Source organism: Curtobacterium sp. MCLR17_055 (assembly GCF_003234305.1).
Classification (GTDB): Bacteria; Actinomycetota; Actinomycetes; order Actinomycetales; family Microbacteriaceae; genus Curtobacterium; species Curtobacterium flaccumfaciens.
This window is the reverse complement of record NZ_QKSX01000005.1, coordinates 57518-169319: the sequence shown is the minus strand read 5'-3', so window position 1 is coordinate 169319 and position 111802 is coordinate 57518. Positions and strand designations below refer to the sequence as shown.

The following is a 111802-nucleotide window of genomic DNA, read 5'->3' as shown; positions in this document are numbered from 1 at the left end:
GCTCGCTGATCCGCGGCGTGGTGGTGGGCGGCAACACGAACTTCGGCGAGGCGTACGGCCTCGCAGGGGACGTCATCGCGCAGAAGTGCAACGTCCCCCTTTTGTACAGATTCGAACTCTTCGGGACCCCTGACGACGTGTCGGCGGTCAACTCAGGATTGGATGCATTTTGGACGCAGCAGTTGCAGACGTCGATCTGACGTCGCCGCAGACGGGGATGGACTACCACTCCCTCAACGCGATGCTCAACCTCTACGACGCGGACGGGAACATCCAGTTCGACAAGGATCGTGAGGCCGCCAAGCAGTTCTTCCTGCAGCACGTCAACCAGAACACCGTCTTCTTCCACAACCTGAAGGAGCGGCTCGACTACCTGGTCGAGAACGAGTACTACGAAAAAGCCACGATCGACATGTACTCGCTGGACTTCATCCAGCGACTCAACGACCTGGCGTACTCGAAGAAGTTCCGGTTCCAGACGTTCCTCGGCGCGTTCAAGTACTACACGAGCTACACGCTCAAGACGTTCGACGGCAAGCGGTACCTGGAGCGCTTCGAGGACCGCGTCGTCATGACCGCCCTCGGCCTTGCTCAGGGCAACGAGCAGCTCGCCATCGACCTGGTCGAAGAGATCGTCGCCGGCCGCTTCCAGCCCGCGACCCCCACGTTCCTCAACACGGCGAAGGCACAGCGCGGCGAGCTCGTCTCCTGCTTCCTGCTCCGCATCGAGGACAACATGGAGTCAATCTCGCGCGGCATCAACTCCTCGCTGCAGCTCTCGAAGCGCGGCGGCGGCGTGGCCCTGCTCCTCTCCAACATCCGCGAGGCCGGCGCCCCGATCAAGCAGATCGAGAACCAGTCCTCGGGCATCATCCCCGTGATGAAGCTGCTGGAAGACTCCTTCTCCTACGCGAACCAGCTCGGTGCGCGTCAGGGTGCCGGCGCGGTCTACCTCAGCGCCCACCACCCGGACATCATGAAGTTCCTCGACACCAAGCGCGAGAACGCCGACGAGAAGATCCGCATCAAGACGCTGTCGCTCGGCGTCGTCGTGCCGGACATCACGTTCGAGCTCGCGAAGAACAACGAGGACATGTACCTGTTCTCGCCGTACGACGTCGAGAAGGTCTACGGCGTCCCCTTCGGCGACGTCCCGATCTCCGAGAACTACCGCGCGATGGTCGACGACTCGCGCATCAAGAAGACGAAGATCAAGGCGCGTGACTTCTTCACGACCATCGCCGAGATCCAGTTCGAGTCGGGCTACCCGTACATCGTGTTCGAGGACACGGTGAACAAGGCCAACCCGATCAAGGGTCGGATCAACATGTCCAACCTGTGCTCGGAGATCCTGCAGGTCAACACCCCGACGACCTTCAACGAGGACCTGTCCTACAAGGAGATCGGCAAGGACATCTCCTGCAACCTCGGCTCGCTGAACATCGCGCTGACGATGGACTCGCCCGACTTCGGCAAGACCATCGAGACCGCCATCCGCGGCCTGACCTCGGTCTCGCAGATGTCGCACATCACCTCGGTGCGTTCCGTCGAGGACGGCAACGACAAGTCGCACGCCATCGGCCTCGGCCAGATGAACCTGCACGGTTACCTCGCTCGTGAGCGCGTCTACTACGGCTCCGAAGAGGGCATCGACTTCACGAACATCTACTTCTACACGGTGCTGTTCCACGCCCTGCGTGCGTCGAACAAGATCGCGATCGAGACCGGCGAGACCTTCGACGGCTTCCGCGACTCGAAGTACGCGTCGGGTGAGTTCTTCGACAAGTACACCGACCAGACGTGGACCCCCGCGACCGCTCGTGTTGCCTCGCTGTTCGACAACGCGAACATCACGATCCCGACGCAGGACGACTGGAGGGCGCTGAAGGCGTCCGTCCAGGAGCACGGCATCTACAACCAGAACCTGCAGGCCGTCCCGCCGACCGGTTCGATCTCGTACATCAACCACTCGACGTCGTCGATCCACCCGATCGCGTCGAAGATCGAGATCCGCAAGGAAGGCAAGCTCGGCCGCGTCTACTACCCGGCGCCGTTCATGACGAACGACAACCTGGACTACTACCAGGACGCGTACGAGATCGGTGCCGAGAAGATCATCGACACGTACGCCGCGGCGACGCAGCACGTGGACCAGGGCCTGTCCCTGACGCTGTTCTTCAAGGACACCGCCACCACGCGTGACATCAACAAGGCGCAGATCTACGCATGGCGCAAGGGCATCAAGACGATCTACTACATCCGTCTCCGCCAGCTCGCGCTGGAGGGCACGGAGGTCGAGGGCTGCGTCAGCTGCATGCTGTAGAGCTGCCGCTCTGCTCCCTGGAGGCGCGGTGCCAACCCGCACCGCGCCTCCAGTCCGTCACTTAGTCACCATCTCTGTAAGGAACACACGTTGGTCGAGAAGCTGAAGCTCATTGATCGGGTCCAGGCCATCAACTGGAACCGCATCCAGGACGACAAGGACGTCGAGGTCTGGAACCGTCTCGTCAACAACTTCTGGCTGCCCGAGAAGGTGCCGCTGTCGAACGACGTGCAGTCGTGGAACACGCTGACGCCGGCCGAGCAGACCCTGACCATGCGTGTGTTCACCGGTCTGACCCTGCTCGACACCATCCAGGGCACCGTCGGCGCCGTGTCGCTCATCCCCGACGCAATCACCCCGCACGAGGAAGCCGTCTACACGAACATCGCGTTCATGGAGTCGGTGCACGCCAAGTCCTACTCGTCGATCTTCTCGACCCTCGCGTCGACGCGTGAGATCGACGAGGCCTTCCGCTGGTCCGAGGAGAACCCGAACCTGCAGAAGAAGGCGTCCATCGTGATGGACTACTACCAGGGCGACAACCCGCTGAAGCGCAAGGTCGCCTCAACGCTGCTCGAGTCGTTCCTGTTCTACTCGGGCTTCTACCTGCCGATGCACTGGTCGTCGCGTGCCAAGCTCACGAACACCGCCGACCTCATCCGCCTGATCATCCGTGACGAAGCCGTCCACGGGTACTACATCGGGTACAAGTACCAGAAGGGCCTCGAGACCCTCACGCAGGCCGAGCGCGACGAGCTCAAGGACTACACGTTCTCGCTGCTGTTCGAGATGTACGAGAACGAGGTGCAGTACACGCAGGACCTCTACGACGAGGTCGGTCTGACCGAGGACGTCAAGAAGTTCCTGCACTACAACGCCAACAAGGCGCTGATGAACCTGGGCTACGAGCCGATGTTCCCGAAGAACATCACCGACGTGAACCCGGCCATCCTCTCCGCCCTGTCGCCGAACGCGGACGAGAACCACGACTTCTTCTCGGGCTCCGGCTCGTCGTACGTCATCGGCAAGGCCGTGAACACTGAGGACGAGGACTGGGACTTCTGATCCTGGTCTGACTCGTGGGGACGCCCCGCTGGCTTCGGCCGGCGGGGCGTTCTCAGTTGACGGACACCGTCGCCGGTGCGGCCGGATAGCGGTCGCTCATCGAGATTCGTTTCGGACGGGCTATGTGAGACGCGAACGCCGTCATGTGCGTGCCGCGGGAGGCCGTCTCCGCTGAGGGACCCTCAGCTGACCCTCAAGGAACGTGCACGGTCACGCACAGAGTAGTGACGTGTCGGGCGTCATGTCTCGGTACAGACGCCGATGGCCGGCCACCTGCTGTTGCAGGGTGGCCGGCCATCGGGCCGTACATGGCCAGGGGGTCAGCGCTGTCTTGTGCTGAGCCGTCCGAGTACGTATCGAGTGACGGCGCCTACGACAAGAGCGGCGCCGACAAGCAGTACGTACTGCAGCCAGATCGGATCGATCGCGGGCCGGCCGGCCAGTTGCAGCGAGCACACCACGACAACGATCCCGCAGGTGAGCAGGGTTTTGCCGTCAATGCCTGTGCTCTCCTCGGTTCCGCGTTCGTCGAGTCCGTGGACGATCAAGAAGCCAATCATCGCGGAGGCTACGGGCAATGCGCCGATGGATAGCCAGTGGAGAAATTCCGACACGTCAGTACTTCGCCGTCGCGAGTGACCAGCAAGATCCGAGGCCGATGATATTCAAGAGTGTTTTCCCACCTTCATGGAAGAGGCCTGATACAGCCTCGACCTGCTCTTCCGAGAGGCTGTGTCGGTTTTGGACGTACTTCTTGAGCAGGCCGACCACCTTCTTCATCGAGCCTCCCAACTTGTTGTACCAGTAGATGGCTTTCCTGATCCCCCTGAGGATCTTTTCGGCCTTCACGAAGGTCTCGAGCACCTTGGCGCCGGCGAAAGCGAGGCTTGAGATTTCCGCAGCACAGCCGACGGCGCTACCGATGACCGACCAGAGGCTCGGGTCCGCGACGACCGGGAACTGCACGCCGGGCGCGCTGGTGTCGATCTGTTGCGTGACGACATTACCGGAGACTACGAACTTGGTTGGCACGTCGGCGCCGTTCGCGTCCACGGCCCAGGGCGCATCGACGAAGCCGACCGGCATGCCGCTCGCATCCTCGATCTGCACTGCACCGTTGTCTTCTACGCTCACGGAGCCACCCTTGGGGAGTTCCAGCGGGTAGGCGAACGACGTCGGCGATGACGGCCCGGTCAGGACCGTGTTGATCGCGAGGCTGCCATCGGCGTGTGAGACCGGCACGGTGTAGGAGCCGTTTCCGTTGTCGAAGCTGACGATGCCGTTCGCTTCGGACCGTGCTGTGCTCGCCGTCGCGGCGAACGGCAATCCGGCAGACAGGTTGGACGTCGCACCAGTCTCAGTGTCCGTCGAGGTCACGGTCACGTCGTCGTCGGCGTTGCTCGGAACACTCGACGTCTGTTCACCGCTGGTCTGCAGCGCGTATCGGGCTGTGACGTCGGGCGCCGTTGGCGAGAGGCCGAGGAAGACCTCCGGGTTGGCGGCCTCGATTGCGCGGACCGTCGCGCTCGGGGCGCCATCGTTCAGTCCGAACGCGATGCTCTCTGTGAAGCTGCTTCCGTCGGACTGCATGACAATCGCGTCCACAGTGTGCCAGCCGGCAGCGGCGGTAACCGGCGTCGCGACGGTGGTCTTGCCCGAGGGGCTCAGCGGGTACTCCTGGCTGCTGTCGCCATCGACGAGAGTGAACAAAGTTGCGTCCGAGGACAGCGCCGCGGGTGCGGACACGGTGCAGCTCACCGGGGATGCCGGGAGGGAGTCGACCCAGGAGCCGTTGGCGTACTGAGCGGGGCAGGAGATCGTCGGCGCCTGCGGGTTCGCGTACCACCCTTGGACATCGACAACGTAGTCAGTCGCCTTCGCCGAGTTATGGAGCGAGATCTTCCCGTTCGCGCCCAGCGGGACGGTGATGGTGTTGGTCTCGATGTCGTTGGTTTGGAAGTTGATCGCAGTGGTGTTTGGCTTGGTGGTGCCGTCTGCCCAGACGTCAGCGTTGCCGTTGCTGCCACCGTGCACGGCGATCAGCGTGAGCACGACCGCCGTGATTCCGGAGCCCATAACGGGAACGCCTGCGGTGCCAGCGATCTGGATCGATCGAGTCTCGTTCTCCGCCAGCGCCGTGTTACCCGTGGCACGCGAGTCATACGCTCGCCCGTAGGACGGTGTGAATACCGCACCACCCTTCCCGGCGGCGGTGAAGTAGCCCTGCAAGTCGACGATGAGGTTGGTCGTCGTCGTGGAGTTCGCGATTGTGATCTTGCCGTCCGCGGACAAGGGAATCTGAGCTTGGATCGAGGTTGTCGCCGACGGTGCGTAGTGCAGCGAGTTCACCGGCTTGGTCCCACCGGTCGCGTACGGAGTAAGGTACCCATCCGCGTCAGTCGCGTTGACTGCGACCACGTTCACCACCGCACCGGATGCTCCCGCGGGGATCCCATTGGCGCCGGTGATCTGCACGTCGATGCTCTTGCCCGGCGCGATTGCGACTTTGGCTGCACCCATGCCGGAACGGGTATCGACGATGCGCTTAGCGACCGGAACGAACCCGCCAGCAGCGGTCCCGTCCGTGTTCGCCGTGTAGTAGCCCTGCACGTCCAGGATCAGCCGTGCTGAGCTCTCCGTCATGACCTGGATCGTGCCGTCAGCACCGACCGCAACAGTGGCCGTATTCGAGGTGTACTCCCCCGAAACGCCGTTGTAGATCAGCATCGTAGTGCGACCAGAGTCCGCGTCCGGGCGGCCGAAGAGGGTGCCATTCCCAGCCGACGCGCCAACCGTTGCGTTCAGCGAGACCGCGCCGACAGAGCCATCATCCGGCAGACCAGCGAGACCAGCGACCTTGATAGTGCGGTACTTACCCGCCTCCATCGGCGTGCTGAAACCTCCAGTGCCCTTCGCCGTGTCGAGGACACGGCCACTTGTCGGCATGAACACCCCACCAGTGCCGGTGTCATTCAACGCGTTAGCCGGTGTCGCCACCAGCAGAGAACCAAACAACGCCAGCGCACCGAGCATCGCAGCAGCCAGGCTGCGCTTCCTCGTTCGCGGATCGTGCAGCATCGAGCGCACGGAACCCCCTCAGTCATGCAGACAGCACGAGCTGCCGTCAGCCTGCGCAGCATAAGAGGAAGCTGAAAGTCGCTGCTTGGCACCCATCTGGGGGTGGAAGACAAAAGACCTGATGAGAACCGATCGTACCGGACCGGGCTTAATGGTTCCTCATGCAACTTGGGCAGCGACCGTTCGAAGTTCGTCCCCTCATGACTCTGAATCAGGGACGCGCTCCCCGGAGCCCAAGGGCTACTCAAGGACACCGGGCGCGACATCGACTGCTCGCGATCGTCAAGTACATCGACTGCGCAATCGATCAGCTGCCGAACGGTCGTCCGGTGCGGGATCCGCCTGCGTTCGGTTCGAACGGGACGCCGTCGTTGTGCTCGTCGGCGATTCGATCGACTTCTCGCTCGCGCGCCTCCTCAGCCACGAGCACCGCCCGTTGAAGGATCGGTTAGCGGTCACTTCCGCCGAGATATCGAGGGCTGGCGCCCTCTCTAGGCGGATAGCCTTCGAGACATGCCGCCCGAACAGCGTCCGTCGAAACACGTAGTTATCCCCGCGACAGCGCACGCTTTGTTCGCCGGTGCCCCTAGCTTCGTTGACCCGGCAGCTGTACGGCGACAACCCTGCGTCGTCCCGTCGGAGAGTATCGTGCCGCCTCTGGGAGACGGGGAGCGCGACGTCTGGCTCATCGAGTGGCAGGTCGCGGAGGACGCTTTCAACGTCGCCGTCGGCGAGCAAGTTAGGTGGGACGTCGTCGACGCGGACCCGATTCGTCTCGGCCACTTCGGAGGCCGACGCACGGTGACCGAGGAACGCAACACCTATGCGAAGCAGCTTGGTGCCGGGCCAGAGCGCCCAATCGACGGCATTGTCACTCGGATCGACCAGGTGTCGGTACGGTACGGGTCGTCCGCGAACGGCTCGGGGCAGGAACCGATCCCAGGCTCTGAGATGAAGCACGCGGCGCGAACCTTAGCCCCGCGAATCCCGCACGAGGGGACGATCGTCGGCTGGGTCGTCCGCATCCGGCTCGACTGAAGTCGACTGGGGTCGCGCCCGGTAGGGCCCGAGTCAGCCGCCTCGAGTTCTCGTGGTCTGAGGACTCTGGACCTTTCCGTCGCAGGTGCTTCGTGACCACTGAGCCATCGGCCAACGGGCGCTCAGGTCCGAACGCGTCTCCCTTGTGGGTCCCAGAATTCGCGAGCGATCGGGAGCGGCCGTGAATCGGGCCAGCACCATCGGCTCATTGTGCCCTCATGGGTCCGGCCTCGGTCATCGACGATGCTGGTGACGACGGTGAACCACCAGGTGGGGCGGTCGAGGGCGCTTCGTGGTTGCAGCCATACCTCTCGCGTCCAACTCGGTTCGCGGGGCAAGTAGTGCAGCGTGAGCGTCCCACCGCTGGTCCAGTGCTGTGGCAGGTGTAGCCGGTTTGTGATGCGGATGCGCGCCTCCGCGGCGTAGGCGCCGGCTGCGCTGAGGACTCCGAGGCCGCCGGCAGTCTGCACGAGCGAGAAAGAAAGCTTGCGGTAGGGCCCCTGTTCGTGGAGCAGCACACCAGGCAGCCAGGCGCCCCTGTATCGGTTGTTGCCGCTGCAGAACGAACTCGCGACACCTCGTGCGACATCACGGAGCTGCCGATGGGTGCTCATTCTCGCTCCGTTCCGATTGAGGGTTTCGGTCCCCACCATGGTCCCGCCCCGCTCGTGTTCCTCGCGTACCCCGTCCGGAGCGAGCCAAGCGCCCGGTCGAGCATCGGCCAATGAGACGTTAGCCGGCCACCCGATGCACGCCGCCGGCAGCCTGACCGGACAGCTCAATTCGGCTGTGCTGCAAAATGGACGACGGTCGCAGCGAGGGCAAAGAGGGCGACGATGGTGAGGATCGCCCCTGCTCCAGACATCCACGCACGACGACGGGCACGCCGACGGCGTTCAGCAACCGACACCCAAACCACTGTGCTGACGACGGCCGCGATCGGGAAGCCAATGTAGGCGACCGATCCGGCGGCGTAGTTGCACCCCCCAGCGCTGCACGCGTCGAAGGCGAACATCGAGAGCACGACGCCGAACCAACCGACAACGAGCATCGGCAGGCACAGACCGAACAACGTCAGCGTGACTGCTAGATCCTGCCAGCCTGCTGGAGCCTGGATCGAGTGCCTGCGGCGGTCAGAAGCCCCGAGCGGGAAGAGCTCCTCATCGATGTCGTCCTGCCTCATGGCCTCAAGTGTGCCGTGGAGCACCGCTACGCTGCCTGCCACTTTCGATCAAAGGGCCAGGCAGTCCCGAGTTGGTCGAGCTGACGCGGGCGTTGTGTGTCGAGTACCCCAGTGTCTCGCTGGATATCTTGCAGACCTACAGACGCCAACCCACTGGCCCGTCTTCGCCGGCGCTCGCATCAAGGCGTCTCGAAAGTCAATCGTCGTGCGAGACAATGTGTCCGCCGTTACGTTGAGCTGGTGAAGCCGCCGAAGTATCCGCGCCCCGTTTGCGTGGTTCATGGTGATCGCAGCCAGTCTTCTGCTCGCGCTCGGACTGCTGAACCTCATCATCAACACCACCCGCCCCGGGTCGTGGCTTCTGGTGATCGTGCTCATGCCGTGGCCGCTGTACGCGGGCTTGAAAAGCTTGCGTCTGTCGCCTACGAGCACGTGGAGTAGCCCGCTTTGATCATCATGAAGTCCAACGGGTCAGTCAGCAGTGTGCTGAACGACACGTTCCGCCCGCTCCCGGACCAGGTGCGACGCAGCCTCGGCCTCCTCGACAACGACGACCACTTCGCGTGGCTCGTCTTCTCCGCGCCGATCGACGACCAGACCTGGCGCGCCGGCCCGCAGTCGGTCACCGACGAGTACGGAAACTCCTACCTGCAGGCCGGTGGTACCGCGGAGAAGATGAGCGTGGAGCTGCGCCGCCGCGAGGACGACGGTGAGTACCGCTTCTACATCGTCGGCCGTGACCACGACCTCACCGAACCGCTCACGGAGACCATCGACGTTCAGGCTGCGCACGAGCCCCGGCATCCTGCCGAGCTGTTCACGGCCGACCAGGCCGCGCCGGTGTTCATGCACTACGTCGAACACCAGACGGTCCCCGACGGCTACACGCTCCGTCTCATCGCCGACATGTAGAAGGTGCCGACGCCACCGTCGCGTGTCCGCGACCGTCTGCCGGACAGGAGGCGCGGTGCCAGCTGGCACCGCGCCTCCTGTCCGTTGCTGCTCACGCGACCGCGCGCAGTCACGCAGCCAACCGCGTCCGGCCAGCCCTGTGCTGGGGATGGTGCTGGGTCCGGATCATCCGAGGGCGCCGCCCCAGAAGTCGTGACCGCCGAACACGACCTTCACCGGGACGGCCTGCGCTCGGTCGGCCACGTACCGGTACGTGCCGCCCGGACGTCCGAGCCACAGCACCTGCGCGGTCGTTGTGGTCGTCGCGACGGTCCGGAGCTCCACCACGTACTGACCGGAGGGGATCTGGAACTGCGCCGTCTGCTCGCTGTCGAGCAGCGTCGAGAACCGGGTCGAGAACGACGCTCCGGTCGTCGCGTTCGTCACCGTGACGGTCGCACCGCTCAGCTGCGCCGACGGGCTGCGGGACGCCGAGGCCGCGTAGACGACCAGGTCGTAGTCGCTGTGTGCGTAGTGCCGTGACAAGGTGACTCGGGAAGCCGGGAGCGTTCCTCGCTGCTGGTACACCCGGGTCTTCCAGACGGCGGGCGACGCCGTTCCGCTGGCGTAGGCCTCGATGCGGTACTTCCCGGTGCTCAACCCGACGAACCGGTACTGGCCCGCGCTGTCCGAGGTCGTCCGGAACACCTGCGAGGTGTCCTCGTTCCAGGCGTACATCAGGCGACCGGCGGCGGGTCCAGTGGGGCCGACCACACCGCCCTGCGCGGTGGCGCCGATCACGAGCGGCACGGTGACCGCGACTGTGGAACCGCCACGGACGGCGATGCCCGAGCGGAGTCCCGGGGCGTAGGTCTCCGTTCCGTGCGGCGGGAGCTGCCGCGTCGTCACCGTGACGGTGTCCGGTGCCGGGATGCCGGTGAACGTCGCGGTGCCGTCATCGACGGTGGTGGCGTTCCCGACGACGACGTCGGTGCCGATCGCTGCGAGTTCGACGTCCGCCAGCCGGATCGCGGTGCCGTCCGGCGTTGCGAGCTGCACGGTGATCGTTCCGGATCCGGCCGCAGTCGCTGGTGGCGCGAGGCCGATCAGCGCACCTGCTGCCAGCGCAACGGCCAGCGTCGTCCCCGTGATCAGTCGCATCGCGTTCCCCGATGGTTGGCCAGCAGTGCGTTGCCAGGGACTGTACGCGGGCGGGCGGGCGGTGGGGCAGGCACATCGCAGCAGCGGTCACGCGGAAGCCGTCCGGCTTCGACAGGCGTCACGAGGTGCGGCTCGCACCGATCGCCCAGACGCGGGGCGGTTCGGCACCGTTCACCGCGTGGTCACCGATGATCCGTGCCTTGAACACCCACGGGTTGTGGCTGCCCGCGGTGCGAGCGTTCCGCCAGTGCCGGTCGAGGTTCTTCGTCGTGCTCACCCCGGACGCCGCGAGCGCGTCGAACAGGTGCGAGGTCGCCGTCGTCGCCAGGGTGGTCAGCGCCACCTGCGCCTGCGCGGTCACGAGTTCGGCGCGGTCGTTGCGGCGCTCGTCCTCGGCTGTGTCGAGCCCGGCTCCCTCGTGCGCACCCTGCAGGGCGGCGGCGGCCCGGTCGACGATGGCGGTGGCGGCGAACCCGGCCGCCGATACCTCGCCGACGACCTGCAGGATCTGCGGGTCTGCCGCGAACGTGTCGGCGTTGCCGTGTGAGAAGACGCGGGTGCGGTTGCGGACCTCGCGCGCGATCTCCCGTTCGGCTGCGAGGACGGACCCGGCGAGGACGCTCAACAGCACGCCCTGGTAGAACGCCGTCTGGTACTTGAACCGCTCGTCGAAGGGGATCACCGCGTCGGCCTGCACGACGGCGTCGTCGAAGGTGCTGGTGCCGGAGCCGGTGGTGCGCTGCCCGAACCCGTCCCAGTCATCGGTGTGGGTGACCCCGGGCTGGTGCGCGTCGACGATCGCGATGACCCGCTCGCCGGTGTCCGTGCGCTCGGCGTAGGTGTCGATCCAGTCGGCGAAGATGCTGCCGGTCGAGTAGTACTTCTGCCCGGTGATCCGGAACGTCCCGTCCGGCTGCGGGGTCACCTTCGTGATCACGTCGCCGACCTGCACTGACCCGACCTCGGTCCACGAGTTGCCGGCGATCTCACCGCGGCCGAAGCGGTCCAGCCACCCTTCACGTTCCCCGGACCGGGCGACCAGCCGGTCCTCCACCAGTGCGAAGTGGCCGCGGAGCGCCTGGGGGATGTTGCTGTCAGCGGCGGCGAGTTCGGTCAGCAGGCGGAACAGCTGGGGCAGGGTCGCCCCGGCTCCGCCGTGGGCGACGGGGACGCGGACGGCGCCGAATCCTGCGGCGGCGAGTTCGCGGATCTCCTCGAACGGGAGGCGGTGGTCGCGTTCGCGCTCAGAGGCGCCGGCAGCGATGCGGTCGAAGATCGGACGGAAACGGGCGAGGAGTTCGTCGTCGGCGCCCTTGTCGATCGTGCTGTCGGCGGTCTGGTTGCTGATGGTCACGAGGACTCCTTCGTGGTCTGGACTGCTACCTGTCGCGTGGTGTGGCGCCGGGTGGTGTCGATTCGTCCGGTGTGGGCGGACAGCCGGACCAGATGTGCGCCATGGCGAGACTGTGGCATCGCCGAACGCCCGCGAGAAGGGTTGTGTCGATGTGTGTCGGAGGGTGACTTCCCATGACACGTGACCACGCTGCGACGCCGTGAGCGTTCGCAGCAGCGCCTTCGCGGTGCTGCGCGTGTGCGACGGCCGCGGAGCCCGTCGGACGAAAACGGCACGCTCCTCCGAGAAACCCGCGTCGGCCACGCTCAGAGGAGCGCGCATCATCGAGGGAACACGCGCTCGCCAGAGGACCGGCCGCTGCCTTGCTTGGTGTGGGCGATAGCCGTGGTCTCGGCGCCGTTCACCCCAGTGCGTTCAGGCCGGCGGTGTCGTCCCTGCGCCCTCGGTGTCGTCGGCACCCGCAAGACCTGTCCCGGCCTGGTCGAGGTTCTCGTGGGGGTCGCCCATGTCTCCGGTCGCAGCGCCGGTGCGGGACAGCCCGAAGTGTCCGCGGACGGCGTTCGCCTCGGCGGGGGACAGGGTACGTCCGGCTCCGAGGGACGGCGCGTCCTTGATCGCGTCCTTCGTGTACCCGACGTGCACGTCCGTGCCGTCGAACGTGGCGTCGTCGGCGGGGACGAGCGCCTGGTGTCGCCCGAGCAGGCCGGTTGCGACACAGACGTAGGCCGCACTGCCGTCCTCGTCGGAGGGGAACACCTGCACGACCTTGCCGACTGAGACGCCGTTGCGATCCCGGACAGTCGCACTCTCGACCTGGTGGATGACGCCCTTGGTGATCATGACCGTAGTCAACGCCCTCGAGTCTGACGCTTCGCAGACGCCGTCGTTCGACGCCGACGGAGCGCCGGGTCTCAACCCCGTACGCGACCATGGAGTCCATACCTGGTAGGGCGGCGGTTACCTCGACGAGGACACGCAGTCGCTCCAGAACGTGGGCTCTGCCACGACCGGCCAGCCCGAACGGCTCACGAGATGATTGTGCGAACGTCGCAGACACAGCGCGATCTGAGTGGAGTTCCCAGATGAAAGTACCTCGACGGAAAGCCGTCATCGTCCTCCCGTCTGTAGGAGCGGCACTGCTCGCGGTCGCCGTCCTCGCCGGCTGCAGCTCCGGGCTCGGGAAGACCCCGGAGCGGGCGAAGCAGTCGATCGTCACGTTCGTCGAGGGTTCGACCGACGTGGTCGGTGACGGCTGGGAAGTCAGCGACGGTCCGGGGCTCGGGAAGTGCGGCCGGGGACTGGGGCAAGGGGGCGTCCAGTACGTCTACGCCATGGTCCGCTCCGCGAGCGCTGACCCGAAGGCCGACGTCAAGGCGGTGGAACAGCACTGGAAGAAGCTCGGCGTCACGACCGAGCGGTACCAGACCGGCGGCGAGGACCCGATCCTCGGCGTCCGGGGCAGGGGCGGTCCGGTGAGCTCCTCCGACTTCCGCGCGGATCCCCGCGGGTACACGATCGACGGCAGCTCGCAGTGCGTTGCGGGGGACTTCGAGAAGATGAGCCTCGACAGTCAGGAGTGACGACCGCGGGCTGACCACCCGAACCGAGCCGCGCCTCCAGTCCGGCCCGGGACCCGGGCGCCTGCCGGACGCGACACGAAGGACGGCCCGCTCCGTTGTCGAGGCGAGCCGTCCTGTGCAGGGCCGGCCATCTGGATGATGTCGATGCCGGCGGTCCTCATCCGCTTCGGGAATAGCGGCCGAACGAGCCCGCGATGTCATCACATCTGCGAGGTAGACCGGTCGGTTCGAAACTGGTACACAGGTACTCCACACAACAGATTGGAGTTCGAAGATGAAGCTCAATACGAAGCTCGCCGGTTCGGCCGCAGCGATTGTGATCGGCAGCACGTTCCTGCTGGCGGCGCCAGCGCAGGCTGCGCAGACGTCCTACGAGCAGTCCAGCGCGATGGCAGAGGTCGTGGCGAACCAGGGTGCGCAGTCGATGGACTCTCAGCCAGAGCAGCGCGGAGTGGTGGGCGTGGCGAAGGCTCTGGCAGCCGGGTTCAAGGCGGCCACTGCGCCGCAGGCGGCGGGGAACGTCGCTCGTCTCGCGAGCATCCTCGGTTTCGCCGCGGAGGCGCCGCAGCCTTCGGCGCAGCTCGAATCCGCCTACTTCGATCGTTGACGAGTACGAGGGGGCTCGTCCCTGCGGCGGGCCCCTTCCCTCCGGGGGAACAATGCAAAAGACCTTGATTGCAGCTGCTGGAGTGGCAGTCGCCGGAATCTTCGGCGCGTGCGCGCTCGTGCTGGCTGGTCCGGTCACGCCGGTGAAGTTCGACGTTGGTCCGGTAGCTTCCCTGCTGAATCCGCACCTCTCCCAGAACTGGCAGCTCTTCGCGCCAGATCCGATCAGCGACGAACGCGGCGTGGTTGCTCGCATCCGCTGCCAAGGCACGACGACAAGATGGACCGACATCTCTTCGTCCGCCGTCGCGCGGGCCCAGTCGTCGAGGTTCTTCCCGGATCGCGAGAGCCGGATCGTCAGCAACGCACTCGTCGAGCGCTTTGCGCAGGATGACATCAGCAAGCGGCTTGAGGCGAGAGACAAGGAAGACCTCGTGCCTCCCGACGTCAGCGCACAGCGACGTGCCGAGCGGGTGCTGGCTCGCTACGCGGCGCAACGGGTCCCATGCCCGTCTGCGCGTGATCTTGATGAAGAACCGTCCGCCGTGCAGCTTCGATACGTCGTCCAACCGCTGACGCCGTGGTCGAAGCGCGGCGACAGGTCAGCTCGTGCAGAGCCCCGCATCACGGACTCCGAATGGATCCCGTTGTGATTCGGACGCTCCGTTCCCGAGTCGGCGTCATTGTCGACTGGATGGTTGACGCGCCTCGTGCAACGACTGCACTGAGCCTGCTCAGGGCAGTCGTCGGAGTGGTGTCGACGGCGTTCTACATCAGGCAGTACGCGGGGCGATCAACGTTCTTCGGCCCGGACGGTGTCTACGGGCTCGAGGGCATCCGCGACTACACGGCAGGTATCGGGACCTGGAGCCTCTACGCCGCGACGGATTCGGCGGTGTACTTCGAGGTCGTCTTCCACATAGGCCTGGTGGTCGCGGTGCTTGTCACGCTCGGTGTGGGTGGCCGTCTGGTCCTCGCTGCCCACTACGTGCTCCTCTGGTCGCTCTACATGGCGAACCCGGCGTTCATGGACGGTGGTGATGCCTTGGCCGCGACAGCAGTGCTCTTCCTCCTGCTGACCAGGTGCTACTCGGCGTTCACCATCGTCAAAGGACGTCGAAAGCGCGAGGCGGGCCCGGGCGCGTCGGTCCTGAACAACACGGGGCTCCTGCTCCTGGTGACTCAGGTGACTGTCGTCTACCTCATGGCCGGGTTGTACAAGGTGCAGGGTGAGCTCTGGCAAGACGGCACAGCGCTGTACTACATCCTCAACGTCCCAGAGTTCTTCCTCCCGGGGATCACCCCGTTGCTCGTGCAGTCCGATTGGCTGATGGTGATCGGTGCCTACGCCACTGTCCTGACATCGGTGTTCTTCCCCATACTCGTCTTTTTCCGCGCGGGGAGGCCTGTGGCTGTCACGGCGATGCTCACATTCCACCTGGCGATTGCCTTGCTCATGGGTCTGACGTCGTTCGCCCTCGTGATGGCCGCGTACGACCTCCTCTTCGTGGATGCCCACGTCGTGAGTCTCCACCGCCGAGCTCGGTCGTTGTGGGAAGGCGCAGTGGCCCGCCTTTCGGCCCGTTCTCAAGGAGGGACACGTGGCGCGGAATCCGCTTGAGAACTCCGGACACTGGCGCGCGAGTCTTCGCAGGGCCGGCGGCTGGCGAACCGTCCGCGAGCCCCGTGGGCCGTACGCCGCCGCTTCGATGCTCGAGTGGGGGAGCATCACGAAGGGGCTCGTGGGCACGACGGCTTGGCTCACGCTCGAGGTTGAGCGACCGGTCGTGCACTACCTCCCCGGTGTTCCCGACGCCGAGATGACCGTTGCTGACCTCGTCCACCACACCTCGGGTCTTCCACGGCTTCCTGCCGCGATGCGCGACCGCCTGTTCGGCGACCCGTACCGAGAGGCCGTCGGGGTTCCGCTGGAACCAGTAGTCGCAGTGCCGGTCGCACCCCGAGGGCAGTTCGAGTACTCGAACCTGGGGTACGCCCTCCTCGGCGCGGTACTCGACGAGGTGCACGGCGACTGGTTCGCCGCCGTGCGCCAGCACGTCCTCGACCCGGCGGGGATCAGCTCTGCGGCGCTCGTGCCAGCTCCAGCAGACCGGGTGGTGCCGAAGCTCTTCGGTCGTGCCATCAAGCCGTGGGCGCTCGGGGAGTCGTCGTTCGCGGCGGCGGGGGGCGTCTGGTCCACGTTCGACGATCTCTGTCGCTACGCCGACTGGGCGCTCGAACCCGGGGCTGGGCAGTCCCGCACCGTGAGCTGGCAGCGGGAAGGGGCATCGACCTGGATCAACGGAGAGGTGCGAGCAGCAGGAGCGGTCATCGCCAACGCGGCAGGGCTCACCGCGGTGGTGCACACGCTCGCGAAGGCTCCACGCGCGGCCGACGCGATCGCCACGGCGCTCATCGAGCGGGAAGTGCGGGAGACATGCAACCGCTGATGAACGCACTGATGTCCAGCGCCCGTGGCAGACGCAAGCGAGAGGGGGTCTTCGCTGCCACCGCTGCTTCCTTCCCCATCGTCATCGTGGTCGCGCTCACCAGCGTCTGGTGGGATCGGTTGCCCGACCGGATCGCGACGACGTTCGGCCCGGATGGCAGCCCGAGCGGGTACGGAACTCCGTTGGGAACCGCGATCCTGCTCGCGGCGGTACAGGCGCTGTTCCTCGTGGGGGCGGTCGGCTCCGCTTTTGCTCAAGACCGGTGCAGAGGTCGCATCTCGTGTGCGGTCACCGCAGGGTTCGTTGCGGCGCTCGCGATGAGTTGGTTGATCATCGTGGGATTGGCGTCGTCGACGTTGAGTCCGACGGCTTGGTGGCTTCTCGCTTCGGCGCCCGTGTGGGCGTTTGTCCCGTACTGGTTGCTTTCCCCCGCGAGGGGCGGTGGAAGGTGACGCCACTGCCGGCGTGACCTGCCAGCCGGAGCGCAGCCGCGCCTCCAGGCCGGGGTGAGAGCCGCCACGCGGCGGACGCAACACGAACGGCGGCTCTCCTCCTTCCGGAAGAGAGCCGCCGTGGTGTTTCGCGGCGATCAGCGGGCCGACGGGGCCGCCGTGCCGACGAGCTCAGCACGCACGATGTCCGCACCAGCCGACAGCGCGCCGAGCTTGTCCAGCGCCGCACCCCGCGCCAGGGGCGCCATCCCGCAGTTGGAACTCGGGATGAGCTTGTCCGCATCGACGAACTCGAGCGCCCGACGCAGCACCTCCGCGACCTCCTCCGGGGTCTCCACGGTCTCGGTCGCGACGTCGATCGCCCCGAGCATGACCTTCTTGCCGCGGATGAGCTCGACGAGCTCGAGGGGAACGTGGGAGTGGATGCACTCGAGCGAGACGATGTCGATCGACGACTGCTGCAGCAGCGGGAAGGACTGCTCGTACTGCCGCCACTCCGCGCCGAGCGTCTCCTTCCACTTGTTGTTCGCTTCGATGCCGTAGCCGTAACAGATGTGCACGGCGGTCTCGGCGCGCAGGCCCTCGGCTGCACGCTCGAGCGCGGCCACGCCCCAGTCCTGCACCTCGTCGTGGAAGACGGTGAAGGCGGGCTCGTCGAACTGGATGATGTCGACGCCGGCGTCCTGCAGTTCGCGTGCCTCTTGGTTGAGGATCGTGGCGAACTCCCACGCCAGCTTCTCGCGGCTCTTGTAGTGCTGGTCGGAGAGGGTGTCGATCATCGTCATCGGGCCGGGGAGCGCCCACTTGATGGGGCGATCGGTCTGAGCGCGCAGGAACGCAGCGTCCTCGACGAAGACGGGCGCCCGACGGCTGACGGCACCGACGACGGTCGGGACGGCCGCGTCGTACCGGTCGCGGATGCGGACGGTCTCCTTGCGCTCCAGGTCGACGCCGTCCAGGTGCTCGATGAACGTCGTGACGAAGTGCTGGCGGGTCTGCTCGCCGTCGCTGACGATGTCGATGCCGCGGCGCTCCTGCTCGTGCACGGCGGAGCGCAGGGCGTCCTGCTTGCCCTCGGTCAGTGCTGCTCCTTGCAGCTCCCAGGGGGACCAGAGCCGCTCGGGCTCGGCGAGCCAGGACGGCTTCGGCAGGCTGCCGACGATCGAGGTGGGGAGGAGAGAACGCATGGGTGTGACGGTCCAGTCAGTCGAAGGGCAGAGGAAGTCAGCGCGCGAGGGCGGGATCAGCCAACCGGGCGAGGAGTGCGTGGTGCGGCCGCACCAGGTGCTCCTCGGTCCACCGGCCCTGCGTGATCCCGAGGCGGCTGCGCTCCTCACGGTCGTACGTCACCGGGGTGGGCGTGAAGTCGGTGTGGTCGAGGGTGGGGCGGTAGGTGCTGCCGGCCGGGGTGTTCGCGGCGTAGACCTCCGGGCGGTAGATCTTCTGGAAGGTCTCCATGGTGGCGATCGTGCCGATGAGCTGGAGGTCCCTGTAGTCGCCCGTCAGGTCGCCGCGCGTGTAGAACGCGAGCGGGGCAGCCGCTCCGGCGGGCTGGAAGTACCGGACCCGCATGCCCATCCGGCCGAAGTAGTCGTCGGTGAGCGAGGAGTGCTCGTGCTCGTACTCGGCGCCGAGCACCGGGTGGACGTACCCGTTCCGGCGGTAGGTCTGGCTCGTCGAGACGCTGATGCAGACGACGGGCTCGGTACCGAACTGCGATCCGAACACGTCTGACTCCAGGAAACGCTGGAAGAGCGCCCCGTGCAGCTGGCCGAAGGCGGACGGGATGCCGGACGACGCTGAGGGCAGCAGGACGGAGAAGTCGTAGTCGCGCAGGTACGACGAGAAGTTGTTGCCGAGGATCCCCTGGTGGCGCTCGCCGGTGTGCTGGTCGACGATCGTGACGTCGAGCATCTCGAGCAGCGGGAACTCCGCGTCGGAACCACCGTCGGAGAACTCCAGCGCCACCGAGACGATGTCGAGCTGCAGACGGTAGCGGTCGTGTGCCGCGGCCAGCTCGTTCGCTCGCCCGTCGATCATCGCCAGCGCAGCGCGGAGGTTCTGCTGACGGTGCTCGCCGCGCGCCAGGTTGGCGAAGTTCGTGGTCAGCCGGGAGCTGTCCGCGGGGGAGTAGTCCTCGTCGAACCGGGTCCGGGTGATAATGAAGGTGAGGTCGTTCGCCATGGTCGGCAATCTGTTCGTCGAGCGCCCGCGGGCGCTGGGGAAGGGGTGCCTCGATCATGGCGGGATTACCGAGCCATCAGGTAATACCGAGACGCTATGCACCGGTATAGCCTCGGCCTATGGCCCGGGTCTCGAACGACATCACCCTTCAGCAGCTCCGGTACTTCATCGAGGTCGCGACAGAGGGCTCGATCAGCGCAGCGGCCGACCTGCTCTACGTGTCGCAGCCGACGATGTCCGCAGCGATGAAGGACCTCGAGACTCGGATCGGGCGCCCGCTCTTCACCCGATCGGCCAGGGGCGTCGTCCTCACCGTGGACGGCGTCGAGTTCCTCGGGTACGCCCGGCAGGTCGTCGAGCAGGTCTCCCTGCTCGAGCAGCGCTACGTCGGCGGCCAGCGGTCGCGTCGGTTGCTCGGGGTGTCCGCCCAGCACTACTCGTTCGCGGTGGAGGCCTTCGTCCGCATGGTCGAAGCAGCGGCTGCGGACGAGTACGAGTTCTCGCTGCGCGAGACGCGCACCTGGGACATCATCGAAGACGTCCGCACGCTGCGCAGCGAGGTGGGCATCCTCTACCGCAACGACTTCAACAAGCAGGTGCTCGGCAAGCTGCTGCGGGACGCCGGGGTCGTGTTCACACCGCTGTTCGTCGCGCAGCCGCACATCTTCGTGGCCAAGCGGAACCCGCTCGCGTCGCGGGAGCGTGCGACCCTCGAGGACCTCGCCGACCTGCCTCGGCTCACGTTCGACCAGGGTGCGAACAACTCCTTCTACCTGGCCGAGGAGATCCTGTCGACGATGTCGAGCAAGCGGGAGATCCGGGTGTCGGACCGGGCGACGATCTTCAACCTCATGATCGGTCTGGGCGGGTACACGATCTCGACCGGGCTGATCAGCGACGACCTCGACCCCGAGATCGTCGCCATCCCACTCGACGTCGACGAGCGCATCGAGATCGGCTGGATCGCGCACGCCTCGGTTCCCCTCACCGTGCAGGCGCAGGCGTACCTGGACGAGTTGCGTGCGGTGGTCACCAGCTACGGCGTCGAGCCGCTCGGGTAGGCAGGCGGCGGGTCCGGCGGTTCCAGCGATCGGCCTGGAGGCCCGACATGCGTCCGTCAGGAGGCTGCGGTCTCGATCATCGCCGTCACGTGCGGCGCGCTCCACCGCAGGAGCGCGTCAGATGGCGGGTCCTCGAGGTCCTCACCCCAGATCGCGACGGCGGCACCCGACATCGGAGCCGCGAGCACCGAACCGGAGTCGCCGTCCCACGCCCGGAGCGACCAGTTCTCGCGGAGGTCGGCGACCGTGTACTCGCTGTCGGCCGGGTCGAGGTCGGTCGGCACCTCGTAGAGGTAGTACGAGTTGTAGTTGAGCAGGTCGATCCCGGCCTGCTGCAGGTCGACCGCACTCGCCCGTCGTGCTCGCCGTTCGCGCCGCTCGGCTGCGTCCTCGGTGTCGCCGTCGAAGCTCCAGTACGTGACGTGGATGCGCGGATCGAGTCGCCCGACCGCGACCCGATCGATCCCGTCGTTCCACGCCCAGACCTCGCGGTCGCCGACCGTCGCCGCCATCGCGTTCATCCAGGCGACGCGTTGGGCGGCAGAGACGTCGTCGCCCCATTCGTCCCCGCCGATGTGCACGGTTCGGCTGGTGGGGAAGGTCCGCTGCACCTCTGCGTACAGCTTCTTCGCCAGCGCGAGACTCGCGGGCGCCGAAGGGTCGAGCTCGTTCTCGCCCGAACGGACGCGGTCGACCCACTTCGTCCCGTGCTGTGCCTCGAGCAGGGCGAAGGCGGCGGCCATGTGTCCGGGAGTGTCGATCTCCGGCACGATCGCGACGCCTCGCTTCGCCCCGTAGGCGGCGATCGAGCGTGCCTGCACGGCGCTCAGGAACGGGCGATGGGTCACGCGGCTCGTGTACACGCCGTCGTCGAGATCAGCGTTGGCGAGGGTCTGGCCGAGGACCGTGCTCTCGATCCCGACGTTCTGGTCATCGGTGAGGTGCAGGTGCAGGAAGCGGCTGCCGTCGTCGGCGAGCAGGTCGATGTACCGCTTGATCAGCGCCACGGGGTAGTAGGCGCGAGCGACGTCGAGCATCACGCCCGTCTCCGGGCGCGCGCGCTTCGTGGGCGTGCTGGTGACGGTCACAGCCGACGTGCGGCACTGCTTCGCGGAGTACGCGCCCACGCAGGCGAGGACCGAGTACTTGCGGGCCGTGGCACGGGAGGGCGTCCCGCGGACCGCGGTGACGGAGGTGCTCGAACCAGCGGCGAGTGCCTTCACCGCGACCCGGCCGAGTGTGTACTTCTTCGTGCCGGCGGACAGGTACAGCCAAGCGGAGGAAGCCGGCTTCCGCACGGCGGCAGTGTTCTTGACCTTGAGGGTGGTGCGCACGGCACTGCCGGTCGAGGTGACGGTGGTGGTCGCGGTGACCTTCGTGACCGTCACCGCCGAGGCTGCGGTGTCCGCTGATCCTGCCGTTGCACGGATGCCGACCAGAGCTGCTGCCGACACGGCGATTGCCAGACCGACCGCAATGGTCCGTCTGACACGGTGCGGGGCAGGCGCTGTGAACGATCGGGACGAGGTCCTGTTCTGACGTACCACGACGCTCTCCCTCGGCAATGCGCGTCGTTCACCTGCGCGACGGCGTCACCTTTCTACCGCAGGTGGATCACGTGGCTCGGGTTCGTGTCCGAACCCCGACAAAGGTGCACCGTGGCACACCGGCCTCGCGTCAGCGGTTCGCGGACAGCAGTTCGAGGCAGTGCGCCATGACGGCTTGCTGAACCGGCAGCAGGGCCGCCTTGAAGGCGTGGCCGACGAAGGCAGGGTGTTCGAGCGCGTCGGCGCTGACCTCCCGGCCGCGCAGGAAGGGCGGGCAGGGATCGAGCACCATCCCTTTCGGTGCGAGGTCGAGGAGGGCCGCGGTGATCTGGAACGGTTCGAGCGCCCGGGCGTGCTGGCCGGGGCCGTCGGTGAGGACTACGTCCGCTGACCGGACGGCGGTCTCCAGGTCGTCCGTCCACACCACACCCGGGGAAGCGAGATCGGCGGGGCAGCACTGGACCAGATCGAGCTGCAGGACCCGAGCCGCTTCCTGCCACGCTCGGGCGATGTTCCCGTCTGCGCCCACGAACACGTAGCGGAAAGACGAGATGTTGCCTCGTTGCCGCAGGGCGTACAGGTCCGAGAGCACCTCGCAGGGGTGGTTCTCGTCGGTCATCGCGTTCACCACGGGCAGTGCCGCTGCTGCGGCCAGGCCCTCGACGACCGCGAGGTCGTGATGGCGCACGACGAGGATGTCCGCCCACGCCGCCAGGTACTGCGCGACGTCCGTCAACGCTTCCGGCTTGTCGAGCGTGGTGTCCGGGAACACGATCGGCTGCAGGCCCATCAGGGACGCGCCCCGTTCGAACGTGACCCGGGTCCGCAGGCTCGTCGACGGGAAGAACATCGCCGCGGAGCCCGCGGTCGCGGGTCCTCGGCCGTCGCGGTAGTCGTCGGCCAGGCTGAAGACGGCCTCGACGTCGGACCTGCTCCAGTCATCGAGCTTGGTGAGCGATCGCATCCCACCACCCTAGGGACGGGTCGCGTGCGCCCTCGACGTGACCGGAAGACGGCCTGGAGGCGCGTGGCGGCGCCGCCACGCGCCTCCAGGCCGCCGTGTGGTGTCGACGGAAACCGGCCCGGTCGCAGGATCGGCCTGCGCCCTTGGCGGGAAGCGCTTCCGCTGTTGCGGTGCTTACTCAGCGCGTGCGCGCAGCGAGATCGCTGTAGGCCGCCGCGTACCAGCCGACGGTGCCGTCTCCGGCGGTCGGGCCGATCGTGATCGCCGCGCTCGACGTGACCACGTACAGGTCCTCGTCGTGTCCGCAGTGGACGGAGCGTGACGTGAGCCGTTTGCCCGTCTCCGACCCGTTCGCACCGATGCGTCCGGCCCACACGGCCATCTGCACGGTTTCGTCACCCTGGCAGGTGATCGAGACGCGGATCCGCGCACGGTCCCCGGCTCCGTCGGTGCCGAGGGAGAGTCGGCTGGATGAATCGTTGGTGCCGGCACCGCTGCCGAGTCCGCCAGGTTGTCCGGCCCATCGGTCCTGCACGCGCTGCATCCAGCCGGAGTGGGCCTTGTCGTTCTCCTCCGGCGTCGGGTGATCAGAACAGGCCGTGAATGACACGAGGGCCACGACGGCGACGCCGATGACCAGTGTGCTGCGTCGAAGGCCGCGGCGGGCGTGGGGGGACCGAGTGCGCATGTCGTGGCAAGTGTTCCCTACGGCGGCGGCCTGCTGCATCCTCCCGTTCGTGGGCCGCCGGCGAACCGGAATCGCTGCCCTGGCGGGCCTCCCGCTCAGCTCGGCGAGTCGGGCGACGTCACCGTCGCAGACCCCTGAGTTGTCAGCCCGTGCTCCGTCTTCTCCCAGTAGTGCGGCCGGGTCAGGAGCTGCCAGAGCGCCTTGTAGGCGGCGATGGAGTGCAGCGTCCAGTACACGGGGTTCAGGAGCGACCAGAGGATCAGGTGGAAGGTCCCGCGCTTGAACGGGCCCATCATCGACAGGTAGATCATGATCGCGTTGCCGACCAGGAAGTTGAACAGGCACAGCCACAGCACCCACACCGGGAACAGTGCGTCGACGGTCTCCCGTGGCAGGAAGAACGTGACGGCGGTGAGCGCGTAGAACGGCAACACGCAGAGGAACGTCGCCGGGGTGCCCGCGATGAGCAGGACGAACGCCGCGAACCGGACGAGTCCGATCTCACGGACGAGTGCGAGCGGCCGACGGGCGTGGACCAAGCTGGTCTGCATGTAGCCCTTGATCCAGCGGGACCGCTGCCGGATGAAGTTCGGCACCGAGGTGTTGGCCTCCTCCATGGTGGTGGAGTTGATGACGCCCACGCGGTACCCGACGGCGCTCGCCCGGATGCCGAGGTCGGCGTCCTCGGTCACGTTGTAGGGGTCCCAACCGCCGAGCTCGATGAGCGATGCCGTGCGGAAGTGGTTCGACGTGCCGCCCAGGGGGATCGGCAGGGACGCGTGGTCCAGACCGGCCAGCATGTAGTCGAACCAGTAGGAGTACTCCAGCGTGAACATGCGGGTGAGGACGTTCTCGCGGGCGTTGAAGTAGTTCAGTGCCGCCTGCACGCACACCGTGGCCTCGCCGCCGCGCTCGAACGCGATCAGTGCCTTCTTCAGCTGGTCGGGGTCTGGTGTGTCCTCGGCGTCGTAGATCACGAGGTACTCGCCGGTCGCGACGTAGAGTCCGACGTTGCACGCACGTGGCTTTGTCTGCGGGTGCCCCTTCGGCACGGTGATGACGCGGAAGTGCGGTGGCGGGTTCGCCGCGGCGATCGCGTCCCGTGTCTCCTGGTCCTCTTCCTCGGTCAGGATGATGACCTCGAGCTTGTGCACGGGGTAGTCCAGGCCGCCGAGGTTGTCGATCAGCTGGGCGACGATGTTCGCTTCGCGGAACACGGGCACGAGGACGGTGTAGCCGGGGAGGTCGGCGTCGTCCAGGGCAGAGACCTCGGTGTCGGTGATCCGTTCGACGACGTCGTAGCGGGCTCCCTGCGTGGCGACGACGAACTTGAAGCCCGTCCCGGCGAGGAACACCAGGCTGGCTGCGATCAGCGCTGCGATCGCGGTCTGGACCGGCCAGATGATCCCGCACGCCACGGCGATCACGGCGAGGACGATGCCCGAGGCCTTCTGTGACCGCGAGAAGACGACGCGGGCGGAGAGCGTCGGGTTCCGGTCATGGAGTTCGTTCGCAGCGGCATCGGCCACGGCCCCGTGGAACTGGCTCAGCACGGCACGGCGGAGGGTCCAGCTGTCGACGGAGACGAACGTGACCGGAGCCCCGAGTTCCTCGGACAACGCATCCCCGAGTGCGGCGTCGTCGGCCCGGCCGGAGGTGAGGACGAGGATGCTGCCGTCCTGCAGCACGCGGACCGGCATCCAGTCCTCGGCGAGGTACCGCTGCCCGGATCCGGGGCGCTGCAACGCCGGGTCGATCCCGGAGGCCTCGAGCTCGGTGAGTTCATCGGGTCGGGACGTGGCTGTGTGCCGGCCGAGCCCGGAGAGGTGTGGGGTCGTCACTCGTCACCACCACCCGAGGGAGTCACCGATGGCGGCCATCCACTCCAGCGTGATCGGCCGGTTGAACGCAGCCGCCCACGCGATCACGATCTGCGCCGCGCCCACGGCGGCGATCAGGCCGCTCGCCCGGGTGGTCCGGGCGGCGGGGACCACGGCGATGCCCATCATCGTCATGATGAGGAACACGTTGCCCGCGGAGTTCACCGGGATGAGACCACCCACGTAGCCGATGATCAGCGCCCCGAAGACGAACACCGAGATCAGGACCGAACCGGGCCGACGACTCAGCAATGCCAGGGCGCAACCGCTCGCGACCGGGGCGAGGATGAGCAGCCCGTTGAGCGTCGTGACGAGCTCCGGGACCAGCCCCCAGAGCGCAGGGTCGTAGTGGACGGCGTTCTGGAACACCAGCAACGGGTTCCGTCCGAACAGTGCCTCGAGGAACATCACCGCGCCGAAGACCGCGATGGTCGGGAACAGCACGATGAGCACGTTCGACCATCTCGCGCCCGACTCGCTCCGCCGGGCGACGGAGAGCAGCGGGGCCGTGATGGCCGCCGCGACCACGAGGACGAGCCCCGAAGCGTCCGCCAAGGACGCGAGCATGAAGAGGATCCCCGACTCGAAGCCGGCCTTGGTGTTCCGGCTGGAGACGAAGCGGACCATGTTGATCGCGCCGATCCCGAACAGCGCGATGCCGAGGAGCGCCTCGAAGTTGCCCGTGGCGGTGTACGCGAAGAGCGGGTTCGCGCCGATCGCGATGAGGAAGACCGTGCTCTTCCACCATGGGAAGCGCCGTTGGACCATGGCCTCGAGCAGCTGCTGCAGCAGGATCCCGGCGACCAGTGCCCCGGCGACCGCGAGTCCGGCGGCGCCGCCGGGGATGAGCCGCACGAGGATCGTGCCCAGCGGTGGGTACAGCTCGCTGAGCCACGAGACGTCTGCGCGGTCCCAGCTCAGTGTCGCGACGTGGTCCACGACAGAGCGGTTGACGGTGACGTCGGCCACGGTGGGGTCGGCGCTGACGGCTGCGAGCACCAGGAACGGGACGGCGAACGCGAGCCGGAGCAGCCATCGTGCGCCCGCGCGGCTCGGGAACGGTTCCAGCCGTGTGCGCGTGTGGCCGTCCGCGCGCGCGGCTTCCAGCTCGCGACGCAGGGCGCCTGCACGTTCTGCTTCCAACAAGACCACGGGGGCCACCTCACAGCAAGGCCGACTCGGTCTTGGTTGACATCGATTCCGGCCCGACACTGATGCCGTGCTCCCCGCAGCAGTGCGGATGCGAACGCATCCTCTCACCCCCGGCCGTCTTCCGGGTGACGGCGACGATCCCCGCTGCTATGTTTGCGCGCACAACAAATCCCGGACGACGACGTCGGAGGACGCGCGATGACGCACGCAACAGAGCACCGCTTCGGTGAGACGACCCTGACGGTCGTCGACGCCACCGCCAACCCGATCCCCGATGTCGACCTCACCGTCGAACAGACCCGTCACGCCTTCGCCTTCGGCAACATCGGCTTCGACTTCATCGGACTCGCCAACGGCGAAGCGACCGGCGAGGCGACCGGCGAAGCGACCGGCGAAGCCAACGCCGAAGCGCAGGACGAAGCAGGCACCGAGCACCTCGCCGACCTCTACACCGACGTCTTCAACACCGCGACGCTCCCGTTCTACTGGGGCCGCTTCGAGCCCGAGCGCGGAGCCCCGGACACCGCCAGACTCCTGACGACGGCGCAGTGGTTCCGCGACCGCGGCATCGCCCTCAAGGGTCACCCGCTCGTCTGGCACACCGTGCAGCCCGACTGGCTGCTGGGGCTCCCGCTGGACGAGGTCGACCAGCTGCAGCGGGAGCGCATCCGCCGCGAGGTCTCCGCCTTCGCCGGCACGATCGACACCTGGGACGCCATCAACGAGGTCGTCATCATGCCGGTGTTCGACAACGGCGACAACGCGATCACCCCGCTCGCCCGGGCCAAGGGCCGCATCCCGATGATCCGGATGGCCTTCGAGGAGGCCCGCGCCGCCAATCCACACGCCACCCTGCTGCTCAACGACTTCGACCTGTCGAGTGCGTACGAGTGCCTGATCGAGGGCGTGCTCGAGGCTGGCGGGCAGATCGACGCCATCGGACTGCAGACCCACATGCACCAGGGCTACTGGGGCGAGGACACGATGCTCGCGATGGTCGACCGGTTCGCTCGCTACGGCCTGCCGCTGCACCTGACCGAGACCTCGCTCGTCTCCGGTGACCTCATGCCCGCGCACATCGTCGACCTCAACGACCACCAGGTCGCTTCGTGGCCGTCGACGCCCGAGGGCGAGGCGCGCCAGGCCGACGACATCGAACGGCACTACCGGAGCCTGGTGGGGCACCCTTCCGTCGAGGCGATCACCTACTGGGGCATCACCGACGCCGGCGCCTGGCTCGGCGCCCCGATCGGACTCGTCCGCGCCGACGGCACCCCGAAGCCGTCCTACGACGCGCTCCGCCGCCTGGTCAAGGAGGAGTGGTGGCTCGGCCCGACGGTGCTGCGCACCGACGACCGCGGTCGGGTGCAGGTCCGCGGCTTCCGTGGCGACTACCGCGTCGACGTGCGTGGCACGTCCACCGCGTTCGCCGTCACCGACGTGCCCACGCAGGTGCAGATCGTCGCGTGACCACCTGACGGACTGGAGGCCCGGTGCGGCCCCGCCCCGCGCCTCCAGTCCGTCAGTGGCGGACCTGGCTGTGGGGGTGCTCATGGCTCTGATCGGGGTGGTGCGCTTTGCTGGGCGAGACCAGCGGATCGTCCGCGGCACCGTGAGGGGTGGACTTGATGCGCTTGAGCAGACCGCACGGACGGCTCCTGCTCGTGCAGCGCTCGCTCCTCGCGACCGCCGTGCTGGCGTCGGGGCTCGCACTGGTGACCGGGTGCAGTTCGCCCCGCCTGCCGCCGTCGTCCGCAACCTCTGTCGAGGTGGCGAAGGTGTACCTGGCTGCGGCGAAGGCGCAGCGGTGTGACGTGACGAAGGCGTTGACGCTCGACAGCACGTGGGCGTGGTGCCGGAACCCGACGCTGCGGAAGTACACCGTCGCGGACAAGGCGGAATCGGTGCCGTTCAACCCTGGCCACAAGACGGAGTCCTGCGTGGACACGACGGTGACGAGTCGAGCGTCGGAGGAATCGGAGCCGATGAACGGGACCCGCACGTGGAGCTTCTGCTTCACGAAGACGGCGTCCGGATGGCGCCTCACGGACCAGGGACAGGGCTAGGGCGGCGCGCGCCCCTCCTGAGGCGGCCGGAAGGGCCAGGCGTCCGCGCTGAACCACACCCGTGCCCCCGCGTTCGCCGTCACCGACGTGCCCACGCAGGTGCAGATCGTCGCGTGACCAGCTGACGGACTGGAGGCCCGGTGCGGCCCCGCCCCGCGCCTCCAGTCCGTCACCTGGTCGCGCGTCCTGCGGCCACCACACCCCAGAAGGCTCCGCCGACGAGGATCGCGGCGCACGCGACGAACGCGGGGATGTCGTCGGCGCGTCCGAGTGCGATGTAGACCAGGCTCACTGCCACGGTCGCGCCGCCGGCGATGCTCGTCGGGACGATCGCTGCTCGGTGGCCGATGATCCAGCTCTCGTCGCTGCGCATGGTCGCCCGGGTACGGATGCCGACGAGCCCGTTCCTGCCGATGGTGCCCCGCGCCGGCAGGACGACGAAGACGATGGTCAGGACGGCGGCTGCCATCTCGATCGCGATCACGTGATCTCCTTCTGGGTCGGTCATCACGCTCGCGTGTGGCTGAGATCGGAGCGCGTCAGACCAAACCTGCCGGTATCCGGTGAAATACGCAAGGGCAGCAGGGCCCGTCACCGCCGCACGTACCGGTGCTCCGGCCGCCCCGCAGCCCCGTACCGCAACTGCATCGCCACGGTCCCGTCCGCCGTCAGCTGCGCCAGGTACCGCTGCGCCGTCGCCCGCGAGACCCCGATCGCCGCAGCCACCTCGGCGGCAGATCGTTCCTCACCGGCGACGAGCTGCTCGAGCACCAGGGCCGCGGTGGCCGCCCGGGACGGTGACGCCCCACCGCTGTCGCCGGCGTGCAGGATCCGGAACGCCCGCTCGACGGCCTCTTGATCGAGGGTCGACCGCTCGTCGAGCACGTTCCGCGACCGCGCGTACGCCTGCAGCCGTTCGGCCAGCACCCCGGCTGCGAAGGGCTTGATCAGGTAGGCGAGTGCCCCGCTCCGCATCGCCCGCCGCACGGTGCCCGAGTCCGAAGCAGCGCTCAGCACGAAGGCATCGGTGTCGATCGACCGCAGCAGCTCGAGCCCGCTGCCGTCGGGAAGGTACACGTCGACGAGCACCAGGTCCACGGTCCCGCTCGACAGCGCGGAGCGCGCGGCCGCGAGGGTCCCGACGGGTTCGAGCGCCCGGAACCCCGGCACGTCGTCGACCTGCCGCCGGTGCAGGTCGGCGACGTGGAAGTCGTCGTCGACCACCAGCACGGTGAAGACGGAACTCACGACACCACTCCTTCCAGTCGGGCGCAGAAGACCGCGCCGTGGTCGTCACCGCCGGGGGAGGCGAGCCACACGTCGCCACCGTGCCGCCGGGCGATCTCCCGCGACAACGGCAGCCCGATCCCGAGCCCGTGCACCTGCGAGACGTCCTCCGACGCAGGAGCAGCCGCCGGACCGCGCACGAACAGCGAGTCCGCGGCATCGTCCGGCACCCCCGGCCCGGAGTCCATCACCGACAGGTGCAGGGTCGCGCCGTCGTCGAGCACCTCGACCTCGACCCACGGGGATCCGCCGTCCCTCGACTGCTCGTCCCCGATGAGGGCCGCCGAGACCGCGTTGTCGACCAGGTTGCCGAGCACGGTCGTCACGTCGCCCGGGTCGGTGATCGTCCCCTGCACGAGCGTCTCCGCCCCGACCCGCAGGAGCACCCCACGCTCGGAGGCCTCGACGCCCTTCGCCCCGAGGAACGCCTGCAGGTACGGCTCGGTCAACCGGTCGGCGTGCTGCACCGGGTAGCGCAGCGGCCCCCGCTCCTGCACGTCCGCCAGGTACGCGCGCGCCCGGGTGGTCTCGCCGATGTCGAGCAGCCCCGAGATCGCGTGCAGCCGGTTCGCGAACTCGTGGCGCTGCGCGCGGAGCGCCGTGCTCATCGCCCCGACGGCATCGAGTCGCCGGGTCAGGGCCTCGACGTCGGTGCGGTCGCGCAGGACGGCGACCCGGCCCAGGTCGCGTCCGTCGCGGAACACCGTGCGGACGTCGACGAGCAGCACCCGGTGCCCGGCGACGATCGTGGCGCTCGCCGGAGCCGCGGTGGTCACGTCCAGCATCGACCCGAGCGGCGCGGGCAGGTCGAGGGAGGACACCGGACGGCCGACCGGATCGGCCATCCCGAGCAGTCGGACGGCTTCGGGGTTGCAGACGGTGACGACCCCCGACGGGCCGATCGCGATGACGCCCTCACCGACGCCGCCGAGCACGGCCTGCTGGTTCTGCACGAGCGTCACGAGCTCCTCCGGCTGCAGCCCGAGCGTCAGCCGCACCAGCCTGCGTCGGATCAGCACCGAAGCGATCACCGCGAGCAGGACCGCCGCCAGCCCGGCACCGATCACCGGCATGCTGTCCTCGACCAGGGTGTCGTAGACGCGTGCCCGGTTGAACCCGACGCTCACCTCGCCGACGACGACGGACTGCCGGGAGGCGCGGCTCGTCTCCGCCCCGCCGGCTGCGGGCGCGGAGACGGGCACCTTCGCCCGCGCCGACTCACCGAGCGTGCCGCGTGCCCAGGACACGGTCTCCCGGCCGGCGAGTGCGGCGTCGGGGGAGGTGCTCACCATCTCGCCGATCCGGTCGGTGTCGGGGTGGGCCAGCCGGATGCCCCGGTCGTCGGTGACCACGACGAAGAGCGCCCCGGTGCGACGCTGGGCCGCGAGTGCCGCACGCTGCACGGGCCCGTCGGCCAGGGCCGCGGGGTCGAGGTCGGTGCCGTCGACGCTGAGCCGGGCGACCGCGGCCCGGACGTCGGACTGCGCGGCGACGCTCTGTGCGATCGCGAGTGCGGTCCCCTCGGCAGCGCGCTCGAGCCGGGTGACCTCGATCCGGACGAACACGGCACTGGTCAGGGCGACGACGGCGACCACCACGGCGAGCTGCAGCACGAGCACCTCGGTGGCGAAGCGGAGCCTGGGGCGCCGTGAACGGTCGTCGGTCACGACCCCAGCGTACGGAGGGCGAGTCGACCTGCCTGCGCACAATGCGCAGAAAGCGGTCAACGCGCGATGGTGCGCCAATGTGCAGAAGCGCGCCGCGCCTCCAGGTCGGGTCGTAGCGTGCCCGGACTGCCAGACACGGACGAAGGAGTCCTGATGCTCGTCATCCTCGGGTACGCGATGGTCCTGACCTTCATGGTCCTGATCATGACCAAGCGCATGTCGCCCATGCTCGCGCTGATCATCGTGCCGACCGTGTTCGGACTGTTCGCGGGGGCGGGTCTGGGACTCGGCGACATGGTGACCGAGGCGATCGGCACGCTGGCACCGACGGCCGCGCTCCTGATGTTCGCGATCATGTACTTCGGGCTGATGATCGACGTCGGCCTGTTCGACCCGCTCGTCCGGTTCATCCTGCGGGTGACCGGCAACGACCCGGCGAAGATCGTGCTCGGCACGGCTCTGCTGGCCGGTGCGGTGTCGCTCGACGGGGACGGCTCGACGACGTTCATCGTGGTCACGGCGGCGATGCTGCCGATCTACCTGAAGCTCGGCATGAGCCCGGTCGTGATGACGTGCGTGGCGGGTCTGACGAACGGGACGCTCAACATCGTGCCGTGGGGCGGTCCCACCGCCCGAGCCGCCGCCGCGCTGAAGATCGACCCGACGGACATCTTCGTGCCCCTCGTGCCGTCGCTCGTGGTCGGGCTGCTGCTGTGCTTCACGTTCGCGTGGACGATGGGCCTGCGGGAGCGGAAGCGCCTCGGGCTGATCGAGTTCACCGAGGCTTCGCGGGGTGCGCGTGTGCCCGAACGGGCGAACGCTCGGGCCGGTTCACGGGTGCTCGCGGCGGTGGGCGGGACCGGCGGCGGGATGTTCACGAGCCCCACGGTCGCGCTCGGACTGCGCGGCGGGAAGGCCGACGGTCGTCGTGCGGACGGCGATGGCGTGGACGGCGCGGGTTCGGGGGACGAGGGCGGCACGGGGACCGGCACCATGGCCGAGACGATGCTCGACCCGAACCGCCCGACCCTGCGGCCGAAGCGGATCTGGTTCAACCTGGCGCTGACCGTCGCGGTGATGGTGGCGCTCGTGCTGGGCCTGCTGCCGCTGCACTTCGTGTTCATGATCGGCACGGCGATCGCCCTGCTCGTGAACTTCCCGCAGCTCAAGCAGCAGACCGCGCAGATCGTGGCGCACGCCCCGAGCATCGTCGGTGTCGTGTCGATGGTGTTCGCCGCCGGGGTGCTGATCGGGGTGCTCGACGGTACGGGGATGGTCGCGGCGATGGCCGACTGGCTCGTCGCGGTGATCCCGGACTCGATGGGCCCGTACCTGGCGGGCATCACCGGTGTGCTGAGCATGCCGCTGACGTTCTTCATGAGCAACGACGCGTTCTACTTCGGGATCCTGCCGGTGCTGTCCGAGAGCGCTTCGGCGTACGGGATCACACCGGCCGAGATGGCGCGGGCCTCGGTCGTCGGGCAGCCGGTGCACATGCAGAGCCCGCTGGTCCCCGCGATCCTGCTGCTGGTGTCGCTGGCCAACGTGAACCTCGGTGACCACCACCGGAAGGTGCTGTGGCGGGCCGCCGTGGTCGCGATGGCGATGCTCGTGGTGGCGATCGTGGTGCGGGTCATCCCGTTCGGATGAACCGACCGCCGGTGCCGACTCGGCGCGCGCCCGACCGGTGCGCGCCGGACCGGACGGTGCCGGCTCAGGCGGCGTCGAGCTCCCGCGTCAGGGCCGCGACGAAGTCGTCGATGTCCTGCTCCGAGGTGTCGTACGCGCACATCCACCGCACCTCGTTGCGGCTGGCGTCCCAGTCGTAGAACCGGAAGTGCTTCCGCAGTCGGTCGGCGACCCCGGCGGGCAGGGTCGCGAAGACGCCGTTCGCCTGGGTCTGCTGGCTGAAGCCGACGCCCCGGATGCTGCCGTCGGCGATACCGGCCTCCAGTGCACCGCGCAGTCGGGCGGCCATGGCGTTGGCGTGCCCGGCGGAGCGCAGGTACAGGTCGTCGCTGAGCAGGGCGATGAGCTGCGCGGAGACGAACCGCATCTTCGACGAGAGCTGCATGTTCATCTTGCGCAGGTAGTGCAGCCCCTCGGACGCCGAGGGGTTCAGCACGACGATCGCCTCGCCGTAGAGCATGCCGTTCTTCGTCCCGCCGAAGCTCAGCGCGTCGACACCGGCGTCGGTGGTGAAGTCGCGCAGGGGCACCCCGAGGGACGCCGCGGCGTTGGAGATGCGGGCGCCGTCCATGTGCAGCTTCATGCCGAGGGAGTGGACGTGGTCGGCGATCGTCCTGACCTCGTCCACCGTGTACGCGGTGCCGAGCTCGGTGGTCTGCGTGATCGACACGACGAGCGGCTGTGCGCGGTGCTCGTCGCCCCAGCCCCAGGCCTCGCGGTCGATGAGCTCGGGCGTCAGCTTGCCGTCGGGTGCCTCGACCGGCAGGAGCTTGATGCCGGCGACGCGCTCGGGCGCACCGGCTTCGTCGGTGTGGATGTGCGCGGTCGCGGTGCACACGACCGCTCCCCACCGCGGCAGCATCGACTGCAGCCCGACGACGTTCGCGCCGGTGCCGTTGAACACCGGGAACGCCTCGGCCTGCGACCCGAAGTGCTCGCGGATCACCTCGTTGAGACGTGCGGTGTAGACGTCCTCGCCGTAGGCGATCTGGTGGCCGTCGTTGGCCGCTGCGATGGCGGCGAGGATCTCGGGGTGGACGCCGGCGTAGTTGTCCGAGGCGAAGCCCCGCAGGTCCAGGTCGTGCAGTCGGAGGGTCACGCGTTCATCCTAGGTTCGAGGGATCAGCCGCCGTGAGCGGGATGCGGGCACCGTTGACCTCGGCCGGTGCGGTGTCCCAGAGCCGGACGACCTCGGCGCCGAGCCGCTCCTCGAGGCCGGACAGTGCACCGACGACGAACACGGCGGCCGCGGCGGTCTCGGGTGCCTCCTTCCGGAACCCCTGCGCGACGGCCCGGACCCACGCGTCGGACGCGGCCTTCGCCGCCGCGTAGTTCGCGGCGCCGGCGGTGGGGGAGTCGACCGCGGTGGACGACACGAACGCGAGCCGTCCGGCAGGGGACGCCACCAGGTCGTCGTGGAAGACCCGGGTCGTGTTCCGCAGGGTCCGGAAGGCGCGGTCGAAGAAGTCCCAGTCCGCGTCGGACTGGCCGACGATGCTGCCACCGCCGCGCCATCCGCCGACCAGGTGGACCAGTCCGTCGACGCGGCCGGCGTCCGCGTGGACGTCGTCGGCCAACGCGGTGACCGCACCGAGGTCCGACAGGTCGCACGTCCGCGTCGTGACGCCCGGGACGGACGCGCGCAGGGCCTCCAGGGCGTCGGGTCTGGTGCCGACCGCGACGACGGCCGCACCGGCGGCGGTGAGCGCTCGCGCGACGGCTGCGCCGCTGGCACTGGTCGCACCGGCGATCAGCACCAGGCGCCCGGCCACCGAGCCGTCGGTCACGCGGCGGCCTCGCTGACGAGCTCGGCGTCCGTGGTGCCGGTGATGCCGGCCGTGGACGCGATGACGGTCGCCATCTTCTTGTCGAGGGCCTCGTAGAACATCGACAGCGGGAACTCGTCGTCGAGCACCGCGTCGGTGTAGCCGCGCGGCGGTCCGGCGAGCGTCTCGTCGGGCAGGCCACGCGCCCACTTCGACGCCGGGTGCGGCGTGAGCGTGCGGGTCAGCATCTCGTACGCGGCGAGCCAGTGCGCCGACTTCGGCCGGTCGATCGAGCGCCGGTAGAGCTCGTTGATCTCGTCGCTCAGGGCGATGATCACGTCCGGCACCTCGGGCCAGTCGATCGTCAGCTGCGTGTCCGTCCAGTGCAGGACGCCGTGCTGGTGCATCCAGGCGAACAGCAGCTGGCCGCCCAGTCCGTCGTAGTTGCGGATGCGGCTGCCGGTGATCGCGAAGCGGAAGATGCGATCGAAGACGACCGCGTACTGCACCAGGCGCGCGTGGTCACGGATGGCGCGCTGCGCGTCCTGGAGGCCCGTGTCGGGTCCGGCGGACAGCTCGCGTTCCAGACGCACGGATTCGCGGAACGCGGTCAGGTCGCAGCGGAGCTCCTCGAGCGAGTAGAGGAAGAACGGCATCCGCTGCTTGATCATGAACGGGTCGAAGGGCAGGTCCCCGCGCATGTGCGAGCGGTCGTGGATGATGTCCCACATCACGAAGACCCGCTCGGTCAGCTGCTGGTCGTCGAGCATCGCAGCGGCCTCGGCCGGCAGCTCGAGCTTGGTGACGTCGGCGGCGGCACGGACGACCCGGCGGTAGCGGGCGGCCTCGCGGTCCTGGAAGATCGCGCCCCACGTGAAGGCGGGGATCGAGCGCATCGCGACGGTCTCGGGGAACAGCACCGCCGAGTTCGTGTCGTAGCCCGGGGTGAAGTCGACGAACCGCAGTGCGACGAACAACGCGTTGCCGTGGTCGCCGGCCTCGAGCTCGGCGATGAACTCCGGCCAGATGACCTCGACCAGGACCGCCTCGACGAAGCGCGAGGTGCTGCCGTTCTGGGTGACCATCGGGAACACGACCAGGTGGCCGAGCCCGTCGACGCGGTGCTGCTGCGGCTGGAACGCGGTGAGGGAGTCGAGGAAGTCGGGGACCCCGAAGCCCTGCTCCTGCCAGCGTGCGAAGTCGAGCTGCAGCACCTGCAGGAACGCGGCGTCGTGCGGGAAGTGCGGTGCCAGCTCGGCGACGGCCGGCACGATCACCGCGACGTGACCGGCGGCAGCGGCGTGGTCGGACGGTTCGGGGACGGAGCCGTCCCGCGTCTGCAGGGCCTGCAGGGCGACGACTGCACGCTTGAGCCGGAGCCAGGCGGGGTGGGCGGCGATCTCGCGCACGGACAGGTGGTCCTCGACGACCTCGGGCTCTCCGACGATGGCGTCCTGCGAGATCTTCTGGGCGAACTGGGACATGTCGAACCTCCCGTCATCGGGGTCGGCCGCGGATCTGCGGACGAGTGGTGCGCGTTACCGGATCGTCTCGAGCCTAGGGAAGTTCGGGGGACGCAAAGTTGCCCATCTGCGGTGGAATCGTGCGTCGTCACGATGCTCGCGCGGGCATCCACGCGAGCCGCGCACGGAACCGTCGCTCCGCGTGGCTGGGATCTCCGGAAGGGACCGGGAAGTGCCGTCGACTGGCCTCGGGGCAGGGCTGCTGCGCGCGCTGGTCCGCATCGATGGCTCTGCGGGCCACGTGATCGGTACGGTGGTCGCCATGGCCCGATTCACGCCCCCCGCCGCTGACGCGATGCGCGCCCGGCTCCTGCTCGCCGCGCGGGACGAGTTCGCCGCGGTCGGACTGGCCGCCGGCAGGGTCGAACGGATCGGTGCCGCAGCGTCGAGCAACAAGGCGCAGGTCTTCCACTACTTCGGCAGCAAGGAGGGGCTGTTCGACGCCCTCGTCGCGGACACCGTGACCGAGACGTTCGCCGAGGCTCCACTCGACACCGCCGACCTCGCCGCCTGGGCCGGCCGGGTGCACGACTCGTACGTCCGTCGCCCCTGGGCCCAGCGGCTCGCGACCTGGCACCGGCTGGAGCGTGCCGACGTCCCGCTCGAGTCCGTCGCGACGAGCTACGCCGACGCGGTGGCCGAGGTCGAGCACGCGCAGCGCGCCGGGGTCCTGCCGCGGGCGTTCCGTCCGGCGGTGCTCCTCGGGCTCGTCCTGCACACCGCTGCGTTCTGGAGCGCGACCGCTCCGGAGTACGAGCCGCTGGTGCAGGCCGTGACGCCGCCGCGGCGTCGCCAGGTCGTGGTCGACGCGGTCACGGCCCTGGTCGGCGGGAAGTCCTGACCGAGCGATCCGCGGGCGCCAGCGTGAGCGCGCTCGGACTGCGCGTGCGGGGCGGAGCCGCACCGGGCCTCCTGGCCGTCCCTCAGTCGGCTGCGCCGGCGGCGACCCGCAGCGTCCGCTCCGCGTCGTCGAGGTAGTCGGCGAGCAGCGCCGAGGCGGCGTCCTGGTCGCCACCGCGCAACGCGGACACGATCGCGTCGTTGCGTTCGACGAAGTCGGCGTGGAACGAGGCCGGGTCCGCGGTGGTCAGGAAGGCGAGCCGCATCTCGGCGAGCAGGCCGTCCATCAGGGCGTGGATCCGCTCGCTCGGCACCGCGCGCACGAGCTCGGCGTGGAAGCGGATGTCGGCCGTGCCGACCGCGCCCCAGTCGCCCGCGGACGCGGCTGCCCGGGCGTCGCTGACCGCTGCGGCGGCCTCGGCGAGTGCCGGTGCGTCGGGGGTGCAGGCACGGACGGCTGCCTCTTCGAGCACCCGCCGAGCCGCGTAGAGATCGGTGACGTCGGCGGCGGAGAGGCGTCGGACGAACACCCCGCGGTTGAACACGTGCTCGACCAGACGGTCGCGGGCGAGCAGCCGGAAGGCCTCGCGCAGGGTGTTCCGCGAGACCCCGAGCTGGTCGCTCAACCGCTCCTCGGACAGCTGCGCCCCGGGGGAGAACCCACCCGACGCGATCATGGTGCGCAACCGCGTGGCCGTGGAGTCAGCGCCGCCGACGGTTCGGGTCATGGCACCGATCCTGGCACGGGTGGCGTTTGTGAAGGGCGTGTTACAGAGCAGAACCGGCTCTTGCGATTGTTGAACAATGCGGTCCAGACTGTCCCGCATGTTCGTCCTCATCGGCGTCGCCGTCGTCATCGTCGGCTTCGCGTTGCGCATCAACGCGCTCCTCGTCGTCACGGTCGCGGGCATCGTGACCGCGGCCATCGGCGGGATCGGTCCCGTCGGCATCCTCGACGCGTTCGGCAACGGGTTCGCCTCGAGCCGGTCCGTCACGACCTTCGCGCTCGTCCTGCCCGTCATCGGTCTGATCGAGCGCTACGGCCTGCAGGACCAGGCGAAGCGCCTGATCGCGAAGCTCGACAAGCTCACGACCGGTCGTCTGCTCGCCGGATACCTGGTGATCCGGCAGGTCACCGCGGCGGTCGGCCTGACCAGCATCGGTGGGCCGGCGCAGACGGTGCGCCCGCTGGTCTACCCGATGGCCGAGGGCGCGGCGATCAAGAAGTACGGGCGGATCGACGACCGCATGCGCGAGAAGATCAAGGGCTACTCGGCGTCGTCCGACACCGTCGGTGTGTTCTTCGGCGAGGACGTCTTCGTCGCGGTCGGCTCGATCCTGCTCATCACGACGTTCGTCGACTCGACCTACGGGCTGTCGCTCGAACCGATCGACCTGGCCCTGTGGGCGATCCCGACGGGCATCGCGGCGCTCATCGTGCACGGCGGACGCCTGCTGCTGTTCGACCGCCGACTCGACAAGATGGCGGCGGACGCCCGTGCCGACGCCCCGACCCTGGGGGCAGCAGCGTGATCACCAGCGAATGGCTCTACTGGCTCATCGGCGCGTTCTTCATCGCCGTCGCCGTCCTGATCGTCACCGACACCGCGCACGCGAAGCGCCTGGGCAACGCGGCCTTCTGGGGCATCCTCGGGCTGTCGTTCTTCTACGGCACCTTCGTCGCCGCCGGCACGGTGCCGGCCTGGACACTCGGGATCGCCGTCCTCGTGATGGTCGCGCTCGCCGGGCTCGGCTTCACCGGCACGACGAGCCGTACCCGGGTCGCGAGCATCCCCGGCGCCGGCACGGGTGCCGAGACCGGCCCCGCCGAACCCACCGGCGTGACGCAGAAGATCACGGACGCCGGCAGCGGCAGCACGAGTGTGCTCGCCACCACCAGCCCGGACGAGCGCGCCGCCTTCGCGACGAAGTACGGCAACCGGCTCTTCATCCCGGCCCTCGTGGTGCCGGTGGTCGCCGTGCTGGTCGCGACACTCGGCCCGCTCGTCTCGTTCGGCGGCGAACCGCTCCTCGCCGAGGGCAGTGCGACCCTGACCGGTCTGGGCATCGGTTCGGTGCTCGCCGTCGTCGTGGCCGTGTTCGTCCTGCGCCCGCCGAAGATCGCCACCCCGATCCGCGAGGGCGGTCGCCTGCTGCAGGCGATCGGCTGGGCGGCGCTGCTGCCGCAGATGCTCTCGACGCTCGGCATCGTCTTCACCCAGGCGGGCGTCGGTGACGCCGTCGGCACCATCATCAAGTCGGTCCTGCCCGACGGCTCGCTGCTCGCCGCCGTGGTCATCTACTGCCTCGGCATGGCCCTGTTCACGATCATCATGGGCAACGCGTTCGCCGCGTTCCCGATCATGACGGCCGCGATCGGCTGGCCCGTCCTGGTGCAGGGCTTCGACGGCAACCCCGCCGCGATCTTCGCGATCGGCATGCTCGCCGGCTTCTGCGGCACGCTCGTCACCCCGATGGCCGCGAACTTCAACCTGGTGCCGGCTGCCCTGCTCGAGATGCGGGACAAGTACGGCCCGATCAAGGCGCAGATCCCCACCGCCGCCATCCTGCTCGTCGTCAACATGGGAGTCATGTACCTTGTCGCATTCTGATGCCGCCCCGACCGACCTGACCCGGGCCGCCTGGGCCGACCGCTTCGCGGCCGTCGCCGCGGACAACACGACCCGCGAGTACCCGTACGCCGCGCACCACGCGACGTCCGGACCGGACGACCGGGCCCTGCCCGTCGAGCTCCACCCCGCCTTCGCCACGTCGTACGACTGGCACTCGTCGGTGCACATGCACTGGCTCGCGGCGCGCCTGGTCGCGCACGGCCTGCCCACCGACCTGGAGGCCCGGCTCACCTCGATCCTGCAGGCGCACCTCACGACGGATCACCTCGCGACCGAGGCGGCCTACCTGCGCGAGACGCCGCACTACGAGCGCCCCTACGGCTGGGCTTGGCTCGCCCGGCTCGCCGCCGAGGTGTCGGCATCCGAGGCGCCCGCTGTCCGGGCACTGGCACCGGGGTTCGCACCCGTCGTCGACGTCCTCGAAGACCTGGTCGTCCGGTGGATCGACGGCGCCGCGCACCCCGTCCGGCACGGCGTGCACTCGAACTCGGCGTTCGGGCTGCTGCTCGTGCTCGAGGCCGCCCGGTCGCTCGACCGTCCGGCCCTGGCGGCAGCGGTCGAGGGGGCTGCGAAGGACTGGTTCGGCGCGGACGCCGGGTGGCCGTTCGCCTGGGAGCGGAGCGGGCACGACTTCCTGTCCGCGGGCCTCGCCGAAGCCGACCTGATGCGGGCGGTGCTGCCCGCCGCTGAGTTCGCCACGTGGGCCCGCGGCTTCTTCGCCGCGGTGCAGCCGGGCGACGCGATCCTGCGGTCGACGGTGGTCCGTGACGAGAACGACCCGCAGCAGGTGCACCTGTTCGGGCTCGACCTGTCGCGGGCGGGATCGGCCCGGCGCATCGCAGACGCACTCCGCGCCGGCGGTCCGGACGACTCCGGCACCGGCATCGCCGACCTGCTCGACGATGCGGCCGACCGGCTGCTGGCCTCGGGTCTCGCCGCGAGCGTGGGCGAGGAGTACTACTCCACCCACTGGCTGGCGAGCTTCGCCTGGGACGCCATGGAGGCCCGGGAGCACGCCGCTCGCTGACCGTCTTCGGGAGCGCTGATCGTCTGCGGACACGTCGAGGATCCGGAGGTAGCTTCGGGGCCATGAGCGATCCGAAGGACGACGAGACCCTCGACGACTTCCGCGAGGCGCAGGAGACCGACTACGAGCCGGAGCCGACCGTGCTCGACCCCGACGACCTGCCGGTGGTCGACGACGCGGACGACGAACTGCTCCCCGACGACGACCGACCGGTGCCGCTCGACACCGACGACGAATCGATCTGAGCGATCGCGCCGTCGTCGTGCCGCGGCACCGGCGCTGACGCCGGCGTCAGCTTCGGCGTCGGCGTGCGCTCAGTCGAGGGGGAGAGTCCGCGCGAAGGTGCGGGTGACCGGAGTCGCGGCGAGGAACGGCGCCATCGCCGGAGCACCCTCCGGCGTCGCACGCCAGGCCACGTAGGTGTCGTGGTCCTCGGCGGTCGTCCACGACTCGACGACGACCATGCGCGCCGGGTCCTCGTCGTCGACCAGGACCTCGAGCGACTCCAGGCCGTGGAACGACGCAGTCTGTTCGAGCGTCTCGCGGATCGCACCCTGGAGTGCGTCTTCGGGGGCGTCGCTCTGGAACTGGACCTCGAGCAGGACGGTCATCGACATGGGGAACCTTTCGTCAGCGGTGTCCAAGCCAACCCCTGACCCCCTGCGCTTGTTCCGGGTCGGTCAGTCGACGATGCGGAACCGGAGCGGATCGCCCGGACGGAGCTGCGCAGCGAGGTCGATCGACGACGGTGTCAGGACCGCGACGACCGGGTAACCGCCGGTCACCGGGTGGTCGGCGAGGAACAGCACGGGGAAGCCCTCGGGTGGTACCTGCAGTGACCCGGTCTCGACACCCTCGCTCGGCAGTTCGCGTGCCACGGAGCGGGCGAGCGGCGTCTCGGCCGTGGTGCGGACCCCCACGCGGTCGCTGTCCGCACTGACGGAGAAGTCCTGGCCGGTCAGGGTCGACCGCCACTCCGGGGTGAACCAGTCGTCGCGCGGTCCGGGCACCACGTCGAGCACGACCGGCTCGTCCGGCCACCGCGGCTCGGGCTGCGGCACCGCGTCGACGATCGGCCACGACACCCGGGCGTCACCGACGGGCAGGACGTCACCGGTGGACAGCGGCGGCGGACCGAGGCGTGCGAGGGAGTCCCACGAGCGGCTGCCGAGCACCGGGTCGACCGCGAAGCCCCCGAGGACCGCGACGTAGGTGCGGAGGCCCACGGTCGCGGTGCCGATCCGGAGCGTGTCGCCCGGGGCCAGCAGCAGCACCTCGTGCGAGGCGGCACCGCGGACCGATCCGTCCGCCCGCTCGACCTCGACGGGGCAGGCCGCGCCGGTGGTGGCCGCGACCACGTACGCGTCGGCGCGGAGCGTGACGGCGCCGAGCAGGGCCTCCAGGACGGCCGCGTCGGGACGGTTGCCGACCAGCCGGTTGGCGAGTGCCGCGGAGCCACGGTCGGCGGCTCCGGCCGCGCCGAGGCCCATGTCGCTGAAGCCCGGGCGCCCGAGGTCCTGCGTGGTCGCGCCGTAGCCGACCTGCACGACGGTCAGCGCGGTCATGCCGCACCCGCCACGACGAAGCGGACGAGCGTGCCGGCGGGCGCGAGCGCCGGGGGCGTGCGCTCGAGGGACCACATCGGCACCTCGGTGCGGCCGATGAGCTGCCAGCCGCCGGGCGATGTTCGCGGGTAGACGGCGCTGAACTCGCCGGCCAACGCCACGGCCCCGCTCGGGACGGACGTCCGGGCGGTGCTGCGCCGGGGCAGGTCGAGCGGGCGATCGCTGCCGGTGAGGTAGCTGAAGCCGGGGGCGAAGCCGCAGAACGCGCTCGTCCAGAGCTGCCCGGTGTGCCACGCCACGAGCTCGTCGCGCCGCATGCCGGTCAGTTCGGTGACGGTGTCCAGGTCCTCGCCGTCGTAGGTGACGGGGATGACGAGTGGCTCGGTGTCGTGCGCTTCGAGCGCAGCACTGACCGGGACGACCTGCGTGAGTTCCGTGCGGAGCCGCCCGGCGTCCGTCGCGGTCGGGTCGAACCGGAGCAGCAGTGTCCGGGCGCCGGAGACGACCTCGGTCAGCCCCGGCAGGGTGGCCTGTGCGAGTCCGGCGCGGAAGGCGACGACGTCGGCGAGGGACCCGAACGTGGCGAGGAGTGCGGTGCCGCCCGCGGAGCGGACCTCCGGACCAGTCACGGTGCGAAGGGCGCGATCGTCACGCCGTGCTCGGTCAGCAGCGCTCGGATGGCGCGGGCCATCGCGACCGCGTCGGGGGAGTCGCCGTGCACGCAGACCGATTCGGCACGCACGGCGATCTCGGACCCGTCGACGGCGGTCGCGACGCCGTCGGTGACCATGTGGAGCACCCGGGCTGCGACCTCGTCCGGGTCGTGCAGCACCGACCCCGGCTGCTTCCGTGACACCAGTGAGCCGTCGCGTTCGTAGGCGCGGTCGGCGAAGGACTCGCTCACCGCGCGGAGCCCGTGCCGCTCGGCCGCCAGCAGCAGCTCCGACCCGGGCAGCGCGAGCACGGCGAGCGACGGGTCGACGTCGGCCACGGCACGGACGACGGCCTCGGCCTGCACCGGGTCGGCGCAGGCCGTGTTGTACAGGGCGCCGTGCGGCTTGACGTAGGTCACGGCCGTGCCGGCGACGTGCGCGGTGGCGGCCATCGCGCCGAGCTGGTGCACGACGTCGGCGTACAGCTCGTCGGGCGTGACGTGCACGGGTCGGCGGCCGAAGCCGATCAGGTCGCGGTAGGCCACGTGTGCGCCGATCGCCACACCACGCTCGGCGGCGGCGCGGGCGGTGGCGAGCATGATCGTCGGGTCGCCGGCGTGGAACCCGCAGGCGACGTTCGCGCTCGAGACGACGTCGAGCATCGCGGCGTCGTCGCCCATGGCCCAGGCGCCGAAGCCCTCGCCCAGGTCGCTGTTCAGGTCGATCGTCGTCACGGTTGCTCCCTGTCGTCGCGGGTTGTTGAACAATCTACCGATCACCCCGGTCCCTGTCATCCGCTTCCCCCGGTCGGACGGCGGTTTCCGAGGTGCGCCACGTACTGTCCGAGTCCTCAGTACCACCGGCGGCAGTGCTGCCGGATCGATCTCTGCACTGGAGCAGCTCATGACCGACAGTGACAACACGCACGACGCCCCGAAGAACGACTCCGAGGGCACCGAGAAGCCGGGCGGCCTCGGCGACGACAACACCATCCCGAACAACCCCGACGGCCTGGCCGCGGGCCACACGGGTGACGACTCGCACTTCAACCCGGAAGAGGACGGCGAGCACTAGCGGCTCCTTTCCGGCCTGCGGGTCGATGCAGAACGACACCGTCGTTGTCCTCCGACAACGGCGGTGTCGTTCTGCGTCGGCAACGCACTCGTCCGCACGCATCCGCACGCACTCGTCCGCCCCGCCGAAACAAACAGCGCAAAACCTTCCGGCACGAGGTTTCCGGTGCTACAGTCCCGATCACCTAGCAGCACTAGGGATTCAGCGGGCACCGAAGCCCCCTGTGACTCAAGGAGGAGTCATGTCGACACCGACGTCGAAGGAAGAACCCACGCGGGGCATCGCCGGGACCGCGTCCCCAGCGGTCACCGCAGCCGCCGGCGCCACCGCCACGGACGCTGCGGCGTCCCGAGCGTTCTCGGTCGAGGGCATCACGCAGTCCGTCAGCACCGTCCGGGTGGGTCGGGGGTACCTCTGGGGCCTCAGCTTCGCCCAGTTCGGCCTGTTCGTCGCCCTGCTCACCCCGGTCTTCGTGAGCATGTCGATCAAGGCGACGGAGCTGAACCCGACGAGCCCCGAGACCGTCGTCGGCTCGGTCCTGCCGTTCGGAGCGCTCGGCGCCCTGTTCGCCAACCCCCTGTTCGGCGCGCTCTCCGACCGCACCCGCACGCGGTGGGGCCGTCGCCGCCCCTGGATGGTCGGCGGTGTCGTCGTCTTCGTCGGTTCCCTCGCCTGGCTCGCGTTCTCGCCCGACGTGCTGCAGCTCACCCTGGCCTGGGTGCTGGCGCAGGTCTCCGCCAACGCCGTCCTGTCCACGCTCACGGCGAGCTTCGCCGACAACGTGCCGGAGTTCCAGCGCGGCAAGGCCTCGAGCGTCATCGCCCTGGCACAGAACATCGCGATCCTGGCCGGGCTCTACCTGGCCGTGTACCTGGTCGGCAACCTGCCGGTCCTGTTCATCGCACCGGGCGTCCTGGCGATCGTCGCGGTCCTCGTGTACTCGTTCGTCGCCCGCGACGACCTGCCGACGACGCCCGTCAAGCCCTTCAGCTGGATCAACCTGATCAGCTCGTTCTGGACGAACCCGATCAAGCACCGCGACTTCGGGCTCGCCTGGTGGGGCCGCTTCCTCATCACCTTCGGCACGTTCATGTTCACGACGTACCGACTCCTCTACATGCAGGACCGCATCGGGCTCCCGCAGGGCGAAGCGGTCGGGGTCGTCGCGTTCGGCGTCCTGCTGTACACGATCGCCCTGCTCGTCAGTGCGGCCGTCTCCGGCTGGGTGTCCGACCGGATCCAGCGTCGCAAGGTCTTCGTCTGGGGTTCGACGGCCATGACCGCCGTCGGCCTGGTGATCCTGGCCCACGTCGACAGCGTCGGCGGGTTCTACTTCGCCGAGATCGTGCTCGGTTTCGCCTTCGGCATCTACGCCGCCATCGACACCGCCCTGGTCGTCGACGTGCTGCCCGACCCGGAGCGCCCCGGCAAGGACCTCGGCGTCATCAACATCGCGAACGCCCTGCCGCAGTCACTCGCCCCCGCCGTCGGTCTGTTCCTGCTCGGCATCGGTGGCGGCCAGAACTACACGCTCATGCTCTGGGGTGCCGGCGTCGCCGTCATCCTCGGCGCCCTGGTGATCCTGCCCATCAAGTCGGTCCGCTGACCGACGCGACCGCCTGGAGGCGCGACCCGCGTCCGCGACGCACGCCGCGCCTCCAGGCGGTCGCCTGCACCGCACGTGGCCGCTTCAGCGGGCGCCGTGCTGACGCAGTGCGACGACGACCTCGTCGAGGAAGTCGTCGACCTGCCCCTGGTCGTACCCCTCGCGGAACTTCGTCGGCTGGAACCGGACCGCTGCGACCTGCTCCGGTGTGAGCGGGTCGACCGAGCGTCGCTGCTCGTACCCGGTCAGGGTGGTCTGGATCCGGTCGAGGAACGCGTCGACCTCGCTCTGGTCGTACCCCTCGCGGAACTTCGTCGGCCGGAACCGCTTGTCCGTCACCTCTCGTGCGAGCATGTCCTCCCCCTTCTGCTGGCGCCTCTCGTGGCCCTGCCATGGTGTCACGGGCGGGTTGCCGCGGGTCAGAGCTGCGGTGAGCGCCTGCCGAACAGCGCGTCGAGGAGCCGCGAGAACCGCGACTCCGGCTCGTGGGGCGTCTCGACCGAACGGGTCGGTGAGCGGAAGGCCAGGTCGTGCAGCATGTTCCGCTTCGACCCGTCCCAGTTGGCGAACAGGTAGGTCCCGCCGATGAAGGACATGCTCCGGACCGGGGTGCGCTTCCACGAGTCGGCAGCCACGTAGTAGCCCGCGTGGCCGGCGCGGATGTGCTGGATCACGGTGTCCACGTCGATGACACCGGTCGGTGTCACGACGGCGGTGATGCCCGTGCGGTCGCGGGCGACGTACTCGATGAGGTGTTCGGTCACGATGGAACTCTTCGTCACGGTGGTGAGACGCCACGGCAGGGAGCGTGGCGAAGGGGATTCGGAACCGCCGTTGCTTCCGTTTCCAGAGTACGTCCGCCGCGGGCGTGCCGTCCCCGGATGTCCGCCGTTCGCAGATGGATGAGCGTTCAGCGGATGGGGGTCCGGTCGGCCCAGTCCATGATGCGTTCGATCGTGTCGTCGAAGTCCCGCGTGCCGGGGCGGTTGAGGAACGCGTGACGGCTGTCCGGCAGGACGTGCCGTTCGACCTCGGTGCCCGCGGCCTCGAGCTCGTCCGCGAAGCGCTCGCCCGAGGCGCGCATCACGTCCCGCTCGGCGTCGATCAGCAGGGTGCGGGGGAACCCGCCGAGGTCGTCGGACTCCGGGTAGACCGCAGTGGGGCGGCCGCCCGCGTAGGCCCGGTTGCTCAGGTCGAGCAGCAGCGGCGCGTGCGTGAGCAGCCGGTGCCCTCGGACGAGTCGCTGCAGTGCCCGGTCACGGGGGAGCCGGGCGTGGAAGAACCCGTAGGTCAGCACGAGGCCGGCCAGTGGCGGGGCGGTCGCGACCGCGGATGCCGCCAGGCACGCACCGGCGCTCGCCCCACCGAGCAGCAGGCCGGACGGTGCCTCGTGGTGCAGATTGCGGAGCACGGCGACGATCTCGTCCCGCGCGTGGGGTGCCCGTCGTCGCCCACGTGGTCCACCCCGGCCGAGCCACGGCAGCCCGGGCAGCGGTCCGAGGCGGTAGTCGACGGTCACGACCGGCAGCCCGCGCTCGGCGAGTGCGCGTGCGACGGCGTCGGACTCCGGCAGGCCGAGGTCGCCCCGGAAGAACCCGCCGCCGTGCACCCAGACCAGGGTCGGGGATCCCGTGGCGGCGCTCCGGTCCAGCGGTCGGTACCGCCGGACGGGGACCGGTCCGTGCGGTCCGTCGATCCGGTCGTCCGCGACCTCGATCGTGTCCTGGTGCATCCCCCGCATGGGAGCAGTGTCGCAGGACGCGGGCGGGAGTCAGGCTCGCGGCGCTTGAACAGGCGTACTTTCGGAGCGCCGGGGAGGGACACGGCCCGGTAACGATGCGGGCGGCCGCTCGGCGGGACAGGCAACGTGGAGGCATGCGCCTGACGAGAGCCGCCCTGCTCCTGACCACTGCGACCCTGGCCGCGCTGCTGACGGGGTGTTCCGGCGCGGACGGAGCGGACGGCGGTGCGGCGACCCCGACCGTGACCGAGACCGTCACCGCCCCGCCCTCCGACGCCGCGAGCACGCCGACCCCGACGCCGACGCCCACCCCCACCCCGACCTGCGGGCCGTCGAGCGGTGCCGCGGCTGCGGCCGATGGCATCGCGGCCCTGCCGCTGCCCGCCGGCCTCGAGGATGCGAAGTGGGACGCCGCGAACGCCGACCACTCCGGCTACGACGCCTGCGCGCCACTGTCCTGGTCCGTGGTCGCACCCGAGTTCGGCACAGCAGGATCCCCGTACGCGATCCTGCTGTTCCACGAAGGCCGGTACCTCGGCACGGCCACTGCCCAGCAGTACGCCTTCGAGCCGACCGTCGAACGACAGAGCGACTCGGCCGTCACGGTGACCTACCGGTTCGCCAAGGCCGGCGAGCCGAACGCAGCGCCCTCCGGCCGCACCACGGCCACCTTCACCTGGAACGACGAGACCGGCCGCGTCGTGATGACGGGGGACACCCCGCCCGCTCAGTGACGGTCGGCTGACGCCGAGGCCACGCCGAGCTCCCGCTGCAGGGTGCGGAGGACCCGCACGAGGGTGTCGAGCTTGTCCGGTCCGGCCTCGAACCCACGTCCGAGGGCAGACCGGGGCTGCACGACCACGTCGTCACCGTCGGTCGTGGTGATCCAGACGCCGAAGTCGGCACGCTGGCCGCGGGACTCCCTCGTCGCGACGGAGAACCGCCGGATGCGCGCCCACGGCAGGTCGAACACCGGCGCGTCCCGTGACGGTGCCCACGCGTGCAGGCCGAACTCGTCGACGGTCCAGACCTCGGGGCGGGGCTTCGGGAAGTCGTCGGAGGTGCGCAGGCCGGACGTCAGCACGGGCAGGTGGAACCGGGGTGCCCGCCCCGCTCCGATGCGCGCGAGCGTCCGGCGGTCGCCTCGCCCGGCGGACAGCGTCGACACGGCCAGCAGCACCCCGAACCCCGCGACCACGATCGGCCACAGCACGAACGACCCCTGCGTCCGGGCACTGTCGATGCCCCGCAGGAAGTCCGGGAACGCGAACTCGGCGACGAGCGCGGCGACCCCCACTGCCGTGGTGACGACCGCCGCGAGCAGCACCGGCCCCCGCTTCGGCATCTCCCCGTCGCGCAGCCGCTGCACCCACGGCTCGTCCGCCGGGGTCATCGCTCGGTCCGTGTCCGACCAGGACGCCCGGCGTCCGGCTGGGACCCGAGTTCCCGGCGCAGCGACCGGAGCACCTGCATCACGATGTGGATCTTCGTCGCGCTGGCACCGAAGGGCCGTCCGATCGCTGGCCGCGGCTGCACTGTGAAGCGCCCGACGTCCTCGGTGATGATCCAGATGCCGGTGTCCACCCGCTGCCCGCGGACCTCTGCCGAGGCGAGTTCGAGCGAGTGGACTGCACTCCACGCCAGGTCGAACACCGGAGTCTCCCGCTCCGGCGACCACGCGTGCAGCCCAGCGGCGTCGACCGTCCACATCTCGGGTCTCGGCTCGGGGAAGTCGTCGAGGGTGTACTCGCCCCTCCGCACGACCGGCAGGTGGAAGCGCGGCGTCGTACCGTGCCGACGGATGCTCGCGAGGATCCGTCGGTCACTCCGGCCGCGCATCCGCGAGAGGACGGCTGCGACGGGGCCGAGCACGAGCAGGATCACGGAGAACAGCGGCACGGCGAACGGACGGCGTGCCTCCGAGTGCAGGAGGGCGTCGAGGTGCGTGATCGAGAACACGACCCCGGTGCCACCGGCCACGGTCACGATCGCCAAGCCGAGCAAGAACGGCCCCCGCTTCGGCACCTCCCCGTCGCGCAGCCGTTGCACCCACCGTTCCCCCGAGTACTCCACCGTGCCATCCTGCCCGTCACGGCCACGGATCGTCCGCGAGCGCGACATGCTGTTCCCATGCAGTCCGTCCGTGCCGCCGCACCCGGTGTCGCCCTCGCCGTGGCGATCGGCATCGTCGCCACCCTCGTCGGCCGAGTCGTCCCGGTGGTCGGCGGTCCCGTCCCCGCCGTCCTGATCGGTGCCGTCGTGGGGTGGCTGGTCCGGCGTCGCACCGGTGGCACACTCGCCGCGCTGGCTCCCGGCGTGAAGTTCTCGTCCAGCCGGGTCCTGCAGTTCGCCGTGGTCCTGCTCGGCGCGCAGCTGTCCATCGGCGAGGTCCTGCGCATCGGCGGTGAGACCCTGCCGGTGATGCTCGCGACGCTCGTCGTCTGCCTGGTGGCCGCGTGGGGGATCGGCCGACTGCTCCGGGTCTCGGGCGCACTCCGCACCCTGATCGGCGTCGGGACCGGCATCTGCGGTGCGTCCGCGATCGCGGCCGTCACGCCCGTCATCGGTGCGGTCAGTGCGGACGTCGCCTACGCGATGTCGACGATCTTCCTCTGCAACATCGCGGCCGTCTTCGCCTTCCCGCTGCTCGGGCACGCCCTGGGCCTCAGCCAGCACGCCTTCGGCGTCTTCGCGGGCACCGCCGTGAACGACACGTCGTCCGTCGTCGCCACGGCGACCGTCTACGGCCGCCAGGCGACCGACACCGCGGTCGTCGTGAAGCTGGTGCGCACCCTGATGATCATCCCGATCGTCATCGGGCTGGCCGGACTGGAGGCCCGCCGCGCCTCCCGCGAACAGCTCACCCCCGCCTCGGGGCCGGGTCGCGGGTTCCGTGTGTTCCGGTTGGTGCCGTGGTTCCTGATCGGGTTCCTCGTGGTGGTGCTGCTCCGGACGGTCGGGGTCCTGCCCGCGTCCGTGGCGCCGGGGTTCGCGACGGTTGCCTCGTTCCTCATCACGGTGGCGCTCGCCGCGATCGGCTGCTCGACGGACTTCGCCGCGCTCCGCCGTGCCGGGTTCCGGCCGATGCTGCTCGGCATCGCGCTCTGGGTCCTGGTGGCGGGGACGAGCCTGGGCATGCAGGCGGCCTTCGGGCTCCTGTAGGGGTTGCCGGCACCGGACCTATCGTTTATCGTTACATCGAAATTCGATGGTATCGATGATCGACAGGGGAAGCAGCCATGACCACGCCCGTCTACGAACCGCCCCGCGGGCGGAACTCCTACCTGGCCTACGTCGTCTCGTGTGCGATCGGCATCGCGATCGTGGTGTGGCGGTACGTCGACCTGCTCGTCCACTCGATCGCCTCGGGCACCGTGGCCGTGCCGATCCGGATCCGCGAGACCAGTGCCGTCCCGCAGCCTCCGGGTGGTGCGACGGTGACGTCCGAACAGCTCGTGCTCCGGGCACCGATCGCCGACGTGCCGGGTGGTGCGATCGGGTACATCCGCGTCGGCGACGCGCTGGAGGTCCTGCTCGTCAGCGCCCTCATCGCCCTGGTGGCGGCGGTGGCCTGGAAGATCTCACGCGGCGGGCTCTTCGACCGCTCGACCACCCGGATCCTCGACTGGCTCGGCGGCGCGGTGCTGGCCGCCGGGTTCCTGCCGTCGTTCGTCCGCCGGATGGGGTGGAACTGGGTCGTGTCCGGGCTCGGATGGGACGGGTACCTGCCCACGCCGGTGGTCGACCACCAGTTCCTGCCCGTGTACCTCGGCCTGCTCGTCGTCGTCTGCTTCCGGTTCGCGCTCACCGCCTCGCAGCGGATGGTGCGGGACCAGGCCGGGCTGGTCTGATGCCCCCGGAACAGGAGGACGGCCACGCGGTCGTCTGTCACCTCGACGACCTGCTGGCCGAGCGGGGGATGACCCTGACCGAGCTCGCCGACCGCGTCGGCGTGACCGTCGTCAACCTCTCGGTGCTCAAGAACAACCGGGCCCGCGCGATCCGGTTCTCCACCCTCACCCGACTGTGCGAGGTGCTCGGCTGCCAACCGGGCGACGTCTTCTCGGTGCGCACGGACTGACGATCACCGCTCGTGCCTCACGTGATCCGGGAGTCGATCACCGCCCGGTCGCCGCGGTACCGCGAGAACCCGTACTCGACGGGTGTCCCGTCGGCCAGACACATCAGCCGTTCGATGTGGAAGATCGCCTGGCCGGGATCGATGTCGAGCAGGTCGGCCGTCCACTGGTCGGCGTTCACGGTGCTCAGGAGCAACCGTCGTGCCTCCGGCCGCGCACCGGCCTTCCTGACGAGCACGTCGGGCACGTACTCGGTCAGCGGTTCGGCGACCAGGTCGGGGAAGCGCTCGTGCGGGACCCAGCTCGTCCGGACCCGGCTCGGTTCGCCGTCGAACGAGATGAGGCTCTCGACGAAGAAGGCGCTGCTGCCGGTCATCTGCAGGTTGCGCCGGACCGTCTCCGGCGCGGTCACCTGCTGCACGCACAGGTGCACGATGCTGAGCCGGGGCGACTCGAACACGCTGCCGCCGGCCGTCTCGCCGTAGATCGTGACCTCGTCGGACGTCCGGGCCAGACTCACCGAGGCGACGGGCCGCACACCGAACGTGCCCGATCGCGGCGCACGGGTGAGCAGCCGCTGTTCCTTGAGCAAGGCGAGGGCAGCCCGCAGGACGTTCCGTGTCGTGCCGTACAGGTCGAGCAGCTCCCACTCGTACGGCAGCGGACCGGTGAACCGCCCCGCGACGATGTCGGCCCGGATCAGGTCGGACACCTGGCGGGCCGCGTCGGATCGTCGGTTGAACCCGATCCAGTGACCCGGCGTCGACGGTGTCGTCCCGACCCCCATGTCGGTCCAGGCCGCGGACGGGGCGAACCCCTCCGGCACGGTCCCGGTCACGAGGTCACCCCCACCGTCGACAGGTCGCCGGTCCAACCGGCCCACCGCAGGAACTCCCGGGCCAGCCGCACCGGGTAGTCGGGCGCCTGGATGTCGAGCGAGACGAACACGCGTCGGTAGAACGTCGGCCCGCCGAGCAGGTCCACGGCGATGCCGAGGTCGACGTCCGGTCGCAGGTCGCCCGCGTCCATCGCCCGCTGCAGCATCGCGTTCACCCGCAGCCGCCGGTCCAGGTGCCACTCGGCGACGGCCTCGGCGACCCGCGGCTCGTGCGACGCGGTCTCCACGATGAGCGGGAGCGCCCGACCGACCGGCGTCGCGACGAGGGCGTGCACCCATCCCCGGGTGAGCCCCAGGACGCCCTCGGCGATCGGGGCGTCCTGCACCGTCGGGATGTGCTCCTCCATCAGCCGGATCACGGTTTCGGTGAGCAGGACCTCCTTGCTCGACCACCGCCGGTAGATCGTCGCCGCACCCACGCCGGCCGCGTCGGCGACGGCCCGGATCGTGAACGCGCGGGGGTCGCCCTCGGCCAGGATCTCGACGCACGCGGTGTACACGGACTCGCCGACGGCAGCGCTCCGCGGCCGGCCCCGGACCGGCGCCTCGATGCGCGTCGTGGTGCTCATGCCGCGTCCCAGTGCTCGAGGACCTGGTCCATGGGCCAGACCTCGCCGATCTTGGCGGCGATGTCGAACAGGTTGGCCTCGTGCACGCTCGGCAACCGGTCGCCGACGGCTTCGCGCACGACGATCGGGACGAACCCGTGCTGCATGGCGTCCGTGGCCGTCGCGCGGATGCACCCGCTCGTCGACAGCCCCGCGATGAAGAGCGTGTCGACGCCGCGGGCGACGAGGTCGGCGGCCAACGACGTGCCGAAGAACGCGCTCGGGTACTGCTTGGGCACCAGGGTGTCGCCGTCGAGGGGTTCGAGCCCGTCGACGAACGCTCCGGTGGACGCGCCGGGCAGGTACGCGGCGAGTGCCGGCACCTTGCGGAAGAACACGCCGGCGTTGGACCCGTCGGCGGAGAGCGCCATCGTCGTGATCGCCACGTGCACCCCGGCGGCGCGGGCAGCGGTGGTGAGCTCCCGCATCCGCTCGACGGGTTCCTCGACGCCGGCGTAGAGCCCGCAGTCGGGGTCGACGTAGGCGCGGACCGGATCGACCACGACGAGCGCAGCGCGTCGTCCTGGGCGGAGCGTGCCGGTGAAGCCGGCTGCCGCGTAGTCCTGGTGGTCGTCGGTCATGGCGTCCTGCTTCCGTCGTGGGTGGTCGTTGCCAGGGTGGGGACGGTCACGTGGACGCCCCCGGCTCGGGGATCGGCCCCGACCTGTCGGGCCGGAGTGGCGCCTCCCGGTCGGGAGGCCCGAACGGCCCGAACGCGACGATGAGCGCCCCCAGGGCCGCGCAGCCGGCGAACGTCAGCGCCGCGGCGCGGACGCCGTCGACGAACACCTGGACGTCGCCGGACGGCAGGCTGAGCAGGCTGCCGTCGTAGGCCGCGGCCGCCTGTGCCGCGGACAGGCCGCCCGTCGCGATCGCGAGGCCGAGCGCCGTCGAGAACAGGAAACCGGCGTTCTGCAGGGCCGAACGGATGGCGTTCGCGATGCCGCGGCGGTGCTCCGGGACGCGGGTCATCAGTGCCGACGTGCTCGGCGTCATGAACACGCCGGTGCCGACCCCGACGGCGCCGAGGCCGGTGGCGGTGACGGCGTAGGCGTCGCCGTCGGCGAGGGACACCGCGAGCACCGCGGCGCCGAGCGCGATGAGGAGCATGCCGATGGTCGACAGCGTCCGCGCGGCGACCCGGCGGGCGAGGAACCCGGCGCTCACCGCCGCGACCGTCGTGCCGATCGGCGTGGGCAGCACCCAGAGGGCGGCGTCGACGGCGTCCTTGCCGTCGACCGCCTGGAACGACAGGGAAGCCAGCAGGACCAGTGCGTAGCTGGACAGGGCGCACAGCCCGGCGGCGGAGAACAGGGTGATGGTGGTGCGGTCGCGGAAGATCGCCGGGTCGACCAGGGGGTGCGCGACCCGGCGTTGGGTCCACACGAACACACCGCCGAGCACGACCGCGCCGGCGGTCATCGCGACGACGGGCACGGCCGACCAACCGACCGAGCCGCCGGTCGAGACCGCACCGACGAGCAGTCCGACGGCGGCGACGGACAGGACCGACCCCGGCACGTCGAGGCGCTCGCCGGAACGGGGGCGCGTGCTGTGCGGGATCAACCGGAGCGACCAGACGAGTCCGGCCAGTGAGATCGGCACACCGGCGAGGAAGATCCAGCGCCACCCGAACGACTCGGCGACCAGCCCGCCCACGACCGGACCGATGACCTGTCCCACCGCGGCGACGGTGGCGTTCAGACCGAGGCCGAGCGACAGGATCGACTCCGGGAAGACATCGGTGAGCAGCGCGGTCGTGTTGGTGACGATCGCCGCCGCGCCCACACCCTGCACGAGTCGGGCGCCGAGCAGCACCGCCGCGTCGGGAGCGAAGCCGCACGCGAGTGAGGCGAGCAGGAAGACGAGGATCCCGGCGATGTAGAGGCGGCGACGACCGACCAGGTCGGCGATGCGCCCGAAGACCAGGATGAGGGTGGTCGTGGTGAGCATGTAGCTGAGGAGCACCCAGCTGGACTGCACGGCGCTGGCGTCGAGGTCACGGCTGACATCGGGGAGCGCGATGAGGAGTGCGCTCGAGGAGATGAAGACGAGGACGACGCTGAGGCTCGACGCGCAGAGCACCTGCCAGGCGCGTCGCCGGGCGGCGCCCTCGTCGACGGGGCGGCTACCGATCGCTCGGCCCTCGCACGGCGGACGACGACGGCACCATGCGGTGGTGCGTCGTGGTCCGCTGGAAGGCGGCCGCTGCGGACAGCACCAGGCGGTCGTCCCACGGCCGCGCGACGAGCTGCACGCCGACGGGCAGGCCGTCCGGCGCCGTGCCCGCCGGCATCATCAGCGCGGGGAACCCCACGTAGTCGAACAGCCGGGTGTTCCGGGGGATGACGTCGTGCAGGTTGAAGCGCTCGCCGTCGACCGACATCGTCAGGTCGTCGAGTCGCGGGGCGGTGGCGCCGATCCCGGGGGTGAGCACCAGGTCGACGCCGGCCTCGTCCATCCGGCTGACCATCGCGGCCTGCACGAGCGGGCGACGGCGGAGTGCCCGGAGGTAGTCGGCAGCGGTCGGCAGGAACGACACGTCGAACCGGGCGCGGGTCCCGGCGTCGAACAGGTCGGCCGTGCCGGCGTTGGCCTCCTGGTTCGCGGCGAGCTCACCGTAGAACACCGTCCAGCACTCCGAGTCGATCGACTCCAGGTCGTCGAACTCGATCGGCACGAGCGTCGCACCGAGCTCGTGGAACCGCTCGACCGCCGCGGCGTGTGCATCGAGCACCGCACGGTCGACGCGTTCGGTGAACCAGCCGAGCGGGACCCCGATCCGGAGCCCCTCGACCCGTTCCGGCGCGGCCTCGATGAGCGGGACGGTGGGGAACGTCGTCGGGTCCTGGCCGTCGGAGCCGGCGATGACCCGCAGGACGAGCGCGAGGTCCTCCGCGGAGCGTGCCATCGGTCCGACGTGGTCGAGGGTCCACGACAGGCTCGCGACCCCGGTGCGCGGCACGAGCCCGTACGTCGGCTTGATCCCGGTGGTCCCGCAGAGGGCGGACGGCACGCGGATCGACCCGCCGGTGTCCGACCCGAGCGCGAGCGGGACGATCCGGGCGGCGAGCGCCGAACCCGACCCGGTCGAGGAGCCACCGGTCCAGCGCTCGGGGTCCCAGGGGTTCCGCACGGCGCCGTACCGGGCGTTGTGCGGCCCGCCGCAGGCAAACTCGGTGGTGGCCGCCGTGAACACCGGGATCGCGCCGGCGGAGCGGAGCCGGGCCACGACGGTGGCGTCGGCCGGGGCCACACGGTCACCGGTCTGGAGCGAGCCGCTCGTGACGATCGTCCCCGCGACGTCGATGATGTCCTTCACGGCGAACGGGATCCCCTCGAGCGGCCGGGCGTCGTCGTCCGCCCAGCGGCGGGTGGACTCGGCGGCGGCTTCCTCGGCCCCCTGCACCAGGCGCAGGACGGCGTCGGACCAGACGTCGTCGCTCGTCCAGTGCGGGGCGAGTGCGGCGAGGACCTCGGACGGGGTCGTGGTGCCGGACCGGTACGCGGCGAGGAGTTCGACGACCGAGGCGGCGGCGGGGTCGGCGGCTGCCCGGGACGCCGCCAGGTCGTCGTCCGGACCGGCAGCGGTCGGCGCCGGGGCCCCGTCGACCGCTGCGTCGAGGAGCCGGCCGAACAGCTGCGCGCTGTGCGCCGGTTCCGCAGGCAGCGCCGACGGGGCGGCGGGCAACGGGTTCGCGCGGCTCGCGGCCAGCGCGCGGTCGAGCTGCGGTGCGATGGTGCCGCGGACCAGGGCGGCGACGTCCGTCACGCGGGGACCGCCGCCGCTGCGTGGGCGTCGGCGAGGTACCGGAACACCCCGGGCTGCCGGTCACGTCCGAGCGGGAAGTCCCGGCGGGCTGCCGTGACCTCGCCGACGTCGATGGTGGCCCGGATGATCGGCCCCGCCTGGTGGGCGGGGGCCGAGACGACCAGGTCACCCCGTGGTGAGACGACCGAGGACCGACCGAAGTAGCTGACGGTCTTGCCGTCGACGGTCTCCTCGCCGCCGCGGTTCGGGGCGAGGACCCACGTCTGGGTCTCGAGCGCGCGGACCTGCAGTTCCTGGGTGAACAGGGTCTCGCGGAAACCCATCGAGGACACGAGCACGAGCATCACCTCGGCGCCGGCAGCCCGTGACGCGAGCCAGTACTCCGGGAAGCTCCGGTCGTAGCAGATGAGCATGCCGAAGCGGGTGCCGAGCGCGTCGAACACGACCGGTCCGGACCCGGCTTCGAAGTAGTGCTTCTCGTCGACGTCGGAGATCGCGTTCGTCGGGATCGAGGTCTTGCGGTACGACGCCACACGGTCGCCGTGCACGTCGGTGCCCGGCACCAGCGTGCCGTCGGCGTCGATGAGCACCGCGCTGTTGTACTGCGCATCGCCCGCGTCCTCGTAGAGACCGAAGGCGACGGCGGTGCCCAGACGCTTCGCCGCACTCGCGAAGCGGGCGGTCGCCGGACCGGGGACGGACTGTGCCCAGGACTTCCGGCTGTCGTTGACCACACCGCAGAAGTAGGGCGTGGTGCAGAGCTCGGGGAAGACGACGAGGTCGGCGCCGACGGCGGCTTCCTCGAACAGGGCGATGAGCTCGTCGAGGGCGACGTCGTGGTCGGCGGGGACCTCGCCGGCCTGGACGACCGCGACCTCGATGACCGGACGGCTCGCTGCGGCGCTCATGCGGTGACCGCGCTCGGAGCAGCGGAAGCGACGCCCTCGCGGGTGCGCATCAGCGGCTGGATGCGGGTGCCGAAGTCGTCCATCCCCTGCAGGAAGTCGTCGAAGACCAGCATGATGCCCTTCGTGCCCTCGACCGCCGCGGCCTCGTCGAGCATCGCCGCGACGTGCTCGTAGGAGCCGACGAGCGTGCCCATGTTCATGTTCACGGCGCCCTCGGGCAGCGAGATCCGCTTCGCCGTGTTGCCCTCCTCGCCCTCGGCGTCGGTGAGTGCCTGGCCGGTCATCCAGGCGATCGCCTCGACGTCGACCCCGTCGCTGTACCGCTCCCACTTCGCCTGGGCGGCCTCGTCGGTCTCGTCGGCGATGACCATGAAGAGCACGTAGGAGCCGACGTCACGGCCGGTCTTCTCGCGGGCCTCGAGCAGGGCCTGGTTCTGCTCGGCGTAGGCGGTCGGGGTGTTCACGCCGACGCCCATCGAGAAGTTGTAGTCGGAGTACTCCGCGGCGAACGCCATGCCCTGCGACGACTGGCCGGCCGAGACGATCGGGATGTGCGACGTCGGCCGCGGGAGCATCCGGCAGTCGTCCATCTGGAAGTACTCGCCGTGGAAGTCGCTCCGGCCGGTCTCCCACAGTTCCTTCATCACCTGCATGTACTCGGTCTGGTAGGCGTAGCGGCGCTTGAAGTGCACCTCGTCGCCCGGCCAGAGGCCCATCTGGTCGTACTCCGCCTTCTGCCACCCGGCGACCAGGTTCAGCCCGAAGCGACCGTGCGAGATCGAGTCGACGGTCGCCGCCATGCGTGCCGCGATCGCCGGTGGGATGGTCAGGACGGCGGTCGTCGCGAACAGGCGGATCCGCTCGGTGCGGGCAGCGAGACCGGCCATCAGGGTGAAGGACTCGAGGTTCTCGTCCCAGAAGCCGCTCGGGCCGCCGAAGCCGCGCAGCTTGATCATCGAGAGGGCGAAGTCGAAGCCGTACGACTCGGCCTTCTGCACGATCTCGAGGTTGAGGTCGAACGACGGCTTGTACTGGGGCGAGGTGGTGGAGATGAGCCAGCCGTTGCTGCCGATCGGGATGAAGACTCCGATGTCCATGGGGGACTCGCTTTCTGTGGTGGGTGTCGAGGGAGGGACGAACGGGGGGAGCGGGGTCAGGAACGCTTCGCGGCGGCCTTGGCGGCGGTCGCGACGGAGTGCCGCCGGATGGTCTGCGACACGGCGACGGCGACGATGAGGGCGCCGCCGTAGAACAGCTGCTGCACGAAGTTGTCGGCGCCGAGCATCTGCAGGCCGACGACTCCGGAGAACAGGAAGTACACGGCGATGAAGGTGCCGATCGCGTTGAAGCGGCCGGGGACGATCGCGGTCGCGCCGAGGTAGCAGGCGGCGAACGCGGGGAGCAGGAACGACTGTCCGCTCGACGGGTCGGCGCCGCCGAGGGTGCCGGCGTAGACGACCCCGGCGACCGCGGCGGTGAGCCCGGCCCCGACGAACGCGCCGACCCGCAGCCGTCGCACGTTGAGCCCGGAGAGTTCGGCGACGGTGCGGCCGGTCCCGACGAACAGCAGCCGCCGGCCGACCGGGGTGGCGCTCAGGACGACCAGGACGACGACGGTGGCGATCAGGCCGTAGACGAACGCGAGCGGCAGTCCCGCCAGGCCGCGCCAGCCGACGGTGGCCTGCACGAGCGCCGGGTCGATGCCCGTCACCGACGACGACGCGCTCATCCACTGGATGATCCCGATCATGAACGTCGATGTGCCGAGGGTGACGATGAACGAGTCGATGCGGAACCCGACGGTGAGCAGGCCGTTGACCAGACCCACGACGACGCCGATGACCAGGCCGGCGGCGATCGCGGGCACGAGCGGGACGTCCATCTTCGCGTTGAGCACGGCGATGGTCATGGCGGAGAGCGACATCGTCGAGGCGCCGGAGAGGTCGAACTCGCCCGCGGTGAGCGGGAACAGGAACCCGAGCGCCAGGATGAGCAGCACCGACTGGGACCCGAGGATGTTCTGCAGGTTGCCGAGGGTCGGGTAGGTGTCGGGCAGCGCGATGCTGAACGCGATGACGATGACGAGCCAGGCGCCGAGCAGCGCGTACCGCTCGGTGTGCCCCCACGAGAAGCGCGGGCGGGTCGGACGGACGATCGAGGTCTCGAGGACGGGGTCGGCGGTGGTGGACATCAGGCGTTCTCCTTGACTGCGGAGGAGGCATCGGGGGAGGAGGGCACGGCGGGGGACGCCGGGGCGTCGTCGTCGACGAGGCTCGCCACGACGGCAGCCGCGATGACGTCGCGGTCGATGCGATCGTCGGTCAGCACGTCGTGCACGCGGCCGTGGGCGAGGACGACGACGCGGTCGCACACCTGCGCGAGCTGGTCGTAGTCGGTGGAGGCGCAGACGATCGTGACGCCCTGCTCCGCACTCCGGCGGAGCATCGAGAAGATCGCGGCGCGGGCCCCGACGTCGATGCCCTGGGTCGGTTCCTGCAGCAGCACGAGCCTCGGGTCGTCCTGCATCCACTTGGCCAGGACGGCCTTCTGCTGGTTGCCGCCGGACAGTGTTCCGAACAGGGCGGCCGGGTCGGCGGGCCGGACGTCGTAGTCGCGAACGAGTCCCGCGACGTGGGCGCGTTCCCGCGCGGGCGACAGGCCGAGCAGCCCGCGGAGCTTCCCGAGGACGGGGAGCGTGACGTTCTGCTCGACGGACAGGGTGAGCGCCCCGCCCTCGCGCTTGCGGTCCGCGGGGACGTACACGACGCCGCGGGCGATCGAGGAGCCGGGCGTCACCCGTGCCAGGTCGACCGGCGCGGGCGTCGCCCCGTCGTGCCGCACGGCGAGCGAGCCGGTCGCGGGCCGTGCGCCGTACAGGCCGGGCAGCACGTCCTCGACACCGGAGCCGGCGAGCCCGGTGATGCCGACGACCTCGCCGTCCGCGACGTCGAACGACAGACCGTCGACGACACCGACCCGGAGGTCCCGCACCGTCACGACGGCGTCGCCGGTGGTCGACGGGCGCGGAGTCCTGGCGGCGGGACCGTCGAGTCCGCGTCCGACGATGAGGGAGACGAGCTCGTCCGCCGTCGTCGTGGCGGTGTCCCGGTGCGCCTGGACCCGGCCGGCTCGCAGGACGGTGACCCGGTCGGCGTGCTGGAGGACCTCGGACATGTCGTGCGACACGAGCAGTGCCGAGGTGCGGCCGTCCGCGACGAGGTCCTTCACGACGCGGAACAGCAGGTCGGCGTCCTCCTTCGGCAGGAAGACCGTCGGCTCGTCGAGCACGATGAGCGCCCGGTCGTCGCCCAGCTCGGCGACGGCCCGCAGGATCGCGACGAGGGCCTTCTGGGTGTCGGTGAGTTCGTCGATCCGTGCTCGCGGGTCGATGTCGACCCCGTACCGAGCGAACAGCTCGGCCGCGGCACGGTGCTCGGCGCCCCAGCGGACGAAGGGTCCGCGTCCGGCCACCACGGTCGCGAGCCGCAGGTTCTCGGTCACGCCGAGCGACGGCACGAGTGCCAGGTCCTGGTGGACGAAGCTGATCCCGACGCGGCGGAAGTACCCGGGAGGCACCGGCAGGGGCAGCCGGGCGCCTCGGACCTCGATCGTCGCGCCCGGCTCCGGCGCGTACGTGCCGGACAGGATCTTGATGAGGGTCGACTTGCCGGAGCCGTTCTCGCCGAGCAGTGCGTGCACCTGGCCCGGCAGGACCTCGAGGTCGACGTCGTCGAGCGCGGTCAGCCCGCCGAAGCGCTTCGTGAGCCCGCTGATCCGCAGGACCGGCGCGGTGTCCGCGACGGACGCGGGGTCCGCACCGGATGCGGTGGCCGCACCCGACCCGACGACCGCAGCCGACGATGCGGAGCCGAGCCGTGCCTCCCGGATGGCGCTCACTCGGCCGCGCCCCAGATCGCTTCGTACCCGGTCTTGTACGCGTCGCCGTAGCCCTTGCTCGGCGCCGGCGGCGTGCCGGTCTCGTCGACGTTGTCCTTCGTGAAGACCTTCAGCGGGGTCTTCTCGTCACCGTCCTCGATGATCGGCGTGCCGGTCAGGACACGGCCGGCCTGGTCGAGCGTCGCGTAGGCGAGCCACTCCATGTTCTCGCCGATGTCCATCGTGAGGACGCTGCCCTCCTGCAGGATCTTCAGCACCGCGGGGGTGCCGTTGTACGAGGAGGTGAAGACCTGGCCGGTCTTGCCGGCAGCGGTCACGCCGGCCTCGACGTACAGCGTCATCGAGTCGTAGACCGGCAGGACGTAGTCGAGGTTCGGGTCGGACTGCACGGCGGACTGCACGGTCGACGAGATCTTCGTCGCCCAGTCGGCGACGGGGACGTTCGTCACCTTCACCTTGCAGCCGTCGCACTGCGCCTCGAACTCGTCCTGCATCGCCTTGACGATGCCGTCGGACGGCGGCACCTCGGACGACGTGATGATGAGGACGTCGCCCTGGCCCTTGGTCTCCTTGATGGCCCAGTCGGCGTTGAGCTTGGCGGCTTCGTGGAACGGGGCGGTCACCTGCGCGGCGACGAGGTCCTGCAGCTGGTCCGGCAGCGCCTGCCCGGTCTGGTAGGTGTGACTGATCAGCACGGGGATCCCCGCTGCCTTCGCACGCTTCAGCGCCGGGACGATCAGTTCGCCGTTGACGCCCTGCGCCAGCACGATGATGTCGGCTCCGCGGCTGATCGCCTGGTCGATGCCGGCGGAGTGCTCGGTGGGCGTGCCCTGGTTCGTGTACTCGATCCACTTCGCGCCGTACTGCTCGGCGACCTTCTCGCCGGCCTCGTCGACCGCGGTGATGAAGGGGACGGCGGACGAGTTCGGGATGTTGAAGATCGTCTTGCCGGCGATGCCCGACATGTCGAAGCGAGCGCCCTCGAAGGTGAACTCGGGGTCGACGCTGGCGGCCTTGATCTGGCTCGTGGCGTGCTCGACACCGGCGGTGTCGTCACCGGAGCTCGTCGACGCGGTCGAGGTGGCGGAGCAGGCGGACAGCAGCAGCACGCCGGCGAGTGCGGCGGCGAGGAGGGCGGGACGCGACGGACGCGTTCGGGACGGTGCGGGGGACGACATCGGTCGGGGACCTCCTGGACGGGTGGAGCAGGGAAGGTGCGGGGACGGGGAACCGGAGCGGGGACGGGGGAGCTGCGGCGGGTACGACGAAGGCCCCGCGGAGCGGGGCAGGACGTGCAGGGAGCCGGACCGGGCGGCGGCGGGGCGGCGGATCGCCGGTGACGCCGGCCGCTGCAGTGGGGCTGATGCGAATGTAACGGCCGCGGGGCACCGGCAGGCGGTCGCCCGGTAACGGTCCTGTTAGGCGTTTGTTTCGCTGGTGTTAGGCCACCTGCGGCGCCCGACGCCGAGGGGCGTCCGCCCCGCCGATCCGGGGTGGACGACTGCGCCACCGACCCGCGAGCAGGGGCGGATCCGGGCGGTGACGGGCCGGCGACGGCGGGGCGAAACACGCCGGACCCATCCGAGGCGACTTCCGGAAACGGCGCTCTCACAATTCGGTGCGGTCAGCGAGGACCGTGCCTGGCGGAATGGCCGGGAGACCCGGACGCGCAGCCCCGCTGACCGGGACATTCGGGTGCCACGGGGCAGGGGGCAGCTGGCGTAACCCACCCGATACGGACGCGGCACGGCGGCGAAACGAACGAGCGGTGGACTGCACCAAGCACCCACCACCCGCCCACCGACAGGAGCACCCCGATGATCACCACCGTCGTCGCCGGCAACCCCAAGCCGGCCTCACGGACGCTCGACGCCGCCACGGTCGTGCTCGAACGGCTCACCGGCCGCGCCCCCGACCACGTCGTCGACGTCATCGACCTCGGTGCCGGCCTGCTCGGTTGGGGTGACGCCGCCGTGTCGGACGCCGTCCGGACCGTCGCCGGTTCGGACCTCGTCGTCGTCGCGTCGCCGACGTTCAAGGCGACGTACACCGGCGTGCTCAAGCTGTTCCTCGACCAGTTCGGCACCGGCGACGGACTCGCCGGTGTCGTCGCGGTGCCGCTCATGCTCGGCGCCGGCCCGGCCCATGCCCTCGCCCCCGAGGTCTTCCTCAAACCGGTGCTGGTCGAACTCGGCGCGACCGTCGTCGCACCCGCCCTGTACCTCAACGACAAGCAGTACTCGGACCCCGCATCGACCGACGTGTGGCTCACCCGCTGGCAGGACGTCGTCCTCGGCGCGGCCGCCGTCCACCAGGAAGGAACCGCGTCATGATCAGCCCCTACTCCACCGAGGCCCCGGACCTGTCCGCGCTCAAGCAGGCGTTCTCCGGGTTCCCGTGCGGCGTCGCCGCGCTCTCCGCCGTCGTGGACGGCGAACCGACCGTGCTCGTGGCGTCCTCGTTCACGGTCGGCGTCTCGCAGGACCCGCCGCTCGTGATGTTCGCGGTGCAGCACACGTCGACCACGTGGCCGGTGCTCCGGGACGCCGGCACGATCGGTGTCTCGATCCTCGGTGAGGGGCACGCGCAGGTCACCCGGCAGCTCGCCTCGCGTGACAAGTCGATCCGCTTCGTCGGTGTCGACACGACGGTCGCCGAGACGGGTGCGGTGTTCCTGCAGGGTGCCCCGATCTGGCTGGAGTGCTCGGTCGAGCACACCTACCCGGCCGGCGACCACGACATCGTGGTGCTCCGGGTGCTCGGACTCATGTCCGACTTCGCGCACAACCCGCTGGTCTGGCACCGGTCCGCCTTCGCGACCCTGACCGCCTGACCGGCGCCGGGCAACGGACTGGAGGCCCGCCCCACGTGAGCAGATCTGCTGACGTGGGGCGGGCCTCCAGTCCGGGACTGCCTGGCCTGCCGGGCTTGCCGGGTTTGCCGGGCCTGGCGGCGTCAGCCGCGCAGTGCCTCCGACAGCTTCACGCGACTGCCGGTGCGGAGCAGCGCGTTCTCGTAGACGCGGGCACCGATGACCACGACCGCGACCACCGAAGCGGCGACGATGACGAGCGACAGGATCGGCTCCCACCACTCGGCGGTCCCCAGGAAGATCCGCATCGGCATGCCGATCGGGGCGCTGAACGGCACGTACGACATGATGCCGAGGATCGTCGGGTTGTCGTACGCGACGATGATCAGGAAGTACGGGATCATCACGAGCATCATCACCGGGGTGGTGACGCTGCCGACGTCCTCCTGGCGTGACACCAGCACGGCCGCCGCGGCGAACAGCGACGCGAGGAGCACGAACCCGATCGCGAAGAAGCCGATGAACCACAGGATGCTCGGGCCGAGCATCGCGAACATGTTGTCCTGCCCGGTCACCGCCAACGTGACGATGGCGGCGACGGCCACCGCGACGATCTGCGCGAAGGCCATGATGCTGTTGCCGAGGACCTTGCCGGCGAGCAGCGCCCTGGCCGGGATCGCGGACATCAGGATCTCGACCACCCGTGTCGACTTCTCCTCGACGACGCTCTGCGCGATCGACTGGCCGAACGTCACCGCCGACGCGAAGTACACGACGCCGAACGCGATGGCGATGAGGTAGACCAGGCCACCCGGCAGCGCGTCCGGGTCGAGCAACTCGATGCGCGGGGTGACGCTCAACGCCGAGACGACCTCGGACGGGGCCTCGTCGAGTCCGACGACCTTGTAGCCGAGCGGGTCGTCCGACGGCACGATCGCCGCGTCGACGTCGCCCTTGGTCACGAGCCGTTCGGCGTCGTCGACCGATGCCGATTGCGTGACGTCGAGCCCACTGGTGGTCGGCAGCGAGACGCCGTCGACGACCGCGACCGGGGTGGTGTCGTCGGCGGTGGCCTTGCTCACGATGCCGCCGACGACGATCGATGCGACGACCATGCCGATCAGGATGAGCGCCGAGACCACGAAGGCCTTGCTGCGGATGCGTGCCTGGATCTCACGTGCGGAGACGAGCCGCACGGCCTGCACGAAGGAGTTGTTCATCGGACGACCTCCCGGAAGACCTCGCTGAGCCGCGGCACCCGCGGCGAGAACGACCCGACGGTGCCGTGCTGCACGGCGCGCTGCAGGACGCGCTGGGCGGTGGCGGCGTCGGCCTCGAAGACCGCGTACCCGCCGTCGAACTCCCGTACGGCCACACCCGGCTCGTCGCGGAGCCAGGCGACGTCCCCGTCGACCAGCAGCTCCCACGCGGCGGGGCCGGCCTGCTTGCGGAGTTCCTCCTGCGGACCGGCGGCGCGGATCGTGCCACCGGCGATGACGACGACGTCGTCGCACAGCCGCTCGACCACGTCGAGCTGGTGGCTCGAGAACAGCACCGGGACGCCCCGGGCCGCGGTCTCGCGCAGGACACCGAGCACCGTGTCGACAGCCATCGGGTCGAGGCCTGAGAACGGCTCGTCGAGCACGAGCACCTCGGGGTCGTGTGCCAGCGCCGCTGCGATCTGCACGCGCTGCTGGTTGCCGAGCGAGAGCTTCTCGACGGGGTCGCCGGCGTGTGCGGTGAGTTCGAGGCGTTCGAGCAGCTCGCCGGCGCGGGTCGTCGCGGCGCGCTTGTCGACGCCGTGCAGCCGGGCCAGGTAGGTGATCTGCTCGGCCACCGGCATCTTCGGGTACAGGCCGCGTTCCTCGGGCATGTAGCCGAAGCGGCGGCGGTCGGCGGGACGGACCGCGGTGCCGTCGATCGAGACCGTGCCCGCATCGGCCTGGAGCACGCCGAGCATGATGCGCATGGTGGTGGTCTTGCCGGCACCGTTGCCGCCGACGAAGCCGGTGAGGCGGCCGCTGCCGACCGTGAACCCCACGTCGTCGAGCACCCGGCGGTCGCCGAAGTGCTTGGTCACCCCTTCGATGGTGAGCATGTCGTTCCCCTTCGTCGCGACGCTGGTCGTCGCTGCGTCCGACGCTATTGGCCGGGAGGCACGCCCCGCCTCCGCCGCCAGGCGGGACTTGGGTGGGTGGTCGGCTCCACCGCGTGGGGGAGGAACGCGCGTCGGTCCGGTGGGCCGGGTGCGCGCTGGGTGCGGGTCGGCACGGTGCGGCCTTGTTCGGCTCGTGCGGGTTCGGCTGCTCGGTGCGTCGTTCTGGCGGCGCACGGTGCGGTCAACGCCGCACGGGTTGAACGAAGGCGCACGGTGCGGGCGTGGGGTGCGGTGGTGGGCACGGTGCGGGCTTGTTGGGCTGGTGCGGGTTTGGTTGCACGGTGCGTTGTGGTGGCGCGGCACGGTGCGGTCAACGCTGCACGGGTTGAGCGACCCTGCACGGTGCGGCCATGTCTGCGAACTCGGCACCGTGCGGGCTTGTTCGGTTCGTGCGGGTTCTGCTCGGCTCGGTCAGCCGGCGACGCCGTGCTCGAACGCCCAGACGACGGCCTGGATCCGGTCGCGCAGTGCGAGTTTCTGCAGCACGTTCGACACGTGGGTCTTCACGGTGGCGTCCCCGACGTAGAGCTCGGCGGCGATCTCCGCGTTGCTCAGGCCCCGGGCCAGGAGCCGCAGCACCTCGGTCTCCCGCTCGGTGAGCCCGGTGGCGGCGAGCGCGTCCTCGCCCGTCGTCGAAGGTGTCGCGGTCGTGGTGGTCGCCGAGGGCTGCACCGCAGCCGACGCCGTCGCCCGGCTGATCACCCGACGCGTGACGTCCGGCGCGAGCAGGGCGTCCCCGGCGGCGACGGTCCGCACGGCGTCGATCAGTCGCTCGGGGGAGGCGTTCTTCAACAGGAACCCGCTCGCTCCCGCCTCGAGCGCCTGGAACAGCGCGTCGTCGCTGTCGAACGTGGTGAGGATGAGCACCGCCGGCGGGTCCGGCAGCGCCGCGATCCGCCGTGCCGCCTCGAGCCCGTCGACGCCCGGCATCTGCACGTCGAGGCAGACCACGTCCGGACCGAGTTCCTGCACGGCCTCGACCGCCCCGGCGCCGTCCGCGGCTTCGCCCACGACCCGGAACCCGGGCTCGGACTCCAGGATCACGCGGAACCCGGCGCGGACGAGCTCCTGGTCGTCGGCCAGCACGATCGTCAGGTCGGTCGTCGCGTTCACGTCGTCGGCAGCCATGCCCGCACCAGGTAGCCTCCCCGGGCTCGTGGCCCGATCTCGATCCGTCCGTCCACGGCGGCGACGCGTTCCCGCATCCCGACGTGTCCGAGGCCGCTGCCGGAGGTGCTCCGGGCAGCACGGGCACCGAGCCCGTCGTCGGTGACCTCAACCTCGACGCCGTCGTCCAGGTACCGCAGCCGGACGTCGGCGCGGGCGGTCGGGCCGGCGTGCTTGAGGATGTTCGTCACGGCCTCCTGCACGATCCGGTACGCCACCGCGGCCACCGTCGGCGGCACCGGGCGCTCGTCGCCCACGACGACGTACTCGGCGGGGTGGCCGACCACCCGGGCGGACTCGGCCAGTTCGGCGATCCGTGTGATGCCCTCGGTGCTCGGGCCGTCGCCACCGGCCGCCCCGAGGCCGGACGCGTCGTCGTCGGAGCGCAGGGTGCCGAGCATCCGCCGGAGTTCCTCCACCGCGGTGCGGGCGCTCTCCTCGACCACCCCGAGCGAGGCGGTGGCCTGCGCGGGGTCGCGGCCGATCACGCGCCGTGCAGCACCCGCCTGCACGCCCATCAGCGAGACGTGGTGGGCGACCACGTCGTGCAGCTCGCGGGCGATCCGTACCCGTTCGATCGTGACGGCCTGTGCCGCGGACCGCTCCCGCTCGGCGGCGAGTTCGGCGGTGCGTTCGGCGAGCTGGTGTCGTGCGACTGCGGAGACCCAGGCGCGGTTGCCGGCGTACCAGGCGGCGCCGAAGTAGATCACGTTGATGACGATGTTGAGCAGCGAGATCGCGACGTAGGGCGCCACGGGGGAGTCCGTGTCGTTCGGCAGAGCGTTCGGCGACGCCCACCCGAACGAGATCGCGACGAACAGCCACGCGAACATGCCGCCGATGACGACCCAGCGCACTGCTTCGGCTCGCACCCGGTCGGAGCACCAGGCGCCCACCGTGTACAGCGCGATGAAGAGCGTGAAGTTGACGAGGAAGACCTCGGGCACCTGGAGCAGCTGCGTTGCGGCGAACGCCACCGCCGACACCAGGGCCACCGACATCGGGAACCGTCGGCGGAACGCGATCGGGGCGGCGTTCGCGACGATCATCAGCGCGGAGACCCACCAGGCGGCCTGGTCGTCACCGTACGTACCGGCCGACCCGTACAGGAACGTCGTGACCGCGAGCCCACCGGCCAGCACAACTGCGAGCACCGTGTCCTGCCGGTACTCGTGCCGCCCCACCGGCAGTCGCGACCACTCCGCCGTCGTCCCCATGCTGGAAACGCTACTGGGTGCGCTCGACCAGGAGTAGCCTCCCGCCAACGAGCAGGGGAGACGCCATGCAGTTCCTCGTCAACGTCATCGACGACGGTCAGGCCGCCGCCGTCGGCAACACGTACTCCGCGACCGGTGCCGAAGCCGCAGCGGTCGACGCATTCAACCAACGGATGGCCGACGTGATCGTGTTCGCCGCCGGGGTTTCCGCACCCGCTGACGCCACCGTGGTCGACGCCCGCGAGGGCGCGGCGGACACCACGGCCGGGCGCGCCACGACCGGGCCCGCGACGAGCACCGACGAGTACGTCGCCGGGTTCTGGGTCATGGACCTCCCGGACGCCGAGACGGCTGCCCGGGTGGCGCACCAGGCGTCGCAGGCGTGCAACCGGAAGATCGAGCTCCGCCCGCTGCTCTGACGGCACGGACCCCACCCGGCCGACGGACCACCGCGGGGACGGCGCTCGCCGCGGTCACACCCGCCCCGACCACGAACGTCGCGACGAACCCGATCGCGCCGACGAGCGCTCCGGCAGCCGCCGCACCGACGGCCTGCCCGAGCACGAGTGCGACGAAGAGCATCGACGTGCCCGCCGACGAGCGCTCGGCATCGATCTCGGTCGTCCACGCGATCAGCGCCCCGGTCGCCGCCGTGTAGCCCCAGCCGAACACGGCACACGCCAGCAGCGCCGCGACCGTCGACTGCGGCGCTGCCCCCAGCACCACGACGGCGACGGCGACCGATCCCGCCGTGACCGCCCAGAGCGTCCGGGCGCGCAGTCCGTTCGTCCAACGCGCGGTGACCACGACGGCCGCTCCGCCGATCCCGAGCGCGATCCAGGCCGACACCGAGGCGACGACCGACGCACCGGCCTCCACCAGCGCCGAACGTCCGTAGGTCCAGACGACGGCGGACCCCGCTCCGAACAGCAGCGCCAGCACGAGCGCCCCACGGTGTGCTGCGAACCAGGGAGCGCCGGGCAGCGGTGACCGGGACGCAGCAGTCCGGCCGCGGGACGCCACGAGCAGCAGCGCTCCGACGGCCAGGGCGAACACCCCGGACACCGCCCAAGCCGTCCGCCAGTCGGGCAGCAGCACGAGTGCGAGCACGCCGGCGCCCACGAGCCCGGGGCCGGTGCCGGCATTCACGATCGCCTGCGCTCGACCGAGCAGCGCCGACGGCACCTGCTCGGCGACGATCCGCACGAGGGCGGGCGACGCGAGTCCGGCGCCCGCCGACGCGACCACGGCGCTGATGCCGAACGCCGTCGCCCCGACGGCCGTCGCCATGGCGATCGCACCGGCTCCCGCCACCAGGGTCGCGACCGTGACGAGCACGCGGGGCATCCGGGCGGCGAGCAGGAAGCCGGCCACCGCGCCGACGCAGTACAGCGCCGAGGCACCCGACGAGACCCAGCCGGCGGCGTCTGCCCGGAGCCCCAGGTCCCGCTGCACGTCGGGCAGGAACAGCCCGTACGCCAGGCGCACCAGGCCGTAGGTGGCGGCGATCAGGCCGAGTCCGCTCACCAAGAGCAGACGATGTCGTAACGAAAACGATCGTTTCACTTTTCAGAGCCTAGGGTGCTCTCATGGTGATGCGCCCAGGGACCGAGCAACGGCTGCTCGACGCCGCCGAGGAGCTCTTCTTCTCACAGGGCATCGCCGCCACCCCGATCGACGCCGTCCTCGAACGGGCCGGGGTCTCGACGGCCACGCTCTACCGCGGCTACGCGAGCAAGGAGTCGCTCGTCGCCGCGGCCCTCACCCGTCGCCACGAGGACTGGATCGCCGCCTGGGACCGTGCGGTCGCCGCCGGACGGGACGACCGGGGCCGACTCCTGGCGGTGTTCGACGCCCTCGACGACTACCGCTCGACGCCCACGGGCTCCCGCTGGTGCGCCTTCCTCGGCACCGCCGCCGAGTACGCCGACGCCCCCGCCGAGGTCCGGCAGGTCCTGGACCTCGAGACCACCACCCTGCGCCGGCGGCTCGTGGCACGGGCGGTGCCGGTGGTCGGTCCCCGTGCCGGGGCCCTCGCCGACCAGCTGCTCCTCATCGTCTCCGGTTACCTTGCGATGCGACTGCGCGACCCCGCGCTCGACACGACGACGGCACGGTCCGTCGCCGCGTCCCTCATCCGGGAACACACCCCAGACGGAACGGCGCCCACCACATGACCCGATCGCGTGCTGCCACGATCACGCGGCGTTCCCTGCTCATCGGTGGCACGGGCATCGTCGCCGCGGGAGCCGTGGCCGAGGGGATCAACCTCGGCCTGCTGCCCGGGCGCTCGACCCTGTACCGGGTCCTCGGTCTGGACGGCACCGACGGCACGGTCCCCGACGTCGAGCCCGTCCCCACCACCTCCGGCACCTTCGTGTCGACCGCGCGGAAGGGCCGCACCGTCGGCTGGACGATCGCGGCCCCGGCGTCCGACACCCCCTTGCCGGTGGCGGTCGCCCTGCACGGCTACGGCGACGACCACACCTCGTTCTTCGGGCGGAGCCTGGGCTACGACCGGTTCCTCGCAGCGCACGTCGCCGACGGAGGAGCACCGTTCGCGATCGCCTCGATCGACGGCGGCAACCGCTACTGGCACCGGCGTGCCGACGGCGACGACCCCGCCGCGATGGTCGTCGACGAGTTCCTGCCCCTGATCGCCCGCCGCGGCTTCGACACGGACCGCCTCGCCCTGACCGGCTACTCGATGGGTGGCTTCGGCGCCCTCCGGCTCGGCGGAGTGCTCGGCGCCTCGCGCGTCCGGGCCGTCTCGGCCATCAGCCCCGCGCTCTGGAAGTCGGCCGCCGACACCGCCCGCGGCGCCTTCGACGACGCCGCCGACTTCCGCGCGAACACCGTCCTCGGGCGGCAGCGCGCCCTGGACGGTGTCGCCGTCCGCGTCGACTGCGGCAACGGCGACGGGTTCGCGCCGGCGGTGCACGCCTACGTCGACGGTTTCGCGAAGCATCCGGCCGGAGGATTCGCACCCGGCGCCCACACGCACGGCTACTGGCGCCGCCTGGCGCCCCAGCAGCTCGCCTTCCTCGGCCGCCACCTGGGTCGCTGACCCGACCAGCGCCCGGGACGCGCGTCCAGGCGGACGGGAGGCCCGTGGCGGCCCCGCACCGCGCCTCCAGGCCGTCGACCGGTCACCGCAACGGCCCGTGCCAGGTGACCAGGAGCGCTCAGGAGCGCTCAGGCGCGACCGCGGTTGCGGCGCCGGATCTCCTTCGGAGCCCGCCCGGCCATGAAGGACCGTGCAGGATCGACGAGGAAGCCCTGCCGGAGTGCCTCGCGACCGACGAGCATCCGGAACCCCATCTGGTCCCGGTTGCTCAAGGTGACCTCGGACTCGACGACCTGCCCGGCCAACGCGATCCGCGTGCGGACGACGATGCGCTCCTGGGTGTGCCCGGTCGAGCTGCGGACGATGCGCCGGTCGTGCACGTCGCACTCGATGGTGGAGGCGTCGGCATCGGTGTCCTGCCAGGGGTGCAGCGAGAACCGGACCCGCTCGCCGGGCAGTTCCTCGAGGTCGAAGGCGTGCAACGCGGAGCTCCGGGCGCCGGTGTCGAGCTTCACCTTGATCCACGGCACGCCGAGGTCCGGCAGTCCCGCCCACTCCCGCCACCCGGCGACGACGAGCCCGCTGTCGGAGGACTTCGGAGCTCGGGCCATGTGCCCATCCTGTCGCATGCTCCGTGGCCACGTCCGCATGCTTTGATGGAGCGTCGCCGTCGATCCGACCCAGCGGAGAACCCCTCGATGAAACTCGCCATCCTGTCGCGCGCGCCCCAGGCGTACTCGACCCAGCGCCTCCGCGCAGCGGCACTCGACCGCGGTCACGAGGTCAAGGTGCTCAACACCCTGCGCTTCGCGATCGACCTGTCCGGCGACGACCCGGACCTGCTCTACCGCGGCAAGCTGCTGAGCGACTACGACGCGGTGCTGCCGCGCATCGGCAACTCGATCACCTACTACGGCACCGCCGTGGTGCGCCAGTTCGAGCAGATGGACGTGTACACGCCGAACACGGCGAACGGCATCACGAACTCGCGCGACAAGCTCCGGGCGAACCAGATCCTGTCGCGGCACGACATCGGCATGCCGGCGACGACCTTCGTGGCCGGCCGCAACGACGTGCGCGGCGCGATCGAACGGGTCGGCGGCGCGCCCGTCGTCATCAAGCTCCTCGAGGGAACGCAGGGCATCGGCGTGATCCTGGCGCCCGAGGCGAAGGTGGCCGAGTCGATCGTCGAGACCCTGCACTCCACGAAGCAGAACGTCCTGATCCAGCGGTTCATCGCCGAGAGCCGCGGTCGTGACATCCGGGCCCTCGTCGTCGGTGACCGGGTCGTCGCGGCGATGCGTCGGACCGCCTCGGGCGACGAGTTCCGCTCCAACGTGCACCGCGGCGGCACCGTCGAGAAGGTCACGCTCTCGCCCGAGTACGAGGCGGTGGCCGTGCGCTCGGCGCAGATCATGGGCCTCAAGGTCGCCGGCGTCGACATGCTCGAGGGCAACGACGGGCCGCTCGTCATGGAGGTCAACTCCTCGCCAGGGCTCGAGGGCGTCGAGCGCGCCACCGGCCTCGACATCGCCGGTGCGATCGTCGACTTCATCGCGAACCAGGTCGCGTTCCCCGAGATCGACGTCCGCCAGCGGCTGTCCGTCTCGACCGGCTACGGCGTCGCCGAGCTCCTCGTGCACACCAACGCCGACCTGGTCGGCAAGACGATCAAGGAGTCCGGGCTCTGGGACCGTGACATCACGGTCCTCACGCTGCACCGCGGCTCGAACGTCATCCCGAACCCGCGCAGTGGCGTCGCCCTCGAGCCGGGGGACCGCCTGCTCTGCTTCGGCAAGCTCGAGGAGATGCGGTCGATGATCCCGGAGCGTCGCAAGCGGCGTGCGAAGGTGCGGAAGCTGCCGAAGGAGCCGTTGCAGACCGAGGGCTGAGCGCTCGGGGCGCTGCAGCGCCGTGACAGCCGGGAGGCCCGGATCGCGTCCCCTCGTCGGGTACGTGATCCGGGCCTCCAGTCCGCAGTTCGGGGCTCAGTCGCCGCGCACGTCGCCTTGGCGTCGGCGCGCGAGCAGGCGCAGGACGGCGCCGAGCCCGAGCGCGGTGAGCGCGGCGGCGAGCCAGCCGCCGTGCTCGACGCCGGTGAACGCGAGCTCACGGTTGGTGGTGCCGGTGCCGGTGCCGGTGGTGCCGGTGGTGCCGGCTCCGTCGGTCTTCGGAGCGGGTGCGGTGCGATCGTCGGTCGAGCCGAGCTGCGGGCCGGTGCCCGGGGCCACGATCCCCGGGAACGCGATTCCCGTTCCGGCCCCGTTGTCGTTCTCGTCGTTCTCGCCCTCTTCGCTCCCGGGGACGAGCGTGACGAGCATGCTCGAGCCCGGTGAGACGTGACCGAAGCGGTCCACGGCGACGACCGACAGCAGGTGCGCTCCCGGCTCCAGGGGAACCGTCGTCCGGAAGGCGAACCGCCCGTCGGAGTCGGCGGTCCCACGGCCGAGCTCACGGCCGTCGGCGTCGCGGATCACGACCGTCGAGCCGGGCTCGGCGGAGCCCCGGACGACGCCGGTGCCGTCGACGATGTCGTCGAACGCCTCGAGGACCGGTGCCGCCGGGGCCTCGGTATCGACGTCGACCGTGGTCTTCGTCTCGTCGGAGGTGTTGCCGGCCTTGTCCTGCGCGATGAGCTCGAGGTCGTGCCCACCGTCCGTGAGCGGCTCGTCGAGGGCGATCTCGAAGTCGCCGTTCTCGTCCGCGGTGTCGCGGCCGAGCTCGTTGCCGTCCTCGTCGCGGATGATCACGGTGGAGCCGGGCTCGGCGGTGCCGGTGATCGGACCCTTGCCGTCAGCGAGGTCGGAGGGGCTGGTGACGACCGGTGCCGTCGGTGCCTTCGTGTCGACATCGACGGTGGTCTTCGTCTCGTCGGAGGTGTTGCCGGCCTTGTCTTCGGCGATGAGTTCGAGCTTGTGCTCGCCGTCGTCGAGCGGTTCGTCCAGCTCGATGGAGAAGTTGCCGTCGTCGTTGGCGTCGCCGCGACCGATCTCGTTGCCGTCCTCGTCGCGGATGAACACGGTGGAGCCGGGTTCCGCGGTCCCGGTGATCGGGCCCTTACCGTCAGCGAGGTCAGAGGGGCTGGTCACGACCGGTGCGGTCGGTGCCTTCGTGTCGACGTCGACCGTGGTCTTCGTTTCCTCGGAGGTGTTGCCAGCGTCATCCTGGGCGATCAGTTCGAGCTTGTGGTCGCCGTCGTCGAGGGGCTCGTCGAGCTCGATGGAGAAGTCGCCGTCGTCGTTGGCTTCGCCGCGGCCGATCTCGTTGCCGTCTTCATCGCGGATGATCACGGTGGAGCCGGGTTCCGCGGTCCCGCTGATCGGACCGTTGCCGTCGCCCAGGTCGGACGGGCTGGTGACGACGGGCGCCGTCGGTGCCTTCGTGTCGACGTCGACGGTGGTCTTCGTTTCCTCGGAGGTGTTGCCGGCTTTGTCCTGGGCGATGAGTTCGAGCTTGTGGTCGCCGTCATCGAGCGGCTCATCGAGTTCGATCGAGAAGTCCCCATCGTCGTTGGCTTCGCCGCGGCCGAGCTCGTTGCCGTCCTCGTCACGGATGATCACGGTCGAGCCGGGTTCCGCGGTCCCGCTGATCGGACCGGTGCCGTCGCTCAGGTCGGACGGGCTGGTGACGACGGGTGCGTCGGGCGTTTCAGTGTCGACGTCAACCGTGGTGTCGGTCGGGTCGGACTCGTTACCGGCCTTGTCCTGGGCGATCAGTTCGAGCTTGTGCTCGCCGTCGTCGAGGGGCTCGTCCAGCTCGATGCTGAAGTCGTCGTCGTCGTTGGCTTCGCCGCGGCCGAGTTCGTTGCCGTCCTCGTCACGGATGATCACAGTGGAGCCCGGCTCGGCGGTGCCGCTGATCGGACCCTTGCCGTCAGCGAGGTCGGACGGGCTGGTCACGACCGGTGCCGTCGGTGCCTTCGTGTCGACATCGACGGTGGTCTTCGTCTCGTCGGAGCTGTTGCCGGCCTTGTCTTCGGCGATGAGTTCGAGCTGGTGCTCGCCGTCGTCGAGCGGCTCGTCCAGCTCGATGGAGAAGTCGCCGTCGTCGTTGGCTTCGCCGCGGCCGATCTCGTTGCCGTCTTCATCGCGGATGATCACGGTGGAGCCCGGCTCAGCGGTCCCGGTGATGGGTCCGGTGCCGTCGCTCAGGTCGGACGGGCTGGTGACGACGGGCGCCGTCGGTGCCTTCGTGTCGACGTCGACGGTGGTCTTCGTCTCCTCGGAGTTGTTGCCGGCGTCATCCTGGGCGATCAGCTCGAGCTTGTGCTCGCCGTCATCCAGGGGCTCGTCGAGTTCGATCGAGAAGTCGCCGTCGTCGTTGGCTTCGCCCCTGCCGATCTCGTTGCCGTCCTCATCGCGGATGATGACCGTGGAGCCGGGTTCCGCGGTGCCGGTGATGGGGCCCTTGCCGTCAGCGAGGTCAGAGGGGCTGGTCACGACCGGGGCCATGGGGGCTTCGGTGTCGACATCGACCGTGGTGTCGGTCGGGCTAGATTCGTTGCCGGCCTTGTCTGCAGCGACGAGCTCGAGCTTGTGCTCGCCGTCGTCGAGGGGCTCATCGAGTTCGATGGAGAAGTCGCCGTCGTCGTTGGCTTCCCCGCGGCCGAGTTCGTTGCCGTCCTCGTCGCGGATGATCACGGTGGAGCCGGGCTCGGCGGTGCCGCTGATCGGGCCCTTGCCGTTGTCGAGATCGCTGGGGCTGGTCACGACCGGGGCCATGGGGGCTTCGGTGTCGACATCGACCGTGGTGTCGGTCGGGCCAGATTCGTTGCCGGCCTTGTCTGCAGCGACGAGTTCCAGCTTGTGCTCGCCGTCGTTGAGCGGTTCGTCCAGCTCGATGCTGAAGTCCCCGTCGTCGTTGGCTTCGCCGCGGCCGAGTTCGTTGCCGTCCTCGTCACGGATGATGACCGTGGAGCCGGGCTCGGCGGTGCCGGTGATGGGCCCCTTGCTGTCAGCGAGATCGCTGGGGCTTGTGACGACGGGTGCTCCCGGTGCATCGGTGTCGACGTCGACCGTGGTCTTCGTTTCCTCGGAGGTATTGCCGGCCTTGTCCTGGGCGATGAGTTCGAGCTTGTGCTCGCCGTCGTCGAGGGGCTCGTCGAGTTCGATGGAGAAGTCGCCGTCGTCGTTGGCTTCGCCGCGGCCGAGTTCGTTGCCGTCCTCGTCACGGATGATCACGGTCGAGCCGGGCTCGGCGGTCCCGGTGATGGGCCCCTTGCCGTCAGCGAGGTCCTTGGGGCTGGTCACGACCGGTGCGTCGGGTGCTTCGGTGTCGACGTCGACGATGACCGGGGTGGGCGTCGAGACGTTGCCGGCGTCGTCCTGGGCGATGAGTTCGAGGTGGTGGTCGCCGTCGTCGAGCGGCTCGTCGAGTTCGATGCTGAAGTCGCCGTCGTCGTTGGCCTCCCCGCGGCCGATCTCGTTGCCGTCCTCGTCACGGATGATCACCGTGGCACCAGGCTCCGCGATCCCGGTGATCGGACCCGTGCCGTCAGCCAGGTCGGACGGACCGGTCACGATCGGTGCGTTCGGAGCGTCGTCGTCCACGTCCACCGTGACCGGCGTCGGCTCGGAGGTGTTGCCGGCCTCGTCCTGCGCGACGAGCTCGAGGTCGTGCGCGCCGTCGTCGAGCGGCTCGTCGAGCACGACGGTGAACTGCCCGTCGTCGCGGGCCTCGGCGCGGCCGAGTTCGTTGCCATCGGCGTCACGCACGATCACTGTCGAACCGGGTTCGGCCGAGCCGGTGAAGGGGCCGGTGCCGTCGGCGAGGAACTCGGGGGTCGTGCTGATCGGTGCGTCGGGTGCGGTGACGTCGGGTGCGGTGACGGTCACGGGCGAGGGAGCCGACTCGTTGCCGGCGTCGTCCTGCGCGACGACCTCCAGGCCGTGGTCGCCCTCGGTCAGTGGCTCGTCCAACTCGACCGAGAAGTCGCCGTCGTCATTGGCTTCGCCGCGCCCGATCTCGTCGCCGTCCCGGTCGCGGATGATCACGATGGAGCCGGGCTCGGCGGTGCCGACCACCGGGCCGGTCGGGGTCGCGAGGTCCTGGCGCTCGACGACCGGAGCATCGGGCGCGGTGGTGTCCGGGACGACCGCGGTCGCGGTCGCCGGGCCGGACTCGTTGCCGACCGCATCGGCGGCGACGACCACGAGGTCGGTCGCACCCTCGGGCAGCGGTGCGTCGAGACGGACGGAGAAGTCGCCGGCCTCGTTCGCACGATCGCGGCCGAGTTCGTTGCCGGCGGGGTCGCGGACGATGACGATGGCGCCTGGCTCGGCGGTGCCGGTGATGGGTCCGGTCGGGTCGGCGAGGGTGCCGGGGTCGTCGACGATCGGGACGTCGGGGGCGGTGGCGTCGACGTCGAGGGTCGCCGTGGTCGGGTCGGCGGTGAAGCCGTTGCGGTGCTGCACGGCGGTGACGGTGACCGACCCCTCCGACAGCGCCTCGGTGACGGGGAGCGACCAGGTGCCGTCATCGCCGACGGGGACGTTCACCGGCGCCCGGTCACCGACGGCCACGTCGACGGTGCCACCGGGGACGCCCTGGCCGGTGATGGTCGGCTTCGGCCCGACGGCTGCGGTCGGCTCGTCGATGACGGCGGCGGTCAGCGGGATGGTGACCTTCCACGTCGATGTCGTCTGCTCGCTCGAGTTCACGTAGTCGGTGGCGGCGTTCGGGGCGAACGAGCCGTGCACCGTGATGACGTCGCCCGGCAGAGCGGAAACGTCGACGGTGATCGGCACCCGGATGTGGTTGAAGTTCGCTCCTCCGGTGTTGAGTGGCTGGGGGTTCCCGCCGAGGCAGTCGGTCTGCGTGGAGGACGTGAACGTGCAGTTCGCAACGTTCGCCGTGCCTGAGTTCGCCACGGAGAACGGCGGTCGTCCGCGTGTGAAGGTCGCGGGGCCGGTGATGGTCCAGTGGAAGTCGAGCGAACGGCTCGGGATCGTGAAGCCACTCACGTTCTTGACGTTGAAGATCGACGTCTCGAACCGCTGTCCCGGCTGACCGATCGCGTCCGCGGCTCCATCGACGTACACGTTGATCGGCGTCTCGTTCGGCGTGACCTCGTCGGTCGTGGGCTGCGCCTCGGGGGTGGGGGTCGGGGCGGGCGCGGTGCTCGGCGCCGGGGCCGGCTCCGGCTCCGTGGCGGGGTCGGCGTCGACCGGGGCCGCGGTGTCCGCGGGCGCGTCGGGCTCGACAGGTGCGCCACTGTCGACAGGTGACTCCTCCTCGCCCTCGCCCGGCGCCTCCGGCTCCACGGACGCGTCGGCTCGCTCCTCGGTCGGCGCGGGTGCCGTCGTGACGGTCGTCGCGGCGGCCATGTCCGGCACCGCCAACGGCGCGAACGCCAGCAGGAGGGCTGCGGCAGAGGTGGACTTGCTGAGCGGGGGCATTCGGGGCTCCGATCGAAGGGGTCGGTAGCCATCGTATGCAATATGTATTTCACATGCAATGCATTGCACGGATTCAGGGCCGTCCAGCGCATCCGGATCGCGCACACAGGCCAGATGCGGAAGTATGTGTCGGTGACGATCATGACGGAACGGCCGGTCGACCAGGCATCGAGCAGTGAACCGGAGCAGCCCGGCAACGCCACGGCGAAGCACCGGAACGTCTCACTGCTCTCCGTGGCGACCACCACGGCGGAGCGTGTGACGACCTCGGCCGACATCGAGGCCAAGCTCCGCGGGGTCCTCCGTCGACTCCGTCTGCCGATGGGACTGCTCGAGCGCGTCGCCGGGGTCATCGAGCGTCGCAACTGGGGCGAGGGGCAGACCTTCCAGGACGCCGCGATCGACGCCGGCCGCCGCGCCATGGCCGAAGCCGGTGTCCGTCCGGACGAGATCGGGCTGCTCATCAACACCTCGGTGACCCGTCCGCACCTCGAGCCGTCGGTGGCCGTCCGCCTGCACCACGGTCTCGGGCTGCCGTCGTCCGCCATCAACTTCGACATCGCGAACGCCTGCCTGGGGTTCGTCAACGCCATGAGCGTCGCCGCGGGCATGATCGACTCCGGGCAGATCAAGTACGCGCTCGTCGTCGACGGCGAGGACGCCGACCAGGTGCAGCTCAACACCATCGACCGCCTGAACCAGGGCGGCCGGAACCGCAAGGACTTCATGAGCGAGTTCGCCAGCCTGACCCTCGGGTCCGGTGCTGCCGCAGCCGTGCTCGGCCCGGCGGACCTGCACCCCGAAGGACACCGGATCGTCGGCGGCGTCACCCGCGCGGCGACCCAGTGGTACGACCTGTGCGTCGGCAGCGTCGACGGCATGTTCACGGACGCGAAGATGCTGCTCAAGGGCGGCATGGAGCTCGTCGTCGCCGCCTGGACCGAGGCCCGCGCCCACTTCGACTGGGCCGACATGGACCGCTACGTGCTGCACCAGGTCTCCGACGTGCACACCAACGCCTTCGTCGAGGCGATCGGCATCCCGCGCGACAAGGTCCCCACCACGTACCAGCGGTTCGGCAACGTCGGCCCCGCGTCGATCCCGATCACCCTCGCCGACGAAGTTGCTTCCGGCGGTATCCGTCGCGGTGACCGCGTGTTCCTGGGCGGCGTCGGTTCCGGCATCAACACGGCGATGATGGAACTCCACTGGTGACGTCTCGGCTGCCCCGCGTCGCCGCGAGCACGGCTCCGGCGACGCAGCCGCCCTCCCTGCCCGGCCTCGACCCGGCTTGGTCGCGTCTGGCCACGGTCCCCGCGTGGTCCGGAGATCGGACGGGAGGCACAGATCGCGTCGCGCGCACCTGGCACCTCCTCGACACGGCCGGGTCCCTGGCCGCGCTCGGCGTGGAACCGGTCGGCACCATCCTCTGCGTGCACGGCAACCCGACGTGGTCGTACCTGTGGCGGTCGGTGCTCCGCACCTCGCTCGAGGTCGCGCAGGCCGGCGGACCGGCCTGGCGTGTGGTCGCCGTCGACCAGCTCGACATGGGCTTCTCGGAGCGCACCGGCATCGAGCGTGGACTGGCACAGCGCGTCGCGGACCTCGGAGCCCTGACCGACGAACTCGGGCTGACCGGACCGGTCGTCACCCTCGGCCACGACTGGGGCGGTGTCGTGTCGCTCGGTTGGGCGGTCGACCACCCGGACGTCCTGGCCGCCGCGATGACGTGCAACACCGCCGTGCATCAACCCGACGACGCCCCGATCCCGGCACCGCTGCGGCTCGCCCTCGGTCCGGGGATGCTCGGCCGCGCGACGGTCGTGACCCCGGCGTTCCTCGAGACCACCCTGGCCATCGCGCACCCGAAGCTCGAGCGTCCCACAGCCGACGGCTACCGGGCGCCCTACCGCGGTGCCGCCCGACGCGGTGGCATCGGCGGGTTCGTCGCGGACATCCCCGTCGACGCCCGGCATCGGAGCGCACCCGAACTCGACCGTATCGCCGCCGGGATCGCCGCGCTCGACGTGCCGGTGCTCCTGCTCTGGGGTCCGCGCGATCCGGTGTTCCTCGAGCGCTACCTGGACGACCTGACCGAACGCGTGCCGCACGCCGACGTCCACCGGTTCGAGGGCGCCGGGCACCTGCTGCCTGATGACGCCGACGTGGCGGGCGCGGTGTTCGACTGGCTCGGTGACCGTCTGCCGAACGGTGGCCGTCCTGCGCAGGCCCCCACGGGCCTCCAGTCCGAAGCCGTGGACGCGGGCGAGCCCGCACCGGCGACCCCGCCGCTCTGGGCGCGGCTCGACGAACTGCGTGCCAGTGACGAACCCGCGCTGGTCGAGATGGCCGCCGCCGGTGGCCCCCGCACGATCACGTGGCGGCTGCTCGCCCGACGGGTCGACGAGATCGCCGCAGGCCTCGACGACCTGGGCGTCCGCAGCGGCGACCGTGTCTCGCTCCTGGTGACCCCCGGTGCCGACCTGACCGCCGTCCTGTACGCCTGCGTGCGGATCGGGGCGGTCGTCGTCGTCGCGGACGCCGGCCTCGGACTCGGCGGCCTGACCCGGGCCGTCCGCGGAGCCCGACCCGACTGGATCATCGGCGCGCTGCCCGGACTCGGTGCCGCGCGTGCCCTCGGCTGGCCGGGGCGACGCATCGCGACGCTCTCGCTGCCCGCACCGGCACGGAAGGCGCTGCGGGTGGAGCACACGCTCGTCGACGTCGCCCGGCGTGGTGCGCGTCGTCTCGCGCACGGCACCGCGCTGCCGGCGGCCCCGTCGTCGGACGCACCCGCTGCCGTGCTCTTCACCTCGGGGTCGACCGGTCCGGCGAAGGGCGTCGTGTACACGCACGGGCAGCTCAGCGCCGTCCGGGACGCCCTGGCCACCCAGTACGACGTCGGGGTCGGCACCGGCCTCGTCGCCGGGTTCGCGCCGTTCGCGCTGCTCGGCCCGGCCCTCGGCGCCCGGTCGGTCGCGCCCGACATGGACGTCACCGCGCCGCGCACCCTGACGGCGAAGGCGGTCGCGGCCTCGGTCGCCGCGGCCGACGCCACCGTGGTGTTCCTGTCGCCCGCGGCCCTGGCGAACGTCGTCGCGACCGCGTCGGAGCTCACCGACGCCGACCGCCAGGCACTGAAGGGCGTGCGGCTGTTCCTGTCGGCCGGGGCGCCCGTCTCGGCTGCGCTGCTGACCGCGGCGACCGAGCTGATGCCGAACGCCAGCGCTCACACCCCCTACGGCATGACCGAGGGGCTGCTCATGACCGACGTCGACCTCGACGGGGTCCGTGCCGCCGGTCGGTCCGACGACGAGGGGATCTGCGTCGGGGTGCCGGCAGCGAACGTCCGCGTCCGCATCGCGCCGCTCGACGGTTCCGGGCGCTCGACCGGAGCCCTGACGGACGAGCCCGGGATCACCGGGGAGATCGTCGTCGCGGCACCGCACGTGCGCGACCACTACGACCGGCTTTGGCGCACCGACCGGGTCTCGCGCCTCGGCGTCGACGACCCGCGCGGGCACCGCACCGGGGACGTCGGACACCTGGACACCGCGGGACGGATCTGGGTCGAGGGCCGGCTGCAGCACGTGCTGGTGACTCCGGACGGGGTCGTCACGCCGGTGGGGCCGGAGCAGCGGATCGAGGGCGTCGACGGTGTCGGACGCGCCGGCGTCGCGGGCATCGGGCCGGTCGGCACCCAGCAGGTGGTGGCCGTCGTCGAGACCGATCCTGCCGTGCGCCGGCCCGGGCTGGCGTCGCCGTCGCTCGCCGCAGCGGTCCGTGCCGCCGCCGGGGTTCCCCTCGCCGCGGTGCTCGTCGTGCCCGTGCTGCCGACCGACATCCGGCACAACTCCAAGGTCGACCGCACCCGGTTGTCACGCTGGGCCGGCTCGGTGCTGTCCGGCGGACGGATGGTCCGCCCGTGATCGGCGCGTTCGGCGCGTTCTCACGCGCTCACCGACACCTCACGGGCCGTCGGATGCGTGAGGTGTCGGTGAGCACGAATCTCCGACGCCCCACGGTTCGAGACGGCGGACGGATGGTCCGCCCGTGAGGGTCCTGGTCACCGGGGCCAGCGGGTTCCTCGGGCAGGCCACCGCCGCAGCTGTACGGGACGCCGGGCACGAGGTCCGGACGTTCCAGCGCCGTCCTTCGGGAGTGCCCGGGGTGCAGGACGTCGCCGGGACGATGACCGACGACGCCGCGATCGCCCGCGCGGTCGACGGGGTCGAGGCCGTCGTGCACCTGGCCGCGAAGGTGTCACTCGCCGGGGACCCGGCCGACTTCGCCCGGGTCAACATCGAGGGCACCCGCTCACTGCTGGCGGCCGCCCGTGCAGCCGGCGTCGGGCGCTTCGTCTTCGTGTCGTCGCCGTCGGTCGCGCACACCGGGTCGTCGCTCGTCGGGGCCGACGCCGGTCCGGCCGAGCCGTCCCGTGCCCGAGGGCACTACGCCCGCACCAAGGCCGCGGCGGAGCTGCTGGCACTCGACGCCGACGCCCCGGACTTCGCCGTCGTGGCGGTCCGGCCGCACCTGGTGTGGGGTCCGGGCGACACACAACTCGTCGGACGGATCGTCGAGCGTGCCCGCGCCGGACGGCTGCCGCTGCTCGACTCCGGCGCCGCGCTCATCGACACGCTCTACGTCGACAACGCCGCGACGGCCATGGTCGCGGCGCTCGAACGCGTCACGGACGACGGCGTCCACGGCAACGCCTACGTCGTCACGAACGGTGAGCCCCGCCCGGTCGCCGACCTGCTCGCCGGCATCTGCACGGCGTCGGGCGTCCGACCGCCGCAGTGGCACGTGCCGGCCGCGGTCGCGCGGGCCGCGGGCTCCGTGGTGGAGGCCGTCTGGCGCGTCAGACCGGGCGAGGACGAGCCGCCGATGACCCGGTTCCTGGCCGAACAGCTCTCGACGGCGCACTGGTTCGACCAGCGACGGACCCGGAGCGACCTGCGGTGGACCCCGTCGGTGTCGATCGACCAGGGGCTCGAACGGCTGCGCGCCGCGGCTCAGGCCTCGTCGGCCGCCACGTAGACCCAGGCCGTCGAGCCCGAGGCCAGCGTGACCCGGATGCGCTGGTAGTCGGCGACCTCGTAGCCGTCGACCGCGCGGAGCTGCCATTCGTACCCGAGCGTCAGGGCCACACCCTCGACGACGTCGTCCGCGGAGCCGCGGCGGAGGATGGGATGACGGTCGGAGCCGCTCGTCCGGATGACGTCCGGGTCGGTGATCGCCACCCAGTCGAGCCGCCAGCCGGGCAGGGAGTCCGGGGTGGTGGGGACGTGGTCGCCGAACAGCGACTCCTGCACGAGCGGCTGCTGGAGCGTGCCGTACGAGAAGACCCGGTGCGTCTCGCCGGGGCGCGGCGTCGGACGCTCGACGGGGCGCGGAGCGACCGTCGGGGTCGACGTCCAGACGAGTGCACCGGCCAGGCCGGTCAGGCCGAGGTGCAGCAGCCCGATGATGCCGAGGGCGCTGCCCCAGTAGATCCCGGAGTCGTCGCCGAGGCAGCGGGACTGCGGCCAGATCTCGGAATCGGAGAGGCACCCGTACCGGTTCGTGATCCCGACCACCAGCCCGATGACGCCGACGACGAGACAGACGAGCGCGAACGCGCCGAGACCGATGACCCAGCGCTGGCCGGGGGAGAGACGCTTCACGTCGCGAGGCTAGCGGACGGGCAGTGGACTCCGGGACCACCCGGGTGGGCCGACCGGGTCGGGTGGGGCGGGCCTCCAGGCCGGGACCGTGTGCACGACGTCAGCCGGTGAAGCGGGTCCAGAGCTCGGTGACGATCGGCCAGACGTCGCCGGCACGGTCGGCGGAGCCGACGGCGACCAGGACGACGGGGACCAGGGTGACCGCCACGCTCACCAGGACGGCGAGCACCACGGCGGTCGTCGCGGTGGCGGTGTGCCGGCGGGTCAGGGCGAGCAGGAGCAGGGCGAGCACCACGACCGCACCGAGCAGGGCGATCAGGGTGACCCGGACGAACGGGAACGGCACGAGACCGGCGGTGGTGGCGGTGACCCCGCCGAGGAACCCGACCAGCGGCAGGAAGCCGCCGACCGCGACGGCGAGGACGAGGAAGACCCCGATGCCGCCGGCGATCCAGACGCCGCGGGGTCGGGGACGCCGGTCGCGGGACCGGCGCCCTCCGGACCAGGCGGTGGTCACGGCTGGTCCCGGTGACGGGGAGCCGTGGCGGCATCCGCTGCCGCATCGGCGGCGACGGCTGCGTCGTCGGCCGCGTCCGCCGCGGCATCGGCAGCGTCGGCGGCCCGGTCGCGGGTCGTGCCGGCCGCGTCGACGACGACGTCGCGGGCCTGCTCGGCGGCGTCCTCCGCGGACGATGCCGCGTCGGCGGCCTGCTCGGATGCCCGGGCGAGCGACTCCGAGGCGGCGTCACGCAGACGCTCGCCCGCCTCGGTGGCGGCGTCGACGGCACGCTTCGTGGTGTCGGCGGTGGCGTCGGCAGCGCGCTTGGTGGTGTCGGCGGTGGCGGACGCTGCCTGCTTCGTCGCGTCCGCCGTGGCCGTCGCGGCGCGCTTGGTCGCGTCCGCGGTGGTCTCGGCGGCCCGCTTGACGGCGTCGCCGGTCGACGAGGCCGCCTGCTCGACCGCATCGGTCGCCTGCTCGGCGGCCCGGCCGAGCGGGGACTGCTCGTCGTCGAACGGACCGTGCACGTCGAGGACGCGCACGTCGACCGAGGTGCGGAGGTCGGACAGCTGCCGCGTCGCTGCGGTGACCTGCTGCCGGACCTCGGCGGCGACGTCCAGCACCGGGTGCGGGTAGCTGACGACGACGGCGACCTGCACGGTGAGCACGCCGTCCTGTTCGTCGACCTGCACGCCGGTGGTGCCCGCCGAACGGCCGAGCTGCTTCCGCAGCTGGTCGGCGGCACGGGCGGCGATCCCGCCGAGGTGGTGCACGCCGGGCACGCCGAGCGCGGTCTCCGCCGCGGTGCGCGCGACGATCGTCGCGGTGCTCGCGTCGTCGGGCAGCGGCTCCGTCAGTGCTGCGGGCAGGGCCACCTCGGTGACCTGCGTGTTCGCATGGGGGTCGTGCTGCATGGTTCCTCCTCGTTCGGGATCTGCGCGGGGACGCATCGGGGCACCCGTTCGACGGGTGCCCCGATGCGGTCGTGCGACCTACTTCTTGAAGACGTCCTTGACGTCCTCGCCGGTCTGCTTCGCGCTCGCAGCGGCCTGGTCCTTCTTGCCTTCGGCGACCTTCGAGTCGTCGTTGGTCAGGTTGCCGACGGCTTCCTTCGCCTTGCCGGCGAGGTCCTGAGCGGCGTTCTTGATCTTGTCGTCGAGTCCCATGACGGGTCCTTTCGTGGGTGGGCGTGCGCCCGGTGATGTGGTGGTGGGCCGGGAGGCCCGGGGTACGTCCGGCTGACGGGTGTCAGTGGACGCGGGTCGACTTCGCGAGCGCGGAGCGGGTACCGCCGGTCAGGTGCACGAGCACCGGGACCGGACGGCCGAGGGTGCGGTCGAGGACCGCGACGGCTCGGTCGACGGCGTCGAGCACGCTGACGGCGTCCCCGCCGCGGCGGACCGCGACACGGATCCGGGCGGCGCGCTGCCGGCGGACGAGGTAGGTGTCGACTCGGGACCCGACCACGTCGCGGACACCCGCGAGTTCGTGCTCGAGGACGTCCCGGACGAGTGCGACGTTGACGGTGACCGCATCGTCGCCCGAGTGCTCCCGGACGGCGACGGACGTGCCGCCACCACCGCGGGTGAACACCCACACGAGCGACAGGACGATCACGAGGGCCGCTGCCCCGGCGACGATCCACAGCGCGGACGCGGGGACGTCGAGGCTGCGGGGGAGGTCGACGTACGGCTTGACGGCGTCCTGGACGGCGGGCAGCACGCCCGCGCCCATCGCGATCCCGACGACCACGGCGACGAGGCCGAGGACGAACAGGATGATCCGGTTGAGGGTCCGGTTGCTCTTGGTCATGCGAGGGTTCCCTTCTCCTCGACCCGGACGCGGACGCGTCGGCCGAAGCGCTCGTCGAGACCGCTCAGGCGCTCCACGACGGCGGCGCGGACGCGCGCCTCGTCGACCGGCACACCCGTGACGGGGACGATGCGGACCTCGGTGGAACGGCCACGGGCGGTGGCGGAGGCGTTCCCCTCGGGGACACCGGCCGCCATCCCGGCAGCGTTCGCCGCGGTGGAGGCGACGATGCGGGCGTCGATGACGACCGCACCGCGCTCGTGCTCGACGACCGAACGGTGCTGGCGGCCGGGCTTGAGCGCCAGGACGACCAGCACGACGCCGAGGACGACGAGCACACCCGCGATGACCTCGACGACGGTGACGAACGCGGCGTCCGGACGGAGCGCCGTGTCGACCACGGTCTGGGGATCGGCGACCAGCGGCGGGCGTCCGATGGCGCTGAGCACCGCCTCGGTGCCGATCCAGGCGGCCACCAGGGCGAGCACCACGAGTGCCACCGCCACTGCTGTGGAGCGGGAGCGGTGCACGCTCCGACGACGGATGCGTCGTTCGACGGAACCGTTGCTCATGATGGCCTCCTAGCGGGCACGGGACTCGTGCTCGCGCACGATCCCGGTGAGTTCGATGTGGGCACTGCCGACGCGACGCCCGGTCAGGTCGCTCACGCGGCCCTTGACCTGGTCCGCGATCCGGATCGACCCGGAGACGATGTCGTCGCTCGCGGCGATCGGCCCGGTGATGTCGAGCGACAGTGCTCCCGACGCGTCGCCGAGTCCGACGCGCACCCGCTTGGCGGGGGCGCCGAGCCCTTCGGCTGCGACGGCCCGCGCCAGCGAGGTGAGCGCGCGTGCGGTGATCTCGACGCGGCCCGGGACGTCCGGGCCGGCGTTCACCGGGAGCTCCGGCGTCCGGTCAGCACGTCGGTCAGGGCACCGCGGTCGATGCGCCCGGTGGCGAGTGCGGCCACGAGGGCCCCGATCGCACCGAACACGATGACGAGCACGAAGCCCCAGAAGCCGAACTGCAGTGCCACGACGGCGAGGACTGCGCCGATGAGGGCGCCGATCAGCGTGTTGCTCATGCGACTCGGGCTTCCTTCTTCTCGTCCTCGTTGTCGTCGTCGTCACCCGGGATGTAGACGTCCTGGACGGTCACGTTGACCTCGGCGACCTCCATGCCGACGATCTGCTCGAGGGCACGGGCGACACCGGCACGGACGCCGTCGGCGACCTGCTGGAGCGACACCGGGTACTCGGCGACGATCACGATGTCCGCGGCGACCTGCTTCTCGCCGACCTCGACCTTGACGCCCTGACCGAAGTCACGCTGGCCGATGGCGTCGCGGATGGCGCCGATGGCACGGGCTGCGCCGTTGCCGAGGGAGTGCACGCCGTTGACCTCGCGGGCGGCGATGCCGGCGACCTTCGACACGACGGTGTCGTCGATGACGGTCTTGCCGGTGACGCTGCTGGTGCCGGCGTGCGAGGTGGCACGGGTCGCCGTGGTGGCCGGGGTGGGGGTGGTGGTGTCAGCCATGTTCGTTCCTTCCGTTGACCCGCCGGGCGTTCCCAGCGGTTGCTGTTCACGGATGAGACGGGCTGTGGAAGAGATTCGTCACACACGACTTCTCGGATTCGGCTGCTTTCCAGGGAACCCCGGAAATCCGGGGATGAGCGTGTACCCCCGGGGTGTTCCGTCCGGCCGTTCAGCCGTTTCCGGCCGCGCCGTTGCGCTCTGCAGCGGCCCGCATGGCACGGACACAGGCCATCGGGGACTCGCCGCGCTCCTCGCGGAAGAGCTGTTGCAGCCGTCGGGGGAGCACCCCTGCGGCGGCCGCGATGTCGTCGAGCGTGAGCGGGTCGTCGAGGTGCTGCTCGATGTACGACACCGCACGACGGACACGCCACGACGCCTTGCCGGCCTCCGGCTGCGCGGCCAGCGACGCGCGTTTCGTCACGGCGGGGTCCTCGCCGAACCGGCCGCGGTAGGTCTCGGCGAACCGGCCCGGGTTGGTGAAGCCCCAGCGGCGGGCGATCGCGGCGATGCCGGATGACACGAGCGGACAGTCCGCCGGGGCGACCGGGCCGCCCCGGTCCGCGCGGAGCAGCTCCTCGCGCACCCGGTCGAGGCGGTGGTCGCGGAGGAACCGGTGCGGCGTGGTGTCGAGCGTCCGGGCGAAGACGTCCTGCAGCCCACGCTGGCTCAGTCCGCAGGCCGCGGCGATGGTGGGGACCGAAGGGCGTTCGGCGGCGTGCAGCTCGATGAAGCGGATCGCGTCGCGGAGCCGGTTCGCCACGGGGACGTCATCACCGCGGTTCCGGATGGGGAACGTGTCGAGGATGACGACGGCCAGCCGGCGGTTCAGCGCGGTCCGCATCGGTCCGAGCACGCGGTCGTCGACCAGGGCCGGCCCGAGTTCACGGATCAGGTGCCGCAGGGGTTCGCGCCGGGCGACGACCTCGTCCTGCTGGTCGAACAGCAGTGGGCCGTCGGGCAGGCGGTAGCCGAGGTCGCGGCCGACGCTCCGCAGGAACCGGTCGGACACGTGCACGCCGTTGTAGACGGTGCCGTCGGACTCGAACCGGTAGGCCTCGGACGCCGAGGCGATGTACGGGCTGCCCGGTTCGACGACGCGGGTGCGGTCGGCGAAGTGCATCTCGAGCCGGCCCTTGGTCAGCCAGAACACCACGTGGTCGTCCCGCACGCCGATGACCCCACCCCGCCGACCGCCCTCGGCCCGCATGGTGCGCAGCGACAGGTCGTCGTCACCCACGACCGTGTACTCGTACCGGGTGTCGTCGGTGGCGAAGGTCTCGGAGGCGAAGTCCGAGCCGCCGTACTCGGCCGCGAAGATCTCGGAGTAGTCGGAACCCTCGCCGTCGGAGAACCGCAGCCGGCGGAATCCGTTCGTCGTCGAGGGGTCCATGCGCTGATCATGCCACCGGTTGCGCCCGGACGAGATCGGAATACCCTAGGGGGGTACCGTATTGAGAACGGTGGAGGCGGACATGCACGAACACGTCGGGTACATCGGCGACAAGGACGACCTGCTCAAGCGACTCCGTCGCGCCGAGGGGCAGGTGCGCGGCATCGCGCGGATGGTCGAGGACGAGACGTACTGCATCGACGTCCTGACCCAGATCTCGGCGGCGAACCGGGCGCTCGAACGCGTCGCGTTGTCGCTGCTCGAGGACCACCTGGCGCACTGCGTCGCCGAGGCCGTCGCCGAGGGCGGGGACGCCGCCGACGAGAAGGTGCGCGAGGCCAGCCAGGCGATCGCCCGGCTCGTCCGCTCCTGACCCTGACGACCCACCACCGAGAAGGAGACACCATGACCACCGAAACGCTGCTCGTCGAGGGCATGACCTGCGACCACTGCGTGATGAGCGTCACCGAGGAACTCACCGAGGTCGACGGGGTGTCGGGCGTCGACGTCCGACTCGTCCCCGGCGGATCGTCCGAGGTCACCGTCAGCTCGGCGGTACCCGTCGACGCGGACGCCCTCCGCGCCGCCGTCACCGAGGCGGGGTACGAGGTCGTGCGCTCGTGACCGACCGCACCGTCGAACTCGACATCACCGGGATGACCTGCGCCTCGTGCGCGAACCGCATCGAGCGGAAGCTCGGCAAGCTGCCCGGGGTCACCGCCACCGTCAACTACGCCACCGAGAAGGCGCAGGTGCAGGTCGCCGCGGACGGCACCGCCGACCCCGAGGCGCTGATCGCCGCGGTGGAGTCGGCCGGCTACGGCGCCACGGTGCCGGCCCCGCCCACCGCTGCTGACGCCGACCCCGCGGTCGACGAGGACCCGACCGGCCCGCTGCGCCGACGCCTGGTCGTGTCCGCCGTGCTCGCGGTGCCCGTCGTGGTGCTCTCGATGGTGCCGGCGCTGCAGTTCCCGAACTGGCAGTGGCTCGCCCTGACGCTCGCGGCGCCCGTCGCCGTCTGGGGTGCGCTCCCGTTCCACCGTGCCGCGTGGGTCAACGCCCGGCACGGTGCCGCCACCATGGACACCCTGGTGAGCGTCGGCGTCCTCGCTGCCTTCGGGTGGTCGCTGTACGCCCTGTTCTTCGGCGACGCCGGCACGACCGGCATGCACATGACGTTCTCGTGGTTCGCCACGGACCCCGAGGCCACCGACCTGTACCTCGAGGTCGCGACGGCCGTGACGGTGTTCATCCTCGCCGGCCGGTACATGGAGGCCCGCGCGAAGACGCAGTCCGGTGCCGCGCTCCGGGCACTGCTCGAACTCGGTGCGAAGGACGCCACGGTCCTGCGCGACGGTGTCGAACACCGCGTGCCGGCCTCGTCCCTGGTCGTGGGCGACGTCGTCGTGGTGCGACCCGGCGAGCGGATCCCGAGCGACGGCCTGGTGCAGGACGGCTCCTCGGCCGTCGACCTCAGCATGCTCACCGGCGAGTCCGTGCCGGTCGAGGTCGGCCCGGGCGACCGGGTCACCGGTGCCACGATCAACGTCGGCGGGCGGCTCGTCGTCGCGATCACCCGCGTCGGTGCCGACACCGAGCTCGCCCGGATGGGTCGCCTGGTCGAGGACGCCCAGACCGGCAAGGCCGAGGTGCAGCGTCTGGCCGACCGCGTGTCCGGAGTCTTCGTGCCGATCGTCATCGCGCTCGCCGTGCTGGCCTTCGTCGGCTGGCTCGTGTTCGGCGGCTCGGTCACCGCGGCCTTCACCGCGGCCGTCGCCACCCTGATCATCGCCTGCCCGTGCGCTCTCGGGCTCGCCACGCCCACCGCGCTGCTGGTCGGCACCGGTCGCGGCTCCCAGCTCGGCATCCTGATCGGCGGTCCGCAGGTGCTCGAGCGCACCCGCGGCGTCGACACCGTCGTGCTCGACAAGACCGGCACCGTCACCACGGGGTCGATGACCCTGCGGTCAGTCACCGCCGTCGACGAGACCGAGGACGTCGTCCTGCGCCTCGCCGCAGCGGTCGAGGACGGCTCCGAACACCCCGTCGCCCGCGCCGTGACCACCGCGGCCCGTGCCCGGGGCGCCGGCCTGCCCCAGGCCGAGCAGTTCACCGCCACCGCCGGCGCCGGTGTGCAGGCCGTCGTGGACGGCGACGTCGTGCTGGTCGGCACGACCCGCTGGCTCGCCGACTCGTGGTCGATCACCCTGCCCCCGGTGCTGTCCGACGCCGTCGACCGTGCCGAGGTCGACGGGGGCACGGCGGTCGTCGTCGCCCGGAACGGCACGGCCCTGGGCGTGGTCGTCGTCGGCGACACCGTGAAGCCCGAGGCCGCCGACGCGATCGCCCGCTTCCGTGCGCTCGGCCTGCACCCGGTCCTGCTCACCGGCGACAACGACGGGGCCGCACGTGCGGTCGCCGCGAGCGTCGGCATCGACGAGGTGCACGCCCGCGCGACCCCGGCGTCGAAGCTCGAGACCGTCCGCCGGCTGCAGTCCGAGGGGCGGAGCGTCGCGATGGTCGGCGACGGCGTGAACGACGCCGCCGCACTGGCCGCGGCCGACCTCGGCATCGCCATGGGTGCCGGTACCGACGCGGCCATCGCGGCGAGCGACATCACGGTCGTCAGCGGTCGGCTCACCGTGGTGGCCGACGCCATCCGGCTGTCGCGCGCGACGCTCGGCGTCATCAAGGGCAACCTGTTCTGGGCGTTCGCGTACAACGTCGCGGCGATCCCGCTCGCGATGGCGGGGCTGCTCAACCCGGTGCTCGCGGGTGCGGCGATGGCGTTCTCGTCGGTCTTCGTCGTGACGAACAGCCTGCGGTTGCGTCGCTTCGCGGCGCAGCCGTGAACCCGGCAAGCCGACCGCGGCCCTGAACGCGACCGGCCGGGAGGCGTGACGCGCGCAGCGAACGCGAGCCGCGCCTCCCGGCCGACTGTGCGCACCACCCGCCGGAGCGCACTACGCTCGAAGACGGTCCGCGACGCAGCGCTGCGTGACCCGCGGGCTGTACGTCTTGAACGTGATCCCCAGGAGGACCGAAGTGACCGAATCCGCTCCCGTCGACCCCACATCGACCGAAGGCTGGAAGAAGCTCGACAGCATCGCTGCCGACTTCACCCCGGACCTGCGAGGGTGGTTCGACAGCGACCCCGGTCGTGCCGAGCAGTACACCTTCCAGGCGGCCGACCTGACCGTCGACCTCTCCAAGGGCCTGGTGACCGACGAGATCCTCGCCGCGCTGCTGCAGGTCGCGAAGGACACCGGCGTCGCCGAACGCTTCCAGGCGATGCTCGCCGGTGAGCACATCAACGTCACCGAGGACCGCGCCGTGCTGCACACCGCGCTCCGCCGCCCGAAGGCGACCGAGGGCCTCGTGCCGGCGGCGCCCCTGACCGTCGACGGCCAGGACGTCGACGCCGACGTGCACGCCACGCTCGACAAGGTCTACGGCTTCGCCGAGCAGGTCCGCAGCGGCGCCTGGACCGGTGTCACCGGCAAGCGCATCGAGACCGTCGTCAACATCGGCATCGGTGGCTCCGACCTCGGCCCGGTCATGGTCTACGAGGCACTCAAGCCCTACGTCCAGCCCGGCCTCGAGGCCCGCTTCGTGTCGAACATCGACCCGGCGGACATCTACGAGAAGACCGCGGACCTGGACCCCGAGACCACGCTCTTCATCGTCGCGTCGAAGACCTTCGGCACGCTCGAGACCCTGACGAACGCGCGCCTCGCCCGCCAGTGGCTGTGGGAGAAGCTCGGCCTGACCGACGCCGCCGACGACGAGAAGAAGAACGCCGTCGCGAAGCACTTCGTCGCCGTCTCCACCGCCCTCGACAAGGTCGAGGCCTTCGGCATCGACCCCGAGAACGCCTTCGGCTTCTGGGACTGGGTGGGCGGCCGCTACTCGGTCGACTCGGCCATCGGCACGAGCGTCGTCATCGCGATCGGCAAGGAGAACTGGGAGCAGTTCCTCGCCGGCTTCCACGCCATCGACGAGCACGTCCGCACCACGCCGCTCGAGCAGAACGTCCCCGTCCTGATGGGCCTGCTCAACGTCTGGTACACGAACTTCCTCGGTGCGCAGAGCCACGCGGTCCTGCCGTACACGCAGTACCTGCACCGCTTCGCCGCGTACCTGCAGCAGCTCACCATGGAGTCGAACGGCAAGCGCGTCCGCTGGGACGGCTCGCCCGTCACCACCGAGACCGGCGAGGTCTTCTGGGGTGAGCCCGGCACGAACGGCCAGCACGCGTTCTACCAGCTCATCCACCAGGGCACCCGCCTGATCCCGGCCGACTTCATCACGGTCGCCAACCCGGCCCGTCCGCTCAAGGACGAGACCGGCGACGGCAAGGGCGTCGCGCCCGGCACCGACGTGCACACGCTGTTCCTGGCGAACTTCTTCGCGCAGACCAAGGCGCTCGCGTTCGGCAAGAGCGCCGACGAGGTCCGCGCCGAGGGCACCACCGACGAGGGCATCGTCGCGGCGCGCACGTTCCCGGGCAACAAGCCGACCACGTCGATCATCGCGCCGGAGCTCACCCCGAGCGTCCTCGGCCAGCTCATCGCCCTGTACGAGCACATCGTGTTCACCGAGGGCACGATCTGGGGCATCGACTCGTTCGACCAGTGGGGTGTGGAGCTCGGCAAGCAGCTGGCGCTGCAGGTCACGCCGGCCGTCGAGGGCGACCAGGCCGCGCTCGACGCGCAGGACCCGTCGACCAAGGCGCTCATCGCGAAGTACCTGGAGCTGCGGAAGTAACGCACGCCCCCACCTGACGGACGGGAGGCCCGTGGCGGATTCGCCACGGGCCTCCCGTCCGTCGTGTCGGGCACTGCCAAAGCGACAGTTGCGCCCGACGGGCCGCCGTCAGGCCTGCGAAAGCGACAGATGCGCGCCGATCTTCCGCGGAGAAGTGTCGCTTTCGCGAGGGCCCGCTGCGACGCCGCGGGGCTCGGCGCCGGGCCGCCGGCTCAGCGGGCGAGCGGGTCGAGGTTGAGGGACGTGCCCTCGTACAGGTGCTGGTCCTCGCCGAACACCTGGACGCCCTCGTTGAGCCAGACCAGGTCGCGGACGGTGATGCCGAACCGCGCCGCGACGTCCCCGATCAGGTCGTCCGGTGCGACGCCGTAGGACCTCGGCGCACCGGCGGCCGTGGTCGCGGTGACGGTCCCGGTCGCGTTCGCCCGTCGTCCGGCGTCCTTCGGGTGCACGTTCGTCTGCCGCGCGGGGACGGACCACCGCACGGTGGACACCGCGAGGACCTTGCCGGCGGAGATCTCGACGGGGACGTCCTGTCCGGGCGCCGCGGCGGAGTAGGTCACGAGGGTGCCGAGGTGTGACGGGTCGACCCCGGATCCGTCCAACGGGACGTCGACCGCGGCCGCCGTGCTGGTCGGGCCGCCGAGGGTCCGGTCACCGACACCGGGGTAGGTCAGCCCGTCGCCCACCGCACGGGGCAGGTCGAACAACGCGACGCCGATCGGCACCGGCAGCGTCGAGGTGATCCCGGAGTACTGCGCGGTGAACGTGTCGTCGCCGTCCGCGACCACCCGGAAGTGGAAGTGCACGCTGCCCTTCGGCGAGGCCACGTCCCCCTGCGCCAGGACGGTCCCGGCGGGGATCGGTGTCAGCGTCGGTGCGGGTGCGGCGGCCTCCGTCGGCACCGGGGTCGGTGTGCGCGGGTTCGCCGACGCCTCGATCAGGTCCGATGCGGACTCGCCGGTCGGGGTCGCCGCCGGGGTCTCGCTCGCCGTCGGGCTGGACGCCGGCGGACTGGAGGGAGCGGGCGGGACATCGTCCGGTCCCCGCAGCAGCGAGCAGCCGGACAGCACCACGCCGGCCGCCAGCACGATGGCGATTCCGCCGGTCCGTTTCATGATGCCCCCTCAGGTCGAGGGTAACGCGATGCCGAGCACACGGTCGTCGTCGCCGGCGGACTGTGTCCCGGGACGCACTCCAGCCGCCGAGGGGGCGAGATGGTGTCGGTCGGAGCGGCTACGGTCGAGGGCATGGAGCGTTCGGAGATCCTCGCCGCGGCTGCCGCCGCGCACGCCGCCCGCATCGCAGCGGCGGGTGGTGACGACGTCGCAGCGCGTGAACGTGCCGACAGCGTCCGGCGCCGGGCCGACGGGCTCACCGACCGGTACGACACGGTCGAGGGCTCGGACACCGAGTCCGACGCACGTGACGCCGCACGCCGTCGGGCGGGAGAGGCAGACCGCGCCGCCTCGCGCACCGAGGGCGTGCTGTCCGACTGGCACCGGATGGGCACCCGTCGTGGCGTCACCCCCGATGCCCAGGTCCGCACGGCGTGGACCGTGACCGGGGTCCCCGAGCGCGGCGACGCCCGAGCCCTGGCCAACGTGCTGCTCTCCACCGCGGGGCACGCCGGACGCGTCGCCGACGCCGCCCGACGCAACCCCGCCCTGTCCGGCGCCGCGAGTGCCGCCGCCCGACGGACCGTGCGCCGCTACACCGACCACGGCGCCGACATGGCTTCGTTGGGGGACGTCCTGGGCGACGGCCCCGTCGACGACGAGCGCTGAGCCCGACCCACAGATTGGACCGCTCCCGTCCTCATCAGGCCTTCTGTGGACCGATCCAAACGACCTGACGACAGAATGTCCAATTGACAGGACATGGATTCGGGTTACGATCGGTCCACGCACTGACGCGCGATCACCGACGAAGGAGTCACCGAATGGTCGACATCAAACCGACAGCCCCGACTGTCGCACTGCCCCCGTTGGGGACCGGGCCGCACCGCCGACGACTCGGTGTGCTGGCCCTCGTCGCCACGTTCGGCGGGTTGCTCTTCGGGTACGACACCGGTGTCATCAACGGTGCCCTGAACCCGATGAAGGCGGAGCTCGGCCTCACGAACTTCACCGAGGGTGTCGTCACCAGCTCGCTGCTCTTCGGTGCCGCGATCGGCGCCATGCTCGGCGGCCGCATCGCCGACGGCTGGGGTCGCCGCAAGACGATCATCCTGCTCGCCGTCACGTTCTTCGTCGGCACGCTGATCTGCGTGTTCGCGCCGACGTTCGAGGTCATCGTCACCGGTCGTGTGCTCCTCGGCCTCGCGGTGGGTGGCGCATCTACGGTGGTCCCGGTGTTCCTCGCCGAACTCGCGCCGTACGAGATCCGCGGGTCCCTGTCCGGCCGCAACGAGCTCATGATCGTGATCGGCCAGCTCGCCGCGTTCGTGGTCAACGCCTTCATCGGCAACATCTGGGGCGAGGGCAACGGCGTGTGGCGCGTCATGCTGGCCGTCTGCGCGCTCCCCGCGATCGCGCTGTTCGTCGGCATGCTCCGGGTGCCGGAGTCGCCGCGCTGGCTCGCGTCGAAGGACCGCTACGACGAGGCGCTCTCGGTCCTCGAGCAGGTCCGGACCACCGATCGGGCCCGCGCCGAGCTCGACGACATCAAGCGGAGCAACGACCTCGAAGCGAAGGTCGGGCGTGTCAGCGGCTGGCACACGCTGCGCGGGAACAAGTGGCTCATCCGCATCGTGCTCATCGGAGCCGGACTCGGCGTCGCGCAGCAGCTCACCGGCATCAACTCGATCATGTACTACGGCCAGACCGTGCTCATCGAGTCCGGGTTCCAGGCGTCGGCTGCCCTCATCGCGAACATCGCCCCCGGCGTGATCGCCGTGGTCGGTGGCGTCATCGCGCTGTACAACATGGAGAAGATCAACCGCCGCACGACGCTGATCCTCGGGTTCACGCTGACGACGATCTGCCACTTCCTCATCGGCATCGCGTCGGTGGCGCTGCCCGAGGGCAACCCGGCCCGCCCGTGGGTCATCCTGTTCCTGGTCGTCGCGTTCGTCGGCTCGATGCAGACCTTCCTCAACATCGCCGTGTGGGTCGTCTTGTCCGAGATCTTCCCGACGCAGATCCGTGCGCTCGGCATGGGCATCTCGGTGTTCTGCCTCTGGATCGCGAACGCGTTCCTCGGGCTGTACTTCCCGACGATCGTCGCCGCGACCGGCATCACCGGGACCTTCTTCGGCTTCGGGGTCGTCGGACTGCTGGCGCTGCTCTTCATCTGGAAGTTCGTGCCGGAGAGCCGCGGTCGCACCCTCGAAGAGGTCGAAGAGGGCGTCACCACCGGCAACATCTTCACCGTCCCCGTGAAGGCGTCGCGCCGCTAGTCCGCTCCACGCCGCACCGAGTGCGCAGAAGACGTCGGGTCGCCCCAGGGCACCCGGCGTCTTCTGCTCACTGGATCCACCGTCGCCGCCCGGTTGGTTGCATGGAGGCGTGACGGAACTGGTGCTGCAGGACTTCCCGGCCGCCCTGAACGTGGTGTGCTCCGCGCTGCTCGTGGTCGCCGTGGGCTGTGCCGTGTTCGTGGCGGTCGACGTGGTGCGTCGGCCGCCGCACATGCGCGTCATGGCGTTCGTGTGGCCGCTCACGATGCTGTTCGGCAGCGTCGTGTGGCTCGTCTTCTACCTGCGTCGAGGGCGGGCCTCGGCGCCCGGCCACGGACGGTGGGCGGGCACCGCGATCGACACGAGCCACTGCGGGGCCGGCTGCGCCCTCGGCGACCTGATCGGCGAGTTCGGGCTCGCGGCGTTCCCGGCGCTCGGGGTGGTCGTCGGACTGGGCACGCTCTACCAGGATCGGATGTTCGCCGGGTGGATCGTCGACTTCGTCATCGCGTTCGTGCTCGGCATCGCGTTCCAGTACTTCGCCATCGCGCCGATGCGGGGCCTCGGCGTCCGGGCCGGGCTCGTCGCCGCGCTCAAGGCCGACACGCTGTCGATCATCGCGTGGCAGGTGGGCATGTACGGCCTGATGGCGGTGTGGCAGCTGGTCGTGTTCCCGGCGCTCGTCGGCGGGCGCGCGAGCGTCTTCTCGCCGGAGTTCTGGGTGGCGATGCAGCTGGCGATGGTGGCCGGCTTCGTCTGCTCCTACCCCGTGAACGCGTGGCTGGTGCGTCGGGGCATCAAGGAGGCCATGTGACGGAACAGCGGACAGACGGGAGGCCCGGTGCCAGCTGGCACCGGGCCTCCCGTCCGTTCTGTGGTCGCGTTACGGGCGCAGGAGCACCTTGCCGACGCGACCGGCGGTGTCACTGGCGCGCACGGCGTCGCGGACCTGCTCGAAGGCGAAGGTCTCGGCGACGGGAAGCGTCAGCGAGCCGTCGAGCACGCGGGTGATGAGCTCACCGAAGAGCTGCCCCTTCGTCTCGGCCGGCATCGTCTTGCTGACGACGGAGCCCCAGAAGCCCTTCACGGTGAGCTGGCCGAAGATGACCTTGCCCGACGGGATCTCGAGCGTCGGCGACGCCATCGCGCCGAAGACGACGAGGGTGGCGTTCTCGCCCAGCACGGAGGCGATGTCGCCGGCGGCCTTGCCACCGACCGACTCGACGCCCGCGATGATCGGGGCGCCACCGGTGATCGCGGCGACCTGGTCCTGCCAGTCGTCGGCGTCGGTGGCGACGATGCGCTCGATGCCCTGCTCGCGGAGTTCGTCGACACCGGCGGCGCGACGGACGAGTCCGATCACGTTGATGCCGCGGGCGGCGCCGAGCTGGGCGACCATGCGTCCGACCGCACCGTTGGCGGCGTTCTGGATGATCCAGTCGCCCTCGTGCAGGTCGAGCGAGTGCAGCAGGCTGATGGCGCTGAACGGCATCGAGACGAGCTGGGCGGCGGCCTCGTCGGTCATCGCGTCCGGCACCGGGACGAGCCCGGCGGCGTTGGCGGTGTAGTACTCGGCCCAGACGCCGAAGGCACCGCCGGCGACGCGCTGGCCGACCTGCAGGTTCGTGACGCCCTCGCCGAGGGCCTCGACGACGCCGAGTGCCTCGGTGCCCGAGGCGGCGGGGAGCTCCGGCTTGAAGCCGTAGGTGCCGCGGACGGTCCACAGGTCGTGGTTGTGGATGGGGGAGAGGACCGTGCGGACGAGGACCTCGCCGGCGCCGGGCGTCGGGACGGGGCGCTCCTGCACCTCGAGGACGTCGGCGGGCTCGGCGAACGTCTCGTGGACGACGGCGCGCATGGTGGTGGGGGTGGTGGTGCTCATGGGTCAGTCCTCCGAGACGACGATGGTGACGTCGATATTGCCGCGGGTCGCGTTCGAGTACGGGCAGACCTGGTGGGCCGCGTCGGCGAGGGCCTGCGCCTGGTCGTGCTCCAGGCCGGGGATGACGACCTCGAGCATGACGGCGAGCTGGTAGCCACCGTTGCCGTTCGGGCCGATCGACACACGACCGCCGACGGACGAGTCGGTGATCTTCACCTTCTGGCTGCGGGCGACGCCCTGCAGTGCGGAGTGGAAGCAGGCGGCGTAGCCGGCGGCGAAGAGCTGCTCGGGGTTCGCGCCGTTGCCGGAGCCACCCATCTCCTTGGGGATGGCGAGGTCGAACTCGACCGTGCCGTCGCTCGTGGCGACGTGGCCGTTGCGGCCTTCGCCGGTGGCCAGGGCCTCGGCGGTGTAGAGGGTTTCCATGGGGTTCCTTCCTTGTGGGGCGGATCGTGAAGTTCGGGGGTGTGCGGCGCGCTCTCGCGCTCAGCGACAGTTCACGCGCGCACGTGGGCGTGCGGTGTCGCTCAGCGCGAAACGGCGCCGGCGTCAGCGGCGTCGTGCTCGGGGTCGGCCGCCGCGTGCATCGTCTCGGTCAGCCGGTGCAGCGTCGCGATGAGCTCGGCGGCGGCACGTTCGTCGGCCAGGCCCATCCCGGCGGCGATGCGCGCGGGGATGCCGCTCAGCTCGGACCGCAGTTCGCGGCCTCGGTCACCGACCATCACGGTGACGACGCGCTCGTCGGTGCTGCGGCGCTCGCGGCGGACCAGGTCGCTCTGCTCCATGCGGCGGAGCAGTGGCGAGAGGGTGCCGGAGTCGAGCTGCAGGTGTTCCCCGAGGCTCGAGACGGTCTGGTCGCCCTCGACCCACAGGGTCACGAGCACCAGGTACTGCGGGTACGTCAGACCCCAGGGTTCGAGCATCGAGCGGTACGCCTGCGTGGTGGCGCGGGACGCCGCGTAGAGGGAGAAGCACACCATCTCGTCGGTCACGGGCATGCGTCCACACTGTCACGCAACCAAGTTGTGTGCAACCTATATCGACGGTTCGCAGGCGAGCTCACAGCGGGCGCCGGGCAGGTGCCCCGCCTCGGCGAGTGCGGCCTGGGCATCCCGGAACGACGAGTAGGGCACGTGCACCCCGCGGACGTCCCGGTAGTCGGTCAGGCCCGGGCCGGCCCAGTACACGACCCCGTCGTCACCGACCTCGGCGATCGCCCGGCGGATCGCCCGCGCCGGGTCCGGCTCCTCGGCGACCAGCGCCTCGTGCCCGCTCGCCCGCGCACCGTCGAGGATCGCCGCCCGGATCGGGGCCGGGTCCTCGAACCGCGGGTGGTGGTCGGCCACGATGACGACATCGGCCGCCTCGGCCGCCACCGCGCCCATCGCCGACCGCTTGCTCGGGTCCCGGTCGCCGTCCGCGCCGAGGACGATCCCGACCCGGCCCGGTGCGAACGCCCGCACCGCCTGCAGGCTCTTCGCGAACGCGTCCGGGGTGTGCGCGAAGTCCACGAAGACGCGAGGGCCGGTCGCCGCCGATGCGTCCGCCATCCGCCCGGGGACGACGACGTCGAGACGGCCCTCGGTCGCGTCGAGCAGTGCTGCGACGGGCACCCCGGCGGTCGCGAGCATCGCCACCGCCAGCCCCGCGTTCGCCGCCATGTGCACGCCGAGCAGCGGGAGGTCCAGGTCGAACGTCGTGCCGTCCGGTGCGGTCAGGGTCGACCGGGTGCCGTCGGGCCGCTGCTCCCGCACCAGGACGGTCCAGTCGGCCCTGGCCGCGGGTTCGGTCGAGATCGTCGTGACCGGGACCGTCGCCCGCTCGACGATCCGGCGACCGGCGGGGGAGTCGAGTGACACGACGCCGGCGCGCGACCGCGCCGGTGTGAACAGCAGGGCCTTGGCCGCCAGGTACTCGTCCATGTCCGCGTAGTCGTCGAGGTGGTCGTGCGACAGGTTGGTGAACCCCGCCACGTCGAACACGACGCCGTCGGTGCGGTGGCGGGACAGGCCCTGCGCACTCACCTCGAGCGCGGCGCCGTCGACCCCGCGTTCGGCGGCGCGTGCCAGGAACGCGTGCAGTTCGGGGGCCTCCGGTGTCGTCAGCGCGCTCGGCAGCGACTCGTCGTCGACACGGCGCTCCACCGTGCTGCTGATCGCCGACCGCCACCCGAGCCGGCGCATCAGGGCGTCGAGCAGGTGCACCGTCGAGGTCTTGCCGTTCGTGCCGGTCACCGCGAACAGCGGGAACGGCAGCGACTCCGTGCCGGCGAGGAGCCGTGCGACGGCGCCCAGGCGTGCACGGACCTCCGGCACCACGACGACCGGCAGCCCGCTCCGTCGCGCCGCGGCCTGCCCGTCGGGGTCCGTCAGCACCGCGGCGGCACCGGCGTCGCGCGCCACCTCGGCGTACTGCGCGCCGTGTGCGACGCGGCCGGGGAGCGCGGCGAACAGCATCCCCGGCCGGAGCTCGTCGGTGGCGAGCGCCAGGCCGGCCACCGGGACCGCGCCGGCACCGGGACCGTCGACACCGAGCGCTCGGGCGAGCACGTCGAGTCGGACCGGGCGCGGCCGGTCCGGTCGGAAGGCGTGCGGCATCGCGGCTCCTCGTCGTGGGCGGACCCCGATGGTGCGCCGCGCTCCCGGAACGGCGTCCCAGGTCCGCCCGCAGCGCACGACGAACACGCCGACGACCCGGACGGTTAGGCTGACGTGACCCAAGATGAGCAGCAGCGACCTCGACACCACCACGACCCCCGGCAACGGATCGGCGTCGTCCCACGGCAAGACGATCCTGATCGGTGAGCACGCCGTGGTCTACGGCGCACCCGCTCTCGTCCTGCCGGTGCTCGACGCACGGGTCGTGGCGACGGTCACCCCGGTCGCCGCCGACGCCGAGCAGCCCGGTCACAGCCTGCAGTCGACCGTGCACACCGGCCCCCTCGACCTCGCACCCGCGGCCGTGCTGCCGACCGTCACCGCCGTCACCGCGACCCTGCGCCACTTCGGGGTCACCGACCGCCACTTCCACGTCCGGGTCGACAGCGAGGTCCCGACCGCCCGCGGCATGGGCTCGAGTGCCGCGGTCGCCGCCGCCGTGACCGCGGCCGTCGCCGATGCCCTGGGCGAGACCCTCGACGTCGAGACCCACCACGAGCTCATCCAGGAGTGCGAACGCGTCGCCCACGGCCGACCGTCCGGCCTCGACGCCCGGGGCGTCGTCGCGTCCGCGCCGGTCTGGTTCGAGGGCGGGCACATCGAACCCGTCACGCTCGGCGCCCGGTTCACCTTCGTCGTCGCGGACACCGGCGTCCCCGGGCACACCCGCGAGGCCGTCTCGGCCGTCCGCGCCCGCCACGACCAGGACCCGGTCGGTGTCGGCGCCGTGATCGACCGGATCGGTGCGCTCGCCCGTCGGGCACGGGGGACACTCGAGGACGGCGATGCCCAGGCTCTGGGTGCCACCATGGACGCCGCGCACGACCTGCTCAGCACACTCGACGTGTCGAGTGACGACCTGGACCGGCTCGTCGACGCCGCACGTGCTGCGGACGCCCTCGGCGCGAAGCTCACCGGCGGCGGGCGGGGCGGGTGCGTCCTCGCGCTCGCCGCGGACGACGACCACGCGGACCGCATCGCGGCCGCACTCCGCGGCGCAGGGGCCGCAGCCACCTGGACCACCACGATCGGAGCCCGCGCTTGCTGACAGCCACCGCCGTCGCGCACCCCAACATCGCCCTCGTCAAGTACTGGGGGAAGGCGGACGCGCAGCTCGCGCTGCCCGCCACGGGCAGCGTCTCGATGGGGCTCGACGTGTTCCCGACGACGACCACCGTCACGGTGGACGGCGGGTCGGGTGACGGCCGGGAGGCCCGTGATGCGTTCACGCTGAACGGTCACGTCGTCGACGACGGTGCGCTGGTGCGCGTGCAGCAGTTCCTCGACCTGGTGCGCGAGCTCGCGGGGTCGTCCGAGCGGGCGTCGGTGGTGTCCGAGAACACCGTCCCGACCGGTGCCGGGCTGGCCTCGAGCGCGTCCGGCTTCGCCGCACTGGCGACCGCGGCCGCCGCGGCCTACGGCCTCGACCTGTCGCCGCGCGACCTGTCCCGTCTGGCACGTCGCGGTTCCGGCTCGGCCACGCGCTCGATCCCCGGCGGTGTCGCCGTCTGGCACGCCGGCGACGACCAGGGCTCCTTCGCCGAGCCGATCCCGGCCCCGCCGATGGCGATGGTCGTGGTCACGATCGACGCCGGCCCGAAGCCGATCGGGTCGCGCGAGGCCATGCGCCGCACCATCGCGACGTCGCCCTTCTACCCGGCCTGGGTGACCTCGACGACCGAGACCGTCGGCGACATGCTCACGGCCTGCGCGGCCGGCGACTTCACCCGCATCGGCGAGATCACCGAGAGCAACGCGCTCCGGATGCACGCGACGATCGAGGGCGCGTTCCCGCCGATCCGCTACCTCAACGCCCGCAGCGTCGCCGTGTTCGACGCCGTCGCCGAGCTGCGTGCCGGCGGCACCGAGGCCTACGCCACGGCCGACGCGGGCCCGAACGTCGTCGTGCTCACGAAGCCGCAGGACCGGGCGGCGGTCGCCGGGGCGCTCGCGTCGCTGGGGGACGTCATCGAGTCCGGCACCGGACCTGCCGCGCGGGTGCTCCGCTCCGAAGAGACCGGGAGCAATCCCGACCAGAAGGAGTCCGCGCAGTGATCGAGTTCCGTGCACACGGCAAGCTGTTCGTCGCCGGCGAGTACGCCGTCGTCGAGCCGGGCCAGCCGTCCGTCCTGATCGCCCTCGACCGCGCCATCACGGCGAAGGTGCGCGAGGGCCACGGCGCGGGCAGCGTGCACTCCGAGGAGTACGGACACCTGCCGCTCACGTGGACCCGTGCCGAGGACGGCCTGGCGCTCGACCGTGAGCACCACCCGTACGACTACGTGATGGCCACGATCGACCTGGTCGAGAAGCTCCGCGCCGAGCACGGCATCGCCCCGCGGTTCCACGACCTGCGCATCGAGAGCCAGCTCGACGACGCCAGCGGCCGGAAGTTCGGACTCGGGTCCTCGGCCGCGGTCACCGTCGCCACCGTCGGCGCCCTCGACCGCTTCTACGGCATCGGCCTGACGCAGCGCCAGCGCTTCCAGGTCGCGCTGCTCGCCACCATCCGGGTGAACCCGCGGGCCTCCGGCGGCGACCTCGCCGCGAGCACGTTCGGCGGCTGGCTGCGCTACAGCGCACCGGACCGCGAGCGCCTCGCCGCGATGCTCGGCGACCACGCCGTGTCCGCGATCCTGACGGACGCCGACGCCTGGGACGGCTTCGACGTCCAGCGGCTGCCCGCCCCCGAGAACCTGCAGCTGCTCGTCGGCTGGACCGGCTCGCCCGCGTCCACCACGAAGCTCGTCGACGTGGTGCGTCGGCACCGCAACGGCGGGTACCAGGCGTTCCTCGACGAGAGCCGCAGCGCCGTCGACGACCTGACCACGGGCCTCCAGACCGGCGACGCCGAGCGCACGCTCGGTGCCCTCCGACGCGCCCGTGGGCTGCTGCAGCGTCTCGGCGACTCGGTCGGGTCGAAGATCGAGACCGAGCGTCTCGCGACCCTGTGCGACGTCGTCGAGGCGGCGGGCGGGGCGGCGAAGCCGTCCGGTGCCGGCGGCGGCGACTGCGGCATCGCGCTCGTCCCGGCGGACACCGACCCCGCCGGCATCCACCGCGCCTGGGAGGCGCACGACATCAGACACCTCAGCGTCGCGGTGCGAGCACCAGAAGGAGCCCTCGATGAGTGACCTGCTCACACCGATCCCCACCAAGTGGGTCGGCCCGATCCGCGTCAGCGGCAACGCCGTGCAGGGGGAGCACGAGGTGCCCCTCGCCACCTACGAGTCGCCGCTCTGGCCGTCCGTCGGCCGCGGCGCACGCATCTCACGGATGGTCGAGGACGGCATCGTCGCGACCGTCGTCGACGAGCGCATGACCCGCTCCGTCGTGGTCCGTGCCGACAGCGCCGCCGCGGCCCACGTCGCCGCGGGCCAGATCCTCGCGCGCCAGGACGAGCTCGCCGCGATCGTGTCCGGGCAGAGCCGGTTCGCCAAGCTCATCGAGGTGCACCCGGAGATCGTCGGGGACCTGCTGTTCCTGCGCTTCGCGTTCACCACCGGCGACGCCTCCGGCCACAACATGGTCACGCAGGCGGCGGACAAGCTGCTGCCGGCGATCCTGGACTGGCAGCCGGGCCTGCGGTACGTCTCGGTCTCGGGCAACTTCTGCACCGACAAGAAGGCCACCGCGGTGAACGGCATCCGTGGCCGCGGCCGCAACACCATCGCCGAGATCGTGATCCCCGGCGAGGTCGTCGAGAAGCGCCTGCGGTCGAGCACCGCGCGCATCGTCGAGCTGAACATCGCGAAGAACCTGATCGGGTCGACGATCGCCGGGGCCATCCGCTCGGCGAACGCGCACTACGCGAACATGCTGCTCGGCTTCTACCTGGCCACCGGGCAGGACGCCGCCAACATCGTCGAGGGCTCGCAGGGCATCACGAGCGCCGAGGACCGCGACGGCGACCTGTACTTCGCGACCTCGCTGCCGCACCTGATCGTCGGCACGGTCGGCAACGGCAAGGGCGGGGACCTGCCCGTCGTCGAGGACGCCCTGGTGCGCCTCGGCTGCCGCGAGGACCGCGAGCCGGGCGGGAACGCCCGCCGCCTCGCCGCCCTGTGCGCCGCGACCGTCCTGTGCGGGGAGCTCTCGCTCCTCGCCGCACAGACCAACCCGGGCGAGCTGATGGCCGCCCACGTCGCCATGGAACGCCGCGGCGCGAAGCCCGCAGGGGGTGCGGCATGACCGGCGTCGGCATCCACGACATCGCGATCGCGACCGGGCACCACGTGCTCGAGCTCGACGACCTGGCCGAGCGGCTCGGCGTCGACCCGGCGAAGTACCACGTCGGCATCGGGCAGGACGCCTTCAGCGTGCCCGCGCCCGACGAGGACATCGTCACGATGGGCGCCGCCGCCGCGAAGGAGCTCATCGACCGGCACGGCGTCGAGGGCATCCGCACGGTGCTGTTCGCCACCGAGTCCGGCGTCGACCAGTCGAAGGCCGCCGGCGTGTACGTGCACGGCCTGCTCGGGCTGCCGAAGGCCGTCCGCGTGGTCGAGCTGAAGCAGGCCTGCTACGGCGGGATGGCCGCGGTGCAGCTCGCGCTCGGCATCGTCGCCCGCGCCCCGCACGAGCGGGTGCTCGTCATCGCCGCCGACGTCGCCCGGTACGACGTCGACACCCCGGCCGAGCCGACCCAGGGTGCCGGCGCCGCCGCGATCCTGGTGTCCGCCGACCCCGACCTGATCGAGATCGAGCCGGCGGCGGGCGTCTACACGGCGGACGTCGACGACTTCTGGCGGCCGAACGACCGCTCCACCGCGCTGGTCGACGGTCGGCTCTCGGTGAGCGCGTACGTCAACGCGTTCGTCGGTGCCTGGGACGACCTGGCGGAACAGGGCGGCCCGGCGTACGACGACATCGCCCGGTTCGTGCACCACCAGCCCTTCACCAAGATGGCGATCAAGGCGCACCGCAAGCTCACGCAGCACGTCGGCGCACCCTTCGACGAGGCCGACCTGGCGATCGGGTTCACCTACAACCGGCAGACCGGCAACACCTACACGGCGTCGCTCTGGATCGGGCTCGCAGCACTGCTCGACCTGGACGACGACCTGGCGGGGGAGCGGCTCGGCCTGTTCAGCTACGGCTCCGGCAGCGTCGGTGAGCTCATCACCGGCGTCGTCCGGCCCGACTACCGCGAGCACCGCCGTGCGGGTCGCGTGCGGTCGCTGCTCGAGGCACGGGTCCCGCTGACGGTCGACGCGTACCGCGCGCTGCACGCCGCGGGTGCCGCCACCAGCGAGGACGTCGAGCGTCCGCGCGTCACGACCGCGCCGTTCCGCTTCGCGGGCGTGCGCGGCGGCGCGCGGCACTACGAAGCGTCGGCGCAGCCGGAGTAGCCGGCCTGCGCCCACCAGCCCCTCGCGAAAGCGACAGATCCCCGCGGAACATCCGCGGGGATCTGTCGCTCTCGGGGACCGGACCCGGATCGTGCGCCGGGATCTGTCGCTTGCTCGGGACGGACGGGAGGCCCGTGGCGGCGCTGCCACGGGCCTCCCGTCCGTCTGCCGGTCACGCTGCGGACAGGACCTCGCGCTCCAGCCGCTGGTAGCTGGCCTCCATGCCCTCCGTCATGCCGGTCGCGAGGATCATGTCCCGCTGCTCCCGGTCCGGGTAGGTGACGAGCAGCGTCATGAGCGTGACGCCGTCGGCCTCGTCGAACTGCAGGTCGTTCGTGTTCGGCGGGAAGGGCGCCCCGGTCATGCGTTCGGTCGACACCATCCGGCGTTCGGGTTCGACGACGAGGTTCTCGCCCTCGAACCCGAAGGGTTCGCCCTTGGTGTCACCCGTCGGCGCCCAGGCCTGCCGGAACGCGCCGCCCGGGGTCAGGTCGTTCTCGTACACCGTCATCTCCCACCCGTCGGGGCCGAGCAGCCACCGGCGCACCAGGTCGGGCTCGGTGTGCGCGCGCCAGAGCAGGTGCCGTGGCGCCGCGAACGCCCGGGTGATCCGGACGTGGATGTCGTCGAGGACCTCGGTCTCGGTGCCCGCACCGAGGGCCCACTCGCGCAGGTCGGCGAGCACCCGGTCGAGCTGGCCGAACGCCTGCTGGTAGCCCTCGAGCATGCCCATCTCGAGCATCGCGTCGAGGTCGGCGGTCGAGGCGAACGAGGACACCACGGTGACCCGCGAGCCGTCGTCCGCCGGCCCGAACGACAACACGGTCTCGCTGGTGGGGAGTGACTCGTCGACCGTGCCCTCCGGGTCGGTGAACAGGTCGCGGAAGACGATGCGACGGTGCTCGTCGACCTCGGTGACCTGCCAGACGGCGTGGAACCGCTCGCCCTGCGGGGACGTCATCCGGTAGTCGGCCCGGCCGCCGGGACGCAGGTCGAACGTCGTGAAGGTCGCGGGGAACCCGGGCGGTCCCCAGAACCGCTCGAGCTGGCGCGGGTCGGCGAAGGCGGCCCAGAGGCGTTCGACGGGGACGGGGAACTCGGCGACGAGGGTCATCGAGAGGGTGTCGGGATCGGTGTGGACGGACGTGGTGGGCATCATCGCTCCTGGTGTCGTCGGGTGTCGTCTGGTGCTGAGTGTCCGGACGCGTCGCCGTCGAGCACGTCGCCGAGGCGGTCCATCCGGGTGCGCCAGAGGCGGCCGTAGGCGTCGAGGAGGGCACGGACCCGGTCGAGCTGCTCCGGCTCGGCGCGCACGATGCGGGTGCGGCCGCGGGCCTCCTTGCTCACGAGTCCGGCTCCTTCGAGGACGGCGACGTGCTTCTGGACGGCGGCGAACGACATCGAGTAGGCGTCCGCGAGCTCGCTCACGGACGACGACCCGACGAGCGTGCGCCGGACGATGTCACGACGGGTCGCGTCGGCCAGTGCGTGGAACACCCGGTCGACCTCGGCGTCGGACAGTTCGATTCGTACAACCATTTGGTTGTAGGTTACGTCCGGCCGGTCTCGTCCACAAGGGGGACCTGCCGGTAGTCTTGCCGCGGAGATCGGAGGGGCGATGGCGGAGCAGCTGGGTGCGTCCGGTGCCGTCCGTGCCCTCGTCGCCACCCTGCCCCGTGCGCCACAGCTGTCCGACGTGGTGACCGGCGTCGGTCGGATGGTCGGCAAGCCCACACGCGTCGTCGACGTCGACGGGCCGAGCTGGGGTCCGCTCACCGCGCTCGTGTCGCAGTTCGAGCACGAGAACCTGGTGCTCGTGCCGGCCGACGCACCGCCGCTCTACCGCATGCACTGCGTGCTGCACGAGCTCGGGCACCTGGTGCACGGCGATGTCGGCACACCGACCGCGTCGTCCGTCGCCGAGTTCGCCGCCGGGGGCCACGTCTGCCGTCGCGCACTCGACGCCGACTCCGGGCTCGTGAGCATCTCCGACGACGACGAGCACTTCGCCGAACGGTTCGCCTACGAGCTCGCGACGGTCCTGCTCGCCGGGGCCACGGGCGCGGACGAGCGGGCCTACGGCTGATGGCCGTCCTGCACGCCGCGGCCTTCTGGTTCGCGGCGCTGATCTTCCTCGCCCGCACGCCGTACGTGCTGCGGAACCCCCGTGGTCGGGCGGCCTGGGGCGCCACCGGCGTCGGGGCGCTGGGGCTCCTGACCCTCGGCAGCGTCGTGCCGCAGCCGGTGCTCGACGGTGCCCTGGGCGGCTCGAACCTCATCAACCTGGTGCAGAACGTCTGCGCGACCGTCGCGTTCTGGCTGATGCTGCGCGCGAGCACCGACGACCTGCCGGAACGCCCGGTGCTCGCCAGGCCGGTGGCGCTGCTCGTCGTGGTCGTGGCCTTCACGGTGCCGTTCCTGCTGGTCGAGGAGCGCGGCGGGACCGACTTCCACTTCATCGTGCGCGAGATCGAGCAGACCCCGATGTGGCTCTACGGGACGGTGTACATGGTGGGCGTGGGGATGATCGCCGCGACGACCCTGCGCCGTGGCGTGCTGCAGAACCCGGTGGCACTCGTGGTGTTCCGCGTCGGGCTCGCCCTGGTCGTCGTGGCAAGCGTCGACGAGGTCGCCTCGCTCACCGCCGACCACTTCGGACTCTTCCCGGCCGGGGTGCGGGACGGCCTGCGGCTGGCCTTCGACCCGCCGTTCTACCTCGGCATCGTGCTCATCGTCGTGGCGATGGCCTCGCTGACGTTCCGGCGGTGGGGCCGTGACCTGCGACACCGCGGGCACCACCGGCGCCTGCGCCGCATCGCCCGTCGGCACGCCGTGCGGGCAGTCGAGCGGCCGGGGGACCCGCAGGCCCGGACCTACGACCTGGTGATCGCGATCCGCGACGCCGAGGTGCAGGGCTGGACCCTCGACGACGCCGAACTCGCGCAGGTGCGGTCGGCGGAACGGACCCTGACCCGGAGCCTCGGAGGATGACGGCGTGACGATCGTGTGGTGGGTGCTCGGAGCGCTCGTGGTGCTGGCGGCGGTGTGCCTGGTCGGCCTGG

Annotated in this window: 112 protein-coding genes and 2 pseudogenes (2 of these 114 cut by a window edge); 49 read left to right on the top strand and 65 right to left on the bottom strand. The window is 70.6% G+C overall.

The features are described 5' to 3' along the window. From nrdI to nrdF, 3 genes are all read left to right on the top strand, one after another. Nucleotides 1-200, top strand: partial view of a class Ib ribonucleoside-diphosphate reductase assembly flavoprotein NrdI gene (nrdI, locus tag DEJ09_RS06370; RefSeq protein ID WP_027465945.1) — the final stretch only. 217 nt of this gene lie to the left of the window's left edge; 200 of the gene's 417 nt are visible here — the last part of the coding sequence; its start codon lies off the left edge, out of view; the stop codon is at nt 198-200. Between the two features lie 17 nt (nt 201-217). After that, on the top strand, nt 218-2323 hold the full coding sequence (nrdE, locus tag DEJ09_RS06365; protein ID WP_111087955.1) for a class 1b ribonucleoside-diphosphate reductase subunit alpha: 2106 nt from the start codon (nt 218-220) through the stop codon (nt 2321-2323). Between the two features lie 90 nt (nt 2324-2413). Continuing rightward, entirely contained in the window at nt 2414-3388 is a 975-nt protein-coding gene (gene nrdF, locus DEJ09_RS06360; protein WP_017886894.1) for a class 1b ribonucleoside-diphosphate reductase subunit beta, read from the top strand. A 320-nt stretch (nt 3389-3708) separates the two neighbouring features. On the opposite strand, the gene DEJ09_RS06355 is transcribed toward nrdF, so the two are convergent. After that, the gene (locus DEJ09_RS06355; RefSeq protein WP_111087954.1) at nt 3709-4002 is read right to left on the bottom strand and encodes a hypothetical protein; all 294 of its coding nucleotides are present in this window, start codon (nt 4000-4002) and stop codon (nt 3709-3711) included. Nucleotide 4003: 1 nt separating this feature from the next. Next, nucleotides 4004-6475 (bottom strand): hypothetical protein, encoded by a 2472-nt coding sequence (locus DEJ09_RS06350; protein ID WP_146245685.1) that lies wholly within the window; start codon nt 6473-6475, stop codon nt 4004-4006. A 504-nt stretch (nt 6476-6979) separates the two neighbouring features. On the opposite strand from DEJ09_RS06350, the gene DEJ09_RS06345 reads away from it, so the two are divergent. Next, the gene (locus tag DEJ09_RS06345; RefSeq protein WP_146245684.1) at nt 6980-7504 is read left to right on the top strand and encodes a DUF6578 domain-containing protein; all 525 of its coding nucleotides are present in this window, start codon (nt 6980-6982) and stop codon (nt 7502-7504) included. 778 nt (nt 7505-8282) lie between these two features. Here DEJ09_RS06345 and DEJ09_RS06340 read toward each other — a convergent pair. After that, complete coding sequence (locus DEJ09_RS06340; protein ID WP_146245683.1) at nt 8283-8687, bottom strand: hypothetical protein; 405 nt, start codon at nt 8685-8687, stop codon at nt 8283-8285. A 447-nt stretch (nt 8688-9134) separates the two neighbouring features. Between DEJ09_RS06340 and DEJ09_RS06335 the strand changes: the two genes are divergently transcribed. Beyond that, a complete protein-coding gene (locus DEJ09_RS06335; protein WP_111087950.1) occupies nt 9135-9599 on the top strand; it encodes a hypothetical protein in 465 nt (154 codons plus the stop codon). Nucleotides 9600-9764: 165 nt separating this feature from the next. Here DEJ09_RS06335 and DEJ09_RS06330 read toward each other — a convergent pair whose 3' ends face one another. From DEJ09_RS06330 to DEJ09_RS06320, 3 genes are all read right to left on the bottom strand, one after another. Further along, nucleotides 9765-10637: a carboxypeptidase-like regulatory domain-containing protein gene (locus DEJ09_RS06330; RefSeq protein ID WP_146245682.1), complete on the bottom strand. Its 873-nt coding sequence runs from the start codon at nt 10635-10637 to the stop codon at nt 9765-9767. A gap of 220 nt (nt 10638-10857) precedes the next feature. Further along, entirely contained in the window at nt 10858-12093 is a 1236-nt protein-coding gene (locus DEJ09_RS06325; protein ID WP_111087948.1) for an acyl-CoA dehydrogenase family protein, read from the bottom strand. Nucleotides 12094-12507: 414 nt separating this feature from the next. Beyond that, nucleotides 12508-12933, bottom strand: coding sequence for a hypothetical protein (locus DEJ09_RS06320; protein WP_111087947.1), 426 nt, complete (start codon nt 12931-12933; stop codon nt 12508-12510). A gap of 242 nt (nt 12934-13175) precedes the next feature. On the opposite strand from DEJ09_RS06320, the gene DEJ09_RS06315 reads away from it, so the two are divergent. From DEJ09_RS06315 to DEJ09_RS06295, 6 genes are all read left to right on the top strand, one after another. Further along, on the top strand, nt 13176-13673 hold the full coding sequence (locus DEJ09_RS06315) for a hypothetical protein (protein WP_111087946.1): 498 nt from the start codon (nt 13176-13178) through the stop codon (nt 13671-13673). 274 nt (nt 13674-13947) lie between these two features. Continuing rightward, entirely contained in the window at nt 13948-14280 is a 333-nt protein-coding gene (locus DEJ09_RS06310) for a hypothetical protein (RefSeq protein ID WP_071405895.1), read from the top strand. Between the two features lie 52 nt (nt 14281-14332). Then, nucleotides 14333-14932: a DUF5819 family protein gene (locus tag DEJ09_RS17925; RefSeq protein WP_139196728.1), complete on the top strand. Its 600-nt coding sequence runs from the start codon at nt 14333-14335 to the stop codon at nt 14930-14932. Beyond that, a complete protein-coding gene (locus DEJ09_RS06305; protein WP_111087945.1) occupies nt 14917-15900 on the top strand; it encodes an HTTM domain-containing protein in 984 nt (327 codons plus the stop codon). The genes DEJ09_RS17925 and DEJ09_RS06305 overlap by 16 nt, the downstream gene beginning before the upstream one ends. Further along, nucleotides 15881-16729, top strand: coding sequence for a serine hydrolase (locus DEJ09_RS06300; protein WP_111039808.1), 849 nt, complete (start codon nt 15881-15883; stop codon nt 16727-16729). Before DEJ09_RS06305 ends, DEJ09_RS06300 begins: the two co-directional genes overlap by 20 nt. After that, nucleotides 16729-17181, top strand: a complete 453-nt coding sequence (locus DEJ09_RS06295) for a DUF1648 domain-containing protein (protein WP_181433281.1) — start codon at nt 16729-16731, stop codon at nt 17179-17181. The genes DEJ09_RS06300 and DEJ09_RS06295 overlap by 1 nt, the downstream gene beginning before the upstream one ends. Before the next feature lie 137 nt (nt 17182-17318). On the opposite strand, the gene DEJ09_RS06290 is transcribed toward DEJ09_RS06295, so the two are convergent. Beyond that, entirely contained in the window at nt 17319-18368 is a 1050-nt protein-coding gene (locus DEJ09_RS06290; protein WP_111087943.1) for a methionine synthase, read from the bottom strand. Between the two features lie 37 nt (nt 18369-18405). Beyond that, entirely contained in the window at nt 18406-19365 is a 960-nt protein-coding gene (locus DEJ09_RS06285; RefSeq protein WP_111087942.1) for a putative oxygenase MesX, read from the bottom strand. Between the two features lie 119 nt (nt 19366-19484). On the opposite strand from DEJ09_RS06285, the gene DEJ09_RS06280 reads away from it, so the two are divergent. Beyond that, the gene (locus DEJ09_RS06280) at nt 19485-20426 is read left to right on the top strand and encodes a LysR family transcriptional regulator (protein ID WP_017886883.1); all 942 of its coding nucleotides are present in this window, start codon (nt 19485-19487) and stop codon (nt 20424-20426) included. Nucleotides 20427-20482: 56 nt separating this feature from the next. Here DEJ09_RS06280 and DEJ09_RS06275 read toward each other — a convergent pair whose 3' ends face one another. From DEJ09_RS06275 to DEJ09_RS06255, 5 genes are all read right to left on the bottom strand, one after another. Beyond that, complete coding sequence (locus DEJ09_RS06275) at nt 20483-21880, bottom strand: family 20 glycosylhydrolase (RefSeq protein ID WP_146245681.1); 1398 nt, start codon at nt 21878-21880, stop codon at nt 20483-20485. Nucleotides 21881-22103: 223 nt separating this feature from the next. Further along, entirely contained in the window at nt 22104-22937 is an 834-nt protein-coding gene (locus tag DEJ09_RS06270) for an ornithine carbamoyltransferase (RefSeq protein WP_111087940.1), read from the bottom strand. Between the two features lie 178 nt (nt 22938-23115). Then, entirely contained in the window at nt 23116-23625 is a 510-nt protein-coding gene (locus DEJ09_RS06265) for a hypothetical protein (protein ID WP_146245680.1), read from the bottom strand. A 95-nt stretch (nt 23626-23720) separates the two neighbouring features. Then, nucleotides 23721-25466 carry a glycosyltransferase gene (locus tag DEJ09_RS06260; RefSeq protein ID WP_111087938.1) on the bottom strand — a complete coding sequence of 582 codons (1746 nt, stop codon included), beginning with the start codon at nt 25464-25466 and terminating at the stop codon, nt 23721-23723. A gap of 3 nt (nt 25467-25469) precedes the next feature. After that, entirely contained in the window at nt 25470-26657 is a 1188-nt protein-coding gene (locus tag DEJ09_RS06255; protein ID WP_111087982.1) for a hypothetical protein, read from the bottom strand. Between the two features lie 198 nt (nt 26658-26855). Between DEJ09_RS06255 and DEJ09_RS06250 the strand changes: the two genes are divergently transcribed. Then, nucleotides 26856-28127: an endo-1,4-beta-xylanase gene (locus DEJ09_RS06250; RefSeq protein WP_111087937.1), complete on the top strand. Its 1272-nt coding sequence runs from the start codon at nt 26856-26858 to the stop codon at nt 28125-28127. A gap of 52 nt (nt 28128-28179) precedes the next feature. Here the strand turns inward: DEJ09_RS06250 and DEJ09_RS17920 are convergent, their stop codons facing one another. The 4 genes from DEJ09_RS17920 to DEJ09_RS06230 all read right to left on the bottom strand — a co-directional run bounded on the left by DEJ09_RS17920 (nt 28180) and on the right by DEJ09_RS06230 (nt 31677). Continuing rightward, nucleotides 28180-28677 (bottom strand): hypothetical protein, encoded by a 498-nt coding sequence (locus DEJ09_RS17920; protein WP_146245679.1) that lies wholly within the window; start codon nt 28675-28677, stop codon nt 28180-28182. A 215-nt stretch (nt 28678-28892) separates the two neighbouring features. Further along, nucleotides 28893-29207 (bottom strand): SdpI family protein, encoded by a 315-nt coding sequence (locus DEJ09_RS06240; RefSeq protein WP_110864167.1) that lies wholly within the window; start codon nt 29205-29207, stop codon nt 28893-28895. Nucleotides 29208-29314: 107 nt separating this feature from the next. Then, nucleotides 29315-29971 (bottom strand): response regulator, encoded by a 657-nt coding sequence (locus DEJ09_RS06235; protein WP_111087935.1) that lies wholly within the window; start codon nt 29969-29971, stop codon nt 29315-29317. Next, entirely contained in the window at nt 29968-31677 is a 1710-nt protein-coding gene (locus DEJ09_RS06230; protein WP_111087934.1) for a sensor histidine kinase, read from the bottom strand. Before DEJ09_RS06230 ends, DEJ09_RS06235 begins: the two co-directional genes overlap by 4 nt. 153 nt (nt 31678-31830) lie before the next feature. Here DEJ09_RS06230 and DEJ09_RS06225 point away from each other — a divergent pair, with 153 nt between their 5' ends. Continuing rightward, on the top strand, nt 31831-33327 hold the full coding sequence (locus tag DEJ09_RS06225; RefSeq protein WP_111024731.1) for a CitMHS family transporter: 1497 nt from the start codon (nt 31831-31833) through the stop codon (nt 33325-33327). A gap of 64 nt (nt 33328-33391) precedes the next feature. Here DEJ09_RS06225 and DEJ09_RS06220 read toward each other — a convergent pair whose 3' ends face one another. The 3 genes from DEJ09_RS06220 to DEJ09_RS06210 are packed head-to-tail and all read right to left on the bottom strand — an operon-like array spanning nt 33392 to nt 36616. Next, a complete protein-coding gene (locus tag DEJ09_RS06220) occupies nt 33392-34465 on the bottom strand; it encodes a low specificity L-threonine aldolase (RefSeq protein WP_111087933.1) in 1074 nt (357 codons plus the stop codon). 4 nt (nt 34466-34469) lie between these two features. Next, nucleotides 34470-35153 (bottom strand): SDR family NAD(P)-dependent oxidoreductase, encoded by a 684-nt coding sequence (locus DEJ09_RS06215; RefSeq protein WP_111087932.1) that lies wholly within the window; start codon nt 35151-35153, stop codon nt 34470-34472. Beyond that, nucleotides 35150-36616 carry a DUF6421 family protein gene (locus DEJ09_RS06210; RefSeq protein ID WP_111087931.1) on the bottom strand — a complete coding sequence of 489 codons (1467 nt, stop codon included), beginning with the start codon at nt 36614-36616 and terminating at the stop codon, nt 35150-35152. Before DEJ09_RS06210 ends, DEJ09_RS06215 begins: the two co-directional genes overlap by 4 nt. Before the next feature lie 301 nt (nt 36617-36917). On the opposite strand from DEJ09_RS06210, the gene DEJ09_RS18045 reads away from it, so the two are divergent. Next, nucleotides 36918-37496 (top strand): TetR family transcriptional regulator, encoded by a 579-nt coding sequence (locus DEJ09_RS18045; protein ID WP_111122850.1) that lies wholly within the window; start codon nt 36918-36920, stop codon nt 37494-37496. 82 nt (nt 37497-37578) lie between these two features. Here the strand turns inward: DEJ09_RS18045 and DEJ09_RS06200 are convergent, their stop codons facing one another. Next, on the bottom strand, nt 37579-38223 hold the full coding sequence (locus DEJ09_RS06200) for a GntR family transcriptional regulator (RefSeq protein WP_111030607.1): 645 nt from the start codon (nt 38221-38223) through the stop codon (nt 37579-37581). Between the two features lie 97 nt (nt 38224-38320). Between DEJ09_RS06200 and DEJ09_RS06195 the strand changes: the two genes are divergently transcribed. The 4 genes from DEJ09_RS06195 to DEJ09_RS06180 all read left to right on the top strand — a co-directional run bounded on the left by DEJ09_RS06195 (nt 38321) and on the right by DEJ09_RS06180 (nt 41400). Next, nucleotides 38321-39028 (top strand): DUF969 domain-containing protein, encoded by a 708-nt coding sequence (locus DEJ09_RS06195; RefSeq protein ID WP_111087929.1) that lies wholly within the window; start codon nt 38321-38323, stop codon nt 39026-39028. Beyond that, nucleotides 39025-40107: a DUF979 domain-containing protein gene (locus DEJ09_RS06190; protein ID WP_111030606.1), complete on the top strand. Its 1083-nt coding sequence runs from the start codon at nt 39025-39027 to the stop codon at nt 40105-40107. Before DEJ09_RS06195 ends, DEJ09_RS06190 begins: the two co-directional genes overlap by 4 nt. Next, entirely contained in the window at nt 40094-41155 is a 1062-nt protein-coding gene (locus DEJ09_RS06185) for a DUF2891 family protein (protein ID WP_111087928.1), read from the top strand. The genes DEJ09_RS06190 and DEJ09_RS06185 overlap by 14 nt, the downstream gene beginning before the upstream one ends. Nucleotides 41156-41217: 62 nt before the next feature. Continuing rightward, complete coding sequence (locus DEJ09_RS06180) at nt 41218-41400, top strand: hypothetical protein (RefSeq protein WP_111087927.1); 183 nt, start codon at nt 41218-41220, stop codon at nt 41398-41400. A gap of 69 nt (nt 41401-41469) precedes the next feature. Here DEJ09_RS06180 and DEJ09_RS06175 read toward each other — a convergent pair whose 3' ends face one another. The 4 genes from DEJ09_RS06175 to DEJ09_RS06160 all read right to left on the bottom strand — a co-directional run bounded on the left by DEJ09_RS06175 (nt 41470) and on the right by DEJ09_RS06160 (nt 44107). After that, nucleotides 41470-41772: a putative quinol monooxygenase gene (locus DEJ09_RS06175; protein WP_111024724.1), complete on the bottom strand. Its 303-nt coding sequence runs from the start codon at nt 41770-41772 to the stop codon at nt 41470-41472. A gap of 63 nt (nt 41773-41835) precedes the next feature. After that, a complete protein-coding gene (locus DEJ09_RS06170) occupies nt 41836-42720 on the bottom strand; it encodes a biotin-dependent carboxyltransferase family protein (RefSeq protein ID WP_111087926.1) in 885 nt (294 codons plus the stop codon). Beyond that, on the bottom strand, nt 42717-43349 hold the full coding sequence (locus DEJ09_RS06165; protein WP_111087925.1) for an allophanate hydrolase subunit 1: 633 nt from the start codon (nt 43347-43349) through the stop codon (nt 42717-42719). Before DEJ09_RS06165 ends, DEJ09_RS06170 begins: the two co-directional genes overlap by 4 nt. Next, a complete protein-coding gene (locus DEJ09_RS06160) occupies nt 43346-44107 on the bottom strand; it encodes a LamB/YcsF family protein (RefSeq protein ID WP_111087924.1) in 762 nt (253 codons plus the stop codon). Before DEJ09_RS06160 ends, DEJ09_RS06165 begins: the two co-directional genes overlap by 4 nt. A 169-nt stretch (nt 44108-44276) precedes the next feature. Here DEJ09_RS06160 and DEJ09_RS18040 point away from each other — a divergent pair, with 169 nt between their 5' ends. After that, nucleotides 44277-44447: a hypothetical protein gene (locus DEJ09_RS18040; protein ID WP_164941189.1), complete on the top strand. Its 171-nt coding sequence runs from the start codon at nt 44277-44279 to the stop codon at nt 44445-44447. Nucleotides 44448-44688: 241 nt separating this feature from the next. After that, on the top strand, nt 44689-46053 hold the full coding sequence (locus DEJ09_RS06155) for an MFS transporter (RefSeq protein WP_111032730.1): 1365 nt from the start codon (nt 44689-44691) through the stop codon (nt 46051-46053). 99 nt (nt 46054-46152) lie between these two features. Here the strand turns inward: DEJ09_RS06155 and DEJ09_RS18285 are convergent. The 4 genes and pseudogenes from DEJ09_RS18285 to DEJ09_RS06140 all read right to left on the bottom strand — a co-directional run. After that, nucleotides 46153-46302 (bottom strand): annotated as a pseudogene (locus tag DEJ09_RS18285) (DivIVA domain-containing protein); the annotation flags it as partial. Between the two features lie 12 nt (nt 46303-46314). Beyond that, nucleotides 46315-46407: pseudogene (locus DEJ09_RS18280) on the bottom strand (DivIVA domain-containing protein); the annotation flags it as partial. 65 nt (nt 46408-46472) lie between these two features. Then, nucleotides 46473-46817: a hypothetical protein gene (locus DEJ09_RS06145; protein ID WP_146245678.1), complete on the bottom strand. Its 345-nt coding sequence runs from the start codon at nt 46815-46817 to the stop codon at nt 46473-46475. Nucleotides 46818-46963: 146 nt separating this feature from the next. Then, complete coding sequence (locus tag DEJ09_RS06140; RefSeq protein ID WP_181433280.1) at nt 46964-47785, bottom strand: alpha/beta hydrolase; 822 nt, start codon at nt 47783-47785, stop codon at nt 46964-46966. Nucleotides 47786-47928: 143 nt separating this feature from the next. Here DEJ09_RS06140 and DEJ09_RS06135 point away from each other — a divergent pair, with 143 nt between their 5' ends. Further along, on the top strand, nt 47929-48528 hold the full coding sequence (locus DEJ09_RS06135; protein WP_181433279.1) for an LppP/LprE family lipoprotein: 600 nt from the start codon (nt 47929-47931) through the stop codon (nt 48526-48528). Here the strand turns inward: DEJ09_RS06135 and DEJ09_RS06130 are convergent. Together DEJ09_RS06130 and DEJ09_RS06125 are read right to left on the bottom strand one after the other, a co-directional pair. Beyond that, nucleotides 48522-49187, bottom strand: coding sequence for a hypothetical protein (locus DEJ09_RS06130; protein ID WP_111087920.1), 666 nt, complete (start codon nt 49185-49187; stop codon nt 48522-48524). The two genes, DEJ09_RS06135 and DEJ09_RS06130, sit on opposite strands and share 7 nt — an antisense overlap. Next, nucleotides 49184-49867, bottom strand: coding sequence for a hypothetical protein (locus tag DEJ09_RS06125; protein ID WP_146245677.1), 684 nt, complete (start codon nt 49865-49867; stop codon nt 49184-49186). The genes DEJ09_RS06130 and DEJ09_RS06125 overlap by 4 nt, the downstream gene beginning before the upstream one ends. A 57-nt stretch (nt 49868-49924) precedes the next feature. Here DEJ09_RS06125 and DEJ09_RS06120 point away from each other — a divergent pair, with 57 nt between their 5' ends. From DEJ09_RS06120 to DEJ09_RS06110, 3 genes are all read left to right on the top strand, one after another. After that, a complete protein-coding gene (locus DEJ09_RS06120; protein WP_111087918.1) occupies nt 49925-50956 on the top strand; it encodes a YeiH family protein in 1032 nt (343 codons plus the stop codon). Between the two features lie 77 nt (nt 50957-51033). After that, nucleotides 51034-51645 (top strand): hypothetical protein, encoded by a 612-nt coding sequence (locus DEJ09_RS06115; protein ID WP_111087917.1) that lies wholly within the window; start codon nt 51034-51036, stop codon nt 51643-51645. Beyond that, on the top strand, nt 51645-51875 hold the full coding sequence (locus tag DEJ09_RS06110; protein WP_071245067.1) for a helix-turn-helix transcriptional regulator: 231 nt from the start codon (nt 51645-51647) through the stop codon (nt 51873-51875). Before DEJ09_RS06115 ends, DEJ09_RS06110 begins: the two co-directional genes overlap by 1 nt. 17 nt (nt 51876-51892) lie before the next feature. Here DEJ09_RS06110 and DEJ09_RS06105 read toward each other — a convergent pair whose 3' ends face one another. From DEJ09_RS06105 to DEJ09_RS06060, 10 genes are read right to left on the bottom strand one after another with little or no spacing between them, the layout of a single operon-like run. Further along, nucleotides 51893-52711 (bottom strand): GntR family transcriptional regulator, encoded by an 819-nt coding sequence (locus tag DEJ09_RS06105; RefSeq protein WP_111040108.1) that lies wholly within the window; start codon nt 52709-52711, stop codon nt 51893-51895. Next, complete coding sequence (locus tag DEJ09_RS06100; protein ID WP_111032736.1) at nt 52708-53340, bottom strand: TetR-like C-terminal domain-containing protein; 633 nt, start codon at nt 53338-53340, stop codon at nt 52708-52710. Before DEJ09_RS06100 ends, DEJ09_RS06105 begins: the two co-directional genes overlap by 4 nt. Then, nucleotides 53337-53960 carry an isochorismatase family protein gene (locus tag DEJ09_RS06095; RefSeq protein ID WP_111032737.1) on the bottom strand — a complete coding sequence of 208 codons (624 nt, stop codon included), beginning with the start codon at nt 53958-53960 and terminating at the stop codon, nt 53337-53339. Before DEJ09_RS06095 ends, DEJ09_RS06100 begins: the two co-directional genes overlap by 4 nt. 46 nt (nt 53961-54006) lie before the next feature. Beyond that, nucleotides 54007-55464 (bottom strand): MFS transporter, encoded by a 1458-nt coding sequence (locus tag DEJ09_RS06090; protein ID WP_181433278.1) that lies wholly within the window; start codon nt 55462-55464, stop codon nt 54007-54009. A 43-nt stretch (nt 55465-55507) separates the two neighbouring features. After that, a complete protein-coding gene (locus DEJ09_RS06085) occupies nt 55508-57151 on the bottom strand; it encodes an amidase (protein WP_111087916.1) in 1644 nt (547 codons plus the stop codon). Next, a complete protein-coding gene (locus tag DEJ09_RS06080; RefSeq protein WP_111087915.1) occupies nt 57148-58059 on the bottom strand; it encodes a carbon-nitrogen hydrolase family protein in 912 nt (303 codons plus the stop codon). Before DEJ09_RS06080 ends, DEJ09_RS06085 begins: the two co-directional genes overlap by 4 nt. Continuing rightward, complete coding sequence (rutA, locus tag DEJ09_RS06075; RefSeq protein ID WP_111030592.1) at nt 58056-59156, bottom strand: pyrimidine utilization protein A; 1101 nt, start codon at nt 59154-59156, stop codon at nt 58056-58058. The genes DEJ09_RS06080 and rutA overlap by 4 nt, the downstream gene beginning before the upstream one ends. A gap of 56 nt (nt 59157-59212) precedes the next feature. Further along, nucleotides 59213-60250: an ABC transporter permease gene (locus DEJ09_RS06070; protein WP_111032742.1), complete on the bottom strand. Its 1038-nt coding sequence runs from the start codon at nt 60248-60250 to the stop codon at nt 59213-59215. Continuing rightward, the gene (locus DEJ09_RS06065; RefSeq protein WP_111087914.1) at nt 60250-61956 is read right to left on the bottom strand and encodes a sugar ABC transporter ATP-binding protein; all 1707 of its coding nucleotides are present in this window, start codon (nt 61954-61956) and stop codon (nt 60250-60252) included. Before DEJ09_RS06065 ends, DEJ09_RS06070 begins: the two co-directional genes overlap by 1 nt. Then, nucleotides 61953-63134 carry a sugar ABC transporter substrate-binding protein gene (locus DEJ09_RS06060; protein WP_071405945.1) on the bottom strand — a complete coding sequence of 394 codons (1182 nt, stop codon included), beginning with the start codon at nt 63132-63134 and terminating at the stop codon, nt 61953-61955. Before DEJ09_RS06060 ends, DEJ09_RS06065 begins: the two co-directional genes overlap by 4 nt. A 639-nt stretch (nt 63135-63773) precedes the next feature. On the opposite strand from DEJ09_RS06060, the gene DEJ09_RS06055 reads away from it, so the two are divergent. After that, nucleotides 63774-64289, top strand: a complete 516-nt coding sequence (locus DEJ09_RS06055; RefSeq protein WP_111087913.1) for an NADPH-dependent FMN reductase — start codon at nt 63774-63776, stop codon at nt 64287-64289. Beyond that, nucleotides 64286-64789: a flavin reductase family protein gene (locus DEJ09_RS06050; RefSeq protein ID WP_071405947.1), complete on the top strand. Its 504-nt coding sequence runs from the start codon at nt 64286-64288 to the stop codon at nt 64787-64789. The genes DEJ09_RS06055 and DEJ09_RS06050 overlap by 4 nt, the downstream gene beginning before the upstream one ends. A 122-nt stretch (nt 64790-64911) precedes the next feature. Here DEJ09_RS06050 and DEJ09_RS06045 read toward each other — a convergent pair whose 3' ends face one another. The 4 genes from DEJ09_RS06045 to DEJ09_RS06030 all read right to left on the bottom strand — a co-directional run bounded on the left by DEJ09_RS06045 (nt 64912) and on the right by DEJ09_RS06030 (nt 69310). Beyond that, complete coding sequence (locus tag DEJ09_RS06045; RefSeq protein ID WP_111030589.1) at nt 64912-65988, bottom strand: ABC transporter permease; 1077 nt, start codon at nt 65986-65988, stop codon at nt 64912-64914. Beyond that, on the bottom strand, nt 65985-66866 hold the full coding sequence (locus DEJ09_RS06040; protein ID WP_111087912.1) for an ABC transporter ATP-binding protein: 882 nt from the start codon (nt 66864-66866) through the stop codon (nt 65985-65987). The genes DEJ09_RS06045 and DEJ09_RS06040 overlap by 4 nt, the downstream gene beginning before the upstream one ends. Nucleotides 66867-67337: 471 nt before the next feature. Then, nucleotides 67338-68054: a response regulator transcription factor gene (locus tag DEJ09_RS06035; RefSeq protein WP_111087911.1), complete on the bottom strand. Its 717-nt coding sequence runs from the start codon at nt 68052-68054 to the stop codon at nt 67338-67340. Beyond that, nucleotides 68036-69310, bottom strand: a complete 1275-nt coding sequence (locus tag DEJ09_RS06030; RefSeq protein WP_111087910.1) for a sensor histidine kinase — start codon at nt 69308-69310, stop codon at nt 68036-68038. The genes DEJ09_RS06035 and DEJ09_RS06030 overlap by 19 nt, the downstream gene beginning before the upstream one ends. A 65-nt stretch (nt 69311-69375) precedes the next feature. On the opposite strand from DEJ09_RS06030, the gene DEJ09_RS06025 reads away from it, so the two are divergent. Further along, the gene (locus DEJ09_RS06025) at nt 69376-69729 is read left to right on the top strand and encodes a YciI family protein (protein WP_111087909.1); all 354 of its coding nucleotides are present in this window, start codon (nt 69376-69378) and stop codon (nt 69727-69729) included. On the opposite strand, the gene DEJ09_RS06020 is transcribed toward DEJ09_RS06025, so the two are convergent. Continuing rightward, a complete protein-coding gene (locus DEJ09_RS06020) occupies nt 69635-70837 on the bottom strand; it encodes an MFS transporter (protein ID WP_220034915.1) in 1203 nt (400 codons plus the stop codon). The genes DEJ09_RS06025 and DEJ09_RS06020 overlap by 95 nt on opposite strands. 62 nt (nt 70838-70899) lie before the next feature. Here DEJ09_RS06020 and DEJ09_RS06015 point away from each other — a divergent pair, with 62 nt between their 5' ends. Both DEJ09_RS06015 and DEJ09_RS06010 read left to right on the top strand, forming a co-directional pair. After that, nucleotides 70900-71487: a TetR/AcrR family transcriptional regulator gene (locus DEJ09_RS06015; protein WP_111087907.1), complete on the top strand. Its 588-nt coding sequence runs from the start codon at nt 70900-70902 to the stop codon at nt 71485-71487. Next, nucleotides 71484-72377, top strand: coding sequence for an alpha/beta hydrolase family protein (locus DEJ09_RS06010; protein WP_111087906.1), 894 nt, complete (start codon nt 71484-71486; stop codon nt 72375-72377). Before DEJ09_RS06015 ends, DEJ09_RS06010 begins: the two co-directional genes overlap by 4 nt. Before the next feature lie 128 nt (nt 72378-72505). On the opposite strand, the gene DEJ09_RS06005 is transcribed toward DEJ09_RS06010, so the two are convergent. Further along, nucleotides 72506-72988, bottom strand: coding sequence for a RimK/LysX family protein (locus DEJ09_RS06005; protein ID WP_027465989.1), 483 nt, complete (start codon nt 72986-72988; stop codon nt 72506-72508). A gap of 87 nt (nt 72989-73075) precedes the next feature. Between DEJ09_RS06005 and DEJ09_RS06000 the strand changes: the two genes are divergently transcribed. Beyond that, nucleotides 73076-74269: a RimK family alpha-L-glutamate ligase gene (locus DEJ09_RS06000; protein ID WP_027465990.1), complete on the top strand. Its 1194-nt coding sequence runs from the start codon at nt 73076-73078 to the stop codon at nt 74267-74269. A 96-nt stretch (nt 74270-74365) separates the two neighbouring features. Here the strand turns inward: DEJ09_RS06000 and DEJ09_RS05995 are convergent, their stop codons facing one another. Next, on the bottom strand, nt 74366-79774 hold the full coding sequence (locus tag DEJ09_RS05995) for an Ig-like domain-containing protein (RefSeq protein WP_111087905.1): 5409 nt from the start codon (nt 79772-79774) through the stop codon (nt 74366-74368). A gap of 141 nt (nt 79775-79915) precedes the next feature. Between DEJ09_RS05995 and DEJ09_RS05990 the strand changes: the two genes are divergently transcribed. The 3 genes from DEJ09_RS05990 to DEJ09_RS05980 all read left to right on the top strand — a co-directional run bounded on the left by DEJ09_RS05990 (nt 79916) and on the right by DEJ09_RS05980 (nt 84817). Further along, a complete protein-coding gene (locus DEJ09_RS05990) occupies nt 79916-80989 on the top strand; it encodes a 3-oxoacyl-ACP synthase III (RefSeq protein ID WP_042537701.1) in 1074 nt (357 codons plus the stop codon). Further along, nucleotides 80986-83703, top strand: coding sequence for an alpha/beta fold hydrolase (locus DEJ09_RS05985; RefSeq protein WP_258373810.1), 2718 nt, complete (start codon nt 80986-80988; stop codon nt 83701-83703). Before DEJ09_RS05990 ends, DEJ09_RS05985 begins: the two co-directional genes overlap by 4 nt. Before the next feature lie 124 nt (nt 83704-83827). After that, the gene (locus tag DEJ09_RS05980) at nt 83828-84817 is read left to right on the top strand and encodes an NAD(P)-dependent oxidoreductase (RefSeq protein ID WP_111087904.1); all 990 of its coding nucleotides are present in this window, start codon (nt 83828-83830) and stop codon (nt 84815-84817) included. On the opposite strand, the gene DEJ09_RS18345 is transcribed toward DEJ09_RS05980, so the two are convergent. The 10 genes from DEJ09_RS18345 to DEJ09_RS05930 all read right to left on the bottom strand — a co-directional run bounded on the left by DEJ09_RS18345 (nt 84793) and on the right by DEJ09_RS05930 (nt 90683). After that, on the bottom strand, nt 84793-85443 hold the full coding sequence (locus tag DEJ09_RS18345) for a gamma-glutamylcyclotransferase family protein (protein WP_258373809.1): 651 nt from the start codon (nt 85441-85443) through the stop codon (nt 84793-84795). The genes DEJ09_RS05980 and DEJ09_RS18345 overlap by 25 nt on opposite strands. A 100-nt stretch (nt 85444-85543) precedes the next feature. After that, on the bottom strand, nt 85544-85960 hold the full coding sequence (locus DEJ09_RS05970) for an MFS transporter permease (RefSeq protein ID WP_071405958.1): 417 nt from the start codon (nt 85958-85960) through the stop codon (nt 85544-85546). Further along, a complete protein-coding gene (locus tag DEJ09_RS18460) occupies nt 85957-86856 on the bottom strand; it encodes an Asp23/Gls24 family envelope stress response protein (RefSeq protein WP_181433277.1) in 900 nt (299 codons plus the stop codon). The genes DEJ09_RS05970 and DEJ09_RS18460 overlap by 4 nt, the downstream gene beginning before the upstream one ends. Before the next feature lie 78 nt (nt 86857-86934). Then, nucleotides 86935-87108, bottom strand: a complete 174-nt coding sequence (locus DEJ09_RS05960; protein WP_071246087.1) for a CsbD family protein — start codon at nt 87106-87108, stop codon at nt 86935-86937. An 82-nt stretch (nt 87109-87190) separates the two neighbouring features. Further along, nucleotides 87191-87754, bottom strand: a complete 564-nt coding sequence (locus DEJ09_RS05955) for a hypothetical protein (protein WP_110864128.1) — start codon at nt 87752-87754, stop codon at nt 87191-87193. Next, nucleotides 87751-88326, bottom strand: coding sequence for a DUF6286 domain-containing protein (locus tag DEJ09_RS05950; RefSeq protein ID WP_111038341.1), 576 nt, complete (start codon nt 88324-88326; stop codon nt 87751-87753). Before DEJ09_RS05950 ends, DEJ09_RS05955 begins: the two co-directional genes overlap by 4 nt. Nucleotides 88327-88335: 9 nt before the next feature. Further along, the gene (locus DEJ09_RS05945; protein ID WP_017885411.1) at nt 88336-88650 is read right to left on the bottom strand and encodes a hypothetical protein; all 315 of its coding nucleotides are present in this window, start codon (nt 88648-88650) and stop codon (nt 88336-88338) included. After that, nucleotides 88647-88838 (bottom strand): DUF2273 domain-containing protein, encoded by a 192-nt coding sequence (locus DEJ09_RS05940; RefSeq protein ID WP_017885412.1) that lies wholly within the window; start codon nt 88836-88838, stop codon nt 88647-88649. Before DEJ09_RS05940 ends, DEJ09_RS05945 begins: the two co-directional genes overlap by 4 nt. Continuing rightward, nucleotides 88835-89293, bottom strand: a complete 459-nt coding sequence (locus DEJ09_RS05935) for an Asp23/Gls24 family envelope stress response protein (protein ID WP_111087902.1) — start codon at nt 89291-89293, stop codon at nt 88835-88837. The genes DEJ09_RS05940 and DEJ09_RS05935 overlap by 4 nt, the downstream gene beginning before the upstream one ends. A gap of 169 nt (nt 89294-89462) precedes the next feature. Then, nucleotides 89463-90683 (bottom strand): helix-turn-helix domain-containing protein, encoded by a 1221-nt coding sequence (locus DEJ09_RS05930; RefSeq protein ID WP_111087901.1) that lies wholly within the window; start codon nt 90681-90683, stop codon nt 89463-89465. Between the two features lie 82 nt (nt 90684-90765). Here DEJ09_RS05930 and DEJ09_RS05925 point away from each other — a divergent pair, with 82 nt between their 5' ends. From DEJ09_RS05925 to pgi, 4 genes are all read left to right on the top strand, one after another. Next, nucleotides 90766-91056: a metal-sensitive transcriptional regulator gene (locus DEJ09_RS05925; protein WP_027466001.1), complete on the top strand. Its 291-nt coding sequence runs from the start codon at nt 90766-90768 to the stop codon at nt 91054-91056. A 32-nt stretch (nt 91057-91088) separates the two neighbouring features. Next, entirely contained in the window at nt 91089-91307 is a 219-nt protein-coding gene (locus tag DEJ09_RS05920) for a heavy-metal-associated domain-containing protein (protein ID WP_181433179.1), read from the top strand. After that, nucleotides 91304-93535: a cation-translocating P-type ATPase gene (locus DEJ09_RS05915; protein ID WP_111087900.1), complete on the top strand. Its 2232-nt coding sequence runs from the start codon at nt 91304-91306 to the stop codon at nt 93533-93535. Before DEJ09_RS05920 ends, DEJ09_RS05915 begins: the two co-directional genes overlap by 4 nt. 193 nt (nt 93536-93728) lie before the next feature. Next, the gene (pgi, locus tag DEJ09_RS05910) at nt 93729-95450 is read left to right on the top strand and encodes a glucose-6-phosphate isomerase (RefSeq protein WP_111087899.1); all 1722 of its coding nucleotides are present in this window, start codon (nt 93729-93731) and stop codon (nt 95448-95450) included. Nucleotides 95451-95662: 212 nt separating this feature from the next. Here the strand turns inward: pgi and DEJ09_RS05905 are convergent, their stop codons facing one another. Then, a complete protein-coding gene (locus tag DEJ09_RS05905) occupies nt 95663-96568 on the bottom strand; it encodes a LysM domain-containing protein (protein WP_258373808.1) in 906 nt (301 codons plus the stop codon). 132 nt (nt 96569-96700) lie between these two features. On the opposite strand from DEJ09_RS05905, the gene DEJ09_RS05900 reads away from it, so the two are divergent. The 3 genes from DEJ09_RS05900 (at nt 96701) to DEJ09_RS05890 (ending at nt 99664) form a co-directional block, all read left to right on the top strand. Further along, nucleotides 96701-97237: a hypothetical protein gene (locus DEJ09_RS05900; protein ID WP_071405966.1), complete on the top strand. Its 537-nt coding sequence runs from the start codon at nt 96701-96703 to the stop codon at nt 97235-97237. Between the two features lie 155 nt (nt 97238-97392). Further along, nucleotides 97393-98850: a sugar porter family MFS transporter gene (locus DEJ09_RS05895; RefSeq protein ID WP_111087898.1), complete on the top strand. Its 1458-nt coding sequence runs from the start codon at nt 97393-97395 to the stop codon at nt 98848-98850. Between the two features lie 109 nt (nt 98851-98959). After that, nucleotides 98960-99664, top strand: coding sequence for a DUF4396 domain-containing protein (locus DEJ09_RS05890; RefSeq protein ID WP_220034914.1), 705 nt, complete (start codon nt 98960-98962; stop codon nt 99662-99664). Nucleotides 99665-99733: 69 nt separating this feature from the next. Here DEJ09_RS05890 and DEJ09_RS05885 read toward each other — a convergent pair whose 3' ends face one another. The 4 genes from DEJ09_RS05885 to DEJ09_RS05870 all read right to left on the bottom strand — a co-directional run bounded on the left by DEJ09_RS05885 (nt 99734) and on the right by DEJ09_RS05870 (nt 103329). After that, nucleotides 99734-100708 carry a zinc-binding dehydrogenase gene (locus DEJ09_RS05885; RefSeq protein ID WP_071406109.1) on the bottom strand — a complete coding sequence of 325 codons (975 nt, stop codon included), beginning with the start codon at nt 100706-100708 and terminating at the stop codon, nt 99734-99736. Between the two features lie 27 nt (nt 100709-100735). Next, on the bottom strand, nt 100736-101158 hold the full coding sequence (locus tag DEJ09_RS05880; RefSeq protein ID WP_071406102.1) for an organic hydroperoxide resistance protein: 423 nt from the start codon (nt 101156-101158) through the stop codon (nt 100736-100738). Between the two features lie 101 nt (nt 101159-101259). Next, nucleotides 101260-101730, bottom strand: coding sequence for a MarR family winged helix-turn-helix transcriptional regulator (locus DEJ09_RS05875; RefSeq protein WP_181433276.1), 471 nt, complete (start codon nt 101728-101730; stop codon nt 101260-101262). Nucleotides 101731-101766: 36 nt separating this feature from the next. Then, on the bottom strand, nt 101767-103329 hold the full coding sequence (locus DEJ09_RS05870; RefSeq protein WP_111087897.1) for a Mur ligase family protein: 1563 nt from the start codon (nt 103327-103329) through the stop codon (nt 101767-101769). Between the two features lie 124 nt (nt 103330-103453). On the opposite strand from DEJ09_RS05870, the gene mvk reads away from it, so the two are divergent. From mvk to DEJ09_RS05845, 5 genes are read left to right on the top strand one after another with little or no spacing between them, the layout of a single operon-like run. Next, nucleotides 103454-104437, top strand: a complete 984-nt coding sequence (gene mvk, locus DEJ09_RS05865) for a mevalonate kinase (RefSeq protein ID WP_111087896.1) — start codon at nt 103454-103456, stop codon at nt 104435-104437. Then, on the top strand, nt 104431-105444 hold the full coding sequence (gene mvaD / locus DEJ09_RS05860) for a diphosphomevalonate decarboxylase (RefSeq protein ID WP_111087895.1): 1014 nt from the start codon (nt 104431-104433) through the stop codon (nt 105442-105444). The genes mvk and mvaD overlap by 7 nt, the downstream gene beginning before the upstream one ends. Beyond that, nucleotides 105441-106523: a phosphomevalonate kinase gene (locus DEJ09_RS05855; protein WP_071406100.1), complete on the top strand. Its 1083-nt coding sequence runs from the start codon at nt 105441-105443 to the stop codon at nt 106521-106523. The genes mvaD and DEJ09_RS05855 overlap by 4 nt, the downstream gene beginning before the upstream one ends. Next, nucleotides 106516-107580: a hydroxymethylglutaryl-CoA reductase gene (locus DEJ09_RS05850; protein WP_027466013.1), complete on the top strand. Its 1065-nt coding sequence runs from the start codon at nt 106516-106518 to the stop codon at nt 107578-107580. The genes DEJ09_RS05855 and DEJ09_RS05850 overlap by 8 nt, the downstream gene beginning before the upstream one ends. Continuing rightward, nucleotides 107577-108740, top strand: coding sequence for a hydroxymethylglutaryl-CoA synthase (locus DEJ09_RS05845; protein ID WP_111087894.1), 1164 nt, complete (start codon nt 107577-107579; stop codon nt 108738-108740). The genes DEJ09_RS05850 and DEJ09_RS05845 overlap by 4 nt, the downstream gene beginning before the upstream one ends. Nucleotides 108741-108912: 172 nt before the next feature. On the opposite strand, the gene DEJ09_RS05840 is transcribed toward DEJ09_RS05845, so the two are convergent. Both DEJ09_RS05840 and DEJ09_RS05835 read right to left on the bottom strand, forming a co-directional pair. Further along, entirely contained in the window at nt 108913-109896 is a 984-nt protein-coding gene (locus DEJ09_RS05840) for an SRPBCC family protein (protein ID WP_111087893.1), read from the bottom strand. After that, the gene (locus DEJ09_RS05835; RefSeq protein ID WP_111087892.1) at nt 109896-110279 is read right to left on the bottom strand and encodes a helix-turn-helix transcriptional regulator; all 384 of its coding nucleotides are present in this window, start codon (nt 110277-110279) and stop codon (nt 109896-109898) included. The genes DEJ09_RS05840 and DEJ09_RS05835 overlap by 1 nt, the downstream gene beginning before the upstream one ends. A gap of 79 nt (nt 110280-110358) precedes the next feature. On the opposite strand from DEJ09_RS05835, the gene DEJ09_RS05830 reads away from it, so the two are divergent. The 3 genes in view from DEJ09_RS05830 to DEJ09_RS05820 are tightly spaced (at most 4 nt apart) and all read left to right on the top strand, a layout consistent with a single transcriptional unit that may run on beyond the window. Further along, entirely contained in the window at nt 110359-110826 is a 468-nt protein-coding gene (locus tag DEJ09_RS05830) for a hypothetical protein (RefSeq protein WP_071406096.1), read from the top strand. Then, a complete protein-coding gene (locus tag DEJ09_RS05825) occupies nt 110826-111731 on the top strand; it encodes a hypothetical protein (protein ID WP_111087891.1) in 906 nt (301 codons plus the stop codon). Before DEJ09_RS05830 ends, DEJ09_RS05825 begins: the two co-directional genes overlap by 1 nt. A 4-nt stretch (nt 111732-111735) precedes the next feature. Continuing rightward, nucleotides 111736-111802, top strand: the beginning of a protein-coding gene (locus tag DEJ09_RS05820) for a S9 family peptidase (protein WP_111087890.1). 1109 nt of this gene lie beyond the right edge of the window; the window shows 67 of its 1176 coding nt (coding positions 1-67); the start codon lies at nt 111736-111738; the stop codon falls past the right edge of the window.

Bases quoted from the DNA above. Each gene is read 5' to 3' on its own strand.
- nrdE (WP_111087955.1), top strand. From the start codon at position 218: ATGGACTACCACTCCCTCAACGCGATGCTCAACCTCTACGACGCGGAC.
- DEJ09_RS06345 (WP_146245684.1), top strand. From the start codon at position 6,980: ATGCCGCCCGAACAGCGTCCGTCGAAACACGTAGTTATCCCCGCGACA.
- DEJ09_RS06340 (WP_146245683.1), bottom strand. From the start codon at position 8,687: ATGAGGCAGGACGACATCGATGAGGAGCTCTTCCCGCTCGGGGCTTCT.
- DEJ09_RS06320 (WP_111087947.1), bottom strand. From the start codon at position 12,933: ATGATCACCAAGGGCGTCATCCACCAGGTCGAGAGTGCGACTGTCCGG.
- DEJ09_RS06315 (WP_111087946.1), top strand. From the start codon at position 13,176: ATGAAAGTACCTCGACGGAAAGCCGTCATCGTCCTCCCGTCTGTAGGA.
- DEJ09_RS06310 (WP_071405895.1), top strand. From the start codon at position 13,948: ATGAAGCTCAATACGAAGCTCGCCGGTTCGGCCGCAGCGATTGTGATC.
- DEJ09_RS17925 (WP_139196728.1), top strand. From the start codon at position 14,333: ATGCAAAAGACCTTGATTGCAGCTGCTGGAGTGGCAGTCGCCGGAATC.
- DEJ09_RS06305 (WP_111087945.1), top strand. From the start codon at position 14,917: ATGGATCCCGTTGTGATTCGGACGCTCCGTTCCCGAGTCGGCGTCATT.
- DEJ09_RS06295 (WP_181433281.1), top strand. From the start codon at position 16,729: ATGAACGCACTGATGTCCAGCGCCCGTGGCAGACGCAAGCGAGAGGGG.
- DEJ09_RS06290 (WP_111087943.1), bottom strand. From the start codon at position 18,368: ATGCGTTCTCTCCTCCCCACCTCGATCGTCGGCAGCCTGCCGAAGCCG.
- DEJ09_RS06285 (WP_111087942.1), bottom strand. From the start codon at position 19,365: ATGGCGAACGACCTCACCTTCATTATCACCCGGACCCGGTTCGACGAG.
- DEJ09_RS06280 (WP_017886883.1), top strand. From the start codon at position 19,485: ATGGCCCGGGTCTCGAACGACATCACCCTTCAGCAGCTCCGGTACTTC.
- DEJ09_RS06270 (WP_111087940.1), bottom strand. From the start codon at position 22,937: ATGCGATCGCTCACCAAGCTCGATGACTGGAGCAGGTCCGACGTCGAG.
- DEJ09_RS06265 (WP_146245680.1), bottom strand. From the start codon at position 23,625: ATGCGCACTCGGTCCCCCCACGCCCGCCGCGGCCTTCGACGCAGCACA.
- DEJ09_RS06250 (WP_111087937.1), top strand. From the start codon at position 26,856: ATGACGCACGCAACAGAGCACCGCTTCGGTGAGACGACCCTGACGGTC.
- DEJ09_RS06225 (WP_111024731.1), top strand. From the start codon at position 31,831: ATGCTCGTCATCCTCGGGTACGCGATGGTCCTGACCTTCATGGTCCTG.
- DEJ09_RS06210 (WP_111087931.1), bottom strand. From the start codon at position 36,616: ATGTCCCAGTTCGCCCAGAAGATCTCGCAGGACGCCATCGTCGGAGAG.
- DEJ09_RS18045 (WP_111122850.1), top strand. From the start codon at position 36,918: ATGGCCCGATTCACGCCCCCCGCCGCTGACGCGATGCGCGCCCGGCTC.
- DEJ09_RS06200 (WP_111030607.1), bottom strand. From the start codon at position 38,223: ATGACCCGAACCGTCGGCGGCGCTGACTCCACGGCCACGCGGTTGCGC.
- DEJ09_RS06195 (WP_111087929.1), top strand. From the start codon at position 38,321: ATGTTCGTCCTCATCGGCGTCGCCGTCGTCATCGTCGGCTTCGCGTTG.
- DEJ09_RS06180 (WP_111087927.1), top strand. From the start codon at position 41,218: ATGAGCGATCCGAAGGACGACGAGACCCTCGACGACTTCCGCGAGGCG.
- DEJ09_RS06175 (WP_111024724.1), bottom strand. From the start codon at position 41,772: ATGTCGATGACCGTCCTGCTCGAGGTCCAGTTCCAGAGCGACGCCCCC.
- DEJ09_RS06170 (WP_111087926.1), bottom strand. From the start codon at position 42,720: ATGACCGCGCTGACCGTCGTGCAGGTCGGCTACGGCGCGACCACGCAG.
- DEJ09_RS18040 (WP_164941189.1), top strand. From the start codon at position 44,277: ATGACCGACAGTGACAACACGCACGACGCCCCGAAGAACGACTCCGAG.
- DEJ09_RS06155 (WP_111032730.1), top strand. From the start codon at position 44,689: ATGTCGACACCGACGTCGAAGGAAGAACCCACGCGGGGCATCGCCGGG.
- DEJ09_RS06140 (WP_181433280.1), bottom strand. From the start codon at position 47,785: ATGCACCAGGACACGATCGAGGTCGCGGACGACCGGATCGACGGACCG.
- DEJ09_RS06135 (WP_181433279.1), top strand. From the start codon at position 47,929: ATGCGCCTGACGAGAGCCGCCCTGCTCCTGACCACTGCGACCCTGGCC.
- DEJ09_RS06130 (WP_111087920.1), bottom strand. From the start codon at position 49,187: ATGACCCCGGCGGACGAGCCGTGGGTGCAGCGGCTGCGCGACGGGGAG.
- DEJ09_RS06120 (WP_111087918.1), top strand. From the start codon at position 49,925: ATGCAGTCCGTCCGTGCCGCCGCACCCGGTGTCGCCCTCGCCGTGGCG.
- DEJ09_RS06115 (WP_111087917.1), top strand. From the start codon at position 51,034: ATGACCACGCCCGTCTACGAACCGCCCCGCGGGCGGAACTCCTACCTG.
- DEJ09_RS06110 (WP_071245067.1), top strand. From the start codon at position 51,645: ATGCCCCCGGAACAGGAGGACGGCCACGCGGTCGTCTGTCACCTCGAC.
- DEJ09_RS06100 (WP_111032736.1), bottom strand. From the start codon at position 53,340: ATGAGCACCACGACGCGCATCGAGGCGCCGGTCCGGGGCCGGCCGCGG.
- DEJ09_RS06095 (WP_111032737.1), bottom strand. From the start codon at position 53,960: ATGACCGACGACCACCAGGACTACGCGGCAGCCGGCTTCACCGGCACG.
- DEJ09_RS06080 (WP_111087915.1), bottom strand. From the start codon at position 58,059: ATGAGCGCCGCAGCGAGCCGTCCGGTCATCGAGGTCGCGGTCGTCCAG.
- rutA (WP_111030592.1), bottom strand. From the start codon at position 59,156: ATGGACATCGGAGTCTTCATCCCGATCGGCAGCAACGGCTGGCTCATC.
- DEJ09_RS06070 (WP_111032742.1), bottom strand. From the start codon at position 60,250: ATGTCCACCACCGCCGACCCCGTCCTCGAGACCTCGATCGTCCGTCCG.
- DEJ09_RS06060 (WP_071405945.1), bottom strand. From the start codon at position 63,134: ATGTCGTCCCCCGCACCGTCCCGAACGCGTCCGTCGCGTCCCGCCCTC.
- DEJ09_RS06055 (WP_111087913.1), top strand. From the start codon at position 63,774: ATGATCACCACCGTCGTCGCCGGCAACCCCAAGCCGGCCTCACGGACG.
- DEJ09_RS06050 (WP_071405947.1), top strand. From the start codon at position 64,286: ATGATCAGCCCCTACTCCACCGAGGCCCCGGACCTGTCCGCGCTCAAG.
- DEJ09_RS06045 (WP_111030589.1), bottom strand. From the start codon at position 65,988: ATGAACAACTCCTTCGTGCAGGCCGTGCGGCTCGTCTCCGCACGTGAG.
- DEJ09_RS06040 (WP_111087912.1), bottom strand. From the start codon at position 66,866: ATGCTCACCATCGAAGGGGTGACCAAGCACTTCGGCGACCGCCGGGTG.
- DEJ09_RS06035 (WP_111087911.1), bottom strand. From the start codon at position 68,054: ATGGCTGCCGACGACGTGAACGCGACGACCGACCTGACGATCGTGCTG.
- DEJ09_RS06030 (WP_111087910.1), bottom strand. From the start codon at position 69,310: ATGGGGACGACGGCGGAGTGGTCGCGACTGCCGGTGGGGCGGCACGAG.
- DEJ09_RS06025 (WP_111087909.1), top strand. From the start codon at position 69,376: ATGCAGTTCCTCGTCAACGTCATCGACGACGGTCAGGCCGCCGCCGTC.
- DEJ09_RS06015 (WP_111087907.1), top strand. From the start codon at position 70,900: ATGGTGATGCGCCCAGGGACCGAGCAACGGCTGCTCGACGCCGCCGAG.
- DEJ09_RS06010 (WP_111087906.1), top strand. From the start codon at position 71,484: ATGACCCGATCGCGTGCTGCCACGATCACGCGGCGTTCCCTGCTCATC.
- DEJ09_RS06005 (WP_027465989.1), bottom strand. From the start codon at position 72,988: ATGGCCCGAGCTCCGAAGTCCTCCGACAGCGGGCTCGTCGTCGCCGGG.
- DEJ09_RS06000 (WP_027465990.1), top strand. From the start codon at position 73,076: ATGAAACTCGCCATCCTGTCGCGCGCGCCCCAGGCGTACTCGACCCAG.
- DEJ09_RS05995 (WP_111087905.1), bottom strand. From the start codon at position 79,774: ATGCCCCCGCTCAGCAAGTCCACCTCTGCCGCAGCCCTCCTGCTGGCG.
- DEJ09_RS05990 (WP_042537701.1), top strand. From the start codon at position 79,916: ATGACGGAACGGCCGGTCGACCAGGCATCGAGCAGTGAACCGGAGCAG.
- DEJ09_RS18460 (WP_181433277.1), bottom strand. From the start codon at position 86,856: ATGCAGCACGACCCCCATGCGAACACGCAGGTCACCGAGGTGGCCCTG.
- DEJ09_RS05960 (WP_071246087.1), bottom strand. From the start codon at position 87,108: ATGGGACTCGACGACAAGATCAAGAACGCCGCTCAGGACCTCGCCGGC.
- DEJ09_RS05955 (WP_110864128.1), bottom strand. From the start codon at position 87,754: ATGACCAAGAGCAACCGGACCCTCAACCGGATCATCCTGTTCGTCCTC.
- DEJ09_RS05950 (WP_111038341.1), bottom strand. From the start codon at position 88,326: ATGAGCAACGGTTCCGTCGAACGACGCATCCGTCGTCGGAGCGTGCAC.
- DEJ09_RS05940 (WP_017885412.1), bottom strand. From the start codon at position 88,838: ATGAGCAACACGCTGATCGGCGCCCTCATCGGCGCAGTCCTCGCCGTC.
- DEJ09_RS05935 (WP_111087902.1), bottom strand. From the start codon at position 89,293: ATGGCTGACACCACCACCCCCACCCCGGCCACCACGGCGACCCGTGCC.
- DEJ09_RS05930 (WP_111087901.1), bottom strand. From the start codon at position 90,683: ATGGACCCCTCGACGACGAACGGATTCCGCCGGCTGCGGTTCTCCGAC.
- DEJ09_RS05925 (WP_027466001.1), top strand. From the start codon at position 90,766: ATGCACGAACACGTCGGGTACATCGGCGACAAGGACGACCTGCTCAAG.
- DEJ09_RS05920 (WP_181433179.1), top strand. From the start codon at position 91,089: ATGACCACCGAAACGCTGCTCGTCGAGGGCATGACCTGCGACCACTGC.
- DEJ09_RS05905 (WP_258373808.1), bottom strand. From the start codon at position 96,568: ATGAAACGGACCGGCGGAATCGCCATCGTGCTGGCGGCCGGCGTGGTG.
- DEJ09_RS05900 (WP_071405966.1), top strand. From the start codon at position 96,701: ATGGAGCGTTCGGAGATCCTCGCCGCGGCTGCCGCCGCGCACGCCGCC.
- DEJ09_RS05895 (WP_111087898.1), top strand. From the start codon at position 97,393: ATGGTCGACATCAAACCGACAGCCCCGACTGTCGCACTGCCCCCGTTG.
- DEJ09_RS05885 (WP_071406109.1), bottom strand. From the start codon at position 100,708: ATGCGCGCCGTCGTCCACGAGACGTTCGCCGAGCCCGCCGACGTCCTC.
- DEJ09_RS05880 (WP_071406102.1), bottom strand. From the start codon at position 101,158: ATGGAAACCCTCTACACCGCCGAGGCCCTGGCCACCGGCGAAGGCCGC.
- DEJ09_RS05875 (WP_181433276.1), bottom strand. From the start codon at position 101,730: ATGCCCGTGACCGACGAGATGGTGTGCTTCTCCCTCTACGCGGCGTCC.
- DEJ09_RS05870 (WP_111087897.1), bottom strand. From the start codon at position 103,329: ATGCCGCACGCCTTCCGACCGGACCGGCCGCGCCCGGTCCGACTCGAC.
- mvk (WP_111087896.1), top strand. From the start codon at position 103,454: ATGAGCAGCAGCGACCTCGACACCACCACGACCCCCGGCAACGGATCG.
- DEJ09_RS05850 (WP_027466013.1), top strand. From the start codon at position 106,516: ATGAGTGACCTGCTCACACCGATCCCCACCAAGTGGGTCGGCCCGATC.
- DEJ09_RS05845 (WP_111087894.1), top strand. From the start codon at position 107,577: ATGACCGGCGTCGGCATCCACGACATCGCGATCGCGACCGGGCACCAC.
- DEJ09_RS05840 (WP_111087893.1), bottom strand. From the start codon at position 109,896: ATGCCCACCACGTCCGTCCACACCGATCCCGACACCCTCTCGATGACC.
- DEJ09_RS05835 (WP_111087892.1), bottom strand. From the start codon at position 110,279: ATGGTTGTACGAATCGAACTGTCCGACGCCGAGGTCGACCGGGTGTTC.
- DEJ09_RS05830 (WP_071406096.1), top strand. From the start codon at position 110,359: ATGGCGGAGCAGCTGGGTGCGTCCGGTGCCGTCCGTGCCCTCGTCGCC.
- DEJ09_RS05825 (WP_111087891.1), top strand. From the start codon at position 110,826: ATGGCCGTCCTGCACGCCGCGGCCTTCTGGTTCGCGGCGCTGATCTTC.